Here is a 115,343-nt window from a genome sequence, read left to right as displayed (position 1 = left end):
GCAGTAAACCGGGGGTCCTCGACGTACATCCGGCCAAGGCCGACGTAGCCTTCGGCGTCCGGGGTCCAGCTGGCGCAAACCCACTTGTAGTGCCGGTCGACGACGGCCTGTACTTCCGGCGCTGCGGCCTGCAGTCCGGCGTCGAAGCAGCGCGCCAGCTCCTCGTTGATGTCCTGTGCTTCCTGCATGAACGCCTTTTTGGCGGCGTCGCTCATCGCGGCGTGACGTGCCTTGCTGTCCTCAACGGCCTGGTCGCCCCAGCGCTGCCGGGCCTCTTCCTCGTACGGGTTGTTGTCGAAATCCTTAAAGATTTCCTCGGCGGACATGGTGTCTCCTTGTCTTAGCGCTGTCATGGTGGCGTCCACGGTGGCGGCCATCCGCCCGAGGCGGTCGTGTTCAGCCAGCAGCCATTCACGGTGCACGGCAAGTGCCTCCAGCTGGCTGGTTTGTCCGGCGAGGACGTCGGCGATGGCCTCGAGGCCGAGGCCCAATTCGCGAAGCAGGAGAATCCGCTGCAGCCGGAAGAGCTGCTCCTGGCCGTAATATCGGTAGCCGTTCTGCCCGGTGTAGGCGGGATCCAGGATCCCCAGCTGGTGATAGTGCCGGAGGGTGCGGGACGAGACTTTGCTCAGCCGCGCAACCTCGGCAATGGACCAGCTGCGGTGCTCCTCCTGCTTCATTCCTTCATCGTAGAAGTTGACGTTGCGTCAATGTCAATACGCGCAGCTGTGACGGGTAGTGCTTAAAGTCCGCGGCCTGCCGGTGCACGCCAGTGTGGCGGCACCGGCAGGCCGGTTTGGAAAACAGCGTCCGGCTAGGCTCCGAGCGGAGCCGCGGCAACGGTCGGCAGAGTTGGCGACGCGGAGCCGCCGACCGGTTCAACGGTGATGCCCAGCGCTGCTGCCGAATGAATGCCCTTTACGACGGCCGGTTTGGACAGTGCCTCTGCGTCCATGAGCCCCTGCGAAACCGGTGCCGAACCGTCCTTGGGAATCAGCCACATCTGGTACACCTTGCCGGCAGGAGGAGCCGGGACACCGTTCATCTTGACCACGACTGCGTCCTTGGAGGTCGAAATGGCCACGGTGGCCGTGCCTCCGCCGCTAACATCGACGGTTGCCTCCCGAACGTCCTGGGCCTGGAGCACCTGGTTGAGTGGATCGTTCTGGTTGGCCACATATGCGCCCACTCCCACGCCACCCAAGGCGATGACAGCGGCCGCAGCCACGCCCACCAGCCAGTTGCGGAGTCCCGGTGCCCGGCGCCGCTCCTCGCGGCGTACGCGGGCCGCACCGAGTTCATCGGAGATAGGTGCCCGGCCCGGTTCCCGAGCATGTCCGTGGAACGGGGGAGTAGAGACGGGAATGGTGCCCGGCTGTGACGGAAGCTGACCCTGGGGCTGCGCGGGCAGCTGTGCCAGGATGCGGTCGAACAGCCCCGCCGGGGGTTCCTCCTCGGCAGTAAAGGTAACGGCCAGCGTTTCGCGTGCTTGCCGCACGCGCTCATCGAACGCCTCCCGTTCCGGCGCCGGCGCGGTCGAGATGTAATCCTCAATGGCAGAACGCTCGGCAGGGTCCACGGCGTCCAGGGCATACACTTCCGCCAGTTCCACGGCCCGGCCGGAGGCCAGGTCCGTGGCGATATCATGGGCAAACATTCCGGAGGAACGGCTGCTGTTCGGTTGGTTCATGTCGGTCATCTCAACTCACCCCCAGACAGGTCTTCAAACGGATCAGTCCATCGCGGATGCGGGACTTGATGGTGGGCACGGCGGTGTTCAGTTTCTCCGCGACTTCGCGGTACGTCAGCCCGCCGTAGTAGGCCAGCCGGACGGACTGCTGCTGCGTCTCCGTGAGGGTGTCCAGACACCTGACCACGGCCTCGGCTTCCAGCCTGCTTCCGACCTCATCCGAGACGGAGTCATGGTCAATCTCCTGGCTGCTGGCCCCGTACTTGGCCTCTCTGTCGGTGGACGACTGGGAGGACCTCACCTTGTCCACCGCCCGGCGGTGCGAAATAGTCATCAGCCAGGCCAGCGGACTGCCGGCCTCCGGATTGAACTTCGCCGCGTTTTGCCAGACCTGGAGGAACACTTCCTGGGTGGTGTCCTCACTGAGCTCAGGGTCGATCAGGACGCGGCGGGCCATGCCGAACACACGCCGTGACGTCAATTCGTAAAACTCCGCAAAGGCCCCTTGGTCCCCGTCGGCGATTCGAGCCAGCAGGTCGCCAAGCCGGCGGTTCACGTCGGCCGAAGTGCCAGGGGAAGCAGTGGCCTCTGGGTTTGGGGCGTTGGGAGTTTCCATCACTCCCAAGCATAAGTCAGCAGGGGCGCTTGGAATGTCGCGGTGGGTCTCCGGGCTACGGGTCTGGGACCGGCGGACCTGCAATGTAGTCACCTGCCGCTCCTCGCAATCCTGTGGTTGGCCCGGGTTGGCCTCTACAGGTAATTCGGAGTGCAAGCGGGGATGGATGGGCGGCGATTTCTGCAAATTGACGGGCCGTCGGGGCGGGCGGGCGGGCGGGCGGACGGCCCCGGGTGCTGCCCCGCTAGAGTTTGGCGCCGGCGAAGCCGTTTTGCCGCCAGGCCTCAAAGACCGCGATCGACGCCGCGTTGGCAAGATTCAGGGACCGCAGGGACGGCAGCATGGGAAGCCGCACCCGGGACGTCACATGCGGATCGTTCTTGAGTTCCGCCGGAAGTCCCACAGATTCCGGTCCGAAGAGAAGGACGTCGCCGGGGAGGTAACTGATATCCGCGTAGGAGGTTTCGCCGTCGGACGTGAACGCATAGACGCGCTCAGGCTGCAAAGCCTCCCAGGCGGCCTCGATGCTTTTGTGCACCGTCACGACGGCGAGGTCGTGGTAGTCCAGGCCGGCGCGGCGAAGTTTGGCGTCGGAAAAATCAAAGCCCAGAGGCTCCACGAGGTGCAGTTCGGCGCCCGTGATGGCAGCCAGGCGGATGGCGTTGCCCGTATTGCCGGGAATTTCAGGAGTGTGGAAGAGGATGCGGAACACCGTCCCATCCTAGCCACTTCGGGCCCTAGTGCATCCCGCGCAGCAGTCTGGCGAGGACGGGGACATTGACCGTGTTGGGGGCAGGCCCGGAGCCCAGGAACTCCTTGAGGCCCCGGACAAGTCCGGCCCCGTTGACCACCTGGACGGTTTCATGCCCGCGGTGCGAGCGCCTGTGGTGGTCGATCACCGGTTCATGAAGGTTGCCGTCGGGACTGTGGATGACAGTCCACCCCGTTACGTTGAGCTCCGGGAAGATGTCCTGCATGCGCCGCACGATGTGCGCCAGCTGCGGCGGCGCAATGGCCCGGCCGCCGTGCGTCAGCGTGGTTCCGTTCCAGGCGTAGGCTCCCTTGGGCAGCAGCATGGATCCGATCAGGGCCAGCCGGTAGCCGGACAACAGCGCGTGGTCGATGTGGCTGTTGTCCGCGGGCGACTGCAGCCCGTTGATCAACCTGGCTGCCGGAATGGCCGGGAGGATCTGCCTGCTGATCAGCTGGACGGTCCGCATCTCCCGCTGGATCCGGGCTTCCGCTCCGAAGATACCCCGTTTACGGGGCATGCCGTGGACCTGCCGGGCGGCAAGCTCCTCCGGAATCAGCGGCACGTTGCCGGACTCCGGATGCTCGAACGGCGGAACGTACACGGGCGGATCGCCTGCCGTGTTCCGCGGCGTGTTGGGCCGGTGGACGGTTGCCGACGCGCGGCTCCCGGCTGCCGGCGCATCGAAATGGGCGCCCTCCGTGGCTGCCGTGCCGGGGGTCCCGTGCGCGTACGAGCGGTCATAGGCGGCGCGACGCTTCGGATCTATCAGCGTCTCGTAGGCCAGCGTCACCTGCCGGAAGACGGCGGCATCCCCGCCATGGTCGGGATGTGCCCGGCGGGCCGCCTTGCGGTAGGCCACTTTGATCTCTTTGTCCGTCGCCGTCACAGGAAGACGAAGGACCTGGTAATGGGAGCTGCTGCCCTGGGTCAAACACTGATCCTTTTCTTGTAGGTTCCAGTCCACTCAGGCAGTCCGGTCCGCCCAGTTTAACCGTGCATAGGCTCAACGTCCGCGCCCGCGGCCATGGTTCCCGCTGCTGGCATAATTCAGCGCATGATCATCGCCGTTGCCATCAACCCCCGGGCTTCTTTCGGCGGCGCACAGCGCACCGGCGACACGGTGGCGGCCTACTTCCGCGCCGCCGGGGCGCGCGTCATCGTGCTGCGGAAGGCCAGCTATGAACGGCTTGCAGCAGCGGTGGGCAAGGTGCTGGCTTCAGGTTGCGATGCCCTGGTTGTTGTGGGCGGTGACGGAATGGTCCACCTGGGCATCAATGCGCTCGCCGAGTCCGGCGCCCCCTTCGGCACTGTGCCGCTAGGCATCGTTCCCAGCGGCACCGGGAACGACATGGCCCGTGCCCTGGGCCTTCCCTTGAATGACGCAGTTGCCGCCTGTGACCGGATATGGTCCGCAATGGAGGCGGGCGGCCGCCTCATCGATGCCGGGCGGATTACCGGCAACGGCACAAGCCGCTGGTTTGCCGGAGTTGTATCCGCCGGGTTCGATGCCGCCGTTAACGAACGCGCCAACTCCTGGCGCTGGCCCCGCGGCAGGAGCAGGTATAACCTGGCCATGCTCCGTGAACTCGCCACCTTCAAGGCCATCGACTACGCGGTGACCGCTGACGGGGAAACCTGGCGGCAGGGAGCCATGCTCATCTCGGTGGCGAACGGGCAGTCCATCGGGGGCGGCATGAAAGTTACCCCGGACGCCTTGCTGGACGACGGATTCCTGGATCTGTTCATCGTCAAACCACTGTCCCGCCTGCGGTTCCTTGCCGTCTTCCCGAAGGTCTTTACCGGCCGCCATACCGGGCACCAGGCAGTGCACATCCGGCAGGTGCGCCGGGTTGAGCTTTCGGCGGGAGGCGTCGTTGCGTATGCCGACGGCGAGAGGGTGGGCCCGCTGCCGCTGACTGTGGAGGTGGTGCCCGCTGCCATCAGGGTGCTGGCCTCGCCGTGACGACATGCCGGCCGGACGGTCTAAACTCTTGCGGAGGACCGGCCGGAGCAGTGCCGCCGGCAGACCGTATGTGGGGGCAATGTGCAATCGACGGGCAGGGGACCCGCTGCGGTCCGGACGGGACGAGTACCCGGGGCGACCCGGGCGATGGCTTTGCCGCTGACCCTGGCCCTGGTGGTGGCCGCGCTCGCTGGATGCAGCGTGGGCGTCCCGGATCCTGCAGCCCCGAGTGACGTCCGGACCACGCCCGCGCTGGCAACGCCTACCATTACCCCGGGCTACGATGCGGCTGCGGTGGCGGCGAAGGACCTTCCGCTGACGGCCGGAGACTCGCTGGCCGCAGGAGTTGCCGTCGGCCTTTCCGACGGACTCCGCGAGGCGCCGGGGTGGAAGACAATCAAGGAGAACGTAGCGGGGGAGAACCGCTACCTTAAAGCCGACGGATGCCTGGTCTCGGCGCGGGTCCGTGTGAACCAGGCGGCGCTCGCCGTGGCCGGTGATGACAGGGCCTCCACGGTTGAACTGTTCAAATATCTGGATTCCACCATCCTGCCCGGCTACCTGAAGACCGATACCCTGCGCTGGGGCGGTGAGCCGGATAAGCCCGGGCCAAAGGCAGAAGTGCTGGCCTTCGAGGGTGGATCTGCGCCAGGGGGAAGATCGAACGCAGTGCTGGCCCGGCTCTTTGCCACAGCTGGTTCGTCCGTCTACATCTCGCTCTCGTGTCCTGACCCGGCCGCGCTCGCGGCAGCCCGTGCGGACGTGGCGGAACGACTGGTGGTCGTTCCGCCTTCAAACTGATCCGGCTGCTGAGCTGCGGCACTACGGCCTGCGGGAACTCCTGGGTGACAGCCGGTTGAGGGCGAGCGCGGCCACGAGCAGGCCGAAGTCTCGAAGCGCGACATCAAAGAAACTGCCCAGGAGCAGCAGGTTGATGATGATCCCCAGCAGCCACACGGCCACGAGTATCGATCCGAAACGCGGCCGGACTGCCACCGCGATGCCGGCCACCACTTCAACGACGCCGACGATGTACATGATCGTCTGGGCCGGGAGCGGCACCACTGCCGTTGCTACGGGCGCCAAATACATGGTCCAGTCGGCCAGGAGGTTGGTGAATTTGTCGAGGCCGAAAATGACCGGTGCGACCGTGAACACCGTGCGAAGCAGCAGGAACGCCTGCCTCCCCGGTTCCGACGCCAGCGCGGTGCCCGGCGCATTTAGTACAGCGGAAGATTTCATGACGACTCCTTCTAAAAGTAGGTATTCTGATTTTAGAAACCTTTGCGCCATTAAGCAATGAATCTTGTTTTTAGAGTTAGGGTGTTCCATGCGCAGACTTCCCTGGGCCCGCCGGATCGCGGCCGTGGCATCGCTGGGCGATGAGAACCGCCGGAGACTTTTCGGATTTATCGCCGCATCGTCCCGTCCGGTGGGACGTGACGAAGCGGCCGCTGCGCTGGAAATCCCGCGAAGCACGGCGTCGTTCCATCTGGACAGAATGGTGCAGGACGGTGTCCTGGCCGTCGAATTCCGCAAGCTCGGCGGCAAGGCCGGGCCCGGCTCCGGCAGACCGGCGAAAATGTACCGGCCGGCGCAGCCGGAAGTGGGGGCGTCCGTTCCTGACCGCAACTACGATCTCGCCGGTGAACTGATGGCCACCGCCATCGAACGGTCGAGTGCTGCCGGAGAACCTGTCCGGGAAGTGTTGCTGGCCACCTCATATGCGAAGGGCCTGGCGATGGCGGAGGGGAGTGGAAGCCTCGAGGAATTCCTCTCGGCGGAGGGCTACATGCCGAATCCGGACGGGGGCGGCGGCTTTGTCCTTGAAAACTGCCCGTTCCACCGGCTGGCAGACGGCCATACGGAGGTGGTCTGTGCCATGAACGGCGCTTTCCTCTGCGGCGCGGCCGCCGGCTGTGGTGTTGAGGAAAGGCGGATAGCAGGGAACACAACACCGGGCCAGTGCTGCGCCAGGGTTACGCCGCCCTGATTGCCGGGGACCGTTTTGGCCGGCTCGCCAGCAGGACGCCGGCTATGACAAGCAGGCCCCCGATGGCCTGGGGCAGGCTGACCGGAATGCCCATCATGACCGTGATGGCCGCCGTGAACACAACGATCAGGTTCAGGTAATTGCCGGCGGTGGCCGGTGCCGTCGTTTTGAGTGCGAGGTTCCAGCACAGATACGCCCCCAGCGAGGGGAAAGCGGCGATGTACGCGATCGACCACCGCTCGGCTGCGGTCGAGGGGAACCCGGCTCCAGCTGCGAGCGCGACCGGAGCGAGGAGGGCCGTCGCCATCACCACCTGCACAGCCGTGGCCGCAATGGCCGGCAGCCCAAGCCGGCGGGAAATGATGGTATAGAAGCCCCACACCGTGATCGCCCCGATCATCAACAGCTCGCCAAAGTTGAACGTAATGCTGAACACCCGCTGCAGTTCGCCGCGGGTCAGTACCAGGAGCACGCCGGCGAGGCCCAAAGCTATGCCCAGCCAGCCGAAGAGGCCGGGCCTTTCGCCGAGAATGAAAATGGCCATCACCACGATGAGCGCCGGATTAGCGGCAGTGATTAGCGAAGCATTGAGCGCCGAGGTGTGCTGCAGGGCAATGTACAGCAGGAGCGTGTAGCAGCCCATGCCCAGGACGCTCAGGAGCAACAGCACCCGCCATCGGCCAAGGACAGCGCGCCAGTCCGGACGTTCCACGAAGTGGGCCAGCGCAACGAGCGGAAGGGCGGCCAGCGCCCACCTCCAGAAGGTGAGTTCGAGCGGCGTCATGGTGTTCACGGCGGCCTGCCCCACCACGAGGTTGCCGGACCAGAACAGGGTGGCCAGCACCAGGTATATCGAGGCTTTCACCGCTCGAATCTACACCGGTGCCTGAGCGAGCGGGCTGGCCGCGGCTAGAATTGGGATGTGTCCGTCTACCTCGATCATGCCGCCACCACGCCTATCGCCGCCGAGGCATTGGCGGCACTCACCCGCGAACTCGCCCGGACCGGGAACCCGTCGTCGCTGCACGGCTCCGGACGACGTGCCCGCCGCTCGGTGGAGGACGCCCGGGAGTCGATTGCTGCCGCAGCCGGAGCCCACCCCTCGGAGGTCATCTTTACCTCTGGCGGCACGGAAGCCGACAACCTGGCTGTGAAGGGCCTGTACTGGGCCCGCCGCGGCGAAAACCCGAGGCGCACGCGGATCCTGTGCTCCGCCGTCGAGCATCATGCTGTCCTGGACACCGTCGAGTGGCTGGAACGGCACGAGGAGGCGGAAGTGTGCTGGCTGCCCGTGGATTCCCGCGGAGTTATTGACCTCGATGTGCTGAAGTCCGAGCTCTCCCGGGATCCGGAGTCCATCGCCCTCGTCACAGTGATGTGGGCCAACAACGAGGTGGGCACCATCCAGCCGGTGCCCGAAGTGGTTGAGATGGCCCATGCCGTGGGCGTGCCGGTCCATTCCGACGCCGTCCAGGCCTTCGGTTCCGTGCCGGTGGACTTCCGGGCCAGCGGGCTGGATGCCATGTCCGTCTCCGGTCACAAGATCGGCGGCCCCGTCGGCGTCGGCGCCCTCCTGCTGGGCCGTTCCGTCAAGCTGACTCCGGTGCAGCACGGCGGCGGCCAGGAGCGAGATGTCCGCTCCGGGACGCTGGATACTGCGTCGATCGCCGCTTTCGCCGCTGCGGCGGAAGCTGTGACCAAGGACCTCCCGCAGGAGGCTGCCCGGATCGCCGGGATGCGGGACAGGCTGATCGCGGGCGTACGGGAGGCAATCCCGGACGCCGTCCTGCGCGGAGCTCCGGGGGACGGCCGGCTCCCCGGCAACGCGCACTTCACTTTTCCTGGTTGTGAGGGCGACTCCCTGCTGTTCCTGCTGGACCTTGCGGGCGTGGAGTCCTCCACCGGCTCCGCCTGCACCGCCGGTGTGCCGCGGCCTTCTCACGTCCTGCTGGCCATGGGGCTGGATGAGGAGACTGCGCGGGGCGCGCAGCGTTTCTCCCTGGGCCACGCATCAGTGGAGGCCGACGTCGACGCGCTCCTGGCAGCGCTGCCGGGTGCCTATGAACGGGCCCGCCAGGCAGGGATGGCAGGGCACGAATCAACCATCCAGACGGCTGCGACAGTCGCTCGTCAATCCGCCAGGAGCTGATCAAGCGCGGCTGAGGGATCGGCCAGGCGGCCCGGCTTGATGGTTGCCCGGCTGGAGATCAGGGCCTTGATGGCTTTCTGCGTGCGCGGAACGTTGACATTCATACCGGCCACCACCCGGCCCTCGTGCTGCCAGAAGGCGATGAATTCCTTGCCTGCCAGCGTGCCCCGGATGACCGGCTCGGCGCCCGCCGCCAAAGCGGGGAAACCCGAGTACTCCATGCTGATGTCGTACTGGTCGGTGTAGAAGTACGGAATCGTGGCCAGCGTTGCCTCCTGTCCGAGCATGGTTTTCGCGGCGATCTTGCCGCCATTGAGCGCATTGGACCAATGCTCGCTGCGGTGGTGCTGCCCGGTGAACGGATGCAGGGCGTTGGCTACGTCCCCCGCTGCGAAGATGTCAGGCGCGCTTGTCCGCAGGGAGGCGTCTGTCAGTATTCCGTTGTCAATGACCAGCCCTGCCGCCTCCGCGAGCGAAGTGTCCGGTGCGACGCCTACGGCCACCACGACCACGTCGGCGGGCAGTATCTCTCCTGTTCCTGTGACCACCGCGGTGACGCGGCCGGCGTCGCCCCGGAGTTCAGCCGCGGTGGCACCGAGGCGGAACCGGACACCGTTGGCTTCGTGGAGCGAGCGGAAGAACGTGCCCAGTTCGGGTCCGATTGCGGCGGCCAGCGGGATGTCCTCAAGCCCAAGCAGCGTCACCTGGTTGCCGTAAGCGGTGGCCGCCGCCGCAAGTTCCATTCCGATCCAGCCGGAGCCGATCATGACAACGTTCTTTCCGCCCGGCGCTAGCTGCTCCCGCAGGCGGCGGCAGTCATCCAGGGTCCGGAATGTGGCCACGCCGTCCAGCCCGCTCCCTGGCAGGCGGACATGTCGGGGGAGTGCGCCCGTGGCCAGCAGGAGTGCGTCATAGCCCACGGACTCACCGCTGCTGAGATGTACCGTGTGCGGGCCGGGGTCGACGGCGGCGACCGTCACGCCCAGGCGGAGGTCGACGTCGTTCTCTGAGTACCAGGCCTCCGGTGCCACCGGGATGGCGTCCTCGCCCGCCTTGCCGAGCAGGTACTCCTTGGAAAGCGGCGGCCGGAAGTACGGGTGGTGCAGTTCGGCGCCGATGAGGCTGATCCGGCCCTGGTAGCCCTCGCTGCGCAGGGTCCGGGCTGCGGTGGCCCCAGCCAGGCCCGCCCCGGCGATCACAATGCTTTCGATGGTGCGTTCGACAGTCATGGTGCCGCTCGATTCCGGAAATGCCGGCGCCTCTTGCCGGCTGGTTCTAAAAATAGTAATCCTGACGATAGAAGGCCCCGGCATGGCAGTCAAGGGGTACTGAGGTGACTTCCGGGCACCCTTTTGCGAGGCAGTAGAATAGATGGGCATGCAGTGTGTCCGCCGGTGCGGCAATGGGCCGGCCACGAGCGCGCTGCTGCAGCACCACCAAACCTCCCCCTATAGAAAGCCAGCATGCGAGTTCTTGCAGCCATGAGCGGCGGAGTCGATTCCGCCGTTGCCGCCGCCCGCGCCGTCGAGGCCGGACACGACGTCGTCGGTGTCCACCTGGCGTTGTCCCGGATGCCCGGAACACTCCGTACCGGCAGCCGAGGGTGCTGCACCATCGAGGATTCCCGTGATGCCTGGCGCGCCTGCGACGTTCTGGGCATCCCTTATTACGTGTGGGACTTCTCCGAGCGGTTCAAAGAGGATGTGGTCCAGGACTTCATTGACGAATACGCCGCCGGACGCACCCCGAACCCCTGCATGCGTTGCAACGAACGCATCAAGTTTGCTGCGCTGCTCGAAAAGGCAATCGCCCTGGGCTTCGACGCCGTCTGCACCGGCCACTATGCCAAGGTGATCACCGACGCCGACGGTAACCCTGAACTCCACCGCGCAGCCGACTGGGCGAAGGACCAGAGCTACGTGCTCGGTGTCCTCACCCACGAACAGCTGAAGCACTCCATGTTCCCGCTTGCGGACACGCCGTCCAAGGCCGAAGTCCGCGCCGAAGCGGAACGCCGCGGGCTCTCTGTCGCCAACAAGCCGGACAGCCATGACATCTGCTTTATCCCGGACGGCGATACGGCCGGCTGGCTGGCCGAGAAGATCGAGATGACCACCGGCGATATCGTGGATGAGGCCGGCACGAAGGTCGGCGAGCACCCCGGCGCCAACGCGTTCACCGTAGGCCAGCGCCGGGGACTCAAGCTGGGCACCCCCGCCGCCGACGGCAAGCCGCGGTTCGTACTGGAGATCCGCCCGAAGGAGAACAAGGTGGTGGTGGGACCGGAAGCGCTCCTGGCCATCGATGAGATCCGCGGCATCAAGGTCTCCTGGGCCGGACTTCCGATTGCGGAGGTCGCCACCGGCGACGAGTTCGACTGCCATGCCCAGGTCCGCGCCCACGGCGATCCCGTCCCGGCGACGGCCCGCATGGAACGGCTGACGGACGACGACGGCGCGGAGCGGACGAACCTTGTGGTCACTCTGGCCACTCCGCTGCGCGGAGTAGCTCCCGGACAGACCGTGGTGCTCTACCAGGGAAGCCGGGTCCTGGGGCAGGCCACTATCGACACGGCGCGCTCGCTGCAACGCGCAGCCCTCTGACAGAACGGGCTTTCCCCGTCCTGCGTCGCGCGCCGCCGTAGTCAATCATGCCTGCGACCGCAATAATTGAGGCCTGGGGAACCAGACTTGACGCAGACCATCCCTTCACCAGGTATGGCTGCAAAGTTCAGGAAAGCGGGCCCGCTATGGTCTCTGCAGCGCTCGGAATCGGGCATGGCCTCGAGATGGTTGCGCTTACTGCGCTCGCCGAAGGCCCCTTCACCCGCAAATCAGGAAAACCGCTCACCACCAGCATCCGCGTTCCCGTGGAGAGGCTCGTCAACGGCCCGGTTGGAGCACGCCTCGCGCTGCGGGTGCGGGCTCCCGGAGCTGACGGGCCCCGGCCTATTTCCCTGTCCGTCGACCGCAACGAATGGTGCATTGACGACCAGCCCGCCCCGGCCGGGCTCGATGAGTTGCTGGCCGACAGCCGGTTTTTGGCCCAGCATGTCTATGCGGTGGCGACGGCCACTCTCCAGGCCTTTGAAGTGACCCTGGGCCGCCGGATGGGATGGGCCTCGGGCCACCGGCTGGTCATTAGTGTCTACGACAAGGTCCCGTACGCCTCCACCGGCTACGACCGCGAGCGCGGCCTGATCCGTTTCGGGCACAGAACCGACGACCGTTCCAAGCGTTCCGTCCCGCTGGCGCTGTATCACGACCTCGTGGCCCATGAAGTGACGCACGCGGTCCTTGACGGTTACCGGCGCCTGTGGACGGACGGCGACGCGTTGCTTGACGGGTATGCCATGCACGAATGCATAGCGGATCTCGTGGCAATGCTGAGCGTGTTTTCATCCCCCGAGCGGGTGGAACAACAGTTATCAGTGGCCGTTCCGGGCCCTGACGGCAGGCGGGGCGGCGTAGCCGCCCGGAACATGGAAAAGGAAGTCCTGGCGTCCGGGCTCTTCGGGCTGGCGGACGGACTGTTCTCCCGCGGCGCCGCCCGTAGGCCGCTCGACATGGACGTGCCGTTCGAGTGGCGGCTGGATCCGGAACCACACCGGCGGGGCGAGATCGCCGTGAAAGCGGTGCTGGACGCCGTCGTCAAACTCTGGCTCCAGCGGCTGGAAAAGCCGGGCGGCCGCTCGAGCCGCTACCAGGTGGCCGAAGCCGGAGCGCATCTTGGGCACCAGATGCTTGGGATGGTGCTGCGGGGGCTCGCCTACATGCCGCCGGTGGACCCGGGCTGGGAGGACTTGCTACGCGGAATCCTCGCAGCCGACGCAGTGCTGGTGCCGACGGACATGATGGGGTACCGGCAGGCCGTGCGCGACGCCTTTTGGGACATCGACCTTTCCACGGAACCCGATGAACTACTGGACGGGCTGAAGCATCTTCGCGATCTGCGCTACCCGGTCCGGTTGTCTGCGCTGGCCGCCGATCCCGAGGAGGTCAACCGGTTCATGTGGGAAAACCCGCGTTTGATCGAGGCAGCGGGCATCGACCAGGACACGAGCACCGTTGTGAGCCGGGTGCGCCCCAGCACACGCGTGGGACCGGATGGTTTCGTCGTCTCCGAAATCGGCGCCTCCTACGTGCAGTCAGTCACCATGTCGAAATCCGAAGCAAGGAACAAGCTTGGCCTCCGGGTGGACAGCGACTACTACACGGTACGTGGCGGGGGTCTGCTGCGTTTCGATGAGGGCGGACGGCTGTGTTTCGCCGCGCTCAAGCCGGTCATGGACGCGGAGTGGCAGCAGGAAAAACTGGAAACCATCAAACGGGAAGCAGGGGTAAAAATGCCGACGGCAACGTACCACCCGGAGGATGAACGCCGGGAGTGAGCCTGTGTCAGCTACCCCTCTCCGTCAGCTTCCCCACGGAGCTTTCCGTGCCGCCGTCGAGCCTTCCAGCTGGGCCACCTGGTCGAACCCGCCGGCCCGGAGGCCTTTGCTGACCAACTTGAGCAGGTCGGCCCGGCCCAAAGTGCCGTCGCCTGTGACGGCCTTGATGAAGTTGTACGTGAAGGCGCCGTTGTAGCGTCCGTCGAGGAAGGCATCGGCGGCCGTCTGGTCGGCCCGGCAGGCAGCCAGGAGGACCGGCTTGACGCCCCTGCCGGCCTTGACCAGGTCCCGCAGTGCCCTGGTGTCGCTGAACTCGGTGGCGGCAACGCCGCGGGCTGTCGGTGCCGGCAGGAAGCGGGGCCGCCGCCCGGGCAGGAGGTCCAGTGATTTCAGGCCCGTGCCGCTGTGGCATGTGTCCAGTACGACGTCCATGAGCACGCCGTCAGGCAGCCGGGCAAAGAGGGTGAACAATTCGTCGTCCGAAATGACGGTGCCCGGGTCCCATGAATCGCCGGTGTTGTTGATGTCGTAGCAGGCGAAGGCCTCGTCCAGCCGGTCCGCCTCGTCGTCGCTGGTGTCCGGAATCTGCGTCCCATGGCTGGAGAAAGTGAAGACGATATGCTGCAGTTCGCCTGCGGCAGCGCGGTCCATCATCGAATTGAGCTGCGCCATCACCTGCCCCTTCGTGGCCTGGGAATCCAGCAGCACAGAGATCTCCGTGGGAGCGAACCCATACCCGGCCTGCAGCAGTCCGGCGAGGTCCCGGGCGTCGTTGGCGCAGCCCTGCAGCCAGCTGGATTTCGGCAGATGTTGAAATTCGTTGATCCCTACACAGAGGGCGGCTTTGCTCATGATGTGTTCCTTTAGCCGGGTAGGGCAACTCTATTCCCGGGAGGAACGCTGTTCAATGGAAATCACCGAGGGTGTTTCGCAATCGTTCCGCCGGAGGCTGATCCGGCCTGAATCCTGAAGAAAACGATAGTTTTGCCCCAATCAGGTAAATTTTGTGTCTCATCTCACAGGTTGTAACGATTCATCGCGCCGTCGTCTGATTGAATCGTGTGATCAGGACAACGTCCCGCCCACCGAGTCCAACTGATCCAGTTGCGTGGCGGCACGCGTGTACTCATCGAACAGAAAGTCCACAGATGGCAATGAACAAAAAGGCCCTGCACAGCGCTATCGCGCTCGCGGGTGTTTCCGCGTTTGCACTGACAGCCTGCACAGGTCCGTCCGGCGGCGGCGGAACTTCCACCGGCAGCGCCGGAGGCGGAACCATTACCTACGGCACCACGGACAAGGTCGTTACCCTCGATCCTGCGGGCTCGTACGACGCCGGTTCCTTCATGGTGATGAACCAGATCTACCCGTTCCTGCTGAACGCCAAGCCCGGCACGGCGGACGCCACACCCGATATCGCAGAGTCCGCGGAATTCACGAGCCCCACGGAGTACACCGTCAAGCTCAAGTCGGACCTCAAATTTGCCAATGGACACGCGCTCACCTCCTCCGACGTGAAGTTCTCCATCGACCGCGTGGTCAAGATCGCGGACGACAACGGCCCTGCCTCGCTCCTGGGCAACCTGGAGTCGGTTACCGCCAAGGACGACTCCACGGTGGTCTTCAAGCTCAAGGCCGGTAATGACCAGGTCTTCCCGGGCGTCCTTGCTGCCAATGCAGGACCCATCGTCGATGAAGAGGTCTTCCCGGCGGACAAGCTCATGAGCGACGACGAAATCGTCAAGGGCAAGCCGTTCGCCGGCCCCTACACGATCGAGAGCTACAAGAAGAACGAGCTTGTGAGCCTGAAGGTCAACCCGGACTACAAGGGCCTGCTGGGCAAGCCCGCCAATGACGGCGCGAGCATCAAGTACTACGCCGATTCGAACAACCTCAAGCTCGACGTCCAGCAGGGCAACATCGACGTTGCCGGCCGCAGCCTGACCGCTACGGACGCCGCTGACCTTGAAAAGGACTCCAAGGTCACCGTCCACAAGGGTCCCGGCGGCGAGCTGCGCTACATCGTGTTCAACTTCGACACCATGCCGTTCGGAGCGAAGACCGCCGAGGCAGATCCCGCCAAGGCGCTCGCCGTCCGCCAGGCCATGGCGAACGTCGTTGACCGCGACGCGATCGCAACCCAGGTCTACAAGGGCACCTACCTGCCCGCGTACTCCGTAGTCCCCGACGGGTTCGTCGGAGCCATCCAGCCGCTCAAGGAAATGTACGGCGACGGCAGCGGCAAGCCCAGCCTGGACAAGGCCAAGAAGGCATTCTCCGATGCAGGCGTAACGGCCCCGGTCAACATCAAGCTGCAGTACAACCCGGACCACTACGGCAAGTCCTCAGGTGACGAATACGCCATGATCAAGGAACAGCTGGAGAAGTCCGGCCTCTTCAAGGTGGACCTGCAGTCCACCGAATGGGTGACCTACAACAAGGACCGCACCAAGGATGTCTACCCGGTCTACCAGCTGGGCTGGTTCCCGGACTACTCGGACGCGGACAACTACCTGACCCCGTTCTTCGTGCCGGGCAACTTCCTCAAGAACCACTACGAGAACCCGGCCGTGACGGACCTGGTCGCCAAGCAGTTGACCACGGTGGATAAGGCAGAGCGCGAGAAGGTGCTGGGTGACGCGCAGACGGCAGTTGCCAAGGATCTCTCCACGCTGCCGCTGCTTCAGGGCGCCCAGCTCATGGTCGCCGGAAAGGACGTCAAGGGTGTTGAAAAGACCCTGGACGCATCCTTCAAGACCCGTCTTGGCGTGATTTCCAAGTAGGTCCATTCCCCATCCGGTCCTGACCAGCCCAAAAGGCGGGGCGCCACGGCGTCCCGCCTTTCGTGCTGAGGCAGGGCAACAGATTCCGGGGCTCACGAGGCTGCCGGAAGCACACATTTAGGTACCAATGACAACACTTATCGAGGCGCCGCCAACCGACGCCGACGGCCTGCTGCCGTCAAAGAAGAAGTCGTCCGGCGGGGGACTGGGCCAATACATCCTGATCAGGTTCCTCCTGATTTTTCCAACCATCCTGATTCTGGTCACGATGGTGTTCTTCCTGATGCGGATCACCGGTGACCCGATTACCGCCGCGCTCGGCGGGCGGCTCCCGCCCGAGCAGCTGGCCGAGAGGATCACCGCGGCCGGCTACGACCGTCCGATCCTCGTGCAGTACTTCGAGTACCTCGGGCAGCTGCTGACCGGCAATTTCGGCACGACACTCTCCGACAACCGCCAGGTCACGGAAATGCTGACCACCTACGGTTCCGCCACCCTTGAACTGACCATCAATGCGTTGCTGGTAGCACTGCTGGTGGGTATTCCGCTCGGCATGATCGCGGCGCACCGCCGCGACAAAGCACCCGACGCCGTGCTGCGCATCTTTGCGATCCTTTGCTACGCAACGCCGGTGTTCTTCTCGGGCCTGCTGTTCAAGCTGACCTTCTCCGTATGGCTGGGCTGGCTCCCCGTCGCCGGACGGGCCAAAACCTCCAGCGAACTGGAGCTCACCGCCCTGCAGGCGCCCACGGGGATCTACTGGCTGGACGCAATCCGCAGCGGCAACATGGCCGCCCTCGGTGACGTCATGGCACATGCTGTGCTGCCCGCCCTTGCCCTCGGACTGTTGACGGCCGGCATCTTCCTGCGCCTGGTCCGCACCAACGTCATCGGCACGCTCGGCAAGGACTACGTGGAAGCAGGCCGTTCACGCGGCGTCAGCGAATTCCGCCTGGTGACCAAGCACGCCTACAAGCCTGCCCTTATTCCCATCATCACCGTGATGGGCCTGCAGATCGCGGTTCTGCTCGGCGGTGCGGTGCTGACCGAAACAACCTTTGAATGGAAAGGCCTGGGCTTCCAGCTGGCCACCTACCTGACGGCCCGTGACTTCGTGGCTGTCCAGGGCATCGTGGTCCTCCTGGCAGTGATCGTGGCCGTGACCAACTTCATCGTGGACATTGTCGCCGCGCTGATCGACCCCCGCGTGAGGTACTGACATGAGCACCGATTCCCTGGCGACTACCTACAAGGATCCGCGGGCCTCCTGGTTCCGTCGCCTGCCCGTCGTCTCGCATTTCAACAAGAGCGTCGGCCTGCAGCGCGGAATGCTTGTCACCGGGCTCGTCCTGACGGGCATCTTCCTTCTCACCGCCATTCTTGCGCCGCTCATCGCCCCCTACGGCTTCTCGCAGATCTCCGACGCCGACGGCGGGTTCCCCGCCCAGCAGGCACCGGGCGGAAAGCACCTCTGGGGCACCACCGTGGGCGGCTACGACGTCTTCTCCCGGGTTGTCTGGGGCGCGCAGACCGCCGTCCTGGTGATTGTGGTGGCCGTGGTCATGTCCATCTTCATCGGTGTGATCCTGGGCCTGGTCAGCGGCTACATCGGGGGCTGGCTGGACCGCATCCTCGTGGTGATCGCAGACGCCGTCTACGCCTTCCCGTCCCTCCTGGTCGCCATCGTGATGGCGATTGTCATCAGCGGCGGTCGGTCCAATCTGTGGGGCGGCATTGTGGCGGCGGCAATTTCGATCACCGTGGTGTTCATCCCGCAGTACTTCCGGGTGATCCGGGCGGAAACCATCCGCCTGAAGGCTGAACCCTTCGTGGAATCGGCGAAGGTGGTGGGAGCGTCCAACGTCCGGATCATGAGCCGCCACATCTTCAAGAACGCCACCCGCACCCTGCCGCTGATCTTCACGCTCAACGCTTCGGAAGCCATCCTGACGCTCGCAGGCCTGGGCTTCCTGGGCTTCGGCATTGAACCGACGTCAGCCGCTGAGTGGGGCTTCGACCTCAACAAAGCCCTGGCGGATACCACCTCAGGCATTTGGTGGACGGGCGTGTTTCCCGGCCTGGCAATTGTGCTGACTGTTCTGGGACTCACGCTCGTGGGCGAAAGCATCAACGATCTGAACGATCCGCGCCTGCGCGGGCGAAAGAAGGCAGTCTCCGCCAAGGGCGGGCCGGATTCAACCGCAGGCGCGCAGGCAGCGATCCAAGCAGAAGTGAGAAGTTCATGACCCTCAACATAGACAAGCGCGGCACCGGTCCTGTCCTGGACATAGACCACCTGAAGGTCACGTTTGCCACCGACGCAGGGGATGTCTACGCCGTCAAGGACGTCAGCCTCGAGGTCAACCCGGGCGAAGTCGTGGCAATCGTCGGCGAGTCCGGTTCGGGCAAGACGGTAACCGCCAAAACGATCCTGGGCCTGCTTCCGGAAACGGCGATCAGTTCCGGTGCGGTCCTGATCAACGGCAACAACGTGATCAGCGTCAGCCCGGCCAAGCTCCGGCAGATCCGCGGCCGGGACGTCGCCATGGTGTTCCAGGAACCGTCCACGGCGCTGAACCCGGTCTTCACCGTGGGCTGGCAGATCGCCGAAGGCATCCGCGCCCACGCCCACGGCAAGGGCGGGCGGGTATCAGCAAGGGAAGCTAAATCCCGTGCGATCGACGCGCTCCGGAAGGTGGGCATCCCGGATCCCGAAAACCGCGTTGATTACTATCCCCACCAGTTTTCCGGAGGCCAGAAGCAGCGTGTGGTCATCGCGGCCGCGCTTGCCCTCAACCCGGGGCTGATCGTCGCCGATGAACCCACCACAGCCCTTGACGTCACGGTTCAGGCGGAGATCCTGCAGCTGTTGAGGGACCTGCGGGACAAGTACGGCACCTCGATCGTGTTGATCACCCACAACATGGGGGTGGTGGCCGATCTCGCCGACCGGGTGGTGGTGATGTACCAGGGTGACGTCGTCGAGGAGGCAACCGCCAAGGTCCTGTTTGCCGAGCCGAAGCAGGAGTACACGCGCAAGCTCCTGGCCGCTGTTCCGCACCTGGGCAGGAATTCCGCCTCCCAGGGAATGACCGAGCGGGCCCATCAGGACCGGAAGGTCCTGGTGGAAGCGAAGGGCCTGACCATCGAATACCCCGGCAGGCTGGGCAGCCCCGGCTTCAAGGCCGTGGACGGCGTGAGCTTCACGCTGTCCGAAGGCGAGGTCTTCGGTCTGGTCGGTGAATCGGGATCCGGAAAGACCACCATCGGACGCGCCATCGCGGGCCTTAACCGCACCACGGGCGGCAGCCTGAAGGTGCTGGGATACGAGATGCTGAACCTCAAGGAACGGACGTTCAAGCCCCTCCGGAAGGAGATCGGCTTCGTGTTCCAGGATCCGGCCGCGTCCTTCAACCCGCAGCTGACCATCGGTGACTGCGTTGCCGAACCGCTCATCATCCACAGCAATCCCACGCCCGCCCAGGCGCGGAAACGAGTGGGCGAACTGCTCGAATCAGTGCAGCTGCCGGCGGCCTACGCTGAACGCTTCCCGCACGAGCTCTCCGGCGGGCAGCGTCAGCGCGCGTCACTCGCCAGGGCGCTCATCCTGAACCCGAAGCTGCTAATTGCAGACGAGCCCACGTCGGCCCTGGACGTTTCCGTCCAGGCCGTGGTGCTGGAACTGTTCAAAGACATCCAGGCTGAGTTCGGGTTCGCCGCGCTGTTCATCAGCCACGACCTCGCGGTGGTGGACATCCTGTCCCATTGGGTTGGTGTGCTCTACAAGGGAAAGCTCGTGGAACAGGGGCTTGGCACCCAGGTGATGGGAACTCCCCGGCATGACTACACGCGCCGGCTCATCGCGTCGCTGCCCGTGCCTGATCCGGACGAACAGGCCAAGCGCCGGGAAGCGAACCGCTCGCTGCTCGCCGGTTAGTTCCATTCCGTGGTGGTGATGCCCGCCGTCCAGTCCGGACGGCGGGCATTTCCGTCCCCCAGGCAACGTTGCGCGGACGCTTAACAGCCACGGGGAATTGGCGGGGTGCCCATAGACTGGAATCATGACCGAGCAGAACCAAGACCTTCCAGACGCCGATTCCTACGACCCCGCAGCCAGTTCATTGGCCGGACAGGTGGACCAATCGGTCATGGCGGAACTGCTGTCTATCCGGTCCAGCATCGACAATATCGATGCCACCCTTGTCTTTCTCCTGGCCGAGCGGTTCAAGGCCACCCAGAAGGTGGGCTTCCTCAAGGCGGCGCACAAACTGCCCGCCGGGGACCCCGGCCGGGAAACCGCCCAGATTGCACGGCTGCGCCGCCTTGCCGAAGAGGCGCACCTGGATCCGGCCTTTGCGGAGAAGTTCCTGAACTTCATCATCAGCGAGGTTATCCGGCACCACGAAGCCATTGCCGAAGACCACCAGGCGGCCGAGAACAACGGAACGGCTGTAAGCCGGCCGGTCCTTTCCTCGCCCGCCCCCTCCGCCGTAGACGCCTAGGCCATGCCCGAATCGCAGGTAACTGCCACCGCCCTGGGGCCGTGGCCGGGTGAGGACCCGCTGGAGGCAACGCGGATCATCCGCGGCGAACTCGGCAGCCCGCACTTGCCGTTCCTCGTGGAGCTTCCGGACCGCGGAGTCGGCTCGGATGCGCTCGGCAGGACGGCTTCGCTCCTGGTGGACCTCTCCGTGGACGTCCAGCCCTACGGTTGGCGGATCGTGGATCGGCCGGGCAAGGACCTCATGCGGGCGAAGTCGGCGCTCTCCACGGACATCAACATCCTTGCCGACGTTGCCGGGACCGAAGACAGTCCGGCGGGGGACTTCAAGGTCCAAGTGCGCGGACCACTCAGCCTGGCCGCCGGGCTGCACCTCCACAACGGCGAACGTGCCCTGTTGGACTACGGCGCCCGGCGCGACATTGCAGAATCGCTGGCGGCCGGTGTTGGCGATTTCCTGGCACGCATCCGCACGGCCGTGCCCGGGGCCCGGCTGGTGGTCCAGGTCGATGAACCCGATATTGCGGCAGTCCTCGCCGGCACGATTCCAACCTCCAGCGGCTACCGGACCTTGCGCGCTGTGCCGGGCCGGGAAGTGACAGAGTCGTGGCGGTTGGTCATTGATGCCATCAGGGCCGCCGGTGCCGCCGAAACGGTCATCGCGGTTGCCGAAATTGAGGCGCCTTTCGAGCGCATTCTCGCGGCAGGGGCGGACGGGATAGCAGTTCCGCTCAAGGCGCTGACATCCCGCCAATGGGAACAGCTCGCCGGTGCGGTCGAGGCCGGGAAGAGCCTGTGGGCCGGCGTGCTGCCCGCCGGCCACCCCGCTGCTTCCCTGCCGCGCGTCCAGGAAGCCGTGGAGAGTGTGTGGCGGCCCTGGCGGCAGCTTGGTCTACCGGCTTCCTCGCTCGGTTCAATCCGGGTGACGCCATCCGAGGGGCTGTCCGGGCACACACCGTCCTCCGCCACCGCGGTCCTGGTCCGCCTCACCCAGGTGGCGGACGGGCTCAACCAGCTGGCACTCGGCTAAACGCGGCTTTCCCACCTGTCCGGCCGGGCGTAGCCCGGGAGGTGGCCAGGTGTCGTGGCGGCGCCCGGATAGGAACGGAGCCGGTAGTCGAAGCTCCCCGCATAAACCAGGACAAGTCCCAGCTGCGGCTGGATCACCTTGACCTGGATCCGGTGCTTGCCGCTTTCGCCCTCCGACGGTTCCCACCACTGCTCCGCGAAGGCCTTGGCATCCAGTGCCGCCGGCAGCGGGATGCGCAGCGGGCCCAGGAAGAGCCGGGACGCTTCGGAGACGCCGCGGAGCCGGCCTTCAGCGGTCACGCTGAGGTTGAGGTCGGTGACGAGGCGCCGGTAGCGGCCGACGTAGTCCACGAGTCCCGGGCTGCTTCGGGACTCATCAAAGCTGGTGGTGTCGTGGAACAACCGGGTGCGGCCGGGAAAGTGGATCTCGCGCCTGGCGGTCAGGCTTGACCGGCCGAACGGATCGAGGTGCGCGTGGTTTTCGATCCGGAAAGGAATGCGCTCACCGTACTCCGGGAAGAACGCTTCCTCCCCGGCGGTCAACCGCAGCAGCGGGCGGAGCCACGTCTGCCGGCACCCGACGACGTCGAACACCCCCTCTCCGACGCCATAGCGTCCGGAGCCGGGGGCGAGCGAGAAGTATTCCTGGAGCTCGGGCTGCAGTCGGGCAAAGTCGCTGCCCAAGGCCCGCTCATAGATGGGGGTGTTCACAATAGCCTCCTGGTTTTCGACACGTGGGTCATAGTCTTCCTGCCGCTTTGAGCCGGATGTAGGCGTCCGCGAGCGCGGGTGGCAGCTGGTGGGGTTCGGCGTCCACGACTTCCACCCCCATTTGGCGCAGCTGGATGGCCACTGCCTCGCGTTCCAGCAGTGCCCGTTCGGCGGCTGCCGCGCGGAACACCTGTGCCGCCGTCGTCCGTTCCTTCTGCATCGTGCCCAGCATGGGGTCCCGCACGGAGGCGACCACCACCACGTGCTGCTGCGCGAGCTGCGCGGCCATCGGCAGCAGTCCTTCTTCCGGCGCGCCGCTGTCCAGCGGGGTCAGCAGCACCACCAGTGAGCGGTGCACGGATATCTGCCGGATCTGGCCCGGAACCTGGCTCCAGTCCAGCTCAATGAGCTCCGGTTCCAGCGGCGCCATGGCCTGCACGAGCTGCCCCAGCAGGTTACCTTTGGATGCGGATCCGGCCCGTCCGCGGATCCGCCGGTCGAAGGCGAAGAAGTCCACGCGGTCGCCGCCGCGTTCGGCGAGGACGGCCAGCAACAGGGCCGCCTCGATTCCGGTGTCAAGGCGGGGTTCGTCGTCGATCCTCGCCGCCGCCGTCCGGGAGGTATCGAGCATGATCACCACGCGCCGGTCCCGTTCAGGACGCCAGGTGCGGACGACGACGGCGGAGCGCCGTGCCGTGGCGCGCCAGTCAATGGAACGGACGTCGTCACCACGGACATAGTCGCGGAGGGAATCGAACTCGGTGCCTGGCCCTCTGATCTGGACCGCCGCTTTTCCGTCGAGCTCGCGCAGTTTACGGAGCTTGGATGGAAGATGGCGTCGCGAGTGGAACGGCGGCAGCACCCGGACGGAGCCAGGGCACGGAAGTGTCCGCTGCCGGGCGGCCAGCTGCAGCGGCCCGAAGGCCCGGAGAGTCACATGCGGTGCCTTGAGGTCGCCGCGCCGGGCAGGCGTCAGCAGAACCTTCATTCGCCGCCGCTCACCGGCCGGAACGTCCACGCGCTGGCGCGGATTCTGCGCACCGGCAGATGGCTGCCAGGCGTCCCGCACCAAGGCGCGGAGCGGACGTGAACCGGTATTCCCGATGGTCAGGACCGATTCGGCGCTGCCGGTCAGTGTGACGTTCCCGGGCAGGGTCCGGTCCAACGTGATTTTCCGGGGGGACGCGGCCATGGCGAGGTCCAGGAGCAGGACAGCGCACAGGACCAGGCAGACCAGCAGGACCGTGCCCCAGTCTGGAAACAGCATGATTGGCACCAGACCTGCCAGCGCCAGAAGTACGTACCGTCCCGATATAGCCATGGAGTCAGCGGGGCACGGGAACGGTAGCCAGGATGCTGGCGAGGACGCCGTCAACGTGCACGCCGTCCATCTGGGCTTCCGGCTGCAGGGCAACGCGGTGGCGGAGGCAGGGGAGGGCCAGGGCCTTCACGTCATCCGGTGTCACGAACTGCCGCCCGGAGAGCCAGGCCCACGCGCGGGCGGCACTCAGCAGGGCTGTCGCGCCGCGCGGGGACACGCCGAGCTGGAAGGACGGTGCCGCGCGCGTTGCCCTCGCAATGTCAACGATGTAGGCGGCCACCTCAGGCGCCACCTCCACCGCAGCCACCGCCAGACGTGCCTGCTCCAGCTCGGCCGCACCCGCCACCGCGCGTACGCCGGCGGCAGCCAGGTTCCTGGAGTCAAAGCCGGCCGCATGCCTGCGGATGACCTCGATCTCGTCGGCACGCCCGGGCAACGGCATGGCAAGCTTCAGGAGGAAACGGTCCAGCTGGGCCTCAGGCAGGGGATAGGTGCCCTCGTACTCCACCGGGTTCTGCGTGGCTGCAACGATGAACGGGACCGGAAGCGGGCGTGAGGTTCCGTCCGCAGAAACCTGGCGTTCCTCCATCGCCTCCAACAGGGATGCCTGCGTCTTCGGCGGAGTCCTGTTGATCTCGTCAGCCAGCAGGATGTTGGTAAAGACCGGGCCCTCGCGGAAGCTGAACTCCGAGGTCCGGGAGTCGAAGACCAGCGAGCCGGTGATGTCGCCCGGCATCAGGTCAGGGGTGAACTGCACGCGCTTGGTGTCCAGGCTTAGCGCTGCTGAGAGTGTGCGGACCAGCAGGGTCTTGGCCACGCCCGGAACCCCTTCGAGCAGGACATGCCCGCGGCAGAGCAATGCGATGAGCAGCCCGGTGACGGTGGAGTCCTGGCCGACCACGGCCTTGGCAACTTCGTGCCGCACATCGAGCAAGGCCTGGCGGACGGGATCGGTGCCCGCCGTGCCCTCGGCAGTTGCGAGCGCGGGGCCGCCGGGGCCGCCCTGCGTGAATCCGTTGGTCTGCTCACTCATCGGGCGGTTACCTCTTTCTCTAGTGATTCAAGTTGCTGGGCCCAGTGCACCAGTTCGGTCTCCGTCCTGGGACGGGCTTCCAGCACGCCGGCCGCGTCTTCGCGGGTGCGCCCAAGGTGCCGCGCGGCGGCGTCGACAATCGCCGGTGACTCAGCATCCGCTCCCAGTCGGAGGACCCGGGCGAGCCGGACCAGCGCACCCGCCCTGAGGCTGTCCGCTGCACGGTCCACGGCGTGGGCGTCATGGTACAGCCGTGCGCGGCCTTCGGCAGTCTCCACGGCCTTGACCACTACGGGCAGCGGTTCGAAGACCAGCGGTCCCAGCCGCCTTCCCCGCCAGGCCATCGCCAGCACCGCCACGAGGGCAAGCCAGGGGCCGAGGAAAGCGACCCAGGGCGGTGCAAGCTCATCCAATGTCTTCGGGGTGTCCTCTGCGGTGACATCCGCCAAGCCGGGAAGGTACCAGACGAGTGAGTCCGAGGACCCCAGTGTTCTGAGGGCCAGGGCGGCGTTACCGTGTTCATCGAGCAGGCGGTTGCTGAAGATCTGAGTGCTGCCCACCACTGTCAGCCTCCCGTCGTCACTGCTGGCAAAGAGCCCGCCCAGGCCTTCCGCGGGTTCGTAGCAGACGCGGTTGGCCTGATACAGGTAGGCGGAGGCCGCCGAGACCGCCCCGGCTGCGGCGGGATCGTCCAACGCGCAGCCCGGGTCCAGGGTTGCCGATCCCGCCGGCACGACTCCGGCGGGACGGATGCCGCCGCCGAGGGCGCTGAGCGTGCTCAGCCGGGGAGTAATGACCACCATCCTGTCCGTGGCCTGCTGCAAAGCCTGCAGCTGGTCAGCGTCCAGGTAGCCGTTTCGATCGTAGAGGAACAATGTGGGTCCGGGCCCTTCCCCGGCTCCTGGGGCGCTCCCTTCGGAGGCGCTGTCCTTGGAGGCGCTGTCCAGCGCCGACATCGTTGCGTCGAAGGTGTCGGTCTGGCGGACGTCCACGCCTTGCCTTCCCAGTATTTCCGCTGCTGCCCGTGCTCCCTCCGGAGCAGCGTTGCGTGCAGACAGGGGCAGGCCGTCGCTGCGGGGCGATTGCTGGGCCAGGATTGTCAGCCCCACGCCTACGGAAAAGGCCAGAATCAGCAGGGTCCACGTCCGGTGCCGGCGGATCCATGCCGTGACGGCGTGACCCGCTCTGCCGCCTCCGGTCACCGTAGGTTCCGGCCGCTTCTCCGACTCCACGACAGGCGTCATCGGGGCAGCTCCAGGTGGTCCGCGGTGGTCCGGCCGTAGTCGGGTCTTGCTGTTTCAAGTAGCTGGTCCAACGCCACCATGCCGGCGTGGTCCCCGGCCGTGGCACCGGCGCTGCCGTATCGTACGCCGTCGAAGACGCCGGCGGCACGCCGAAGCGCAGCGGCATGGCTGCCGAAGGCGCCGGCAAGCTGGCCGGCCACTTCATCCGCGGTCCGGCCGGGCAGGGGGTCGATAACGGTGCGCTCCTCCGCAGCCCGGACGATGGCACGGAACTGTTCGACGACGGCGGTGCGCCACTCGCCGCGAGCCGCCGCGGCTGCCGCGCGCCGGCGGTATTCTGCCGGGCTGATGGAAGGATCCGCGTCGACGTCGTTCCTGTCCGGGCGGCGGCGCCGGGCGTTCAGCCGGGGGCGCGCCAGGAGGATGGCCACGGCGATAAGGACGATAATCGTCACTCCGATGGCCGGCACTGCGACACCGCTGTCGACTGCGGGGTCGCCGCTGCCAAGCGATCGCAGCCATTCTGTGAACTGCCGCCACAGATCGGTCAGCCAGTCGGGCTCGGCATCCCGGTATACGGGTTTTGCGAGCTCCTCGACCGCCCACCTGCGGGCCTCCTGCCTGTCGGGCTCCACGGGAGGTTCGGCCTGCGTGCGGCTTAACGTCGAATGCCAAACCGCACCTGCTGCTGACGCCGCTTCCAACACTGGCTCGAAGAAGCCTGGCCGGCTCATCCGGCGCCCGGTGGCGGACCGGAAGGCGGCGGGTTCAAGCCCCGCGGAGGGCCGTACCCCGGCGGGGGACCGTACGGCTGAGGCTGACCGTAGCCGGGTGGCGGCCCGTACGGCTGAGGCTGACCGTAGCCGGGCGGGGGACCGTACGGCTGAGGCTGACCGTAGCCGGGCGGGGGGTTGTAGCCGGGTGGCGGCCCGTACGGCTGAGGCTGACCGTAGCCGGGCGGGGGGATGTAGCCCGGCGGGGGACCGTGCGGCGAACGGGTCCAGTTGCCGGAGGTGGGACCGCCCGCAAAGTTGCCCTCGGGCGCCACTCCGCGCCCGGGAACGCCGTCGGAGTCTTCGCCTGATTCAAGCTGCCGCTGGAGGGCGAGGTCCAAGCCTTCCTTGCGCATCCGGAGGTCCATGTACAAAAGGCCCATGACGGAGGTTTGGAAGGCATACCCGACGGCACCGATAACGGCTGTGACAATAATCGATGCGATCCCGACAACCGCGGAAAGTACGCGCTGCCCGTCGTCTCCACCATGGGGAGCGATGACGGAGGAGAAGCCGCCGGTAGCGAGGCCGATGGGGATTTGGACAATCTGGCTGATGATGCCGATCAGGAGGGAAATGACCAGGACGATGCCGAAGATCCGCCACCAGTTGTGCCGGGTGAGTTGCCAGGATCTCCGCAGGCCGTCGAGTACTCCTTGTTCCTCGACGACGATCGCCGCCGGCGTCACCATCAGGCGGATGGAGACCAAGAGTATGGTCGCAATGCCTCCGAGGAACAGGGGGACGATGATCAGCGCCGACGTTGCGCCCATGGAATCGGCCAGCAGGAAGGTTCCTCCCACCAGCACTACTGCGAAGGCGATGCCGGCCAGGATCTGCAGACCGCCAAGAGCGAGCAGTGCGCCGATCCTGGACCGCGACAATGTCCACATCTCCTTGAAACCGGTGCGTCGGTTCAGGACCGACCGGGCCACCGGAACCACCATCACACCCTGAAGCACAATGGAGATAAAGAAGGAGACCAGTCCCAGAAGGGCAGCGCCGATCAGGAGGCCCCCGCCGAGGTTGACCATTTCCGGGGGAGCCATGCCGGCCAGCCACAGGCCGAGCGACTGTCCGCGCGATTCGGTCTCGGCTGCGAAGACCTCACCGACAACGGTCGCCAGGGTCTGTGCCAGCATCGCAGCACCCAGCATTGCCGCGGGATTCCGCCTGATGGTCTGGAAGGCTCCGTCAAGGATTTCGCCGAACATCAAGGGCCGTAGGGGCACGATGCCGGGTTTTGGCGGGGCTACGTATGCCGGTTGGGCATGTCCCGGTTGCGCTCCGGCGTAAGGAGGGCCCCAGGGAGGCTGTCCGCTGGGAGCCGTCGGCGGTGGGTTCCATTGGGCGGGCGCGTCCCAGGCGGGTGGTTGCACTGGCTGTGGCTGACCCTCCCGGGACGGCACGTTCGGATCCTGCTCTGACAACCTGTTCCTCCCCAAAAGACGCTGTCCGCGAGCTGACCGGCCACTGCTTCCGCCAGGCGCTCCGGGCCGGTTGTGGTTTGCACTGTCCGGCCCGCTCCCAGCCTATAGTTTTGGCCGCAAGCCTCATAGCTTCCGGCTGGTTCTTCCGGCTGTGGCGTCACAGCGCCGTCCCGGCGTGCTTCCCTGGCGGCAGTGTCCGCGCCATGCCGTGTCGGCCCTCAACGGGACAAAGCCCATTCAATAGGCGAATATATAACTATGAAGGCACGCATTCTGGTAGTGGACGATGACGAGGCGCTGGCCGAGATGATCGGGATTGTCTTGCGCAATGACGGCTTCGAGCCGGTCTTTTGCGCCGACGGCGGGCAGGCGCTGGAAGTTTTCCGATCCTCAAAACCGGATCTTGTGCTTCTGGACCTGATGCTCCCGGGCATGGACGGCATCGAAGTGTGCCGGCAGATCCGCGCCGAGTCGGATTCACCCATCGTTATGCTCACCGCCAAGTCCGATACCTCGGACGTGGTCCGAGGACTGGAGTCCGGTGCTGACGACTATGTGCCCAAACCGTTTAAGCCGGCGGAACTGGTGGCCCGTGTCAGGGCCAGGCTCCGGCCCGGAGATCAAAAGGCCCCTGAGACCCTCCGCATCGCCGACATCACCATTGACGTGGCCGGCCACCTGGTGAGCCGGAACGACGAACGAATTTCGCTGACACCCCTCGAATTCGACCTGCTCGTTGCCCTTGCGCGGAAGCCGTGGCAGGTCTTCACCCGAGAGTTGCTCCTGGAGCAGGTCTGGGGATACCGGCACGCGGCAGACACGCGCCTCGTCAACGTCCATGTCCAGCGGCTGAGGTCGAAAATCGAGCGGGACCCCGAAGCCCCCGAAGTAGTTTTGACGGTCCGTGGTGTCGGCTACAAAGCAGGTTCCTGAACCGTCCCGCGGCGAAGCCGGCAGTGAGCCGGAGGTAGCCCGCCCCCAAAAGACGGAACACGCCCACTCACACGGCGCTCCGGAGCATACGGATGCAATGGCCGGCGTATTTTCCGACCTGCCGTTCCGGACCCGCATTTGGCTTCGCCGTGCCCGGATCGTGGGACTGCGGGTCGCGAGGCTCGTCCGGACCGGCTTGCTCCGGCTCCTGCCCGGTGTCAGGTTCCTGCTGCGGGCCCTTCATCGGCGCTGGCGCCGTTCCCTGCAGTTCCGCACAGTCCTCACCACGCTTCTGCTCTCGATCGGCTCGTTCGCAGTGGTCGGGGCCTACCTGTCGAACCAGATCGCCAACAACCTGTTCCAGGAACGGCTTGCCCAGGCGGAGTCGGAGACGCTGTACAACGTCAAGCAGGTCCAGGACACGTTCGACGGCGCCCAGGTCACCGACCAGTCCAGCGTGATCACACTGGTGTACGACACCCTGAATGCCGTGGAGGGCCGCGGAAACGTCATCCAGCGCCGGTATGTGTTCGAGGCGATGCCGGAACAGACCAAACCCCGCAACCGCTGGGTCGAATCGCGGGCGTCGGACCAGCTCACGGTCAGTGTCATTCCGCCCGAGCTGCGGAAGGCGGTTCAGGAGTCCGGAAAGGACCAGTTTTGGGCATCCACGGAGTTCCCGGTGGGTACCGAAGACCGTCCGGGCATCGCCGTGGGCAACAAAGTCACATTTAACGGCACTGTGTACGAGCTGTACCTCATTTACGACCTGAACACCGCGCAGAAAACGCTGGACGAGATACAGAACGTCCTGCTCGCCGGCGGAGCGGTACTGGTCCTGATCATCGGTGCCATTGCCTGGTACGTGACCCGGAACGTGGTCAGCCCGGTCAGCCATGCCGCGGTGGTCTCGGAGAAACTGGCGGCCGGGCAGCTCCAGGAGCGGATGGTAGTCAAAGGCGAGGACGAGGTGGCGCGGCTGGGCGCGTCGTTCAACCACATGGCTGCCAGCCTCCAGGAACAAATCACCCAGCTGGCGACTCTGTCCCAGATGCAGCAGCGCTTCGTCTCCGATGTGTCCCACGAACTTCGCACGCCCCTGACGACCGTGCGGATGGCCGCCGAGGTCCTGTACGACGCACGGCATGATTTCGACCCCATCAACAAGCGCTCGGCCGAGCTGCTCTACAACCAGGTTGAGCGCTTCCAGTCCCTGCTCGCTGATCTCCTGGAAATTTCCCGCTTCGATGCAGGTGTGGCCATGCTCGACGCCGAACCCACCGATATCCTGCAACTCGTGGCGAAAGTCGTCGAAGACGCAGGACCCGTCGCAGCCGAATACGGTTCGCAGGTCACCATTAATTCGCGGGATGAGAGCATCGTGGTAGAGATGGACGACCGGCGCATCGAGCGGATCCTTCGCAACCTGGTGCTCAACGCGCTGGAGCACAGCGAAGGGAATCCGGTCAATATTTCGGTAGCGGCAAATGAATCCGCCGTCGCCGTCGCCGTCCGCGACCACGGCATCGGAATGACGCAGTCCGAGGCGGCAAGGGTCTTTGACCGTTTCTGGCGGGCCGACCCCGCCCGGGCGCGAACCACGGGCGGCAGCGGGCTGGGCCTGTCCATCGCCGCGGAAGACACGAAACTCCACAACGGATGGCTTCAGGCCTGGGGCAGCAAGGGAACCGGATCAAACTTCAGGCTGACACTTCCGCTGAGGCAGGGCGAAGCAATCTCCAAATCGCCGCTACAGCTCGAACCGGCCGACGTCGAATTGCCTGGCGGATCGGGGCAGGGCACGATGTTGCTCCTGGAAACCGCTGCATCGCCCGCGGATTCGACGGATGCGCCCGCCCCGCCGCACGCACAGCCGGCCGCGGGCAGGGAAGAAACAAAATGACCGGCACCCCGTCAAAGTTGCGCAACGCGGCCCTTGCCCTGATGACGCTACTGCTCCTGCTGCTGACCTCCTGCGCACAGATCCCGCGCTCGGGGCCGGTGGGAAAAAGTACCGATGAGAGCGCCGGCAAGCCCAACAACGCGCCCGTTTTCTTTCCGGTGGCACCACGCGAAGGAGCCGGACCGGAGTCCGTCATTGAAGACTTCTACCTCGCCGGCAGCGGCTACGAGGACGACTACGCCGTTGCCAGGGAATACCTGACGCAGGCAGCCTCCGTTGCCTGGAAGCCGGACCAGCGCACACTCGTTTTCCGCTCAACCAGGGTGGTCCGGACCGGTGTGGAAAATGTCTTCAACTACGAACTGGACGTTGCCTACTCAGTCGATGCAGACGGGATCGCGACGCAGTTCCCCGAAGGCACCAAGGAAAACATTCCAGTCACGCTGACGCAGGTGGACGGTCAGTGGCGCATCTCCGCAATCCCTGACGGAATTGCCATCCCCGAGCAGACATTCAAGGTGATTTACGGCGCCTACCCCATCTACTTCTACGATCCCGGCTTCACCTACGCAGTGCCGGACGTCAGATGGTTCAACAAGAAGAAAACGGTCAAAGCCATGACCAGCGCCTTGCTCAGCGGACCTGCCCCGTATCTCAAGGGCGCCGTAGTTAGCGCCTTTCCGTCCGGAATGAAGCTGACGCGGGAGTCTGTACCGGTAGTCTCGGGCGCAGCCCAGGTGGACCTGTCGGCAAAGGAACTCGTCGAAGCCTCCAGCGAGGACAGGCTGAGGATGCAGACCCAGCTGGCTCTCACCTTCCGTGGCCAGCCGGACGTCGTCAACGTCGAACTCCGGGCAAACCAGGACCTGGTCCGGGTCGAGGACAACGGCTCCGTGCTGCCTCCGGTCAGGGACAAGAACGTCCCGGCCCGCCAGATCGCCGTAAATGACGGCCAACTGGTCCGATACGAGAACAACCGCATTTCGCCGTTGCCGGACATTCAGTCCGTAGGAGCCCTCGGGCCGGTTTCCCCTGCCGAATCGCCCGTTTCGCAGTCGGTGGCGTTCCTCAACAACAGCCGGACGACCCTGTACTCGATCGTGCCGGGCCAGCCGGCCCGGGCACTGACAACCCGCTCCACCCTCACCCATCCGTCGTTCGGGCAGCAGGATTGGGTCTGGACTGCCGGGCCCGGGGCCAACGGGGCAACGGAAGTGCTTGCCTACCGCCCCACGAACGTTGCTGAAGCCGCGGCCATGCCCACTGTCACGCTGGCGCCGGCCTGGCTCGCCGGACGCACCGTCAAAGAATTCCGCGTATCGCGCGAGGGGGTGCGGGCTCTCGTGATTTCCGAGCAGAACGGGAAGACCCGCGTGCAGGTGACCGGAATCGTACGCAATGCTGACGGGACCCCCCGTGACCTCACCGCCCCAACGACGCTCCTGACGGACCGGGAACCGGACCAGGGGGTCTGGGTCAGTGACACGACGGTAGCCGTCATGAAGGCATCGGCCACTGACAACGTCACCCCGGAATTGCTCTCCCTGGCAGCAACGCAGCCGCAGCAACTGGCGCCCTGGCCCGGGCTCACCGCGATCAGCGCCGGCAACGGACCCGAGGAAATCTTCGGGCAGTCCGCCGACGGTATCTTCCAGCGCCTCGGAAATGGTTGGTCGCCCCAGCTGAAAGGGCCCGTGGACCCGTCATTCCCGGGCTGACACAGGGGCCTGCACCGCGCCGTGCGGGCAGGTTGTACTGGCCACACTTTATCCACATAAGCGCCGGGCCCACATAGTCGAACAGCGGGCTCCCGCAGGGATACCCCGTCGGGCAGGCTTGGTCTGTGACAAGAAGCCCCGATCCCGATCTCGAGCCGCCTGCGCCGGCGGCGGCAAGACACCGCAGCGATTATGTACGGTGGTGGCTGCGGGCCGCGGACCGTGCAGCGGAGGCTGGCCGCGAACTGTTGGCCCTCGCCGCACCCGTGGAGTGCGTCTGCTGCGGGTCGGAAGACTTCTCGCTATGCGGACACTGTGAGCGGGCGCTGCGCCTGCTCACGCGGACGCCGTTCCGCGCCGAAGGGCAGGCACCCGCCCTGATGGATGTGAACGGTTCGGTTATTCTTCCCGTCGTGGCCGCCGGGGTCTATCGGGAGGAGCTCGCCCAGGCTGTGCTGTCGTTCAAGAAATACGGCCAGCGCCAGCTTGAATCGGTGCTGTCGAAGGCGCTTGGGAGGGCGATCACAGTGGCTGCCGGCACGACGCATGGAGTCTGCCTGATACCCGTACCCACCACCAACAGCGCGTTCAGGAGGCGGGGTTTCAGCCCCGTGCACCTTTTGTTGCGGAATCTGGACCGCAGCGGCCGCCTCGGCGGAGGGCGCCCAGCCGATGCGCTGCGCAAGGGAGGGACCTTCGGACAGTGGCCATGGTCGGCCGCTGACCTGCCCGAACGGCTCCAGGTGCTGGCTGCCGCCCACGCCATGGCGGGAGGGCAAAAAGGACTCGGACGAGGCGCCCGTGCCAAACGTGTCCGGGGTTCCATGCGGGCAAGGCCGGCGTTCCTCGCGCCTGACATCCGGGGATGCCCCTGCATCATCGTGGATGACGTGCTGACCACGGGGGCCACGCTGGCGGAAGCAGCACGGGCCGTACATCAGGCAGGGGGCGTCGTACTGGGCGCCGTCGTACTTGCGGCGACACGCCCGCCGGACGTTGCGGATCCACCGGCCGTTCCCGGTGCCACCGCAGTGATGGGCGCCCGACTTTGAAAAAAATAAACGAAGAAAAGGTGAATAACGGGTAGCGATGAACTAACGTCGGTTGTGGGTACCAAGATCAGTTGTACCTGTCGATAGCGGCTCGGAAAGGGGCTCGACTGTCAGTCAGATCGGCCCCGGGAAGTGCCGCCGTCGTGTCACCGAAGTCATTTGGAGGGCACCATGGAGTTCATGATCAGCGGACGGAATTTGACGGTTTCAGACCGCTTCCGCGAATACGCCGACGAGAAGATCTCAAAGATCGCATCGCTGGGAGACAAGGTCCAACGGGTGGACGCGAAGGTCTCAAAGGAGACTAAGGCCCGCCAGACCGCAGAATTGCTCACGGTTGAGCTGACTGTCTTGGGCCGGGGCCCCGTCATTCGAGCAGAGGCCAGTGCCGCCGACAAGTTCGCCGCGTTCGATCTCGCTTACAACAAGCTTCTTGAACGCCTGCGCCGGGCCAAAGACCGCAAGAAGGTCCACCATGGCCGGCACACCCCCAAGTCGGTCACCGAGGCAACAGCCAGCCTTGAGCCGGCCAGCACCACCGAGCCTCTGTACGTGGAGGCAAGCAACCATCAGGAGCCCCAGGCCGCACCGGTCGAAAAGTCGCCGTACGACGTCGACAACGACATCCCGGCGGGGGATTCGCCTGTCCTGATCCGCCGCAAGGTGTTTCCGGCGGCATCACTCACGCTCGACGACGCCGTCGACAACATGGAACTCGTGGGCCACGACTTCTACCTGTTTGTCGATAAGGAAACCAAAGCGCCGTCCGTCGTCTACCGCCGCGACGGTTGGACCTACGGGGTGATCTCCCTTGACCAGACCTGCGAACCGGGTGTGGCTCCGCTGGAAGAGAAGATTCTCGCGTACCGATCCGAGGATGAGCCAGCCAGCGCATAAGCTGGAGCTGACCATCCAACGAAGGGACTGACGTGCAGGAAGTGCTGAGCCTCAAACAGGCGCGGCGGATCGCACTGGCGGCCCAGGGATTGGACAAAGTACGGCCCGCCGGACCCGTGACATCACGGGCGGTGGGCCGTACTTTTGCCCGCCTCCACCTCGTCCAGATCGACTCCGTCAATGTGCTGTCGCGGAGCCATTACCTGCCGTTCTTCTCCCGCCTGGGGAACTACGACCGCGCCATCCTCCAGCGAATGGCGGGCACCCACCCGCGCCGCATGATGGAGTACTGGGCCCACGAGGCGAGCTTTATCCGTCCGGACCATTTCCAGGACCTGGTCCTGTGGCAAAGCCGGAAGTGGGTGGGAGCGCACTCCATGGACCCCGATGTACGGAGCGATGTCGCCGCCCGGGTGCTTGAGGCGCTGGCCGCCGGACGGCCGATGACTGCCGCCGAACTCACCGCCCACCTGGGTCATGTGGAGGACCGGCAGCAGGACAACTGGGGGTGGAACTGGAACGCCGTCAAACGGGTCCTGGAGCACCTCTTCGAAGCGGGCCTCATCTCGGCCGCGTCCCGCACGGAATCCTTCGAACGGCGCTACACCCTCACCGCCAAGATCCTGCCCGAACGGCCCGGCGCAGCGCCGGACGTTCCCGACGCAGGGGCGGACAAGGCGGCTGCGCTGGTGCGCCTCATCGATGCCGCCGCCCGGGCGCACGGGATCGGCACGCTCCGGTGCTTCGCCGACTACTTCCGGACGCCGATGCGTGCGTCAGCCCTGGCCGTGGACCACCTCGTCGAAACCGGAAGGCTGGTGCCAGTCAGCGTGGCCGGCTGGGACAAGCCCCTCTTCCGGCACGCGGAGGCGAAACTGCCGCGCACAGCCACCGGACGCGCACTGCTGAGCCCCTTCGACTCACTGGTCTTTGAGCGGCGGCGCCTTGAAGCCCTGTTCGACTTCCACTACCGCCTGGAGATCTACACCCCCGAGCCGAAACGCCGCTACGGCTATTACGTGCTTCCCTTTCTGCTACGCGACGGGATCGTGGCCCGCATCGACCTGAAAGCGGACCGATCCAACGGCCTCCTGCTGGCGAAGGCTGTCCACGCGGAGCCCGGGGCGCCCGCCGACACCGCCGTCGAACTCGCCGCGGAACTGCAGCTCATGGCAGAGTGGTTGGAACTGGACCGGGTTGTTGTGTCCCGGAAAGGAGACCTGGCACCGGCGCTCGCAGACGCCGTGTCCGGAGCAGGGAGCGGTGTATCCGCTGAGAGGGAACAGGCGTAACCGGCCCTGTGTCTCTCCCGTAGACTGAACACGCCAGAATTCGGCAGCTTGAGACTGGGAGCAACTTCACGTGGCATCACTTATCGAAAAACTTCTCCGCACGGGTGACAAAAAAACCCTGAGGCAACTGCGGAACTATGCCGATTCCATCAATGCCCTGGAAAGCTCCTTCCAGACTTTCACCGACGCCGAACTGCGCGAAGAAACCGACCGGCTGCGTGAACGCCACCAGGACGGCGAGAAGCTGGACGACCTCCTGCCCGAGGCCTTCGCGGCGGTCCGTGAAGCCTCCTCCCGAACCCTGGGCATGCGCCACTTCGACGTCCAGCTGATGGGCGGCGCTGCCCTGCACCTGGGCAATATCGCCGAAATGAAGACCGGTGAAGGCAAAACCCTCGTAGCCACCGCTCCGGCCTACCTGAACGCACTCACCGGCAACGGGGTGCACGTGATCACCGTGAACGACTACCTGGCTGAATACCAGTCGGACCTCATGGGCCGGGTCTACCGCTTTCTCGGCCTGACCAGCGGCTGCATCCTGTCCAACCAGGACCCTGCCGTGCGCCGCGAGCAGTACGCCGCGGACATCACCTATGGCACAAACAACGAATTCGGGTTCGACTACCTGCGCGACAACATGGCCTGGGACAAGTCCGAGCTCGTCCAGCGCGGCCACCACTTCGCAATTGTTGACGAAGTGGACTCCATCCTCATCGATGAGGCTCGCACCCCGCTTATCATTTCCGGTCCGGCCCAGGGTGACACCAACCGCTGGTACAGCGAATTTGCCAAGGTGGTCACCCGGCTCAAGCCCGATGAAGACTACGAAGTCGACGAAAAGAAGCGCACCGTAGGCGTGCTCGAGGGCGGGATCGAGAAGGTCGAGGACTACCTGGGCATTCACAACCTCTACGAGTCCGCCAACACCCCGCTGATCGGCTTCCTGAACAATGCCATCAAGGCCAAGGAACTCTTCAAGCGGGACAAGGACTACGTCATCCTCGACGGCGAAGTGCTTATTGTTGACGAGCACACCGGCCGCATCCTCGCGGGCCGGCGTTACAACGAGGGCATGCACCAGGCGATCGAGGCCAAGGAAGGCGTCGAGATCAAAGCGGAGAACCAGACCCTCGCCACGGTCACGCTGCAGAACTACTTCCGCATGTACAACAAGCTTTCCGGCATGACCGGCACAGCCGAGACCGAAGCCGCCGAGTTCATGAGCACGTACAAGCTCGGCGTGGTGGCCATCCCCACCAACCGCGACATGCAGCGCATTGACCAGCCTGACCTCGTCTACAAAAACGAGGCCGTCAAATTCGACGCCGTCGTCAAGGACATTGCCGAGCGGCATGAAAAAGGGCAGCCCGTCCTCGTGGGAACCACCAGCGTGGAGAAGAGTGAATACCTCTCCCGGCTGCTGGCCAAGGAAGGCATCCGCCACGAGGTCCTTAACGCGAAAAACCACGCCCGTGAAGCCGCGATCGTCGCGCAGGCCGGCCGTAAGGGAGCGGTGACGGTCGCCACGAACATGGCCGGTCGAGGTACGGACATCATGCTGGGCGGAAACGCAGAATTCACTGCCGTCGCCGAGTTGGCGGCCAAAGGCCTGGATCCGGAAGAAAACTCAGAAGAGTACGAGGCCGCGTGGCCCGCGGCGTTCGAGGCCGCCAAGCAGGCGGTGAAGGACGAACACGAGGAAGTACTGGAATTGGGCGGGCTCTACGTCCTCGGAACCGAACGACACGAGTCCCGGCGGATCGACAACCAGCTCCGCGGACGTTCAGGACGCCAGGGCGACCCCGGCGAGTCGCGGTTCTACCTCTCCTTGACGGATGACCTGATGCGCCTGTTCAATTCGGGTGCGGCCGAACGGCTTATGAACAGTTCCGTTCCCGACGACGTCGCGCTCGAATCGAAGCTCGTTTCGCGTGCCATAGCCTCTGCGCAGGGCCAGGTTGAAGGCCGCAACGCGGAACAGCGCAAGAACGTCCTTAAGTACGATGACGTCCTCAACCGCCAGCGCGAAGCCATCTATGGGGACCGCCGCCGTATCCTCGAAGGCGACGACCTGCACGAGAAAGTTCAGTTCTTCCTCGAAGACACCATCACTGCCCTCATCGACGCAGCAACCTCCGAGGGCACCGGGGACGACTGGGACTTCAACCAACTCTGGACGAACCTCAAGACCCTCTACCCGGTCAGCGTTACATCCCACGACGTCATCGACGAGGCCGGCGGCAAGTCCCGCATCACCGTGGACTTCCTCAAGGAAGAGATTCTTTCCGACGCCCGGCTGGTCTACCAGGCCAGGGAACAGGCCATCGGGTCCGAGAGCATGCGCGAACTCGAGCGCCGCGTGGTTCTGTCCGTGATCGGCCGGAAGTGGCAGGAGCATCTCTACGAGATGGACTACCTCAAGGAGGGCATCGGCCTTCGAGCCATGGCCCAGCGTGACCCGCTCGTTGAATACCAGCGCGAGGGATTCATAATGTTCCAGGCCATGATGGAGGCCATCAGGGAGGAGAGCGTCGGCTTCCTGTTCAACCTTGAGGTTGAGGTGACCCCCGCTGAGGACGTCGTCGTGGCCGACGGCGCCGGGGAACATACAGAACACCATGAGCCACAGATCCATGCAGCAGGACTGGAAGCACCGGAGAAGCCCGCACAGCTGCAATACACTGCTCCGGGCGAAGACGGCGCCAGCCAGACCCGCGTCGAAGGCAGGTCGTCGGGGCGTTCGGGAAATCCGGCGAAGGCTGCCCAGGACGGCGCCCGGAAGCCGGCCCCGAAAAAGAAGAAGCGCTAGAAAAAATTAGTGGCGCTTTAGCGGCAGCAGGCTAGATCACAGGTAGGGACCGGAACAGTTGTTCCGGTCCCCACCTGTATCCGCTGGTGCCTGAACGCCAGGAATGAGGGCGGTGCAAACGGGACGATGCCTCAGCCGATCTCCAGAGCCGTGATCCGCCATACCTGATTGCTGCGCTCAAGCCGCACGGCGACTGCGCGGACCCTTAGTTCATCCACTACTACGGCACTTGCCTCGTAGACTCCGGACGCGACTTCGCAGGCGCGGACAGATCTGACTGCGGGATTACGGTGCAGGCGTCCTGCCGTGGGTGAGGGTCCCGCCGCCAGCCGACGGGTCAGCGCCGCGCGGTGCTGGAGTGAGGCCAGGCACCGCTGATCAAGCCTTCGGGAGAGTTGCTGGATGGGACGTGTTCCTGCCAGCACTTCGATGGCGGCCTGGACGGTACCGCGGGTAATTGCGCAGACCTCCTTGTTCTCGCTCACTATCTGCAGGGCCCGCCCGTTCTTGGTGGCGTCACCCGGGTCACCCGGCCGAGGCGTTGGCGGCGTGCCGGCCGTGTGCTGACGCGGGGCAGGGCTGCCGGCGGCCGGGACTGCTGCCAGCCGGCGGGCTGGCTGGTCACCGGCCGCCGGGCGTTCCAACGCGGGAGATGTGGGGACCAGGTGCAATGCGCTCATGATGCTTCCTCTGATTGATGACGGATATCTGATAGCTGTGGCCGGCTGCGGATCTACGATCCGGATGGAGGCCGGAGGACCTGTCCCGGGAGAAGTGAATTGGGGTTGTCTCCTATGGCAGCCCTGTTGGCCTCATACCATCGCGGCCATTCCAAGGCGATTTCGAGATCGGATGCCTGGGACCCGCCCAGCTGCCTGGCTGCAATGCTCCACAGAGAGTCCCCGGCCACCACGGTGACGTGCCCGCGGTCATCGACAGGTTGCTGGCGGGCGGACCTAGAAGGTTGTGCCGCCAGGGGGCCCGGGGACACGTGGGGTGCATTCGGTTTCCAGCGTGGATCCACGCCCTCAACGGATGTGGAGACTGCAGACAAGGCGGACATAACGGCGGCGCGGCCTTCAGCCGGCTGTCCGGTAGGGGTCCAAACCGCTGCGGTGGCCGGATTGGACGTTGGACTCCACCGAGGGTCCGCCGGATCCGCCGCTGCATGGGCAAGCGGCGCGCCCAATAGTTGTACTCCGACTGCGGCGAGGGCGAGTCTGCGCATGAAGGCCGGACTGAACTTTCCGGTGACCGCCGCAGCCCGGTTGCGTCCGGCACGCTCGAGGGCGGCGGACGCAAATGCTGACAGCATGGACAGGACCCACCAGGTGACGACGATGAGTCCTGCGGCGTTGACGACAAATCCGAGCAGGTCTTCGAAGCCCAGGGACTGGGCTTTTGCAGATGACCGCTGCCAGCGCTCCATAAGCGAGGCCCCGGTTGCCGCCAGAAAGAAGCCAAGGAGCAGAATCGCCACCGCGAGGGTTGCGTCCGAGCCCAGCACCCTGCCGCGTGAAACCACCATGACCTCGCTCCCAACTTTGTTTGATGCTGTTTGATCCTGTTTGATGTCAATAAATCTAGTTTGACCCTGAATTTCGATTTTTGTCCAGTGATTTGTTTTTTGGTGTCCCGGCTGGCCCTGAATTGACCGCTGGGCGGCACCGGCCTAGATTTGCGGCATGCGATGGGATGCCTTGTTTGAGGACATGGAGGCGCAGCTGGCCTCAGTTGACCGCTTGGAGCTTGAATCGGAAATCGCCGAGCGGTCGCGGGCGGACGTCGCGGGCATAGAGTTGGCGGACAGACTGCGCGGATCCCTTGGGCTCAGGGTGGCGGTCCATCTGGCTTCCGGCAACGCGTTCGAGGGAACGTTGAGCCACGTCGGGGCAGAGAGCCTGCTCCTCAACGACCATCATCACCAAGTGTTGATTCCGTTTGCAGCGGCGTCCCGCTATCACGGCCTGGGCAGGCTCGCAGTGTCGGAACCGTCATCCGTCAGGCGGAAACTGGGACTGGCCAGCGCACTTCGAGGCCTGGCACGTGACAGGGCGGATGTAGCAGTTGTCTTGGTCGGCGGCACCACGGAAGCGGCGGGGCTAAGCGGGGTCATAGACCGCGTGGGCCGGGACTATTTCGATCTGGCCTTAACCCGGCCCGGAGAAGCCCGCCGCGCCGCCAACGTCAGCCAGATTGCGTCGGTACCGTTTTCGTCCCTTGCTGCGCTACGGTCCGTCCGCGGCGCGGATCGTGATCATTGAGATGCATCCGCGGCCGTAGGATGCCTACGCGTCCGCTCCTGGCTCAGACGGACTTGGACTTGGCCTGCTGGATCATCCGGTCCGCCTCGGCGTAGCGCTCTTCGATGTACTGTTCCAGCATCTTTTCTTCGACACGCCACTGTCCGCGCCCGCCCACCTGGATGGCCTTGAGTTCGCCGCTTCGCACGAGCGCATAGGCGGCCGGGGAGTTGATCTGCAGCTGTTCGGCTACGTCTGCGAGGGTCAGGAATCGGGGCATGCCACCATTTTGCCACTATTGGTGCCGAATGATGCGGTTATCCACAGTTTGGCGTTGCTTGGCCTTATGACTTTCGATCCGGCCGTTTTGCCGTAACAATGAGGGAGTCCGGCGCACGAACCAGCCCGGCCGGCAACGATGGGGGGAGCAGTACGTGAGCGCAAGCACGACGACGACGGCAGTCAGGCTGAAGAAGCCTTCCTGGAAGGATCCCCGGCTCCTGCTCGGACTCCTGCTGGTTCTGGCGTCCGTGGCCGGTGTTGTGTCGCTGGTGGGCGCGGCCGACCAGACCACCGAGGTCTATGCGGCAAAAGGGCCGATCGCCGTGGGGGAGCGACTCACGGCTGAGAACGTCGACCGGGTAAAAGTCAGGCTCGGTGACGTCGAAGGGCACTACGTCACTGCGGAAGCCGGGCTTCCCGACGGCATGGTTGCGGTACAGCGGATCGGCCCGGACCAGTTGGTCCCGCGGGACAGCCTCGGCAAGCCCGATGCACTAAACCGCAAGCCGGTCGCAATCACCATCGACGAAGCCCTGCCGGAGCAAGTGGCTGCCGGCTCGCGGGTGGACGCCTGGGTGGCGCTTCCGGATGCGCGAAACGGGTTCAGCGAGCCGAAGCTACTGCTTCCCGGCGCCGAGATCGCCGAGGTCACTCCCGGCTCGACGGCGCTGGGGTCTTCCCGGTCTACCGTGGTCATGGTGCTCGTCACTGACGAGCAGATGCCGAGGCTGCTGGGAGCGCAGGCGAACAAGGCCAAGATATCGGTCGTCTGGAACCCGGGCGGTGGAACCTCATGAGCATTCCGGTAGTCACGGTCGGGCAATCCCGCGAGGACCTGGTCGGTGGCTTGGAGCGCCTTCATGGACCGGTCACCGTCGTGAGGAGGTGCTCGGAACTGACTGAGCTTCTGGCCGCCTGCCAGAGCGGACTTGCACGGGCGGCCGTCGTCGCCGAAGGAAGCGACGAACTGACGGCTTCGCTTGTTGACCGGCTCACTGCCGTGGGCGTCGTGATCGTTGCGTTGACCGACAGCGCATCGGAGGCGGCTCGCCTGACAGCGATCGGCGTTACGGTTGCGCCGGCGGGCGTGGACTCGGCGGCACTGGCAGGCAGGATCTCGGGCGCAGTTGCCCAGTGGGCCCCTCCCGGCTCGTTTCAGGCGGATGACCGCGGTTTCGCTGACCCTGGTGCCGCCATCCGGACCCTGCCGGGGGCGGGCGATGATGTCCAGGCAGGGCCGTCCGGTGCAGGCCGGATCATCAGCGTCTGGGGTCCGGCGGGGTCACCGGGCCGGACGCTGGTGGCAGCCAACATGGCCGGCGAATTGGCCGCTGCGGGGAACTCAGTCCTCCTGATCGACGCTGACAGCTATGGAGCGAGTGTTGCGGGGGTCCTGGGACTGCTGGACGAATCTGCGGGGTTGGCGCAGGCCTGCCGGTTGGCCGATCTGGGCCAACTGGATGCCGACGCCCTGCTGAAGGTCGCAACCCCAGTCGCCCTGAAGACGGGTACGCTGCAGGTTCTGACCGGGATCACACGCGCGGATCGCTGGACGGAGTTGCGCGCATCCGCCCTTGGCGTTGTCTTCGAGAAAGCCCGTGAAGTAGCGGACTATACGGTTGTGGACACAGGATTCTGCCTCGAGGCAGACGAGGAACTCAGTTTTGACACCATGGCCCCGCGTAGGAATGCCGCCACGCTTCGGAGCCTTGAACTCGCGGACACCGTTTACGCTGTGGGGTCAGCCGACTCCATTGGTGTGCCGCGGCTGGTCCGGGGCCTTTCTGAGCTTGAAGCTGCGGTTCCCCAGGCGTCGCCGCAGGTGCTTCTGAACAAAGTCCGCGCTTCCGCCGCCGGACGCTTCCCCGAGCGCCAGCTGCGGGACGCGTGGGAAAGGTACGGGCCGGCGGAAGGGATTTCCGCTTTCCTTCCATCAGACATCGCCGCCTGCGACACGGCACTCTTGTCCGGCAACCTTCTGCTCGAGGCCGCACCCGAATCAGGACTCCGTCGAGCGATCGCAGAAATCGTTTGTGCACCCGCCCAGCAAAAACGCCGATCCTCTGTCTTTTCTTCCACAGCGAAGCGTCTTCTAAAGGGTTAGGCTCGCCATAAGGGTTGCAAAGAGGCAACTATGAACTTGTGATGGAGGCGTTTGTCGATGTCGTCTGGGTCCAGCGTGGAGGATCAGTCCGTTTTGCTCGGAGCCCGTGAGGGGTACTTCGGAGACTACTACGAGCACCTTGCGGAGGAGGACTCCCGGGCGTATTCACCCGATGTCCTTGCCGCCCGCGCCGAAACCCACCGCGAAGTGGCTGCTGTCCGCGTCCCCGGCACGGCCAACGTCCGGATTGTGGACGAACCCGACTGCAGCGTGGTGTACATCGTCACGGACGATATGCCGTTCCTGGTGGACTCCGTAAACGCGGAGCTCGTTCGCCAGAACTCGGCCATCCATCTCGTACTCCACCCGCTTTTTGTTGTGACGCGAAACCGTGAAACCGCTCGACTCACAAAAGTGGACAGGGTCCCGTCCAGCATCGGCATTTCCAGCGGCGACACTGCAGCTATGCCGAGCCTGTCACACCTTATTGCCCAGGGCGATAACGCCTCGCATATGGAGTCGTGGATCGCTGTCGAAATCGGCCTTGCCAGCGAGGAAGCGCATGTGCGGCTCATCGAAGGCATCGAACGCGTCCTCGGGGACGTCCGGGCCGCTGTGGAAGACTGGCCGAAGATGCGCAACAAGGCGCTTCAGATCGCCCAGGACCTGGACAACGTAGCCAACCCCTCGCAGATCGAGGAATTGCGCCAGGCCCAGGACCTCCTTCGGTGGCTCGACGACGGCAATTTCACCTTCCTTGGGTACCGCGAATACGGCCTCGTCACCGAGTCCGGCGAGGACGTGCTGGAACTGCGGGAGGAGAGTGGCCTCGGGCTGCTGCGCAGCGGCGCCGACGGACACCACGTCCAGCACCTCACGGTCGCGGGCCGCAAGAAGGCGCGCGAAAAGCGCGCCCTGGTCATTACCAAGGCCAATTCCCGGTCCACAGTGCACCGGCCGGCATACCTGGACTACATCGGAGTCAAGAGCTTTGACGCCGCCGGAAACGTCAACGGCGAGCAGCGGTTCATCGGCCTTTTCGCCACCAGCGCCTACGCTGGCTCCGTCAGGAACATTCCGATTGTCCGCGAGAAGGTTGAAGCTGTCCTCCGCAGTGCCGGGTTCCCGCCGCACTCGCACTCCGGCAAGGACTTGCTGGGCATTCTTGAAACCTACCCCCGCGACGAGCTGTTCCAGATCGAGATTTCGGACCTTGCCGCGACGGCAACCGGGATCCAGCGGCTTCAGGAACGGCGGCGCACCCGGCTGTTCCTGAGGCCTGATATCTACGGCCGGTTCATGTCCGCACTGGTGTATCTTCCCCGCGACCGCTACACGACCAACGTCCGCCTCCGCATTGAGCAGGAACTCCGCGAGACCTTCCACGCAGTCTCCATTGACTACGAAGCCAGGATGACCGAGTCCGCGTTGGCCCGGTTGTTTTTCCGTATCCGGTTGCCCAAGGATGCCGACGTCAGCGACGTCAATGTTGAGGAGCTTGAGAAGAGGCTCGTCCGGGCTGCGCGTTCGTGGAGCGAAGGCATCACCGAAGTGCTGCGTGCCAGCGCCACCGATGACGACAACAAAGGGCTTGCCTCGGCCTGGGCCGAGGCCTTCCCCGCCAGCTACCGCGTTGACTACGAGGTTGAGGACGCTCTTACGGACATCGCGCGGTTCGAGAAGTACGGGTCGGCTGCTGAGCTGGCGGAAAAGGGCACGCAGGAACGGCCCGGGGTCCACGTGTATCTGCCGGAGGGGGCCGGAGCCACGCTCGAAGAGGACGCCCGGGTCAAGCTCTACATGCTTGAGCCGAAGAGCCTTAGCCAGATTCTGCCGTACTTCCATAATCTTGGTCTTGAAGTGCTCGATGAACGGCCCTTCGAGATCGAGACGGCCGACAAGCGGGATTTCTTCCTGTACGACCTCGGCCTCAAATACCCCGCCGGGGTGGCCCCCCTCGCGACCGGCCAGTTGTTGGCGGACGCTTTCGGCGCCGCCGTTTCCGGTGATGTCGAGTCGGACAGTTTCGACCGGCTGGTCCTGCGCGAGGGCATGCACTGGCGCCAGATCGTGGTCCTCCGCGCTTATGCGAAATACATGCGCCAGATGGGCAACACGAACTCGTTTGGATTCATTGCCGACACGCTGCTGGCCAATCCGGACGTGACCCGCTCCCTGAGCGCCCTGTTCGCGGCGCGCTTTGACCCCGCCGTCGAGGACGATGTCCGGACGCAGCGCCAGACGACCGTCCGCGCGGAACTGGCAGCCGCCATCGAACAAGTCGCCACGTTGGACGCCGACCGTGTTCTCCGGACGTTTGCGAACCTCATCGAGGCCACACTCCGAACGAACTTCTACCAGCAGAAGCCGTACCTAAGCTTCAAACTCAATCCGGCCGCGATCGACGGCCTGGCCTTCCCGCGCCCGATGTATGAAATCTGGGTGTACTCGCCCAGGGTGGAGGGCGTGCACCTGCGCTTCGGCAAGGTGGCCCGTGGCGGGCTGCGCTGGTCCGACCGGCGCGAGGACTTCCGCACCGAAATCCTTGGCCTTGTTAAAGCACAGACCGTCAAAAATGCCGTCATCGTTCCCACCGGCGCCAAGGGCGGATTCTTCGCCAAGCAACTCCCGGACCCTGCCGTCGACCGGACGGCGTGGATGGCGGAGGGCGTGGAAAGCTACAAGACGTTCATCCGCGGGCTTCTGGACCTTACGGACAACCTGATCACCACTCCGGAGGGCGAAGCTGTGGTTCCGCCGGCCGACGTCGTCCGCCATGACGACAACGACAACTACCTCGTCGTCGCTGCCGACAAGGGAACCGCAACATTTTCGGACATCGCTAACGGTCTCTCGGCCGAGTACGGCTTTTGGCTTGGCGATGCGTTCGCCTCCGGCGGCTCCGTGGGCTACGACCACAAAGCCATGGGGATCACGGCGCGGGGCGCGTGGGAATCGGTCAAGCGCCACTTCAGCGAACTGGACCTGGATACACAGTCTGAGCCGTTCACAGTGGTGGGCGTGGGAGATATGTCCGGGGACGTCTTTGGCAATGGAATGTTGCTTTCGCAGCACATCCGGCTGCTGGCGGCGTTCGACCACCGCCACATCTTCCTGGATCCGAATCCGGATGAGGCCACGTCCTACGCAGAACGGCAGAGGCTGTTCGACCTGCCCCGGTCCTCGTGGGACGATTACGACAAATCCCTCATCAGCGAAGGCGGCGGCGTCTTCGGACGGCAGGCAAAGTCCATTCCGGTCTCTGATCAGGTGCGCGTCGCCCTCGGACTGCCGGACGGCACCACCGAACTGAGCCCGCCGGAACTCCTACGAGCCATTCTCCTGGCGCCCGCGGACCTGCTGTACAACGGCGGCATTGGAACATACGTGAAGGCAAGTACCGAAACGCATGCCGAGGTGGGAGACAAAGCGAACGACGCCATCCGCGTCGACGGACGCGACCTTCGCGTCAAAGTGGTCGGAGAAGGCGGAAACCTGGGCATGACTCAGCGCGGACGTATTGAAGCAGCGCTTCAGGGAGTCATCCTGAACACCGACGCCATCGACAACTCTGCCGGCGTCGACTGCTCGGACCACGAGGTGAACATCAAGATCTTCGTTGACCGCATGGTTGCCGCCGGAAAGCTCGACGCTGCGGAGAGGGCGGACTTCCTGGCGTCGATGACGGATGAAGTCGGGCGGCTCGTCCTGGAAGATAACATCGACCAGAACATCCTGCTCCTCAACGACCGCATCCGTGTCGCCGAGTGGAGCCCCAGCTATGAGCGCCTCATGGACTGGCTGGAGAAATCCGCTGACCTCAAACGAGAGCTTGAAGCCCTACCGACAACGGCGACGCTCCGGGAACGCCTGGAACAGGGGCAGGGGCTGACCTCGCCCGAGCTTTCGGTGCTCGCGGCTTACGCGAAGATCGAACTCGCAACGGCACTGCGTGAGAGCGATCTCGCGGACGATCCGTGGTTCAGGCAGACCCTGCGTGCGTACTTCCCCAAGCAGCTTCGGGAAAGGTTCGACGCCGAGCTCGATACCCATCCGCTGCGTCGGGAGATCATCGCCACTGTCGTGGCCAACGACATGATCAACCTCGGTGGCATTACGTTCGCGTTCCGCACCATTGAGGAGACGTCCGCCAATGAAGCGGCCGTAGCCAAAGCATTCGTCGCGCTCCGCGAGATCTACGAGCTGGACGTCATGGTGGCGGAGCTCAACGAACTGCCGGCCTCCTTCCCAACAGAGCACTGGAGCACCGTCCACCTGGACATTCGGCGGCTTCTGGACCGCGCGGTCCGGTGGGTGCTGGGCCAGGGCAGCGGTTCCCGGCCGATTTCGGAAATCGTGGACGAATTCAAGCCGCTGATGGATCCGATGCGTGCCCGTCTCCTCGATTACCTGCGTGGTGAGGACCGTGCCCGCGTCGCCGCGTGGCTGGAAAAGGCCCGAAGCTGGGAACTTCCGGAGGATCTTGCCCACCGCTGGGCCGAGCTGTTCGAAAGCTTCGTGCTGCTCGACATCGCCAAGATTGCCCACATCAGTCCGGAGCCGGTGGAGGGCATCGCGCACGTGTACTACACGGTGTTTGACCGGTTCCATGTGGACTCCCTCCTGGAAAGGATCACCAAGCTTCCGAGGCGGGACCGCTGGCAGGCACTTGCCCGCGCCGCCTTGCGCGACGACCTTTACTCCACGATTTCGGACATTACGACGTCGGTCCTTGAGTCCACGTCGGCCGGAGCCCCCGCGGAGGACCGGGTACTGGACTGGGAAGGCCTGAATGCCGAGCAGCTCAACCGTGCCAGGAGCATGTTTGACGAGGTCAACTCACTCGAAGCGGACGATATGGCGTCACTGTCGGTAGCATTGAGGCTCTTGAGGTCAATCGTCCGACGCTAGGGACCCCGTTCCAAGCGTCGAAACTGGAGGTGTAGTGGCAATCTTTACGGACCCCATCAGGGAACATGCTGATTTCGGGCCGGGGGATGCCGAGTGGCTACACCTCCTGGTGGGCGACTGGCAGATGGTCGCCGACCTCGCATTCGCTGACCTTGCCTTGTGGTTTCCGCATCCTGAGTTTGGTTACGTGGCTCTGGCCCACGTCCGCCCCTCCACCACGCATACGGTGTTCCACACCGACTTCGTGGGGGAGGGGATCAGGTCGGATCTGCAGCCCTTGGTTGACAAGGCCTGGAGCAGCCGGACCATTGAGCGCTCCAGCGAGACCAACTGGAGCAGCGACATGGCCCTCCGGGTTGAGGCAGTTCCCATGGTCAGAAACGGCCGGACGCTGGCTGTGGTGACCACGCACATGGACTTGTCCAGTTCACGGATGCCGTCAAGGCTCGAACTGACGTACCGGCAGTGCGCTTACGACCTGCTGCGGATGGGTACCCTCGGCCTGTGGCCCGACTTTGCTTCCCCGACCGGATCCCGCCGCGGCGCCCCGCGGGTGGGCGACGGCCTGATTCGGCTCGACGCGGACGGAATCGTGCAATATGCCAGCCCTAACGGGGTCTCGGCGTTCCGGCGCCTTGGTGACGGTGAATCCCTCGAAGGCAGGTCCCTGGCAGAAGTCACAGCAGGATTGCTGCGGGACCGTCGCATGGTGGACGAAACCCTGCCGCTCGTCGTGACCGGCAGGATGCCGTGGCGCAGCGAAATCGAATCCCGGGGAGTCAGCCTGTCGCTTCGGGCCATTCCGTTGCGGGATGAGCAGCAGCGGTTCGGGGCTCTGGTGCTCTGCCGTGACGTTTCTGAACTTCGGCGCCGGGAAATGGAACTGGTCACCAAGGACGCCACCATCCGCGAGATCCATCACCGGGTGAAAAACAACCTGCAGACCGTAGCGGCGCTGTTGCGGATGCAGTCGCGCCGGATGGTCAGTGATGAGGCCAAGCAGGGCCTCGAGCAGGCCATGCGACGAGTCGCAACGATTGCCCTTGTCCACGAGACGCTTTCCCAGGGGCTGACGCAAAGTGTCGACTTCGATGAGCTGATTGGCCGCCAGTTCCGTCTTTCGGCTGAAGTCGCTTCACCCTCGCAGCAGGTCAAGACAGCAAGATCCGGGCTGTTCGGTGAGCTCCCCAGCGATTTCGCCACCCCGCTTGCCCTGGTGATCAACGAGCTGGTGACGAACGCCGTCGAACATGGCTTGGAGGGAAGGACCGGAACTGTCTGGCTGCTGGCCGACCGCTCGGAGGGTGATGACGGAGACGAGTTCCTGACAGTTACTGTTGCCGATGACGGAGTCGGCCTGCCGGAGACACCGCACGTCGAAGGCCTGGGATTGCAGATCGTCCGGACCCTTGTCACGAGCGAGCTCGGCGGGAGCATCCAGTGGAAACCCCGTGAGGGCGGCGGCACTGCCGTGCAGATCGTCTTAAACCTGCAGAATCGATGAGGCAAGACCCTTAAAAGGGAGGGGCCGCGGACTGTGAAGTCCGCGGCCCCTCCCTTTTGGCCCGGAAGCCGAAATCCCGGTGGTCAGGAAGCCCGACGGGCGCGTGCAGCGCGGCGCTTGAGGGCCCGGCGCTCGTCTTCGCTCATTCCGCCCCAGACGCCGGCGTCCTGTCCCGATTCGAGTGCCCACTGGAGGCAGGTGTCCACCACAGGGCAGCGGCGGCACACACTTTTCGCTTCCTCGATCTGGAGGAGAGCAGGCCCGGTGTTTCCTACTGGGAAGAAAAGCTCCGGGTCCTTGTCGAGGCACGCTGCGCGGTTACGCCAATCCATGCTGATCAGTCACTCCATTCCTGGGAACTCGTTGAAAGCATCTTGTGAAAATATTCACTAGAGGCTACATAAGAAAGGGACCCTGCCGGGTCCCCTTGGTCATCTGAATTAAGCGTGTCATGTTAACGCTGTGTAAACAAGGGGTAATCGTCTAAGAAGTGCCTCTTAGGCGTGAGCGATACGTCACATAGGTCGCCAGCGCCCTCCCCGCTAACCGACTATGTCCGGTATGGTGCCAGTGTGTCAAGACCCCCAGAGAACCACGCCGGCCCCGATTCCGTCTCCCCGGGAGCCCGGGCCGCGCGGCCCCCGGCGGTCACCGTGCTGTCCCTGATCGTGGCCTTGGAAGCCACGGCGCTGCTCGTGGCAGCGGGCTGGTACGCCATTCAATTGGTCACGGGGGCGCCGGTGCTTTCGTTTTGGGGAGCTGTGTTTACCTTGGCGCTCCTGCTGTCCTTTGCCGCCTGGCTCTACGCTGTTGGATATTTCCTCTTCCGGGGATTCCGGTGGCCCAGGGCAGGGGCCCTGGTGGCCCAGTTGTTTGTCTTGACGATTGGATTTCCGACGCTTAGCGGCGGCTACATTGCCGCGGGAACCGCCATGGTCATTCCGGCAGTCACTGCAGTGGTGTTGTTGTTCAACAAGAGAGTGATCAGTTTCGCGTCGCGCGCCGGCGGGGCGCCTCCCGCCCTGTGACCTGCGCGTGCGTACCGGGTCCGGCCGCCAGCTGCACGGGAGTTGTCCGGCCCTCGGCGATCAGGACGGCCCGCCCGGGGAGCGGGTTGGCCTCCACTTCGAAGCGGATGCCGAAGAACTCGCCGTCCATGATGTTCCGCGGCGCGATAAGGATTCCGGTGCCTTGGCCGCGGGCGTGTGCAGCCAGCGGCACCCGCTGGCAGAGCGTCGGGCTAAACCCCGCCGTCAGCATTATCGTGAACCCCAGCCCGTGCAGGGCCGTGAGGTGCCGGTTCGCTTCCGATGTCTGCATGTCGGCATCGTCCACGAGCAATATCGAGTCGTTGTTGGGACCTCCGGAATCAGCGCCGGCCAGTACGTCCGCCCAGTAGTTGGCGGGAATATCCCGGGGTCCGGGAAAGAACCACCCGGGCACATCAGTGTTCAAGGGCGGAATGGCGGCAAGAAGGGAACTCTTGCCGGAAGATGGGCCTCCCAGAACCGGCAAGACGCTTCCCGGTGGCAGACGGACAACCGCCGGGTCAAGTTCGTCACCGCCGACGCCGATGAATATTTTGCGGTTCTTGTTTACGCCACCGGCATCCGCCTCCCGGTTTCTCGGGCACGTTGAGAGGGTCCCGACACGCGCCAGGACATCGGACACGCTCACACGCGTCGGCAGCGCTTCGATTCTGAACGGCCGGGCGACTGGCTCCCTCACCGCGGCCGGGCTTTTCATTCCCGCCAGGGCCGCGGCGTAAAACTGGGCTGCCGATCCCTGGCTGCCGGTGAACGCTCCGAATACGACTGCCCGTCCGCGGACCGCTGCGACGTCCGGCAGCCGCGGCCAGGCAAGTCGGCCCTCCTCCGTGGAGCCGGTGGGAAAGAAGGCCCGGTTGGGGACGGACGCGAAGTATCGCGACGTTACTACTTCCCGCTCTCCGGCAATGAGCACCGTCACGCCCGCCTTGGCACCGTCCCGGACGATGTCCTGGACCAGGTCTTCCGCCCAGGCCAGTGGCCCGGCCCTAAGCGATGAGACCCACGAACCCCAACCCGCAAGCACCAGCACGAGCGGCGGCCGCACGGCCTCCGCGGGGCGGCTGAGCCGAAGGGACAGCTCCAGTGCAATGCGTTCCAGGATCCTGACGGCGCGGCGGAGTTCGTGAAGCCCTGCTGCGGCACCCACCCGCGGCATGGAACGGACGAAGCTGAAGGAGTTTCCGGCGTCGAGCAGGTAGACGTGCGACTCCACGTCATGCGCGATCAGCTGCTGCAGCGTCAGGTCCAGGGCTTCGTCCACCCCGCTGCCCGCTGCGCCGATGAGGGCCAGATGCCCATGGCCGGACGGTTGCCATACCAGCCGGGAAACGCGCTGCCGGCCGGGCTCGTCCAGTAGACCTAGTTGCAAGGACCAGCCGCCGGGATCGGATGTCCCGTCCGCGCCGGCGCCGGGAAGGGACACCATCGATGGCAACGGCATGGCCACGGGACGACGAGGCGCGATGCCTCCCATGCCGTCCCAGAGTTGCACCAGCGATGTGACAACAGGACCGGCTGCCCGGGCCGGAGAGGGCGCCGGCGCAGGGGCTGCCTGCCCGGCCGGGTCAGTTGGGGCCGCCCCCAGGGCCTCCACAGCGCCGCGGACCCGGACCGTGGAAGCACCCAACGCAGCTTCGGCGCCGGCCAGGGACGCCGTCTGGAACTCGACGGGATCCTCCATCCCGCGGGCGAAGTAAGCCCGCCCGGGGCTAGACAGCGCAATTCCGGCGGCGACCCTGGAATTGATGATGTCTACCGATTCCATCTCAGACTGGACGCGCAGCGCAATGCTGGTGGTGACGTTCGCACGGATGTCCGCCGTAAGCGCCCCTTGGGGTCGCTGTGTGGCCATGATCAGGTGGATGCCCAGCGACCGTCCGATCGCTGCCATTCGCATCAGTTCCTTCAGGGCTTCGGGGGCGTCTTCGACGAGCATTCGAAATTCGTCGATGATGAGGACCAGATGCGGAAGCGGGCCGGCTGGGGAGCCCCCGGACCTGTAGCCCGCCAGGTCCGGGGCCTGCGCGGCGGAAAGCAATTCCTCCCGGTACCGGATTTCCGCGCGCAGGGAAGTCAGCGCGCGTTCCAACTCGTGCCTGGTGAGGTCTGTGAGCATGCCCACGCAGTGGGGGAGGCCCGTCAACGGACCTAGCCCCGAACCGCCTTTGAAGTCTATAAAGAGGAAATTGATCCGATCCGGCGGGTAGCTTAGTGCAAGTCCGGCCGCCAGGCTGCGGAGGAGTTCGGACTTCCCGGAACCCGTGGTGCCGGCCACCAGGAGATGCGGGCCGTCCGACTCAAGGTCCAGCATGCGGGGACCCTGTGCCGCCATCCCGATGGGAACGGAGAGGCCCGGACTCCGGCGGCCGACAGCCCAACGAGCCGAGGTGTCAGCGGCGGAACCCGCAAGGACGTCGGCCAGGGAGCAGTTCTGCGGCACGGCCGGCCCGGAACTCGGACCGGGCTCAAACCACGGCGCCATGCTTCGGCAATATCGGTCGAAGAATATTTCCGGGACGAAATCGGGGACGAAGTCCGTCGCGGAGTCCGCAACGCACACCCGGGCGGCGGGGCCACCCAGTTCGATGAGACTGCCTGATGCGGCGGTACCGGCCTGTGTGCAGTCGAGGACCTGCCAGCCGCGGGTGATCGCGGCGGCAGACATGCCTGGAAGTCCGGCGGGGTAGTCGACGCCATCGGTCAGTATCAGTACGCCACGTTCATGGTCCCGGTCTATGCTGCGCTCCAGAAGGTGTGAAGTCGTTCGGAGGTTGGACGAAAGCGTTACCGGCGTCAGGAAGCGGGCGGCCAGTGGGAGGGAAGAGGGTGACCCGTGCACCAGGATTCGGGTCCGCGCCGAAGACCGGCAACTTGTGAGCTGCATGATCACAAACCGGATCAGGCCGGCGACGTCCTGCTGCGGGCCACGGATAAAGGTGAGGCCAGGAAGCTGAAGGATGACGGGCATGAGCCCCGCAGTTGGCGCCTCGAAGTCCGGGTCGGCCGGATCCAGGCTGATGTTGGCCAGTTGCTCTGCCAGCCCCAGCCGCACGGTAATGTCGTCGGGAACGGCCGGTCCTGCCGGCGGACCGGAGTGGTCGCTTTGCCCCCTGAGAACGAGTTCGGCCGCCGACGGCGCGGACCGGCGTCGTCGTTCGACGTCTTCTTCAACGGCGGCAGCGATCAATGACCTGAGCCGGCGCCGCTGGCGGCGGCCGGCCATCACGGGAACGAGGACCGAGAGCGCAGAAACTGCGGTAAAGGCCAGAAACATCCACATCCCGGTGATGACTGCCAGACCCACGCCGATGAGCAACGGCAGTGCCGCGGTGAGGAGCAGGACGCCTCTGTTGCCGCCTTCCGGCCGATGCGGAACCCTCAGTGGCTCGGCCACACTGGCTCCGGCGGTCTGCCACTCCGGAAGCCGGCGTGCCGGACCGGGGCCGAACACGATGGACAGCGTCGAATTCCCACAGCTGATGAGTGAGCATGTCGAAACCGAAGCCTGCGCCACCCGCTTTCCATCCACGAAGGTCCCGTTGACGCTGTTTAGGTCGGCGATGGTGACAGCCGTATCCGTGACGTCCAACCTGGCGTGCTCGCGCGACAGGGCAGCATCGGGAATGGCGATTTCGGTGCCCCTGCGGCCGATCCGGTACGTGCCGCGCCGCAGGGGCACCACCGTCCCCGCTGCCGGACCGCTGTGTACGGCGACCAGCAGCGTCGCGGTCCTTCCGTCGCCGGCCTCAGGAGGCCCTTCTCCGGCACCGTCCACGATAACGGCCCCGTTGACGAGCGGCGGGGCGCCCACAATGAGGCCGGACAACGGAAAGCCGGATACGGACAGTTCCCCCGTGCCGTAATCCCGCTCCAGGGCTTGCTGCAGTACGAGGCCGGCACCCCCGGACGGGGACTCAACCTCGAGTTCGATCGGGGGACCGGGGCTGGTGGCGTCGGGCCCCCGGACCAGGGTGCAGTGGAGCGTCATCAGGTGCTTTCCGTTGGGAATGAGTCGGTTTCTGCCTAAGCTATCGCCGGGCACCGCCGCGGGGCACCGGCCGCTATGGCGTATGTGGATAAGCCCGGGCTGGGCCAGGGATTCACTGGTGGCGGCACAGCCTCGGGTAGGCTAGAGCAGCAGCCAATGCACAACATTGGGCTGCCCGCATTCGAATCAGGAGATTTTGTGACCGCTGACCTCGTCATCGTAGGGTCGGGCTTTTTCGGCCTGACAATCGCAGAACAGGCCGCCACTGAGCTGGGCTTGAAGGTCGTTGTCCTCGACCGGCGCCACCACATCGGTGGGAATGCCTACAGCGAAAAGGAAGAGCAGACCGGCATCGAGGTGCACCGCTATGGGGCCCATCTGTTCCACACGTCAAACGAACGCGTGTGGGAGTATGTCAACCGATTCACAACGTTCACGAATTACGTGCACAAGGTCTACGGCGTCCACAAGGGCGAGGTCTACTCCCTGCCGATCAACCTGGCCACGATCAACCAGTTCTTCCGCGCCAATCTGACCCCGGGCCAGGCCCAGGACCTGATCAAGGAGCAGGCCGGCGAGCTTGCAGGCACCGATCCGCAGAACTTGAACGACAAGGGCATCCAGCTGATCGGCCGGCCGCTGTATGAGGCGTTCATCAAGCACTACACCGGCAAGCAGTGGCAGACGGATCCGAAGGACCTGCCCGCGGGAATCATCTCCCGCCTCCCGGTGCGCTACAACTATGACAACCGCTACTTCAACGACAAGTACGAAGGCCTGCCGACCAACGGTTACACCGCATGGATCGAAAAGATGGCGGAGCACCCGAATATTGAGGTCCGGCTCAACACCGACTTCTTCGACGAGTCGCACGAATACAGCAAGAACAAAGTTGTCGGCAGCATCCCGGTGATTTACACCGGTCCGGTGGACCGGTACTTCGATTTCGCGGAAGGCGATCTGTCCTGGCGGACCATCGACTTCGAAGAGGAGGTCCTCGACGTCGGCGACTTCCAGGGAACGTCAGTGGTGAACTACAACGACGACGACGTCCCGTACACGCGCATCATCGAACCCCGCCATTTCCACCCGGAGCGCGACTACCAGACTGAGAAAACAGTCATCATGCGCGAGTTCTCGCGGGCGGCCGAAAAAGGCGACGAGCCGTACTACCCGATCAACACCGCGGCTGACCGCGAACGCCTGCTCAAGTACCGCGACCTGGCTGCCGCCGAAAAGGCTGTTCTTTTCGGTGGCCGGCTCGGTACGTACAAGTACCTCGATATGCACATGGCAATTGGTTCAGCCCTGACCATGTTTGACAACCAGATCCGGCCGCACTTTGAAGCTGGCGTAAAGCTTGAAAGCGGAGGGGTCGACGCATGAGCGCAGAGTTGTTGGCCGCTCCCGATAAGGGCGGCGGCCTCCTGGACGTGCTCCGGCGCCGCGAACTCCTCCGGCTCATCGTGCGCAAAGAGCTCAAGGTCCGCTACCGCAACTCAGTGCTGGGCCTGCTCTGGAGCTACGTCAAGCCCGGGGTGCAGTTCGTTGTGTTCTATTTCGCCCTCGGGGTCTTCCTGGGCCTGAACAAACAGCCCAACTTCGTGATCTACATGTTCTCGGGCATCATCCTGGTGAACTTCTTTTCCGAAGCCTTCAGCAATGCAACACGGTCCGTCGTTGCGAACGGCGCCCTCGTCAAGAAGATCTTCCTTCCGCGTGAGCTGTTCCCGGTGGCGTCCGTCTGGGTGGCTATCGTCCACTTCCTGCCGCAGTTCCTGATTCTGCTGTTCGCCTGCTTCTTCTTCGGATGGTCACCGAGTATCTTCCAGATCCTCGGTGCCATAGGTGCATTCGTCATCGTCGCCATGCTGTCCCTCGGCCTTGGCCTGCTGTTTGCTGCCGCAAATGTGATGTTCCGGGACTCCGAAAACATCGTCGACCTGATGCTCATGATGGCCACCTGGCTTTCCCCTGTTCTCTACGCCTGGTACTTGGTCAGGGACACCCTGGGGGAGACCTTCTACTTCTTTTACCAGCTCAACCCGATGACGATTGCCGTGGAACTGTTCCACTTCGCATTCTGGGCTCCGACGGCAGCGGTGCGGACTGCTGCGGAGGGCGCCCGGATGCCGGAGAACCTCATTTCGCTGTGGCTGCCGGTGGGCTTGTTGATTTCGTTAGTAATCCTCGCAATTGGCCAGACCGTATTCCGTCGCCTTGAGGGCAGATTCGCACAGGAGTTGTGATGGCGGCAGAAGCAATCATTGTAGAAAACGTATCCAAACGCTTTAACCTCCGGCACACCCGGTCCCTCAAAGAGACAGTGGTTTGGCTCTTCAAGGGACGCCGCGGGGACCTTTCGTCGACGTTCATGGCGTTGGACGGAGTGGACGTCACCGTCGGAGTCGGTGAATCGGTTGCGCTGCTGGGCTTTAACGGTTCGGGAAAATCGACTCTCCTCAAACTCATTTCCGGTGTCATGAGTACCGATACCGGAAGTGTCAGGACACGCGGGAAGGTGGCCGGGCTCATCGAAGTGGGCGCAGGTTTCCATCCGGACCTGACGGGACGCGAAAATGTGTTCCTGAATGGAGTGCTTCTTGGAATGACCGAGAAGGAAACGGAAGCGCGTTTTGATGAGATCGTCGCATTCTCGGAAATTGGAAAGTTCATTGACACCGAGGTGAAGTTCTATTCATCCGGTATGTTCCTGCGCCTTGCGTTTTCAGTCGCCGTTCACACGAATCCTGACGTTTTCCTGATCGACGAAATTCTCTCGGTAGGCGACGAACCATTCCAGAAGAAATGCCTTGCGCGCATCCAGGAACTCCGGGAGTCAGGCTGCACGCTCGTTGTCGTCAGCCATGACCTGGATATGGTGAGCAGGGTCTGTGACAGGGGCGTAGTGCTGCGGCAGGGCAAGAAAGTTGCAGACGGGCCGATCGGGGAAGCAGTCCGTCTTCTCCGGGAAAGCTGAAACGAAGCTGACACACATGTACACGAATGCAGTAGGGAGTGCAGATGAGTAGGGCCCGAAAGCTCTTCGAAGTAATTGACGACGGCGGTTCAGGGCTGGCAGGCGCAGAGCCTCGGCTCTCGGCTCGGGAACTTGGCCTTCTTGTGGGCGGCTTGAACTACCATGCACTAATCCAGCCTGGCCGTGAATTCAAGGTCATAGTCCTCCGGGCCCCGGACGGAGAGTTTCCGCGACTGACCGGGTACGCCTGCCATAGGCATGAGTGGGAGCCGAACCGGGCTGTTGTTTGCACGGTGGGGGTCAAGAGCACGGTGCCGGCAACAGTGCCTGCTGACTCGGCTCCCGTGCCCCTGGTCCTTGACCTGGGTGGAGAACGGGCTGAAGGTGGGGCTACCTTCTACGATCGTCCCGGCCGGAAAGCCAAAGTGCTGCGCCGGGCCCGTTTCGGTGCGCCCATCGCGTTCGACGCCCTGCGCCAGGGCCTGACCGACTACTACGAAAAGCGCATCACGCCGAACCGCCGGCCCCAGAGGCTAGCGCCGATTGAATCGTCTGCGCCGTTGCCCAGGCCGTCGGAACACGGCGAACGTGCCATCATTTTCGGGCTGCATTGGCTGGAAATGGGCGGTGCGGAACGCTGGGCAATTGAAACCATTGCCTTGGCCCGCGAGGCCGGTTTCCTGCCCATCGTGCTGACAGACCGCGAGTCCGCCCACCCCTGGATTGTGCGCCCCGAACTCGACGGTGCGCTGGTGCTGCCGGTTAACCTTCCCATTTCGGACGAGGAAGAAACCCAACTCCTGTTGGCGCTGCTGACGAAGTTTGAAGTCCACGGAATCCATGTCCACCACAACGGGTGGCTTTACCACCGGCTCGCGTGGTTCAAAGCCATGGATCCGCGGATCCGGACGGCGGACTCCCTGCATGTCGTCGAATGGCGGACCGGCGGGTTCGTCGAACTGGCCGTGAAGCTCTCCAACGCCATCGACATGCACCACGTCATCTCGCCGCAGCTGCGGGACTACATGGTCCTGCAGCGCGATGTCCCCAAGGAAAAGGTATCGCTCGCTCCGCTCTACGGCTTGAACGAAGTGCATGACGCCCCGAAGGTCGAGAAGGAACCTGGACGCCCGTTCACCATCTCCTTCGTGGGCCGTCTCAGCCAGCAGAAGCGACCGTATCTGTTCCTCCGTTATGCAGCCCAGCTGAAGCGCTCCGCGGACCGGGAGGTGCGCTTTATCCTCCACGGCTCGGGCGCGCTGGAAGAAGAGACCTCGCGGCTGGTTGCCAAATACGGGCTGACGGATCACCTTGAGCTGCGCCAGCCACCGCATCCCGTGGATGACACGCTCTCGGATTCGGACCTGTTGGTGATTTCTTCGGACAACGAGGGACTCACGCTGACAACCTTTGAGGCGACTGCCCAGGACGTGGCGGTATTGTCTACCGACGTCGGCTCCCAGGCCTCCCTCGTTTCCGCTAGGGCCCTTGTTCCGAGGCAACCTCTCGCTTTCATCAGGGAAGCTGTCGAGCGGACCAAGGCGATCATGGCCTCGGAGGAGCTGCGCGAAGAGATCGTGGAAGAACAAAGGCAGAAGATTGCAGCGCTGAAGGAACTCCCCGAAGCGCGGAAGTGGACCACTGAACTTTACGAAGGATGGAAAGCATGACCGACCAGGTCGCAGCCGTAGTCGTCACCTACAACCGGGTCGACAAGCTCGGAAGGGTTTTGGACTCAATCCTTGCCCAGACCCGGCCCGTCGATCGGTTGATTGTGATCGACAACGCCAGCACAGATTCAACGCCGCAGCTGCTGTCCGTATATGACGACGATCCCCGCGTGGAAGTTGTCCGGCTCGATTCCAACACAGGCGGGGCCGGGGGATTCGCTGCCGGCATGGAACGTGCGTATGAGCGCGGCGCCGACTGGGTGTGGATCATGGATGACGACTGCTACACCGAGGAAACAGCCCTTCAGAAACTCCTCAGTGGCCATGCGGAAGCGGAACAGGAACTCGGCCGCAATGTACCGTACAGCTGCTCCCTGGTCCGCTACACGGACGGCTCGATCTGCGAGATGAACAACGCCGGCGCCACGTGGGATTGGGGACGGCTGATCGCCAAGGGCCAGCGGGCGGTGCTGATCACCAACTGCTCATTCGTTTCAGTGCTGATTCCGCGACGCTCCATCGCCAAGTACGGCCTGCCCCTGGTGGAATACTTCATCTGGTTCGACGATATGGAGTACACGCTTCGGATCAGTGCGGACGGACCCGGAGTCCAGATCCTCGACAGCGTTGTCACACACGACATGCCGACGAACCGCGGCGTCAACTTCGGGGACCTGAACCCCGGCAATGCATGGAAGTTCCTCTACGGGGCGCGGAACGAGTCATCCTACCGCTGGCACCATGACGACAAGCTTGCCTGGGTACAGTTTGTGGCAACCACCTACGCTTGGATGGTCAAGGGCGGTGTGGGACGCCGGCTGCAGCTGCGGGTTGCCAAGGAGATTCTGGCCGGTCTCAAGTTCGACCCGAAGCCGAAGATGGCCCGCAGCGTCCGCTGAGGGCCTGGTAGTTGAGCAACGAGGGGCCCCGCTAGTTGAACTGGGAGCAGTTCAACTAGCGGGGCCCCTCGTCTTTGTTTGTGGCCGGCGCCATGCAGACCAAGGCCTCCGGGGCTACTGGACCGGATACAGCGAAAGAGCTTCTGTACGCTTAAGACTCGCGAGCCGCAACGCCGTAGCTTCAAAGTCCGGCGAGCCGGTCGGCTCCGGCAGGGCGGCGTCCTCCTTGGTGGAGGCGTAGGTCCACCCTGTTCCGAGGTCCAGCAGTGAGCGGTGCTTGACGTCGTAGTAGTCGTCCAGGATGCCGATGGCCACACCCTTGGCGCCGGCAGAGGCCGCCACCATGTGGGGATGGTACCGGGACGTGTACCAGAGCTGACCGCGGCGGACGGGCAGGCCGTCACTCCAGACTTGCGTGAAAGGAACGAAATTCTCCTCCGGGATGAGGCCTTCCAAGGCGTCGAACATGCGCCGGTCCGAGCCGGGTATCGCCTCCACGTAGCCGACCGTGAGGCCCTTGGCAAGCGAGTTCTCAACGACGACCCGCAGTTTGTCCCGCAGCCGGTCGAATGCGGGTGCATCCGTCATGTCGCTCTGGATGCACAGCATCACGTCTTTCGCGCGGGACACGACCACATGCGAGTTCTTGCTCCGGCTGAGCTCGTGGGGCAGTCCAAGGAACACGTCATCCAGCCCGGTCTCGAGGCCCAGGAAATCCGCGCTGGGGTCATCGCGGACACTGACGGCTGAGAAATCGGCAAAGGTCTTCTGCAGCTGTTCGGCGTTCTCCGGCAGCGGCATCAGGCCGAGGCCGGAGGCGACGAGGCGGGCGCCGTTCAGCTTGCCTGCAGCTGCCATGCCCGAAACAAGCCCCACATGGTCAGGCCAGACGCCATTGACATAGCCGCCGCCCAGGAGATGAATGGAATCCGCCTGGCCGAGGGCGAGGAGGCCGACGTCATACATGGGGGTCCCTCCGTGGGCCACGAGGTTGCCGACGTGGTCCCACACCGCCTGCGCCGACTGGTCCGGAGCTTCGGCGCAGGAACGCCAGAGCGTATTGGTGGCGTGGAAGCCGGGATGGATCCCGGCGAACAATGCGGTTGCCGTACCCGGCTGCGGGCAGTCCAGCCATACGGATGCGTCAGGCCGGACGCGGGCAAGGAATCGCAGCCAGGACGCCACGATCAGCTCATCGCCGTAGTTTGGATTTCCGCCGGAGGCGATGAGATAGAGGTTTTTTCCCATCCCTCGAAAGTATCACGGCAGGACCTTTCGCCCGGCCGCCGGGGCCGTCTATGTCGCCGACTGTACGCAGCCATCCGGTAGTCTAGAAAGAGTGCCCTTGAGGCGCGGACGCAGCGAAAGTCCCGAGGGAATCCCGCCCTGATAACGCAGAGGAACTGCATGCCGGAAAATGTGATGTTACAGACGCCACCCAAGACGGCTGCCCGCGCAGTACAACAGGTCCACGCACTGACCGGCGTGCGCATCGTAGCGGCCATGTGGGTAGTGCTGTTCCACGTTCGCGGCAACATCGCCTCGGAGTTTCCTTGGTTGGGACACGTCGTCGGCCCGGTTCTTGCACACGGGGAGCTCGGCGTGGACCTCTTCTTTGCCCTCAGCGGCTATGTGCTGGCGTTGAACTACGGTGAGCGCATGGGGTGGCGGCTGGATCGTAATGCCACCGTCAAGTTCTGGTGGGCTCGCCTGGCGCGTGTCTGGCCGGCGTATGTATTCATGCTGGTGTTCGCCGCCGTATGGCACGGGATCCTTCTCGCCCGGCAAAGTGATGATCCTGTAGATGTGCGCGACTACAGCGTTGGCAGCTTCCTGCGCCAACTCACGCTTGTGGTGCAGTGGACTGAGCCCGGTTTCGACCGGTTGACCTGGAACGGAGCCGCGTGGTCAGTCTCCGCCGAGGCATTCGCGTACCTTTTGTTCCCCGTGATGGTCCTTCTGATTTTCCGCCTCAACAGGTCGCTCAGCACCCGCTCCCTGGTGATCATGGCCGGAGTGCTCCTGTTTCCCGTGGTGTTCTTTTCCTACGTGCTGGGCCTCTACGCCGGCTGGATGTGGCTGCTCCGCATCCTTTGTGCCTTTATGGCCGGGGCGCTCATGTTCTACATAGTCCGGCGGGTGCCTGACACTGCCCGGAACCGGCTGATGGCAAGCCACATCATTGTCCTGGCGACGGCCGTCATTATTGCCGGATGCTACTGGATGGATCTCACTGCCCGGCCGCGTTACATAGGACTGCTGATCCCTGTACTCGTGGTGATTGTCGGAGCCTTGGGAATGGCCGACCGGCACGTGGCAAAGGTCCTGGGCAGTAAAGCGCTGGTGGTGGGCGGAATGGCCTCCTACAGCATCTACCTCGTGCATATGCCGCTGATTGAGATCTTCTGGAAGCTGCAGATGACATTCCCGGCGACCCTCGGCACGGGAACGGTGGGGGCCAAGCTCGGCTTCATCCTGATACCGGCCGTGGTGTCCGTGTTTGGCTACTGCCTGTGGCGGTTCTTCGAAGAACCGGCCCGCCGTAAGATGCGTGTGATGTCGACCCAGCAAATCCCGGAACGGGCCGTTGATGATCCCGAGGTCGGCCACAGCCACATCCATGGCGCGGCCGACCGGAAACCGTCCTAGACGGTACTTTCCACCGCGTGTTCATGGCCCATGCGCTTGCGTAGCCGCATGTACGCCAGCCTGCGGGCATAGGACATGGCCACAGCCTTGAGGTTGCCAGTCAGCAGATCAAGACGGCTGAGGACACCCGGGTGCGTCCGCGCAACGTGGTTGTGGAACGCGATGGCCTGATCTGACTGCTGCCTCGCCAGTCGGACGCTCCACTGGCTGGCGCTGATGCGGAATTTGGCCAGGCTGCGACGGATTGCCACGACGTCACCGTGGAAGCAGATCCGGGCGTACGTCGCCTCATCGATAAGGTACGGGTGGGTATTGTCCCAGCCCCCTTCCTTCTCAAGCAGGTCCCGGCGGAACATAACACACGCCGGTTCCCCAAAGATGTTGGAACCGGCCACAACCGTGGCCCGGACGGCCTTTGCCCCGCTCACCAGTCCTGAGATGCCTTGAAGGCCCCTGCTTTTGATGAATACTTCGCCGCTGGAGTCGACCAGATCGCGCTGGCTGGCTACCAGGACCGCCGTCGGATGCGCTTCGAAAGCTGCCACCTGCTCGGCGAGTGCCGTCGGTGCAACAATGTCATCGCCACAGACCAGCTTGACGTACTCACCCCTGGCCTCGGCGCTGACTCTGTTCCAGTTGGCCTGGGCACCGCCGCCGACGGGCGTGGGGCTGAGGATGCGGAGCTTCGGGTGGCCGCTGTATCCGTTGATGACGTCCGTCGTTCCGTCAACTGACGAATGGTCGGCAATGACCACCTCATAGTCGTCATAGGTCTGGTTCAGGACTGAATCAAGCGTTTCAGCAATGTACTGCACATTGTTATAAGCGGGGATGACTATGGAGACTTTCGGTTTCATGCCGTCTCTTCCTCTTTAGTGCCGTTTACGGGGGCGGTCTGTGCGTGCTCCGGTGCATGTTTACGCCGGAATGAAAAGTGCCGGTGCCCAAAGTAGCTGATGATTACGGACAACAGGGTGATGGCCAGTTGCGTCGGGATCCTTGGGAACTGCAGGAGGTCAGCAAACAGTGAGAGCAGCCCGATGTTAACCAGCAGGGACGTGAGGTTGACGAGCGCGAATCGGCCCAGGTCCAGCCAGACATGTCCTTTGACGCGGAAGACAAGCTTCCGGTAGACGAAGAAGACCGCGATGAGCGAGACCGTCCACGACGCGGACAAGAGGATGAAAGAGGGAGCCTGAGGGAACGCCAAGGCCAAAACAATGAAGAGGCCCGTGCTGAAGGCTGTGTTGGCGCCCCCGACGAGGAGGAAAGCAACCCGCTGATCTTTGACGATTTTCATCAGCGGACCGGGCGGGCCGGAATGGATTCCGCGCACCGGCTCGTCCGCTGTGGGCGGATGGGAAGCCACTATTTGTCCTCTTTTCTCAAGGCGTATTCCGGCTCTGCCCCGCCGGAGCGGAGCGAGGGATCGGGGGAGGGATGGGGCGCGGAAGCGCTCGGATCGTTGCCGGCCGGGCGGTCAGCTAACGACGACGGCCCGTCAGGTGAGCCGGACCGCCGTCGGCCGCGCAGCGCATGGACCACAGACCAGGCGGCACCAAGAAGAAGTGCGGCAGCCAAGGAAGCGATTTCGAGGGTCCATCCTGGCGGCTGGAACGAGACGGTCACGGTTTTGCCGGCCATGTCCGGAGCCACGTTGACCGTCAGGAGGTAACCGCGGAGCGGATCGACGATGGTGGCGCCGTCAGCCGTGTAACCCGGCCACGCGATGCGGCCCAGCGTCACGGTCCCGCCGGAAGCGGGGACCTCGTCCACCTTGAAAGTGACCTGGCTGCTGGAGTTGGACACCGGCTCGATTTCAGTACCCTCGGACGCGTAGACGGGAGCGCCTACCGACCCGAGGGGCACGTTCCGCGTCCACATGACCGTATTCGGAGTCCGGGATGCAACAGACCAGCCCGACGGCGGGACCGCCTTGGCGAGTTCGGCACCGTTCGGGTCGGCCGCATCCCGGACTATCTGGACCGTGTCCACGCGAAGGAGGTCTGCGAGCGGCTTGCCCGATGTCGGGTCGATTTCAAACAGCTTGGTGCTGAGTTCTTTGCACGTCTCACCGCGGGAAGCAATGCAGAGGTCTTTCGAATAGGCCGCATTCTGGATGGGGCTGTAGAGGTTGTGCACTGACCCGGGGTTCAGGTACCACATGTTGCCGACAAGCGACTCGGTCCAGATCGACGGGTCCAAAGCGGACGGCGTACCCACGACGACCGCCTGCCCCTTGGCGCCGGAGAGCTGTGTGGAGTACTTCGACGTGTCCGCGGGCAGTTTGAAGTCCTGAACGGGCGGGTTGGGAAAGTAGTAATGCTGCGGGAAGGCCAACGCAAGGGATGTCGCCACCAGGACAGCCGCCACCACTCCGTCGGCCTTCGACTTGGCGCGGATCAGGCGCAGTGCCACCGCAGTCAGGGCAAATCCGACGGCCATGATGAGCACCATGCGTGCGCTGACGGTCCACAGCTCCGGTTTGCCCGTCCACCCCAGGTAAACGCTCCCAATGAACACCGCGGCTGTGCTGACCCAGCGCACGCCGGAGACCTTGCGGACCCGTGCCAATGACAGGGCGACGCATAAGAGCACGATGGTGGCGAGGCAGACGTACGGCATCAACCGGACGGGCGTCCGGAGTGGTCCAAGGTCGCTGGGAGCCAGCGTCAGCATCAATGACAGCAGCAGGAACACCGGGACACTCGCAATTCCCGGGGTCAGGCGCCGCAACTGACGGAAGTTGACCAGGGCAAACAGCGGGAGGAACCACGCTATGTAGGTCAGCGGCGCGGGAGCGAACGGCCCCCACCACCAGGAAGCAACCTGCGGAAGATTGCTTGGAAGTGCCGATCCGGCCAGGCCCGTGAGGTCAACGGTAAGGAAGTTGGTGTTGGCGACCACTTGCGTGCGCGCGGTGCTGCGTAGGGTGAGGACTCCCGGGAGGTAAACGGCCAACGCCACCAGACCCAGGAGGATACCGGTGGACACGGTCTTCACGAGGGGCTTCCACTTCCGGCGCACCAGCAATTCGACAATGACGGCGACGAACAGCAGGACCATCATGATGGTGCCGTGGACATAACCGACCGTGACGAGGAAGTAGCCGGTGATCAGAACGGGCAGGGGCGACTTCTGCTGGTAGCACATCCTTCGCAAGGACCACCAGACAAAAGGCAGGAAAGCCCACACCATCAGTCCTGTCACCCAGGACGGAGAATCGAGGTAGACGGTAAATCCGGCAAGGGTGGAGGCGACTCCGGCGACAAAGGCCCACGGCGCCCGGGCACCAAGGTTGCGGCTGACCAGGTAGATACCGATGCTGGCTGTGGCCAGAAGGGCGACTTTGACCAGGGTGGAGAAAACCAGGGCGTTAGTGAAGAACGTGGACGCCAGGCCGATGCCCAGGGTCAGGGGACTAAAGATGCCCCATTGGCCCTCGGCAGCGTAGTTGCCGGCCTGCCAGCCTTCGGCGCTGAAAAACGGCCATTGACCTGAGCGGAGCATTTCGCCAATTTCGCGCCAGATGGGGTAGGCGCCGATCTGGGTGTCGTCATAGAAGTAAAACCGGTGGTTGAAAATGACCGGCACTAATGCAGCCAGGATGGTGGCCACCGGCGTGGCCAGGGCCCACAGCCACCCAGGATTTCCGGTCCTGGCCGTTGTGGGTCGTTCTTGAATATTCAACTCGGCACGGTCTCTTTCTGTTGCTAACGCTCCATCTAGGGTACCGAACGGGGCGGATTACCCAGTTTTCGCTTCAGCTGGAAGCAGGCGGACGAAGTCGTCGCTCCGCTACCAGGAGCCTGAGGCGCTTCTCAGTGTCTGCATGTCCCGGACGGTCGCGTCGATTCCCACCGGCAGGGGAGTGAACTGGCGGTTGTCGAGTTCCGTCCAAACCACCGACCTCAACCGAAGATCGTGTGCCTGAGCCTTGGCGAACGGCGATGCTCCGAGGACTATGCGCGGGCGGCGCTTAAAGACGGTCTTACACGCGCCAATCAGCGCGCCGATGGTGTCTGCCCGCTGAGTGGCGATGATCTTTGTCACCGTCTGTCCTGCAACGACGTCGGATCCGGACAGCCGGTCGAGGCAATCGGCTATCAGGGCCGCGGCGTCGTCAATAAAGATGTAGTCGCGGAGCGTGTCCAGGGAAACGTAAACAGAAACCGGTTGGCCCGTCAGGTAGGCCTTCGCGAAGACTGAAATGAGGCCCTGGGGCTTGGCCAGGTTCTGTCCGGGCCCGTAGAGGTTGGCAACCCGGCCAATCAACATGCGGGTGCCTGAGGTTGACGCGAACGCGGTGGCGGCGCTTTCCGCGGCAAGCTTGGCAAAACCGTAGGGGGCGAGCGGCTGGGTGATGCTCTCTTCGGAGTACGGCGGATCAGGGGCGCCGGCATAAACGCCGCCGGCCGACGAGGCCAGGAAAAACCGGCCGGGTGCGGAACCGGGCATGCACAGGATCCCGGCAATGGAATCCAGTGCGGCCTTGAACACGTCGAGTTCGGAGTCCAGCTCGGCTTGGGATGTTCCGGTGACGCCGGCGCCGGCGCACCAGGCGATCACCCAGGGTCTGCCGTCAGCGAGGGTCCTCAGCTGTTCGGCTCCGGCGGCCAGAGCCGCTTTGGCAGCGGCAGCGTCGTTCCAGGGAATCGAGGAGGTGAGTACGTCATGGCCCCTCGACTTGAGTACGGAGACGAGGCCGCGTCCCAGCAGGCCGCCTGCGCCGACGACCCATACCGGATCAGGCATTGGGCGTGTTTCCCCCGGATGCTGCGGCTGTTCCATGATTCGTGGCGGCTGCCACGGTGCCGGTCTTTCCGAGGGGACCCACGGCAGGGTCGCTCACGATCAGGTAGGCGGGCTTACCCATGGCCATGTTGACGTTGACGCCGACGTACTCGGCGATGACCCCCAGGGAGAACAGAATGGCTCCGGTGCTGATGAGGATCACGATCATGGTGGACGTCCATCCCTGCTGCCCCGCGCCGTGTCCCGTCAGGTAGGAAATGAAGAGGTAAATGGCAAGGCAGATGCCGAGGAACGCGAACAATGCCCCGATCAGGCTGACCAGACGGAGCCCGCGCGTGCCGCTGGAGATGACCATGCGCCAGAAATGGGACAGCAGGGTGCGCAGCCGGTAGCCGGAGGCGCGGTCCCCCTCTTCCCGAAGAGCTACCGGGCAGGTGGCGACGTTCGAGGCAATCCACCCCAGCGCGACGTCGAGGTACACGGCGTTGCCGGCATAGGCGGCCACGGAGCGGGCAACCTCGCCGGTGACGAGCCGGAAGCTTTGATAGTTGGGTGCGTCGTTACTCGACAGGAGTGCAGACACCACCTTCTTCGCACCCTTTGAAGCGGCGTTCCGGAGGAATCCGTGCGGAGGCTTATTGGTGGGCAGCGCATACACCAGCGTTGACTGCCGGGCCATGGCGGTATCCAGCATGTCGCCGATAGCGGCGGGATCGTGCTGGCCGTCCTCATCCATGGTGACAACCCAGTCACCGCCGGCGGACGCCATGCCGGCCAGAGTGGCGGGGTGTTGTCCGAAGTTGCGGCTCAACCACACCCCGCGGACGATGTCGTAGCGTGCCACGAGGTCACGGATGACCTGCGCAGAGCCGTCCGGGCCGTGATCGAATACGAGGAGGACTTCTGCAATGACGAAACGGTGGCCGGCCGGCGAAATTTGCGGTTCCGCGAGTCCCATCAGTTCCGCAACGACCGCCGGCAGCGTCTTTTCGCCTTGGTAAACAGGTACGACGACGGAAATACGATGGGTGCTGGCCGAAGAGCCTGTCACTGCATTGGTCATGTGCACAGAGTCTACCGGTTTGGCGACAATGCAGTGTGACGCGTGGCCGGCCCCGGAGGCCGGCCGCGGCGGCCGCAGGCCTTAGAATCTTTATTTGTAACCGAGCAGCCTCCGGGAAGCTGCCCAGAAATTCAACGAAAAATGTCGGGGTATCCAGCGGAATGACACAGCAGACAGCTGCCACCAACTCTCGGAACCGCTGGCAGCATTTGATCTCAGCCGCCGCCATAGCCTTGTCCGGACTGATGTACTGGGTACTCCAGGTCCGTCCGCTGACCACCAGTACCGGATTCAGCTGGCACAACTTCCGCCAGTACTTCCCTTACGATCAGTACTCTTACCTGGCCATCGCGGTGAACGTCAAAAACGGCAACATGGCCGCGGTCGAACCGTTCACCGAAACCGGCACCAACCACTATCCCCGGCTTTACTACGTTTTCCTGGGGCTGCTGGCGCGTCTGTTCAACACCGACATCATTGGCACGTGGCAGCTTGCGGGCCTCGCGTTTCAGTTCATCATGGTGGCGGCCATAAGCTGGCTGCTGATCCGCTTGACCGGCCTGCCGGTCCTGGGCGTCCTCGGCTTTGTGCCCAGCATCATCGGCACGTTCGCCGTGGCTTCCACCGGCAACTGGCACCACTCTCTGGACAACCACGGTGTTCTGTGGGGCGCTTTCGGGGTGCTATTCACGCTCAATGGAGAATCCGCCGCGCTTTCCATTGCTGTCACCGCCATCTGCATCCTCATAGGCGTGACGTTTCCCCTCCTGGACGGCAGGGCGCAGGCTGGCGCCAAGACCCGGACCGCCGTCGTGATTGTTGCCGCTGGCGCCGTCGGTGCGCTGGCGAATGTGCAGACATACTCGTTCCTAACGGCCGTGTACCTTCTTGTCTACGCAACGGGCGCCTACGGCCTGTTGATGTACGGCCGGAAGTGGCACGGTTCCGTGAGCCTTGTGTTGCTGGTGGCAGTGCTCCTGGGCGGTACAACGATCGCTGCTAAGGCAGGTCCTCTGGTCACCCTGATGGCGGGCCTTCTCGCCGCTGCGCCCGGCTTTATCCTGGTCCTGCTGAAAAACAAGATTCCCGTCATCGCCGCCTGTGTAGCGCTGGCGCTGGCTGCTTCGCCGACGATCCTCGGAACCCTGCTGGGGCTGGCCGACAAGGATGACTTCCTGACATACCGGGAGCTGTCATCCAACGCCCTGGGCGTGCCGCTCTGGACCGGTATTTTGGGCGCGCTGGTTCCTTTGCTCATGCTCGCATTGATCTTCTGGGCGGGACTGGTGCAGGGAAACAAAGCGTGGCTGGCGTTCGCCCTCGGCGCCGCTTTCGCTTGGCCCGTGGTCGCCAGCAATGACCTGTGGGGTGCGAACCAGGAACCGTACCGCTTCTGGATCGACAGCTTCACCATGGTCACAGCGGCCGCTGTTCCGGTGTTCTGCCAAGTCGCAGTCCGGAGCTGGCATCTGTGGCGCGCGGGCCGGAAACAGCAGCCCCGGGCGGCTGAATCGCCCGACCCTTCGGATTCTGCTGCGCGGCCAGCTGCCGGCTTCGGCCGCGCACCGGCGATTGTGGTGGCGACAGCCTGCGTGGCGGTGGTGGCGGCTTTTGCCGTTAGCCTCTCGGACTACTCAAAATTTTCGGACTATGTCCATGACTACGGCACAGCGAGTTTCAACGACCCGCAGGCACTTGCGATAAAGTCAGCTGCAACGCCGCTCACCGAACCCGGCTCAGACCTGCGCGTCACGGTGGACGCCAAAGGGCAGGCGTCCGAGCTGGTGATGTTCGATCCGTGCATCAGCCCGTTCCGGGTGAAAGCACTGACTGGCCTGCCCACCGCGTTTTACAACCTCGGCCTCGCCTGGCCCAAGAACGAAAAAGACATTCGCGAGATCCTTGTGCAGCGCGCAAACGGCTCGTTTGCCCAGCCTGCCGCGGAAAAAGTGGACATCCGCTACGTACTAACGGACACGGGCTGCCCCACCGGCTGGCAGGGGAAGGTCAATGGAGCGAAAATATCGGAGGCCGCCTACAACAACGGCGGGCAGCCGGCCACGATTACCCTGTGGAAGGTAGCGGGCTGAGTACGTTCGCCTGGCCGGATTCTGATGCCGGCAGTCGAAGTCGGTGATGCGGGTTCGAACATTAAGACAAGGAACTAATGCTAGACAGTGAAGACGCGCCGGCGCGCCCGCTACTTTGGGTCCTCATCACCGCAGTCAGCGTGCTAATCCTCAGCTTAATTCCGCTGATCTGGACGCCGCGGTTCTACTTTTGGGATGACACCGAAAACGGCGCCTACGGAGTCTGGTACCACCTGGGTGAATCGCTGTTGTCCGGCACGGTGCCGATCCTCAATCCCCAAGTATGGTCGAGCGGGAACTATGCAGCCGAAGGGCAGTGGGGAACCTGGAACCCGCTCGTCATGCTCATCGGGGTGATTGTCTACCTCGCCCCCGATGCCGTTGTAGTAACCACCAGCCTCAAAATTGCTTTCCTGGTCATCGGCGGCGTGGGCTGCTATCTGTTGAGCAGATCGTTCAAGGTTCCGCCCGCCTTGGCCTTGGTGGCAGGGGTCGCCTCCCCTTTGAACGGCTTCACCATGTTCTTCGATGCCCCTTCGTGGGTCACGGGGCAAATCGCGTGGTCAATCGTGCCCTATTTCTGGATGCTGCTGAAGATGGCCAGTGAGGGCCGGCGGAGTCCGCTCTGGGCGTTCCTGGCGGGATATCTCGTGGTCACCATTGGGTATGTCGCCGGAACCGTGGCGGTGGGCTTCGTTTTGCTGGCCGTTGGCGTGGACGCCCTGCTGAAGCGCCGATGGGGGACAGCGTGGCGCACTGCGGCGGTTGGGTTCGGCCTGGTCCTGGTCGCCGTCGTGGTTTACCTGCCCGGCGTCCTGACCGCGGCAGTGACAACGCGAAGCTCTACCGCCATCGCCAACGACGACTTCATGGGAGTTGACCTCAGTGGTCTCCTGAGCTCAACCATCGCCACTGCCTACCCAATGATGCCGTCGTGGTGGTGGGGCGGCTTCTCCGCTCCTGCGCCGGCACTGTACATAGCCTGGTTCCTGCCGCTCGTCGCGTTCCTGAGCTGGCGCCGGATTCGGGCGTACGCACCGAAGATCAGGGACATCCTGTTCTTCGCAGCCCTTTCCCTGATGTTTGTGCTGCTGCCTTCGACCGTGGGCCCCCTCCGCTATCCTGCCCGCTTTATGCCGTACCTGGCGCTGGTTTGCATCCTTCTTTGTGTTGTCTTGCTCTCCCACGCTCTGGCCAAGCATCCCTCGAAGCTGTCCCTGCTGGGTGCCACGGGCGCCATTGCGTTCGGTGTCTACGGTGGCTGGGCCCAATACCCCGACCGCTACCTCGCGGTCTTTTTGGCCGGCGTCCTCGCCATAGCCGCCATCTGCGTGCTGTGGTGGCGGATGCGTGGCAATAAACTCCCCCTGGACAAAATGTCCATGGCTTCCTCCGTCGCCGTAGTATGTCTTGGCGTGACGTTGGGGACCACCCTGCTGCAATATCGGACAACCGCCGTGAGTCCGCTGTCTGATTCCGTCGTGCCGGCGGATACTGCCGTTCCCAAGCGTGTCCTCGCAGATGTCCAGGGGGAGGTCCTGGTGGTCGGGGACCCGCTCGACTACCCGCAGGACGAGTCGACCTGGTCCAGGACCCTGATGGCCAACACCTGGTACCTCAGCCCCGCTTCGGTCCTGAACAGATACCAGCTGATCGGGCACACGGAGTACAACAAGGCTCTGTGCCTGCGATACCTGGGCGGGACATGCGTTGAACTGCTGGACCGCCTGTTCGAGCGGCGGGGGGAAACCGGCATGCTGCTCGCCGATGAACTTGGTATCGACAACATTCAAATCCTGAAGAAGTCCTTTGCCGGAAATCAGCGGCCCACAGCTTCCAACAATTATGTCGGAAGGCAGGACCCCGTGCCCGTCCGATCCGTGCCCGCAGGGTGGCGCGAAGTGAGCGACGACGGCGAAATAGCGCTCTGGAGCCGCGATATTCCAACGGACTCGTCCGGCGGGCTCGTTTGGACGTCGCCAGGAACCAAGCTCACCGAGACCGGACGCACGGCCACTGAGGTCACGCTTCGCGTCGATCAGGTTGCCTCCGGCGGCGGCCGCGCAGCCCTGGGCCGGTTGCCGTGGCCCGGGTATCACGCCAGCGGCGCGGACATCACTTCCCCTGTCGACGGATTCCTGTTGGCCCTGGATGTTCCGGAGCACGCGGCCGGCTCTACGGTTTCAGTTGCCTTTACGCCGCCGGGCTGGGCCGCAGGGGTAGCCCTGTGGTGCGTTGGTGTGGGCGGCATGGTCCTGTGGACGGCTTGTGACCTTGTTGCATCCCGCAGGCGCCGCGGTTCCACAGAAAAGGCCGGCTTGGCCAGTTAACGCCAAAGCCGGGCGCTGTCCTTTCGGACGGCGCCCGGCTTTGCCTTTTACTACGGTGCTAAACGGTTGCCTGGCTTGTGCTGAGGTATTCGGTGAGGGCTGTTTTGGAGTTCCGTGGGCGGAATCCTGTGGCCTTGATTTTTCCGAGGTCCAGGACGCTGTTTAGCGGCCGCGGCGCGGCTGCCTTGTCCTTGAAGTACTCGGCGGTGCTGACGCCGGTAACGACGGACCGTTCGGCGCCGCTGAGTTCGTAGACGTCGGCGGCGATTTCGGCCCAGGACTGCGGGGAGCCGTCGTTGCTCAGGTTGTAGGTTCCGAACGGGGCCTTGGTCTGGAGCAGGTGGTGGATGCCGTCGGCGATGTCCGTGGCGAAGGTCAGGCGGCCGATTTGGTCGTCGACGACGGCGGGTTGGACGCCGCGGCCGGCCAGGGCCGCCATGGTGCGGACGAAGTTGTTACCTTCTCCGATGACCCAGCTGGTCCGGACGATGTAGTGCCGGGGGACTGTACTGACGATGGCGTCGCCGGCGGCTTTGCTTTGGCCGTAGACGCCCAGGGGAGTGAACGGTTCGTCCTCGGTGTGTTCGGTGCGGGTCCCGTCGAAGACGTAGTCGCTGGAGACGTGCACCAGCGTCAGGGAGTGTTCCGCTGCGATGCGGGCCAGCCGGCCGACGGCGGTGGCGTTGATGGCCCACGCGGCCTCGCGTCCGGTTCCTGTTTCGGCGGTGTCCACCGCGGTGTAAGCGGCGGCGTTGATGATGGTGCTGTAGTTGCCCCAGTGCCGTGCCGTGTAGGCTTCCGGGTCCAGGAGGTCGAAGTCCTGCCGGCCGGCGAACTCGACGGAGGCGTCGCCGTCGTACGCTTTGCGCAGGGCGCGGCCCAGTTGCCCGTCCGCGCCCAGAACGAGGGTTCTGCGGGGGCCCATGGGTTTGACGTCGGCCAGGCGCGGGTGGCCCAGGTCCTTGTCAGAGACTTCCGCTTCGCTGAGGGGGATGGGCCAGGGGATGTTCGCGGTCTCATCGGCCAGGTTCAGGAAGGTGTATTCGGCCTCCGGTGACCAGTGGTCGTTGACCAGGTAAACGTAGGAGGTGTTGTCTTCCAGGGTCTGGTAGGAGTTCGCGACGCCGCGGGGGATGAAGATGGCCTTGCTGGCATCGAGCTCCGCGGTGAAGACCGCCCCGAAGGTCGGCCCTTCGCGGAGGTCCACCCAGGCGCCAAAGATCCGGCCGGTGGCCACGGAGACGAATTTGTCCCAGGGCTCGGCGTGGATGCCCCGGGTGGTTCCGGTTTTGTCGTTGAAGGAGATGTTGTTCTGGACGGGGCCAAAGTCGGGCAGCCCGGCAGCGATCATTTTTTCCCGCTGCCAGTTTTCCTTGAACCAGCCGCGGTTGTCGCCGTAGACCGGAAGGTCGTAGACCACGACGCCGGGGATCGGCGTTTCCGCGCCTGCGAGCTTCTTTTGAAACTCCATGCTTATTGGCCCTGCTCCTTGTACTTGGCTTCGGTGGCGGCCTTCTGCGGGCGCCACCAGTCCTCATTGTTGCGGTACCAGGCGATGGTGTCCTCGATGCCGGCGTCGAAGTTGGAGAATTCCGGCTTCCAGCCGAGTTCGGTGCGGAGCTTGGTGGAGTCGATGGCGTAGCGCAGGTCGTGGCCGGGCCGGTCTACGACGTGGTCGTACGCGTCTGCGGGCTGGCCCATGTGCTCAAGGATGAGTTCGACGACTTCCTTGTTGTTTTTTTCGCCGTCGGCACCGATTAGGTACGTCTCCCCGATGATGCCCTTTTCGATGATAGCCAGGACAGCGGAGGAGTGGTCGTTGGCGTGGATCCAGTCGCGGACGTTTTCGCCCTTGCCGTAGAGCTTGGGACGGATGCCGTCGATGACGTTGGTGATCTGGCGGGGGATGAACTTTTCCACGTGCTGGTAGGGGCCGTAGTTGTTCGAGCAGTTGCTGATGGTGGCCTGCAGCCCGAAGGAACGCACCCAGGCGCGGACCAGGAGATCCGAGCCCGCCTTGGTGGAGGAGTACGGGCTCGAGGGGTTGTAGGGGGTGTTCTCGGTGAACCGCTCGGGGTCATCGAGTTCCAGGTCGCCGTAGACCTCATCGGTGGAGATGTGGTGGAAGCGCTTGTTGTGCTTACGGGCGGCTTCGATCAGCGTGTAGGTGCCGATGATGTTTGTATCCAGGAACGGGCGCGGGTCATGCAGCGAGTTGTCGTTGTGCGACTCGGCCGCGTAGTGGACCACGACGTCATGGTCTGCCACGAGCTGGTCGACCACGGACGGATCGGCGATATCGCCCTCCACGAATGCGAAACGGTCCTCGGGCAGGTGCCTCAGTGACTCACGGTTCCCGGCATAGGTGAGCTTGTCCAATACGGTGACATAGTTGTCCGTGTTGGCCATTACATAATGGACAAAATTCGAGCCGATGAATCCGGCGCCGCCGGTTACGAGAAGTCGCTGCATAGTTTCATAGGTTACCGGATTTGGTTGGACTTCGAATCAGAGGGAAAGATAGGTTGCATGCGCGGAATTATCCTTGCCGGCGGTACCGGCTCCAGACTCCATCCCATTACCTTGGGCATCAGCAAGCAACTGGTGCCGGTCTATGACAAGCCGATGATCTACTATCCGCTGTCCACGCTTATCCTCGCCGGCATCCGCGACATCCTCATCATCACCACCCCGCACGATGCCGACCAGTTCCAGCGCTTGCTTGGTGACGGGTCGCAGTTCGGCGTGAATATTACGTACGCGCAGCAGCCCTCGCCGGATGGACTGGCGCAGGCATTCATCCTGGGCGCCGAGCACATCGGCGACGGGCCGGTTGCCCTGGTGCTGGGTGACAACATCTTCTACGGCAGGGGCATGGGCACGCAGCTGCGCCGCTTCTCGGACATCGACGGCGGTGCGGTGTTTGGTTACTGGGTTGCCGATCCGTCCGCCTACGGCGTGGTGGAATTCGATGCTGAAGGCAAGGCCATTTCGCTCGAGGAGAAGCCGGCTAAGCCCAAGAGCCACTACGCAGTTCCTGGACTGTACTTCTACGACAACGATGTTGTGCAGATCGCCAAGGACCTGAAGCCCTCCCCCCGCGGAGAGCTGGAAATCACCGACGTGAACCGGGTGTACCTGGAACGGGGCAAGCTTCAGGTGGAGATCCTGCCGCGCGGAACCGCATGGCTGGACACCGGAACCTTCGATTCGCTGAACGAAGCGTCCGAATTCATCCACACTGTGCAGAAGCGTCAGGGCCTGTCCATCGGCTGCCCGGAGGAAATCTCGTGGCGGCTGGGCTTCCTCAGCGACGCCGAGCTGCAGGAGCGGGCGGAACCGCTCGTGAAGAGCGGTTACGGGAAGTACCTGCTTGAATTGCTGGATCAAAGCGCAGGCTGATCAAGCCACAAAAGGCGGGTGGTCGGGAATTTCCCGGACACCCGCCTTTTGAATTTAATGGCTATTCCGGTTGGTGTTATGCCGGGTTTCCCGTGGGCACCGGATCCAGGGCGCTGCGGCTGTATTCGGCAATCACGGGCGAACTGCTGCCGTTGTTCAGCTCCACCAGGCGGGTCCAGGTGCTCACCGGACGCTTGGTCCCGTCGACCATCAGGTAGACCGTGGGCGAGTCGAGGGTCTTGACGAAGACTGTGGTGTCCAGGTTTCCCCTCGCCGCGGGAAGAGCGGTGCAGGTGGACGGTTCAGGCGTCCGTGCGGGGAGCTGGGCGGTTGCCGTCGTGGCCGGGAGCTTCCAGATGCCGCCGCCGTACCCGAGATAGGTGTTCAAAGCGCACCGCACAACGGGCTGAACTGTTGCTGTGGAGGAGTAAGGCGCCAGCGCTGACTGCGGCACGCGGGAGTAGCCCCCGATGCCCAGGCTGCTGGTGATCCTGAAATCCTCCAGCTGCAGCATCTTGTCGGGGCCGTCGATCAGATAGACCACCGGACTCGTGTCCCCGACCGTGAGTTTGGCCAGGGGCAGTATCGCCGGGCCTTTCGGCAGCGAACGAACGGTGGTTGGGGTCAAGGAATAGATGGCGGGAATCTTGCCGAGGCCCAGCTGCGTGAGCGTGGAGATGTCAGGGACTTCCCGCGCAACCGACTTGTCCCGCCGGTAGACAACCGGGGACGATGACGACTTCAGGTAGGTCGGATTGGAAATCGTGGGCCCGGTACCAATTGCACCCAGCAGGGCATCTGAAAACTTGACCGTCGTATCGGGCCACTGAGATGCGTCGGTCATCAGGAATTTGTAGCTCGAACCGATCACGTACCGTGCGGTGCCAGCTTCATTCGAGGCAAAACCGGTGAAGGCAGGGCCTTGGGTGAGCTTGGCGATGGACTGTGGATCCAAGGCCGCCGCATTGATTCCATTTGCCCAGACATTCTCGGAGTAAATAGAGGTGGGCACGGGCAGGAGCTTTCCGGCGGTATTCATGTAGGGCTGTCGGCTGATTCGGTCCACAACGATGACGTCCGGACGCACGATCGGCGCGGCGCTGGCATAGGGCAGGGAGGCTGTTACTGCCTCGCTCAGGTTCACGACCGCCGAGGAGAGGCCGGCACGGCTGAGTGAGGCAACGTCAAAGAACTCCCGCTTCGTCATTGCGGACACGTAGAACAGCTTTCCGGACGGGGAGGCGGTAGCGTTGGCCAGCATTCCGCTATCCGAATACGCTGCAAGCTGGCTGTCCGCCAGCGGGATCCAGCCGGTGCAGCTGCCGCCGCCGAAGTCGTACATGACCGTGCAGCTCGGCACGTGGTACTTTCGGCCGCCGTCAATGAGGTAGATGGAGCCGTCGGAGTCCCGCGCGAAGCGGCCGACGGGGTTCCCCGTCGTCAGCGAGTCCACGTATTGCTGGCTGACTTGGTCCAGGGAACTAACGTTCATGTACAGCTGATACGTAGCCCAGTCCGGTACAGGGTATTTGGTCTTGCCGCTAACCAAGAAGATCGTGCTGCTGGTGGGGCCTTTGACAAAGGTCGAGCCAAAGCCGTCGGAATAGGTCGCGAAGCGCTGCAGCATTTGGTACGTGCCGTTCCACACGTTGGAGTCACCTGCGAAGGGACCCGTGCTGCTGTACTGCCACATGCTGTAGCTGCTCCAGCTGGACGGTATGGCGCCGGCGTCATTAGTTGCAGAGCTCGGGTAGGCGGCCACCCACAGGGGATAATTCCCGAATCCGGCGGCGTCGCCGGTGCACTGTTTCCACCACATGGTGTTGGTATAAATGACTGGCAGGCGTCCGGTGAGCGCCTGCATGGTGTTGCCGAAGTCGCGCACCCAGGCTGTCAACTGGGACGGAGACATTCCGTAGCAGGTATTTCCGAAGTAGAACCCGTCGATGGTCCGGCCTTCATAGGGGTTGAACTCGAAATCCAGCACGGGTGGCAGCGTGTAACCGTCCGCCGTCCAGCCGCCTCCGTTCTGGACGAAGTAGCGTGCCTGATCAGCTCCCGAGGACCAGTTGGGGATAGCGAAATGGTAAGCGCCACGGATCATTCCGACGCTGCGTGAACCTTGGTACTGCGAGCCGAACAACTCATTCGTGTAGTAGTTGCCTTCGCTGGCTTTGACATACGCAAAGCGCGCGCCCATGTTCCACTGTTGCTGCCAGTTAACCGATGTTTGGTGGCCGCTGACGTCCAGGCCCTGCACTCCGAAAGTCGGCATCCACGTTCCCTGCGTTTCCAGGGACTGTGTTGTGAACAGTTGGGCGCCGTCCTGTTTTGAGGCTCCGGCGACGCGCGCGGAGCGCTGGCCCATTTCGGCGCCGCCCTGGCCGGCGGCTTTTGCCATCGCCGCTCGACCAGCATCGGAGGTGGGGTCCAAGGGAACGACAGGCGCCGATCTCGTTGTTGTGGGCACCGGCTCGGCCGGCTGGGTGGTGGTCTGGACGGGCGACGGCGATGTGGCCGGCGATGGCGACGTCGCGGGCGCGCTCGGTGTTGCGGCTTCGGGTGCTGCGGTTGCGGTGCCCGTGGATGTGGTGCCCGTGGGGGCCGGCGATGGCAGAGGCTCCGTTGCACCCGACGTGCCGGCCAGCGGTCCGGCCATCAGCGCCAGCGCCAGTACCAGCGGTCCAGCGTTTCTCAGTAAGCGACGCTTGGGTTGAACTGAATTCCGCTTCATTTTTCGCTCCGGAATAATGACATGCTCCCAGGAGCAGGCCACTAGGTCGCATCTACAGCTGAATCCCGCAGGACGAACTGAACTGTGAGATATGTCTGACTTAACGCGCCTACCATAACACCAGTGTGCATGGAGCGACTAGTGATTCTGGTGTTACCAGTGTGAATCAAATTTGGCGGGCATTCCCCGCTTATCCACAGCTTTGTTCCTGTGACTTGGCCGACATGTGTATGCTCCTTTAGCTTTAACGCAGTTGTACTGCCTCAGCCGGGGGCGGCAGTCGTTTGGGGGAACGCATGGATGCTGTTCGAATCGTGGAGGACGAGGTTCGCGAGCTGATCCGGCGCCGCGGCCTGGACCCTCTGCAGCAGGCCGGCGAGGTCAGGCGCCTGGTCGAGGCAGCCGTCAGCGACTATGACGAACGCGCATTGATGGGGCCGCTTCCGCCGATCGGCCCGCTGGAGTCCGCCCGTCGGCATGTCTACGACGCCGTGGCCGGTTTCGGTGCGTTGCAGCCGCTGTTGGATGACCCTACCATCGAAGAAATTTGGCTCAACGCACCCAACGAAATCTACGTGGCACGCAACGGCGAATCCGAACTCACCTCGCTTAGTCTCTCGGACCAGCAGGTGCGGGACCTGGTGGAACGCATGCTGAAAAGCTCGGGGCGCCGGCTTGATATGTCTTCGCCGTTTGTGGATGCGGCCCTCCCGGACGGATCCCGGCTGCACGTCGTCATTCCTGATGTGACGCGGCGACACTGGGCGGTCAACATCCGCAAGTTCGTGGTCAAGGCGAGCCGGCTCGAACATCTCGTGGAGCTGGGCACCCTGACGACGCAGGCGGCCCGGTTCCTTGGCGCTGCAGTGGCCAGCGGACTCAATATCCTGGTCTCCGGGGCGACGCAGGCCGGGAAGACCACCATGCTGAACTGCCTGGCTGCCAGCATCGGTGCCCGGGAGCGCGTCATTACGGTCGAGGAGATCTTCGAACTGCAGTTTCCGTTGCGCGATGTCGTCGGATTGCAGTGCAGGCAACCCAACCTGGAGGGGGAAGGCGAGATTCCGCTGCGAAGGCTCGTCAAGGAAGCCCTCAGGATGCGGCCGGACCGCCTGGTGGTGGGAGAGGTCCGTGAGGCGGAAAGCCTGGACATGCTGATCGCGCTTAATTCGGGCCTTCCCGGCATGTGCACGGTCCACGCCAACTCGGCACATGACGCCGTCACCAAGCTGTGCACCCTTCCGCTCCTGGCCGGCGACAACATCTCAAGTGCTTTCGTGGTGCCGACGGTCGCTTCGTGCATTGACCTGGTGGTCCACTGCAGCCGACAGGGCGATGGCCGGCGCCAGGTGACTGAAATTCTGTCGCTCGGACGGCGCGTGGAAAACGGCATCATCGAATCGTCCATGGTCTTTGCGATGACCGACGGCCAGCTGCAACCCAAAGCAAACTCCATGCCTGCCGTCGAGAAGTTTGCCGGTGCAGGATTTGACGTTGCAGCCCTGCTGGAGGTCCGCTAATGGCACCGATGCTGGGGGTGGTTTTGGGCGCGGGTTTGTTCCTCATCTGGTGGTCGGCCTGGGAACAGCCCCAGGCCGCTAAGCGGCGTCCGCGGTCCAGCCGGTTGCAGGACCTGCTGCGCGCTGCCGGGATTGAGAACGTGTCCGGGCTCGGCTTGGTATCTACTTGCGTAGGCGTGGCGGCGTTCGTCAGCATCGTTTTCTTCGCGGTGACCAGGTCCTGGCCCATCTCCGCCTGCTTCGGCCTGTTTGGAGGATGGCTCCCAATGGCCGTCGTCAGATGGCGGGCCCGCAAACGCACGGCCACCCTGCGTCAGTTGTGGCCTGACGTCGTTGACCATCTTCGGTCCGCGATCAGGGCAGGGCTGTCCCTGCCGGAGGCGCTGATCCAACTGGGTGAGAAGGGGCCCGAGGAGCTGCGGCACGTATTTCGGGATTTTGGGGCCGACTACCGCGCCGGCGGCCAGTTCGATCCAGCCCTCAACAGGCTCAAGGAACGGCTTGCAGACCCCGTCGCCGACCGGATTGTGGAAGCCCTCAGGCTCACGAGGGAGGTGGGCGGCTCCGACCTGGGCCGCCTGTTGGGAACCCTGGGCGAGTTCCTGCGGGAAAGCGCGCGGACCAGAAGCGAGCTGGAGGCCCGGCAGTCCTGGACGGTGAATGCAGCACGGCTTGCAGTAGCTGCACCCTGGATCGTCATGGTGCTGTTGGCCACCCGGCCCGAAGCGGTCGCCGCCTACAACACCGCGACCGGGGCGGCAGTGCTTCTCGGCGGACTGGTGGTTTCCACCATCTGCTACTCCGTTATGTTGCGGATCGGTGCGCTGCCTGAGGACGAACGGGTCCTGAGATGACGTCGCCCGCCGCTGTTGCCGTGATCTGCGGACTCCTGCTCGGAGCCGGCCTCTGGCTCCTGATTGCGAGGTTGCCGTTCATGAGGCCAATGAGCTTTGCCGAACGTATCGAACCGCAACTGAAGTCGCAAAACCTGGAATCCAAGCTGCTGTTGGCCTCCACAGACAACCTCACCCCCTTCGGGCCTCTGGAGCTCATACTGCGCCCAATGCTGAAGGAGGGGCTCTCGGTCCTGGCGCGATTCAACCTGGGCTCGTCGGCGCTGAGCCGCAGGCTGGCCCAGGCCGGCGTCCGAAAGTCTGTCGTCGACTTCAGGGCCGAGCAACTGCTCTGGGCAGTGCTGGGGTTCGTGCTCGCCACCGGTCTGATCCTGGTAGGAGCCGCATCAGGACAGTTCAATCCTTTCCTCGCCGTTGTCGCCGTTCTGGGCAGTGCCCTCGGAGGGTTCCTTTTCCGGGATTACTGCCTGGGCTCCCAGATCAAGAGGCGGGAAAAGCTCATGATGGCAGAGTTCCCGAGCCTCGCGGAGTTGATGGCACTCGCCGTCAGCGCAGGGGAAAGTGCCACGGGAGCGCTGGACCGCGTCTGCCGCAGCTCACACGGCGAACTCGCCAGGGAATTTGAGCTGGTGCTTGGCGAAACCCGGGCCGGAAAGCCGCTCGTCGAAGCGCTGCAGCGATTCTCCGCACGGACCGACCTGGGACCCTTGGTGCGGTTCGTCGATGGGATCATCGTGGCAGTTGAACGGGGGACACCTCTGGCAGACGTCCTTCGCGCCCAGGCGCAGGATGTCCGTGACACCGCCAAACGCGACCTGATGGAATCGGCCGGAAAGAAAGAAATCGCCATGATGGTGCCGCTGGTGTTTGGTGTCCTGCCGTTGACCGTCATTTTTGCAGTGTTTCCCGGACTCGCCGCCATCAGCCTGGGACTATGACCGAGTCCAGACCACCCGGACTGCCGGGAAAATACCAGCCAGAACTACAGAATGGAAGCTCGATGAAACACCTCGGAATCCGCGCCCTGGTTGTGATCCACACCATCGCACTGTTGGTCCGGTCAACGGCCGTGTTCATCGGCAGTGGCGGCGGGAAGCTGCACCGGAGCACGGACCATCCGGAAAGAGGGGATGTGCCGGGCTGGGTGATGATCACGCTTATGTCGGCAGTGCTGGTGGCTGCGCTGCTGGCCCTGGCCGGACCAGCCCTGGAGGGGCTGTTCAATCAGGCCATGGACAAGGTCGGAAATTAGCACATGAGCGCAGGGCTCCGGGCGGCCGACGATGCGCTTTGCCGGGCAGGGGAGCCTGCGCCTTGCCGGGCGGCGGAAAAGCCGATGGGGCGCGATGACCCATCCGTGAGGGAACGGGGCTCCGCCGTTGTGGATTTCGTCCTGGTCGGCGGGCTCCTCACGATGTTCTTCCTGGCGGTGATCCAGCTGACGCTCGTGCTGCACGTACGCAACACCCTGATCGACGCTGCGGCGTCGGGCGCGAGGTACGGCACACTCGCCGACCGGAATGCGGCAGATGCCAAGGACCGCACGGGCGAACTAATCGGAATCGCGCTCAACGCAGACTTCGCCCAGGAGGTGAGCACCTCCGAAGTTACGTACCAGGGCGTCCGGGCCCTCGAAGTGACAGTCAGGGCCCCTCTGCCCGTGATCGGCCTGATCGGTCCCCGGGAGGCACTGGAGGTCAAAGGCCATGCTGCCATCCAGCCGTAAGGCTCACGCCTTCCTGACACGCCGATTCCGCGAGGCCTCATGCACGGACGAGGCCTCATGCACGGATGCTACTCCCGGGGAGCGGGGGAGTGCCGTCGTCGAATTCACGTTCCTCGCCCTTCTCCTGATGGTCCCGCTCGTGTACTTCATCATTACCGTGGGGCAGATCCAGGGCGGTGCCTTCGCCGTGGTCGGTGCGGCCGACCAGGCCGCAAAGGTTTACGTGGCACAGCCCGATGCAGAAAGCGGCCGCGCGGCAGCGGAACAGGCAGTCATGCTCGCGCTCGCGGACTACGGGCATCCGGCGGACAATGCGCGCATGGAAACGAGTTGCCGGCCCTCGGACTGCCTCGCCCCGGGGTCTGCCGTCACGGTTACTGTCCACCTGACAGTCCCTTTGCCCTTTGTACCCTTCAGCGACTCGTTTCAGCTCAACGCAAGCCGGCTGGACGCCTCGGCCACCCAAGTTGTGGGGCGATTCCGGTGAGAAATCAGTACCGGGACGGTGATCAGGGCGGCGAGGACGGACAGATGATGGTCCTGATCATCGGCTACGTTCTCCTGGCGCTTCTGGTCACCTCCGCAGTGCTGGCGGCGTCCTCCCTGTACCTGGAACACAAGAAGCTGTTGTCCGCGGCGGACGGGGCGTCCGTAGCCGCGGCGGACAGCTACACACTGGGCCAGGTCGAGACGGACGGCGGCAGCCCGTCCGCGGTGCTTAGCGGCGGGCGGGTGCGCAGCATTGCCGCGGACTATCTGAGCAGGAACGGCACCTACGGCAGGTTCGACGGTCTTGCCGTCGCACCCGAGACCGGGAGTCCGGACGGTTCCACCGCCGTCGTTGTACTCAGTGCCGAGGTGCATCCTCCGATCGTGAACTTCCTTATCCCGGACGGAATCAGGATCGAGGCGACATCCACAGCACGCTCCAGGCTCGTCCGGTAGCGGTGCGGGGCGGCTTGGAAGGATGGCGTAGGCTTTAACAACCATGGCTCAAATAGATTTTTCCGCAGAAATCCGCGCATTGCGCGCCACCTACTCCTCCATCGAAAACGTCTCGAATGTTGAGGAGCTGAAGGAAGACATCGCCGAACTGAGCGAGCGGGCAGGGGAGCCCAACCTCTGGGACGACCCGGCAGCCGCGCAGAAGATTACCTCCAGGCTCTCCCACCGGCAGAGCGAACTCGAACGCCTCAACACGCTGGTCTCCCGGATTGACGACCTCGAAGTCCTGGTGGAACTCGGACAGGACGAGGACGACGCCGATTCCATGGGCGAAGCCGCAGCGGAGCTAGAGTCCATCCGTAAGTCGCTGAAGGACCTTGAAGTGGTGACGCTGCTATCCGGTGAGTTTGACGAACGTGAAGCGGTGGTGACCATCCGTGCCGGCGCCGGCGGAGTGGATGCCGCGGACTTCGCCGAGATGCTGCTCCGGATGTACCTGCGCTGGGCGGAACGCCACGGCTACCCGACCACCATCATGGACACCTCCTATGCCGAAGAAGCGGGACTCAAGTCCGCCACCTTCGAGGTCAACGCCCCCTACGCCTACGGCACGCTGAGTGTCGAAGCCGGTACTCACCGTCTTGTCCGGATCAGCCCCTTCGACAACCAGGGGCGCCGCCAGACGTCGTTCGCGGCCGTGGAAGTCATTCCGCTGATCGAGCAGACGGACTCCATCGACATCCCGGACAACGAAATCCGCGTGGATGTTTTCCGGTCCTCCGGCCCCGGCGGCCAGTCGGTTAACACCACTGACTCCGCGGTGCGCCTGACCCACATTCCCACCGGGACAGTCGTGTCGATGCAGAACGAAAAATCCCAGCTCCAGAACCGGGCCGCTGCCCTGCGCGTACTCCAGTCCCGGCTCCTTCTTCTCAAGAAGGAGCAGGAAGACGCGGAAAAGAAGGCCTTCGCCGGTGACGTCAAGGCATCGTGGGGCGACCAGATGCGCTCCTACGTGCTGAACCCGTACCAGATGGTCAAGGACCTCCGGACCGAGCACGAAGTCGGCAACACCTCGGCCGTGTTTGACGGTGAAATCGACGACTTCATTGATGCCGGCATCCGCTGGCGCACAGACAACCGGAACGCCGCCAACTAGGGCTGCCACCCCGCCAGGACGTCCATTCGGTGGCCGAAATCCTGCGACACGCCCCGGGACTCCAGCTTTTCTGCAGGTGGCCGTGCGTATAGTCGAGGAGCCGGAGCTCTACTTCCCCCAAAAGAAAGCCCGTGCGCCGGCTGCAGTACGGGGCTCAATCAGCCATGTCCTGCAGGGTTCTTAGGGCAATGATCCGTTTCGAGAATGTCACCAAGGTCTATGACCAGAAAGCCCGGCCTGCGCTGGACTCTGTCAACCTTGAAATCGACCGTGGTGAGTTTGCGTTCCTCGTGGGCGCCTCCGGTTCCGGTAAATCAACTTTCCTTCGCCTGGTACTCAAGGAAGACCGGGCCACATCCGGCGCCGTCTACGTTGCCGGCCAGAACGTTGCGAACATTTCAAGCTGGCGTGTGCCCCGGCTGCGCCGGGGCATCGGCGTCGTGTTTCAGGACTTCCGGCTGCTGCCGCAGAAGAATGTCTTCGCGAACGTTGCCTTCGCCATGCAGGTCATCGGCAAGAGCCGCAGCATCATCCGGGATACGGTCCCGGAAGTCCTCAAGACCGTAGGCCTTGAAGGCAAGGAACACCGCATGCCGCATGAACTTTCCGGCGGTGAGCAGCAGCGTGTGGCGATCGCCCGCGCCGTGGTGAACCGGCCCGGGATCCTCCTGGCGGACGAGCCCACCGGAAACCTTGACCCCACGACGTCGATGGGCATCATGGGCGTCCTGGACAAGATCAACCAGAACGGCACCACGGTTGTCATGGCCACTCACGACGATGACATCGTCAATGAAATGCGAAAGCGTGTGGTGGAACTCCGGAACGGTGTTGTCATCCGTGACGAAGCCCGGGCCCTGTACACCTCTATGATTCCGGTGGTCGGGCAGTCGCGGCGTTTCAAGGACGCCAGCGGGCGTCCGGACGGCTCCGCTGCGGACCCCGGCGACGGATCCGCCTCCTCCCAGGCGGGGGAGGCACTGTGAGGCTGGCTTTCATCCTCAGCGAGATCGGCAGCGGCCTGAGGCGCAACCTGTCCATGGTGGTGTCGGTCATCCTGGTGACCTTCGTGTCACTGACATTCGTCGGTGCAGCCGGGATGCTGCAGCTTCAGATCAACCAGATGAAGGGCTACTGGTACGACAAAGTCCAGGTCGCCATCTTCCTCTGCGGCGACGGCTCGACCGCGGCCGGCTGTGCCACCGGGACGGCGACACCGGAGCAGCAGGAAAACCTCCGCACGCTGCTTGAATCGCCCGCCGTGGCGCAATACATCAATGACTTCCAGTTCGAGTCCAAAGACGATGCCTACAGGCACTTCAAGGAGCAGTTCTCCAACTCGCCGATCGTCGACTCGGTGACGCCGGACCAGCTGCCCGCCTCTTTCCGGATCAATATGAAGGATCCGGAAAAGTACCAGATCATCAGTGAGACGTTCTCCTCACAGCCCGGCGTCGAGACCGTGATTGACCAGCGCCAGGTCCTGGAACGGCTCTTCTCGGTGATGAACGCGGCGTCCCTGGTAGCAGTCATCATTGCCGGCGTCATGATTGTCTGCGCCATCTTGCTCATTGCCACCACCATCCGCCTCTCTGCGTTCAGCCGGCGTCGGGAGACCGGGATCATGCGATTGGTCGGGGCTTCCAAGACGGTCATTCAGTTGCCGTTCATTCTTGAGGGTGTCATTGCCGCCGTGATCGGTGCGGCGCTGGCCTCGGGCACGCTCTGGGCCGTGGCCCATTTCTTCCTTGGCGAGTACATGTCAAAGCAGTACCCCGACACGGCATTCATTTCTCCGGCGCAGACTCTCATCCTCGCGCCGGCGCTGATCGGGCTGGGCGCAACTTTGGCTGGAATTTCGTCTCTCTTGACCTTACGTAGATATTTGCGGGTCTAGGCTGTGCATACCAACGAAGGAATGACCATGACAGAACTGGACCGCAAGGCCCGCCGGCACCGGACCGCGGGGAAGGGCAGCCGCATTGTCAGCGCCGCCCTGGCACTGATCCTTGCCGCGAGCCTGGGCGCCTCCACCCCTGTGGCCTTCGCGGACGAGCTGGAAGACAAACAGGCTGCACTTGAAGCTGAGGCGGCCCGCGTACAGCAGTCCCTTGAGTTTGTGGACGCCAAGATTGCCAAGGCCGCCGGGGACCTGGTGATTTACCAAGGCCAGCTACCTGCCGCGCAGCAGGCATTGCTCGAGGCGCAGGGCCGGGTTGCGAGTGCAGTGAAGGAAGTCGAAGCACTCGCGGCACGTGTGGATCTGGCGCAGCAGAACAAAGCCAAGATTACGCAGCAGCTTGAAACCGACAAACAGAAGATCGCTGACACCAAGAAGCTCATCGGCCAAATCGCCACCCAGGCCTACAAGTCCGGCGGCGTCCCCTCGAACCTCACGCTCTTCTTTGGATCCAAAAGCGGCGGCAGCCTGACGGACACCATGGACCTCGCAGACCAGGCCATGCGAAGCCAGAACTCCGCGATGGACAAGCTCTCCCAGCAGAATGCAACCAACGTCAATTCGCAGGCGCGCCTTCAGGCGGTTGAGGCGGAGATCAAGGATCTTAAAGCCAAGGCAGATGCCGCGCTGGCCAAGGAGAAGGCGGCCCGGGACGAAGCCGCCGCCAAGAAGGAACAGGTGGACAAGCTGATCGCTGACACCACCCGTATCAACAACGAGCTCCAGGCTGCCAAGCCGGGCATCCAGAACCAGCTCTCCAAGGTCCAGGCCGCCCAGGACGCCGTGGCCGCTGAAATCGTCGAACGTGACCGGAAACTGCGTGAAGCGTGGGAAGCCGAACAGCGCCGTATCGCTGAAGCAGCCGCGGCCGCGGCAAGGGCCGCCGGTCAGGCAGCCCAGCCCTACGTCCCCCAGGTCGGGCCGCCCTCGGCTTTCGGGCTGCGGCACCCGTTCTCGGCCGACGTCCCGATCACCTCGGGGTTCGGGTGGCGCGCCACCCCGCCCGGCACCGTCGACTTCTACGGCTCCGGCGGATACATGCACACGGGCATCGACTTCGGTGCCAGTTGCGGGACCCCCGTCTACGCCCCGGCGGCCGGAACTATTGTTTCAGCCGGATGGAGCAACGACGGCGGCGGCAATAACGTCAAGATTTCGCATGGCGTGGTCCAGGGGAACTCGTTGACCACCATCTATTACCACAACAGCAGCGTGGTGGTTTCTGTGGGCCAGCAGGTCAGCCAGGGACAGCTCATTGCGTACTCCGGAACAACCGGCAACTCCACCGGCTGCCATTCGCACTTCGAGACGTGGCTCAACGGCCAGGCCGTCGACCCCATGATCCTGCTCTGACAGGCCGGCTCTAACGGGCCGGCGTGGTCGGGCGCTGGCCGGTACCGACGGCAGGACCGGGCCTGCCGTAGAATTGAATAGCCCCAGGCCGCCACGGCCGGGGGCAACCATCCAGACCAAGAGCTGAGGAGTTCCACCGTGCCGAAAGAAAGTGGCCGTAAGGTAGTGGCCACCAACCGGAAGGCCCGGCATGACTACCATGTCCTCGACACCTACGAGGCCGGCATCGCCCTGATGGGGACGGAAGTGAAGTCCCTGCGAGAGGGCCATGCCTCCATGGTCGACGGGTTCTGTACGTTCTACAACGACGAACTATGGATGGAGGGAATCCATATCCCCGAGTACAACCAGGGGAGTTGGACGAACCATTCCGCCCGCCGGCGGCGCAAGCTGCTCCTGCACCGTGAGGAACTGACCAAGATCTCCCACAAGATCCGTGAATCCGGCTTCACCATCGTTCCGCTCCAGCTGTATTTCCTGGACGGCAAGGCGAAAGTGGAGATCGGCGTCGCCCGCGGTAAGAAGGAATACGACAAGCGGCAGACCCTCCGCGAGCAGCAGGACAAGCGCGAAGCGCTGCGCGTCATGCGCGAAAGGAACCGCGGCTGAACCTGCCGCGGGCCGCCTGCGGGCCGCCGGGAATGAATCCGGACCGCAGTGCGTTATGATTGGTGTCCGGGAAGGAACGGCGCGGAATCCGCAAGGATTCGGCAACGAGCCTCACCGGTTTGGTAACAAAATACGGGGATGATCGGTTTCGACGATGTTAGTCGCGACAGGTGAAGCGGGCCGAGGATGCAGAATTATCTCGTAAACGCTGTCTGCAAAACAATAAGTGCCAAACAAACGCGCACTGACTTCGCTCTCGCTGCCTAAGCAGTAAGACAGTCCGTCAGCCCGGGATTGCTATCGTCCCGGTTCCTGGCGTCATTAAGATAGCCACTGCTGTTTACCTTCGTCATTGGGGTGAACGGGACTCTTAGATGACTGGGCCCGGATCAGCTACTTGTTTGCAGGATAGCTGGGGCCGAGAAAATCCGACGCAAACTGCGCCCGGAGAAGCCCTGACAACACGACATCGGACGGGGGTTCAATTCCCCCCATCTCCACCATCGGGACGGCGGCAACGCAGTTCCACCCCGTGCAAAAGGCCGGAAGCGAAAGCTTCCGGCCTTTTGTTTTTGCACCGTTACTGCATTCTCCAGCGGCCGTCCGTGGCCTCGGGGTCAGCGCTTCTTGATGTGCGCCACGGGGTCCACGTGGGTGTCCAGATCATGCTTGGACTTCTTATCGGCCCTCTTTTGCTTGATGGTCTTGTCCGATTTCTTGGTGACCTGCCGGTGCGGCGATTTGTCAGGCATGTCGCCCCTCCCTTACCTCGGGGCCTTGAATAAGCCCCGTGCTTGTAAGGTACGCCTGTTTTGCCACGAATGTAACTGGCCTACGAAACGGGCACTTCAACGTCAACTATGCCGACAAACCGGCTGCCGATTCCCTCGTACTCACTGCGCACAAGCCCCGGAAGCACCGGCGGAAGGTCGGCCGCTGCATGATGGACGCAGCAGACGTACGTGAACGGCGGCCACCACTTCTTCGGCCGGGCAGCCTCCGAGAAACCGCACACGGCACAGGTCAGCTGGACCCAGACAGGCCGCTTGCCGGTCCGGTTGGCCTTTGACTGGATGAGCCAGGCCGGAGGGTTGTCCAACAGTTCGGACAGTTCGGCGTCCGACAGCCGGGCGGGAATACCGTGACGGTGCGCCATTTCCAGGGGAATGTCGAGGATCTGAGCTGCTTCACGTCGCGTAACCATCGTTTAACGATACGGGACGCCGGGCCGCCTCAGATTCACGACGGCGGGGGTGTGGCATCCACCTACGGTCAGCCACGCGCCCTCAGCCGGTGAGGGCGATTCCCACGGCTGCGGCGGAGAGCCCGGCCACGAGATTGACGGCAACGTTGAGGGCCGCAGCCTTGTACCGCACCTCACTGACGAGCCGGATGGTAGCGGTGGTCCAGGAACTGAACGTGGTGAGCCCGCCGGCCAGTCCGGTGGCGATGGCCGCATGCCATTCTTCGCCAAGCCCAAGCCGGCCGGTAACACCGACGGACAGGCCGATGACCAGTGAACCGGTGACATTGACCACCAGCGTTGCCCAGGGCCAGTGCCGGCGGGTCCCCGCCCGATGCGCGAACCAGGTGTCGATGGCAAACCTGAGCAGGCCCCCCGCAACGCCGAAGATGCCCACCAGGAGCGCCGTCATGAGGCTCCTGCCGTCCGGTCGCTCAGGGCCTTGCCGGCTTTCCAGCCTGCAGCGGCCGCAGCAAGCCCCAGCACCAGGGAGAGTGCCAGGTAGATCAGCCAGGTTACGTGCTGTCCGGCACGTGCCTGCTGGTCAATGGAAAAGACCACGGCCGAGAAGGTCGTGAAGGATCCCAGCAGCCCCGGACCGATCCCCGCCCTGAGCCAGAAGGCTGTCCGGGGGCGGGCAATCCACAACGTGGTGAGGGCGGCCAGGACGAAGCTTCCGCACACGTTGATTGCCAACGTGGTCCAGGGGATCGCGCCGGCAGCGTCCGGAAAGAGGACGCCCAGGCCATAGCGGAGTTCTGTGCCTGCCAGCGCCCCGCCAGCCACCGCCGCCCACGCCCGCCAGCCCGGGATACTGGCAGCACTCATTCAGGCGGCGCCCCTTCAGACATCCGCCAGCCGGCAACCGGCGTGGCGGGATTCGCTGTACACCCACAGCGCTGAGGACACCTCGTCGGCGAGATCGAACTCGCGGTCTGCGCCTGCGGAGCCGATCCTGACTACGAGGGCTCCGCCAAACGGTTTCCGGCCCAGCACTTCGATGTCGGCGTCCAGGTCGATTTCCTGCGCGGATAGATAGCGCAGGAGCTCGGGATTGTCGTCGCTGATCCGGGTGATGCGGCCTTTATGACCCTCGTCGAGTTCGCTCATCCGGTGCGCGTGCGGCATGTGGACCGTACCGTCGGCCGCCGGGATTGGATCACCGTGCGGGTCTCGTAGGGGATTGCCCAGCTTTCCGGCCATCCGTTCGATGAACGTGTCAGACACCGCGTGCTCCAGAAGCTCGGCCTCGTCATGGACCTCGTCCCAGCTGTAGCCGAGCTCCTGCACGAGGTAGGTCTCAATGAGGCGGTGGCGACGCACCATGGAGAGCGCGAGCCGGACGCCGTCGGCCGTGAGCGTAATGGCACTGTAGGGCTTGTGGTCAACGAGGCCCTGGTCCTTGAGTTTGCGGACCATTTCCGAGACCGAGGAGTTGGCGACGCCGAGCCGCAGGGCCAACTGCGAGGATGTGATGGGTTTGTCCTGCCACTCCGTAAAGGAGTAGATGACCTTGACGTAGTCCTCGATCGAGGAGGAGGGTGCGCCGGTCTTCACGAGTCCAAGCCTACCGCTTTGGCTACGGGACTCATGCCTTGAACGCCCGCCAGGTCTGGGTCAGGTAGGGGAGTCCGATTACGTCCGCGGCGGAGTGTGCCAGGTGCTCGTGCAGGTACCAGTCCAGGTTGGCGCGGACTTTGGCCCGGATGCTTTCTCCGGCGGCGAGGTAGTAGCTGCGGGACTTTGCCAGTTCGACGATGTCCTCAGTGGTCACGGGGTCTTCCCAGCGCGTCAGGTGGCTCTCAAGTCCGGCGAACTCCGGCCCGACGGCGGGGCGGAAGTCCGGCTTGTGCACATCGCCGGCATGCATGATCCGGGAAAGCCGGTGGACCCACGGGACCGACGTATCCAGCTGGTTCCAGATCAGCCCCAGCACGCCTCCCGGACGGAGAATGCGGGACAGCTCGGTGCTGGCCAGGCGGGGATCGCACCAGTGCCATGCCTGGGCAACGGTGACGACGTCGAACGCGGAGTCCGGGAGCCCGGTGGCCTCCGCGGTGCCCTCGGTCGCAGGAACCCCCGGAAGGGCCAGCCGGAGTTGGGCGAGCATGTCCGGTGACGGATCCACTGCGGTGACAGCCAGGCCGCGCTGCACCAGCAAAGCGGTGTACTTTCCCGTCCCGGCGCCGATGTCAGCGGCGCTGGACGCGCCCGCTACCGTGCCGACGCTTCGTAGCAGCCAGTCCGCGGAATCGGCGGGATAGCCGGGACGGACCCGGTCATAGTGTTCGCCGCCGTCCTGGAAACTCCGGCCGAGCTCGTAGCGGCGCTGGTGGTGTAGTTTGGGGCCTCCCCGTGCCACGTGCAGTCTCCTTCGGGCAGGCTGGAATTCTTACCCCTCGAATTTACCGCACACGCCGCACCCTCAGTCTTCGGTGCAGGGCGCAGCGCCGGCGGTGCCTGGAGTGTTGGGTGCCCAGTCCGGGTAGCTGCGGGTGTCGTTGGCAGGCACCCAGCGGCCCGAGTCCACGACATAGTCCCAGCCCAGGCCGGTCCGGCGAAGTTCCTCGATCCCGGCAAGCAGGCGCTGGGCATCCTCCAAGCGGGAGCCGACGCCGAAGCTTGCCCGCAATGAGCCTGACGGCAGTCCCAGCCGCTTCAGCAGCGGGTGGGCGCAGAAGCGGCCGTCCCGGAGGCCCACGCCGTGTTCGGCGGACAGGTAGGCCGCGACGAGGCCGGCGTCGTAGCCGGCGACGGAGAAGTTGACCACCCCGATGGTGTCATCCGTGTCGCTGAAGATCTGGTGGACAGTGACGCCGTCGATCTTCCGCAGTCCCTCAACGAGGAAGGACCGGATGGCAGTCTCATGGGCGTGCCACAGTTCCTGGTCCAGGGCGCCGATAACCTGGGTGGCCCGGGCCAGGGTGGCGGCCCCGAGGACGTTCGGTGAGCCGCCTTCATGACGTGCCGGCCCGGTGGTCCAGCTAACGGAGTCCAGCCGGGCCTCACGTACGGCTCCGCCGCCTGCGAGGTGGGGCGTCCCGGCGTCGAGCCAGTCCGGCCGGCCCACGAGGACGCCGCTGCCAAACGGCGCGTACAGCTTGTGGCCTGAGAAGGCGAGGTAGTCGACGTCGTCCGCGGCGATGTCGATGCGGCGGTGCGGGGCCAGCTGCGCCGCGTCCACAACGATCCTTGCGCCGTGTTCGTGAGCCAGTGCGGCCAGCACGCGGATGGGGAGGATTTCGCCGGTGACGTTGGAGGCGCCCGTAACGGCCAGCAGGCTGATGTCACCGTGCCGGAGCTCGGAACGCAGGTTCTCCAGGGTGGCCCTAAGCGTCGGGGCGGCCACAACACTCCGGTGCGGGACGCCCTGCCAGGGGAGCAGGTTGGCGTGGTGTTCGATGTCGAGGTACAGCACTTCGCCGATGTGGCGGCCGTCGGCCACCGGCAGGCATCCGGCCAGCAGGTTCAGTGAGTCCGTGGTGTTCCGGGTGAAGATGACGGAATCGTCCGCCCTGCCGCCCACGAACCCGCGGACGATGTCCCGGGCATTTTCGTACACCGACGTGCTGATCTGCGAGGCATAGCCCGCGCCGCGGTGCACGCTGGCGTAGTACGGCAGGATCTCGTTGAGGTAGGCCGAGACAACGGACAGCGCCGGGGCCGATGCGCCGTAGTCCAGGTTCGCGTAGCGGACGTGGCCGCCCTGGATCAGCGGAGCCTGGATCTCCGCGCCGGTAACGGCGGAGAGGGGGCGCTGGGCGACGGTGAACCGCGGGTCCAGAAGGCCTGCAGTGGACGTGGTTGCGGTGTTTGCGGGGAAAGTGGCAGTAGTCATGGGGACCTCACTGTAAAGGGACCCCGCACTCCGGGGATCCGCGCTTGCCGGGTCCGTTCCGGACCGGCCTGGTCGTCACCCGGGGCACCCCACCGCGAATGGAGGGTTGCCGGCCAGCAAACCGGGGTTTAGCGCTGGCACTCGTGACCTGTTTCGAGATTAGGACATTCACCGCGCCGCGGGAAAGTCAGGGCGATTGTTAAGCTCTTTGTTACGCGCGGCGGAAGAAGGGGGCCGGCGCCGAATATAACGACGGCGGACACCCCCTAAGGAGGGCATCCGCCGTCGTTTATTCGGCACCCTGTTGATGTGCCTGCCGGGATGCGCCCGCGACGGAACCTCTTGGCTCCGGGCCCGACGCCGGGGGCGGGGCGCGCGTTAGAGGAGGTCGTCCAGTTCCGGGTTCAGCCGCTTGAGGACCTCTGAATGAAGGATTGAATTGGTGGCCAGGGCGTTGCCGCCGAAGGGGCCGTCCACTCCCTCAAGTGAGGTGAAGCGTCCGCCGGCTTCGGTGACGATCGGCACTAGCGCCGCCATGTCATACAGGTTCAGCTCCGGCTCGCAGGCGATGTCCACCGATCCCTCGGCCACCATGCAGTAGGACCAGAAGTCACCGTAGGCGCGGGTCCGCCAGACCTCTTCAGTGAGCCCCAGGAATTCGTCCAGGTTGCCGCGTTCCTTCCAGCCGCCCAGGCTCGAATAGGAGAGGGACGCGTCAGACAGCCTGGAGACGTTCGAAACCTTCAGCCGGGTGGCAGCCGCAAGCGACCGTCCCATGTAGGCACCCGCCCCCTTCGCGGCCCACCAGCGCTTGCCCAGGGCGGGCGCGCTGACCAGGCCCACCACCGGCTCGCCCTCATCCACGAGGGCGATCAGGGTAGCCCACACCGGCACGCCGCGGACGAAGTTCTTGGTGCCGTCGATCGGGTCGATGATCCAGCGGCGGGAACCATGCCCGGAACTGCCGAACTCTTCACCGAGGACGGCATCTCGCGGACGGGAACGGGAGAGCTGGCCGCGGATGGATTCTTCAGCGGCCTTGTCAGCATCCGTTACCGGCGTCAGATCCGGTTTGGTTTCAATCTGAAGGTCCAGCGCCTTGAAGCGGCTCATGGTCTGGGAGTCAACAGAGTCGGCCAGGACATGGGCGAGGCGCAGGTCATCGTTGTAGCTCGAAGCGGGTTGGGTCATGGTTCCAAACTACCGTCTCTGTGGCCGGCCGGCCGGGATGTCACGAAACGATGCCGAGTTCCTTGGCGTCCTGTGCTTCCATCCGGGGGTCTGTGCCGAGCAACCGACGCAGGGACGCCAGGCGCGCTGCACCGGACGGGCCCGCGTGTCCATGGGCCACCCAGGCGTCCACACCGCAGTTGACGGCGGAGGCATCGTGCTTGCAGCCGCGTTCGCAGGCATCCGTGCCGGGTTCCAGATCGGGGAACGAGCGCAGGATCCGGTCTGGATCCACGTGGGCAAGGCCGAAGGAGCGGATGCCGGGCGTATCAATGATCCAGCTTCCGGCGGGCGCGTCACTGATCCGCAGGGCAAGCGCCGACGACGACGTGTGCCGCCCCCGGCCGGTGACGGCGTTGACGCCTCCCGTGGCCCGCTCAGCACCCGTCAGGGCATTGACCATGGTGGACTTCCCTACGCCGGAATGCCCGAGCATCACGGTGACCTTGCCGTTGAGGTGCGCCCGCAGCTGCGAGACAGCGTCGCTGTCCAGGCGTGCCGAGAGTCCGTCATCGGAGCGTGCATCGATTCCGGAGGCCGCGGCGTCGGCTGTCCGGCTGATGATCACGGGGAAATCAAGGTGCCGGTAGTTGGACAGGAGCTCCGTGGGATCCTTGACGTCCGCTTTGGTGACCAGCAGCAACGGCTCAATCCCGGCGTCGTATGCCGCCACCAGGGCGCGGTCAATAAAGCCGGTGCGCGGTTCCGGATTGGCGGCGGCAACCACCACCACAAGCTGGTCAGCGTTCGCCACCACTGCCCGCTCGATGGGGTCCGTGTCATCGGCGCTGCGCCGCAGCAGCGTGCGGCGGTCCTGGATCTTCACGAGCCGCGCAAGCGTGTCCGGTGCCCCCGAAACATCTCCCACCAGGGACACGAAGTCCCCCGCGACCACGGGCGAACGGCGCAGTTCACGGGCGCGCGCGGCAATCACCGTGCGCTCGTTCCCGCTGTCCTCGCCCACCACCGCCGTATAGCGCCCGCGGTCCACCGTGATGATCCGGCCGGTCACGGCGTCGTCATGGCTGGGCCGGTCCTTGGTCCGGGGACGCGAGCCTTTCTTGTTGGGGCGGATCCGGATATCGGACTCGTCCCAGGAACCGGTGCTACGCCCCACGGGCCTGTTCCGTCTGCCGGCCCGGCTGTTGTGCCAGCATGGATTCCCAAAGTTGCGGAAAGTCCGGCATGGTCTTGGACGTGGTGCCGATGTCTTCCACTTCCACGCCGGGAACGGCGAGGCCCAGGATGGCCCCCGCGGTGGCCATGCGGTGGTCCGCGTAGCTGTGCACGACGCCGCCATGGAGCTTCGCGGGCCGGATCACCAGGCCGTCGGAAGTTTCCTCGGCATCGCCGCCGAGGCGGTTGATCTCCGTGACGAGTGCGGCGAGCCTGTCCGTTTCGTGGCCGCGGAGGTGCGCGATGCCGGTCAGCCGCGACGGACCCGTGGCCAGTGCGCACAGCGCGGCCACTGTCGGTGCAAGTTCGCTGGTGTCGGCAAAGTCCGCCCCCGTGATTTCGGGGCCGCCCGTGACGGTGAGTGTGCCGTTGTCCAGCGTGACCGTGGCGCCCATCGCGGTCAGGATGCTGCGCCAAAGGTCGCCGACCTGCGTGGTGGGGGAGGGCCAGTTGGGAATGCGGACCGTGCCGCGGGTCGCCAGCGCGGCGGCTAGGAACGGCCCGGCATTCGACAGGTCCTGCTCGATGCGGCGATCGAAGGCCCGGATGCGGCCCGGCGCTACAACCCAGTGATTCGGGACGGAATCGTCGACGGACACGCCGACTTCCCTCAGCACGGCGACGGTCATGTTGATGTGGTTCAGGCTGGGGACCGGCTTGCCCACGTGCTCAAGGTGCAGGCCCTCGGTGAAACGCGCGCCCACCAGGAGCAGTGCCGACACGAACTGCGAAGAGGCGCTTGCGTCGATCACCAGATGGCCGCCCCGTACGTGGCCACTGCCCGCCACTGTGAAGGGAAGAGCCGACGGCGGGGTCCCGTCCGCAGCGCGGACGTCGACGCCGAGGGCGGCCAGTGCCTCGATGATGGTGCCCATCGGCCGCTTGCGGGCGTGCGGATCGCCGTCGAAGACTGTCGCCCCGTTGCGGAGCGCAGCCACCGGCGGAACAAAGCGCATGACTGTTCCGGCGAGTCCGCAGTCGATGGCGGCATCGGTCGCCGCGGCGTCGGCACGGAGGGGGGTGACCTCAAGGTCGGGCCCGAACGCGCCGTCGCCATGAACTTCCCTGATACCGGCTCCCAGTTGCCGGAGGGCCTCGATCATGAGGGCCGAGTCGCGCGAATGCAGGGGTGCCCGTAGACGGGACGGCCCATCGGCCAGGGCCGCAAGAACCAGATACCTGTTGGTGAGGGACTTGGAGCCCGGGACGGTGACCGTGGCGTCGACGGGCGCTTCGGCGAACGGTGCCGGCCAGTGCGGCACGTCGGCAACGGGTCCTGAAGTAGCTGACTCGGTGGGGGCGGTGCCTGTCATTCGTGCCTATGCTTTCACTGCGTGGTCCACGGCCTTGCGGACAGCCTTGTCGGCTTTCTTGAGCTTCTTGGTGGTGGTCTTCCGTGCGTCAGCGGCCAGGTGGCTGGCACCCTTGCGGGCATCGGCAGCCAGGTGCTCGGCCCGCCAGGCAAGGCTCGGCTTGCCCGCGGTGTCCACGGATGCAAGCAGCACCCCGCCCGTGAGGGTGACATTCTTCAGCAGCTGGGTGCGTCGCGCATCCCGGCCTTCCTTGGTGGTGATGTCCGCGCTGCGCCACTCGACAAAGGCGTTCAGTGCGGAAATGACCGCAAGGACGGACGCGGCGAGCCGTGCCGACTTGCCAAGGGCGAAAAGCACTCCTGCACCCACCTGGGTGCCGCCGATGACGCGGGCCAGGACCTTTTCGTTCGTGGCGAAGGGAAGGGACTCCGCTGCCCGGCGGAGCAGGGGGGACAGCTGCGTCGCAGTGTCATCCGCGTTCTTGAGCTTGTCCAGGCCGGCGAGAACGAAACTGGAGGCCAGCATGGGGCGGGCGAGAATACGGACAAACGACATGAATTTCCTCCTGGGTGGACGAGCCGCTGGACTTCTGCGGGGGAACCGGTTCTAGTCTTGCACTTTTGCGGAATATTTGCCCGCCGGCCGTGGTTGTGAAAAGCAGGTCCCAGTGGGTGGGGAAGGTACTTGTCCGCGGCCTCGGGCGCTGGCGAACGCCGCACGCTTCGGCCTGGTGCGCCGGCACGCCCCCCAACGCGGACGCCGACACAGCTACACAGGGCCGGTTACAAGGACACAGAGCGGAGATGGAGCTTTGACATTGGTTAGGGACGGAGTGGAACTCCTTGCGCCACCGGAGTTCTCCGGACGCGGAGATGAGGCAGGCGGACGCCCGCCGGGAGCTTCGCGACGCGTCACAGTAGACTTGAAGGCAATGAGCACCATTGATCCGGCCGTTGCGGCCATATATGAGGCTGCCGGAAACGACGCCAAGACCATCAGCGAGCGTCCGGCGGACGCCGGGGACAGCAAGGACGGCGGGGTACGCCCCGACGCCGGGCTGGAAGCCGCGGAGCCGGAGGCTGAGGTGGACGTTGTCTCCGAGACCTCTGAGCAGCGCAGGCTGCGGTTTGAACGCGACGCCATGCAGTACGTCGACCAGCTGTATTCAGCTGCCATGAGGATGGCGCGGAATCCTGCCGACGCTGAGGATCTGGTGCAGGAGGCGTACACAAAGGCTTTCTCCGCGTTCCATCAGTACAAGCCCGGAACCAACCTCAAGGCGTGGCTTTACCGGATCCTCACCAACACGTACATCAATCTCTACCGCAAGAGGCAGCGCGAGCCCCTGCAGTCGAATTCGGACACCATTGAAGACTGGCAGCTGGCCCGGGCGGAATCGCACACTTCATCAGGGCTCCGCTCCGCCGAAGCGGAGGCACTGGACCACCTTCCCGATTCCGATGTTAAGCGGGCACTGCAGGCAATTCCGGAAGAGTTCCGCCTGGCGGTGTACTTCGCCGACGTGGAGGGGTTCGCCTACAAGGAAATCTCAGACATCATGAACACCCCCATCGGCACTGTGATGTCCCGGCTTCACCGCGGCCGCAAAATGCTGCGCGACATGCTCGGGGACTACGCCGCAGAGCGGGGTTTCAAAGCCGCAACCGAAACCGGCGCAGCGGCCGAAAGCACAAAACAGGAGAACAGGAAATGAGCGACTGCCAGGGACTGGGCGATTGCGACGACGCCCGGATGCAACGTATTTACGAATACCTGGACGGTGCGTTGACACACAGCGACATCGCCGAGATCAAGGATCACCTGGACGGTTGCCCGGAGTGCCTTGAGGAGTACGATCTCGAATGCGTCATTCGCAAGGTGGTTAAGCGATCCTGTACGGAGGCCGCCCCGGAGAACCTGAAGAGTGCCATCCTGGACCGGATCCACGCGATCCGCCCCGTCGAGGCATAGCTTCCCCTATAGGCGTTGCCTCACGGCGGCCCGTCCTGACCCTCGGGGAATTTTCACGACGAAGGGCCCCGGAAACCATGTGGTTTCCGGGGCCCTTCGCTTTCAAGCTCATATTCCAAACCGTAGCTTAGGTGTTGGGGCGCTTCCCGTGGTTCGCGCCGCCACGCTTACGGTCACGACGTTTACGTGCACGCTTGCTCATAGCTGGCCTCCTTAATCTTGGTACTCAAAAGAGCTGCCCTCAAGTCTCCCACATCACGCGACTGCCCGCGAACCAGGCCCGGTTAGTGACTGTCGGCGTTCAGGGAGTTGCGGATGGAAATCCGGGCCTGGTCGAGGACCATCCGGATCGTTTCGAGAGTGACGCCGCTGATGGGTTCTGCGCCGGACCGTACCCGAAGCTCAACCCGGAGGTCGTCCCTGAAAGCCTGAATCAGCATTTCCGCTTCCTTCATCGTCCGGTCGCCTTCGGGGGTATGCCGGCAGCCGCGGTCTGGGAACGCTGCGGAACGCGCAGCCGACCTGGCGGCTTCTGCGGTGGCGGCAAGATCGGCCCGGAGCCCGCGCATGTTGGCCCGGATGTCCTCCCGGAGATTGTCGGCCAGCCGGCGTACGGAATCGGAGATGTCGTTCTCGACGCCGGCGAGTTCATCCCTTCGCCGGTTGAGCTCCACCAGTCCGGCCGGGGTGATGCGGTAGTTGGTCCGGCGCCCGGCTGCCTCGGTGGCCACGAGCCCCTCTTCTTCCAGCTTGCCGAGCCGCGGATAGATGGTTCCGGCGCTGGGGGAGTAGGTCCCGCCGAAGCGCTCGCTGAGGGCTTTGATGAGTTCGTAGCCGTGCTTGGGGCCGGACTCCAGAAGAGAAAGCAGATAGAGTCGAAGCGCTCCATGGGCGAAGACGGGAGGCATCTAGGCCTCCGTTTCGGCGTCCGCGGGCGACTTGCTGTGGATGATGGAGGTCTTTCCGGAGACGGAGTTGGTCCGAACGATCATGAGCTGCGCGTCAGGGCCGGCGATGGTCTGGATCTTGCCGCTGGGCTGGATGTACCTTTGGTCGTCGATGACCACGGCGCCGCTGGCGGATTTGGCCACGATGTCCACTCCGACGTCGTGGGGCAGCCGGATGGTGAGGTCGCCGGAGACGGAGTTGGCCCCGAAGTCGTGCGTGAATCCCTGGAGGTCAAAACTCATGTCTCCGCTGACTGTGTTTGCGCGGATGTTGCTGAACCGGCCGGACGCCGTCACTTCGCCGGAGACGCTCTTGGCGGTGAGGACGCCTTCGTGGTTCCGGGCGATGACTTCGCCGCTGACGGTATTGACATGGAGCTCGCCGGCGGTGTTGTCCGCCATGACGGAGCCTGAGACAGTGTTCAGCTTCGTGTGGCCGCTGATACCCGAGACCAGGCCGTCGCCGCTGACGGTGCCGGCTTCCACTTCCACTCCGGCCGGCAGTGCGATGCTGATGACCACGGAGTTGGTGCTGCTGTTGTTGACGGTGCCCATGAGGTTCTTGAACCAGCCCTGCGCCCCGTGCAGCTGGTGGCGCACCTCAAGCCTCCCGTTGGCCAGGGACACGGCCAACGGGTCCCCGTGGATGTCGGACACCTCGATCCGCGTGACCTCCTCGGCGTGGGTCATCACGTTGAACCGTCCACGGATGATTCCGAGCTTGAGCGATCTTACGCCGTCGACATCGATGGTCTGCGGACCGGTGACGGTCCAGGTTTTCTCGTCCACAGTTCCTCCAAGTTGCGATATATCGTGAATATGGTTAGACGATATATCGCGTCTTGCGCAAATGCAATAGGCGAAGGCGCTACTGGTAGACCTTTCCGATTAGGGTGCGGGCAATGGTGGTTGCGGGGTCCCGGCCGTCCGGCGTCGGGGCCAGGTTGGTCCAAACGACGAGGGTGACCTTGTTCGCCGGATCGTGCCCCGCGAAGCTGTTGAAACCGGGCAGTTCGCCGGTGTGCCCGAACAGCTGGCCGAACTTCGCGATCCCCAGCCCGTAGAGTGCGCCGCCCGGGTCATCTGCCTTCACCGGCCGGGGGCTGTCCAGGCGCAGCTTCTGCAGCTCGGGCCCAAGGACCTTCCCTCCGCCCAGGGCCTCCGCCCAGGTGGCCAGGTCCGCCGCCGTGGAGATTCCGGAACCGGCAGACCAGGCCCACGAGGCGTTCATGGCTGTCTGGTCGACGGGCTTCAGGGTGCCTTCTGCTGCAGCCTTTTGCATGTCCTCGGGGAGGGCCGGGTCATCGAGGGTCAGCACGTTGTTCCCGTACATGTACCCCTGCGGATGCGGTTCGGGAATTGCGTTGGACGCCTGATCCGGAAACACGGATCCGCTGAGTCCGAGCGGGGTGAACAGCCTGTCGCGGAACGCCGATGAGAGCGGTTTGCCGTCCAGGGCTTCAGCGATCAGGCCGAGCAGCACCGTGTTGGTGTTGGAATAGTGGAAACCCTCGCCGGGAGCGAAATACGGCGGATGGCGGAAGGCTGCGGCGAACAGTTCATCCGTGGTCCACACTTTCCCGGGATCGGTGTCGAGGACCTTGTTGACTTCAAGGTCCTCCGTGTAGTTGTAGAGTCCGCTGCGCATCGTCAGCAATTGTTCGATGGTGATGTTTGCGCCGTCCGGCACATCCGGACGGTAGGCGGCCACCGGATCGTCGAGTTTGATCTTCTTCTCCTGGACCAGTTGGAGAATGACGGTGGTGGTCCAGGTCTTCGTGATGGAGCCGATCCGGACATGGTCCGCCGGTGTTACGGGATCGTCGCCGCCCACGCTTCGTACGCCATAGGTGTATGTGGCCGTCCCGCCCGGGGTCCGCAGCAGCATCACCGCGCCAGGGACACGCAGTTCCCGGGCGGTCTCCCTGAAGGTCTGCTCCAGCGCCGCCTGGTCGAAAGGCTGCAGTGCGCCACCGGATGAAGCAGGGGGCGTAACGTCCGTGGTGCCCGACCCCGTGGCGCCGGGCGGCGTGTCCGATGGCGCGGGAGAGGAAGCGGGCGGGCCCGGAGCCGGGCCGGCGCTGCAACCTGCCACGGCGAGCATCAGCGCAACGGCCAGCGCTGCCGGGGAGTTTTTGGGGAATCCGGGAGCTTTCATGGACCCACAACCTTTTGTCGACGGCGTTATGGGCCCCATTGGGTCACGGGCGGCGCTTGGGTGTCAAGCACTCCGCAGCATGTGCACTGACTCCGGCGTTACTCCGGGGCGGCCATGCCGAGCCACTGGAACCAGCCGCGGTGCAGCACAAGCCACGCCATCAGCCCGTAGCCTGCCTGCCCCGGCGTTCCGCCGTTGGCGGCCAGGTCCTGGCGCCACTGTTCGTGGTTGAGCAACGGGGAGAAGGTATCCACATACAGGTGCTTGCGCCGCGTGGTGACATCCGCGAAGGCCGTATTCAGTTCCCCGAGGCGGCGGTTCTGCGAGGGGTCCAGCGACGGCGGCGGACCCACCACAAAGACCTCGATTTTGTTCTGGGAGGCGGAGTCCAGGATGTTGGCAAGGTTCAGGCGGCTGCGGGCGGTGGACAGGCCGAATTCGACGTCCCGTCCGCTCAGCCCGATCACCAGGCGGTTTTCGTGATTGTTGCCAAAGCGGCGGCCGGCCTCGTCCAGCCACCGGGCGGCCAGGCCCTCGGTGCCTTCCTGCGGGCAGGGGAGGGCGTAGCACTCAAGGGTGAGTCCGTCCTGCGGGGTGCGGGCCAGCACGCGGCCCAGCCAGCCCAGCGCCCGGGGATCACCCAAGCCGGCCAACAGCTCATCCCCAACAGCCGCGATCCGCAGCTTTCTGTCTTCCACGACTACCTCTTAACCTCAATGTGCAACAAAATTCAGCGTTCCATGGAAACGGGCTCCGGGCCAACTCCGGAGGCTGGCGGCGGGCAACAGCGTCCGGCCCGGCAGCACTGCCGCTTCCATTAAGCAGCGCTGCCCGGCCGGAGTCGCGTATTTCGAGTTCCGACCGGGCAGCGTTCAAGCTACTTCCGAGCAAACGCCTGCTTGAGGAGGGTATCCTGCTCCGCAGCGTGCCGCTTCATGGAACCGGCTGCCGTGGATGCCGAAGCCGGACGGGAAACCAGCTTCACCCGGCGGTCCAGTGCCTCGGGAAGGTTCAGGCCCATGAACGGCCACGGGCCCTGGTTGGCCGGTTCGTCCTGTGCCCACACCACTTCGGCGTTGGGGTACTTGGCGAGTTCGGCAGCGATTTCAGCGGCGGGCAGCGGGTAGAGCTGCTCGACGCGGACGATCGCCGTCGTCTTATCGCCGGTCTTCTGTCGCGTGGACAGGAGATCGTAGTACAGGCGGCCGGACACCAGCAGCACACGCTCGACGGCGTCTGCCTGCAGCTGTTCGTGCTCGCCGATGACGGGCTTGAACGCACCGGTGGTGAAGTCCTCCACCGAAGAGGCAGCAGCCTTCAGGCGGAGCAACTGCTTGGGCGTGAAGATGATGAGCGGCTTCCGCGGGCGGCTGTACGCCTGGCGGCGCAGCAGGTGGAAGTGCGAAGCCGACGTCGTGGGGTTGGCCACGATCATGTTCTCTTCGGCACACAGCTGCAGGAAGCGCTCGATCCGTGCGGACGAGTGGTCCGGACCCTGGCCTTCGTAGCCGTGGGGCAGCATGAGCACCAGGGAGGAACGCTGGCCCCACTTTTGCTCGGCCGAGGAGATGAACTCATCGATGATGGTCTGCGCGCCGTTGACGAAGTCGCCGAACTGCGCTTCCCACAGCACCAGTGCATCGGGGCGCTCCACGGAGTATCCGTATTCGAAGCCCATCGCAGCGTATTCGGACAGCAGGGAGTCGTAGATCCACAGCTTGGCCTGGTCATCGGAGAGGTTGCCCAAGGGCAGCCATTCATTGCCGTTGGCGCGGTCGTGGAACACGGCGTGGCGCTGCACGAAGGTTCCGCGGCGGGAATCCTGGCCTGCGAGCCGGACCGGAACGCCTTCCATGATGAGCGAGCCAAAGGCTGCGATCTCGCCGAAGCCCCAGTCGATGCCGCCTTCGCGGGACATCTGTTCGCGCTTCTCCAGCAACTGCTTGAGCTTGGCGTGGACCGTGAAGCCCTCGGGGATCTCGATGTGGGCCTTGCCGATGCGCGCCAGGGTCTCTGCGGAGATCGCAGTGGACGCGGGTGCGTTGATGCCGAAGTCCGACTGCTGGGCGCTGGGCCGTTCGATGTCGGACACTGCGGCGGAATCCGCCGTGATGATCGGGATCGGTGAAGTCTGTGCTGCATGGGTCTCGGCGAAGACCCGCTCCAGCCGTTCCTGGTAGTCGCGGAGCAGTTGCTCGGCTTCTTCCTCGGTGATGTCCCCGCGGCCGATCAAGGACTCGGTGTACAGCTTGCGGACCGAGCGCTTGGCTTCGATCAGGTTGTACATCAGCGGCTGGGTCATCGAGGGGTCATCGCCCTCGTTGTGCCCGCGGCGCCGGTAGCAGACCATGTCGATGACAACGTCCTTGTGGAAGCGCTGGCGGAACTCGTAGGCGAGCTGGCCGATGCGGACCACGGCCTCCGGGTCGTCGCCGTTCACGTGGAACACCGGAGCCTGGATCATCTTGGCGACGTCCGTGGAGTAGGTGGAGGAACGCGACGAGGACGGAGCGGTGGTAAAGCCAACCTGGTTGTTGACCACGACGTGGATGGTACCGCCGGTGCGGTAGCCGCGGAGCTGGGAGAGGTTGAGCGTTTCCGCCACCACGCCCTGGCCGGCGAACGCCGCGTCGCCGTGCACCATGATGGGCAGCACGGGGAACGCCTCGCCCTGGTCCAGGCGGTCCTGCTTGGCGCGGACGATGCCTTCAAGGACCGAGTCCACGGCCTCGAGGTGCGAGGGGTTGGCTGCGAGGTAGACCTTGGTCTCCTTGCCGCTGTCCGAGGTGAAGGTGCCCTCGGTGCCGAGGTGGTACTTCACGTCGCCGGAGCCCTGCACGGAGCGCGGGTCCTGGGTTCCCTCGAATTCACGGAAGACCTGTGCGTAGGTCTTCCCGGCGATGTTCGTGAGCACGTTCAGGCGGCCGCGGTGGGCCATGCCGATCGCAACTTCGTCGAGATCGTCGTCGGCCGCGTCGGAGATGATGGCGTCCAGCAGCGGGATCAGTGATTCGCCGCCCTCCAGCGAGAACCTCTTCTGCCCCACGAACTTGGTCTGCAGGAAGGTTTCGAAGGCTTCCGCGGCATTGAGCTTGGACACGATGCGCAGCTGCTCTTCGCGGCTCGGCTTGGAGTACTCGTGCTCCAGCTGGTCCTGGAACCACTTGCGCTCGGCCGGGTCCTGGATGTGCATGTACTCAATGCCGGTGGTGCGGCAGTAGGCGTCACGGAGGACGCCGAGGATGTCGCGGAACGCAAGCATGGGCTTGCCGCCGAAACCGCCGGTGGGCCACTCGCGGTCGAGGTCCCACAGGGTCAGGCCGTAGGTGAGGACGTCGAGGTCCGGGTGCTTGCGCTGTACGTATTCCAGCGGATCCGTGTCCGCCATGAGGTGGCCGCGCACGCGGTAGGAGTGGATCAGCTGCTGGATCCGGGCGACCTTGTTGATCTGGTCCGCCGGGTCGACCTGCAGGTCCGGGCTCCAGCGCACAGGCTCGTACGGGATACGCAGGGACTCGAAGATTTCGTCGTAGAAGTTCTGGGCACCCAGCAGCAGCTGGTGCACGAGCTTGAGGAACTCGCCGCTGCCGGCGCCCTGGATCACGCGGTGGTCATACGTGGACGTCAGCGTAAGGACCTTGCTGATGGCGTTTTGCGCGATGATCTTCTCGCTGGCCCCTTGGAACTCGGCCGGGTAATCCAGCGCGCCGACACCGATAATGGCGGCCTGGCCCTTGGAGAGGCGCGGCACGGAGTGCACAGTGCCGATGCCGCCCGGGTTAGTGAGGGAGACCGTGGTGCCGGAGTGGTCATCGGCGGTCAGCTTGCCATTGCGGGCGCGCTTGATCAGGTCCTCGTAGGTGTGCCAGAACTCGGAGAAGTTGAGGGTCTCCGCCTTCTTGATGTTCGGCACCATCAGCAGGCGGGTGCCGTCCGGCTTGGGCATGTCGATGGCGATGCCGAAGTTCACGTGTGCGGGCTGGACCGCAACTGGCTTGCCGTCCACTTCGTCGTAATAGACGTTCATGGAGGGGAACTGGGACAGGGCCCGGATGACGGCATAGCCGATCAGGTGCGTGAAGGAAACCTTGCCGCCGCGGGCGCGGGCCAGGTTGGAGTTGATGACCACGCGGTTGTCGATCAGCAGCTTGGCCGGAATGGCGCGGACGCTGGTGGCCGTGGGAACTTCCAGGCTGGTGACCATGTTGGAAGCGATGGCCTTCGCCGGTCCGCGGAGGACGGAGACGACGTCCTCTTCCGGAGCGGTGGGGGCCTTGATGTTCTTGGGCAGCTGGGCGGGGATGGGCGGGGTGCCTGCGGTTTCGGGCTTCTTTGCGCCGTCGCGGGCAACAGTGGCAGGTGCTTTCTTCGCCGGTGCTGCAGCCGGAGCTGCCTGCGGCTGGGCGGAAGGGGTCTGGGGGGATGCCGGCTGCGCAGCTGCGGCCGCTGCAGGTTTCGCCGGCGACGATGCCGGTGCTGCCGGAGCGGGAGCTACAACTGGAAGTTCGCGGGTTGCGGGATCTGCGGGAGCCGCTGCACCCGAGGTCCCGTTGGAAGACGCGCTGTCACCGGCGTCGAAGGATTCGAACAGGGGCCACCACTTGGCATCTACCGTGTTCTTGTCCTGCTGGTAACGCTCGTACAGTTCGTCAACGAGCCACTCGTTTCCGCCAAATTCCTCTGGTAGACGGTGGCTAGGCTGCTCTGGCACTTGAAATACGCCTCTTCCATGAGTTTGATTTCCCTCTGGTCGCCTTCGGTGCCTCAGCACAACAATCGAACCAGTTCTCTGCGTCCTGTGAACCCAGACCTTTGCCAGTCTAGTGACGATCCTCCGTTAACTGCCAATAAGGGTGACCCAAATCATGTAGCGGCGAAACTATTGGGCGAATCGGCCCTCGGAGCGACCACTGGAGCTGCGTTGCGAGGCGTCCTTGGCGCTCGTCCCGGCGCCGTCCCGCCGGGGGCCGCGGTCTCGCCTAGACTCGCACTGGGAACACCATTTTCGACGAGGAGCAGCCGTGCGTTTTTTGAGTGAGCCGTCCACCGACCTGACCTACTCGGACGCCTTCCTGGTGCCCTCGCGGTCCGACGTCACCTCGCGGCTGGATGTTGACCTGGCGGCGGACGACGGCACCGGCGCCTCCATCCCGCTGGTGGTGGCGAACATGACGGCCGTGACCGGAAAGCGCATGGCCGAGACCATGGCCCGCCGCGGGGGACTGGCCGTCCTTCCGCAGGACGTTCCGCTCGATGTACTCCGGGACGTCACTGCCTGGATCAAGTCGCGCCACACAGTCTTCGAAACACCCGTCAGCCTGCTGGCCTCCGAAACCGTCATCGACGCCCTCCACCTGATGGGCAAACGGCCCCATGGAGCAGTGGTCGTAATGGACGACGCCGGGAAGGTTGCCGGCGTTGTCCGCGCTGCGGACTGTGACGGGCAGGACCGCTTTGCCTCGCTGGCGTCGGTCATGCGCCAGGCCCTGGTGCTGGATGCCGCCGCCTTCGGTGCCGGGCCGGCGGCGGGAGACGCGGCCCCGGACGGCCGTGACGCTTCCCTGCGAAAAGCTTTCGAGGCCATGGACGCCGCAGGGACGGACTTTGCGCCCGTCCAGCTCGGCGGCTCCCTCGCGGGAGTCCTCACCCGCAAGGGCGCCCTTCGGTCCACCATCTACCGTCCCCTGGTGGACGCGGCGGGGAAGCTCAAGGTGGCTGCCGCCGTCGGAATTAACGGTGACGTGGCCGGCCGGGCAGCGGAACTGCTCGCCGCCGGCGTCGATGTCCTGGTGATCGATACCGCGCACGGGCACCAGCAGAAGATGTTCGACGCCCTGGCGGCGGTCCGGAGCCTGGACCCCGCCGTTCCTATTGTGGCCGGCAACGTCGTAACGGCGGATGCCACGCGGGAGCTGATCCATGCCGGGGCGGACATCGTCAAGGTGGGCGTCGGACCGGGGGCCATGTGCACCACGCGCATGATGACGGCGGTGGGCCGCCCCCAGCTGTCCGCCGTGCTGGAGTGCGCGGCTGCCGCGCGCGCCGCCGGAGGGCGGATCTGGGCCGACGGCGGCGTACGGTATCCGCGGGATGTGGCCCTTGCGCTGGCGGCCGGGGCAAGCCAGGTGATGATCGGTTCGTGGTTCGCGGGGACCCATGAAAGCCCGGGGGACCTCCAGGCGGACGCAAACGGCCGCCTTTATAAGGAGAGCTTCGGCATGGCATCGGCCAGGGCCGTGCAGAACCGGAACCAGCGGGAAGGTGCCTTCGAAAAGGACCGCAAGGCACTCTTCGAAGAAGGCATCTCGACGTCACGCATGTACCTGGACCCCGCGCGTCCGGGGGTGGAGGATCTCGTGGACACGATCACGGCAGGGCTGCGCAGTTCGATGAGCTACGCCGGTGCCGCGGACCTGGCCGGTTTCCGCGAGCGCGCCGTGGCCGGAATCCAGTCGGCTGCCGGCTATGAGGAAGGCCGGCCCGTTCCACAGAGCTGGTGACGGATGTGCGCAGCGGAAGCGGTTAGTCCCTGCAGTATGGCTCCTGTGGGCTGTGGCTGCTCCTGTAGACTGAAATTCTTATGGACAGTAAATCTAGGTGCCGGCCTGGGGGCTGTCAGCGGAGCATGAACACCAGCTCCCCGCAGCCCACCCACAGAGCCGGCAAACCCCGTTCACGCGCCCATCACTCTGCAGCAGTCAGCGCCGCAGCCTTCCAGGAAACGGGGTCGGCACCGGCCGACCATCCTCCGCCGGTCCGTCCTCGCCGCAACACCTTCTTCGCCCTGATAGCTCTTTCTCCGGCGCCTGCCGGCTCCCGGAAGCGGATTCCGTTCCCGGGACGGCCGGAGGCAAGCCGCTGATGGAATGGCTACTGCTAGGAGCGGGCATCCTGCTCATCCTCGGTACGGGTTTCTTCGTCGCCGTGGAGTTCTCACTCGTCGCCCTTGACCAGGCCACTGTCCAGCGGGCCGTGGACACCGGCGACGCCGCGGCCGTGCCGCTGCTCAAGTGCCTTAAATCCCTGTCCACCCAGCTGTCCAGCTGCCAGCTCGGGATCACGCTGACCACCCTGCTGACCGGCTATGTCATGGAACCGTCCGTAGGAAAGCTGCTGGAAGGGCCGCTTACCGCGGCCGGCGTTCCGGAAGCGGCAGCGGCTTCGGTCTCCCTGGTGATGGCCATGACCATCGCCACCCTCCTGTCCATGCTGATCGGCGAGCTCGTGCCCAAAAACATGGCCATTGCACTGTCCTTGCCGATCGGCAAGGCTGTTGCGCGGCCGCAGCTGGTGTTCACCGCCGTCTTCAAGCCGGCGATCATCGTATTGAACGGGTTCTCCAACAAGGTGCTGAATGTCTTCGGACTTGAAGCCAAGGAGGAGATCTCCGGTGCGCGGACACCGGCCGAACTTGCATCCCTGGTCCGCCGTTCCGCCGCCATGGGAACTCTTGACCCGGGCACCGCAAACTTCATTGCCCGGACGCTGAAGTTCTCCGGCCGGACCGCCGCCGACGTGATGACGCCCAGGATCCGGCTCGAAACCATCGGCGCCGCGCAGCCGGTGTCGGACATCATCGATGCCGCCCGGCGGACAGGCTATTCACGCTTCCCGGTCATCGGCGAGTCCGCCGACGACATCCGGGGCCTGGTGCACGTGAAGAAGGCAATCGCTGTCCCCTCGGACCGGCGCGCCAACCTCGAGGCCGGTGCCATCATGACGGACGTCCTCAGGGTTCCCGAGACAATCCACCTTGATGCCCTGCTGGCTGAACTGCGCGAAGGAAACATGCAGCTGGCCGTTGTGCTGGATGAATACGGCGGAACGGCCGGCATCGCCACGCTTGAGGACCTCGTGGAGGAAATCGTCGGGGAAGTCGCGGATGAACATGACAAGGTGCGGCCGGGACTGCTCCAGAGCGCATCGGGGGACTGGTACTTCCCCGGCCTGCTGCGCCCGGACGAGCTGTCCGAACAGATCCCCGGATTGACGGTGCCTGATGAGTCCGCCTATGAAACCGTGGGCGGGTATGTCATGAGCCAGCTCGGCCGGATCGCCGCAGTCGGGGACACCGTGGACGTCGGCGGGGGCACCCTGAGCGTGACCCGGATGGACGGACGCCGGATCGACCGGATCTGCTTCAAGCCTGCCCCGGTCCTCGGCGAAGAACACGCTGCCGGCCAGGGAGGGACGGCATGAGCGACTGGGTAGGAATTATCTGGCTGGTGCTCCTGCTGATCGGAAACGCCTTCTTCGTGGCTGCGGAATTCGCGGTGATGTCCGCGCGGCGGAGCCAGATCGAGCCGCTGGCCGAAGCAGGGTCCCTGCGGGCCCAGACAACGTTGCGGGCCATGGAAAGCGTGTCCCTCATGCTCGCGTGCGCCCAGCTGGGCATCACGGTCTGCTCCCTGCTGATCCTGCAGGTGGCTGAGCCGGCCATCCACCACCTGATGGCCGTGCCGCTGGAAGCCGTGGGTGTGCCGACGGAACTCGCGGACGTTGTGGCGTTCGCCGTGGCGCTCCTGGCGGTGACCTTCCTTCACGTGACCTTCGGCGAGATGGTGCCCAAGAACATCTCGGTCTCCGTCGCGGACAAGGCGGCACTGCTGCTGGCGCCGCCGCTGATGTTCATCGCACGCCTTGTGAACCCGGTGATCGTGGCCCTCAACTGGTCTGCCAACCACATCCTGCGCCTGCTCCGGATCGAGCCCAAGGACGAGGTCAACTCCTCGTTCACCCTGGAGGAGGTCCAGTCCATCGTGCAGGAATCCACCCGGCATGGACTCGTGGATGACGACGCCGGCCTCATCACCGGTGCACTGGAATTCTCCGAGCACACGGCGTCCCGCATCATGGTTCCGCTGGACAAGCTGGTCATGATGCAGTCGCCCACCACGCCGGTGGAGTTTGAAAAAGCCGTCAGCCGCACGGGGTTCTCCCGGTTCCCGATGATGGACGAGGACGGGATGCTTTCGGGCTACCTTCACATCAAGGATGTGCTGTCCATCCCGGAAGCCGGATATGAGCACCCGATTGCGGAAAGCCGCATCAGGTCCCTGGCGAACCTGTCCATGGATGACGAGATCGAGAAGGCGATGTCCGTGATGCAACGCACCGGCTCGCACCTGGCGCGCGTCATCGGACCGGACGGCAACACCAGGGGCGTCCTTTTCCTGGAAGACGTGATCGAACAGCTCGTGGGCGAGATCCGTGACGCCACCCAGGCGAAGGGAATCCGCCGGCTCGGCCAGCGGAACGGCGACTAGGAGTCCGCGGGAGGCTGCACCTGGATGCGGTAGCCCTAAATAGGAATGATTCCTATTTAGGGCTACACTCGTCTTGTTGCTAATGCTCCTGATTCTCATGTGGCAAGTCCAGACAACCAGATCCGAGGTCTTTCCGTGCGCCGTTCCGCAGTCTTCTCCGTCACCGCCCTTGCAGGCCTGAGCCTGGTGCTGTCAGCCTGCAGTACGACGCCGGGCGGCCAGCCGGCAGCTTCCGGCACCATTGAGGTTGTCACCTCCACGAACGTTTACGGTGACATCGTCCGGGAAATCGGCGGCGACAAGGTGAGCGTCAAAGCACTGATCAGCAAGGCCAGCCAGGATCCGCACTCCTACGAGGCCACCACGCAGGACAAGCTTGCGGTCTCGAAGGCCCGGCTGGTGGTTGAAAACGGCGGTGGCTATGACGACTTCATCCACAAGCTGGCCGACGACAGCAACGTGGGCCATGACAACATCATCAGCGCAGTCGAGGTTTCCGGGCTTGCCCCCGAAGAAGAGTCCACGGCCGGGTCCACGGCCGGCGCCGACGACCACGGGCATGCCCACGATCACGGAGCGTTCAATGAGCACGTCTGGTACAGCCTCGATGCCATGACCAAGCTGGCCGACGCCGTCGAAGCCAAGCTCGCGGCGTTGGAGCCGGCCTCCGCAGCAACCTTCCAGGCCAATGCCGCCACTTTCAAAAAAGAGATCGCCGGGCTGAACGCAAAGGTGGCCGGTCTCACCGCAACGGCAGCACAGGCTCCCGTTGCGGTGACCGAGCCGGTGCCGCTCTACCTGATCGAGGCCGCGGGCCTGGTAAACAAAACTCCTGCCGACTACACGGCCGCCATCGAGGAAGATGCCGATGTGCCGCCCGCCGCCCTCAAGGAAGCCACGGAACTGGCCGGATCAAAGGACATCAAGTTCCTGGCGTACAACACGCAGACGGAAGGTCCGCAGACGCAGGCCCTCAGGAAGGCAGCCGAGGCTGCCGGCGTCCCCGTGCTGGACTTCAGTGAAACCCTTCCGGAGGGGAAGACTTACGTGCAGTGGATGGGCAGTAACGTGGACAGCATCGCGCAGGCACTGCAGAAGTAGCCCCGGCGTCACTAGGATGGTGGGGGCGCTTCGCCCCGTATGAATCGAGGATTAAGAACGTTGAAACCGGTAGTGAGCCTCCGCGGAGCCACCCTGAAGTTCGGGAAACGGACGTTGTGGGAGGACCTGGACCTCGATATAAACCCCGGCGAGTTCTTTGCGGTCCTCGGCCCGAACGGCAGCGGCAAGACCACGTTCCTGAAGGTCCTGCTGGGCCTGCAGGACCTCCATTCCGGTACGGCAACGTTGGGCGGGCGCCCGGTGGAGCGGGGCAGCAGGCTGATCGGCTACATCCCGCAGCAGAAATCCTTTGCACCGGATACGCCACTGCGTGCCCGGGACCTCGTGGGACTTGGCGTGGACGGCCACCGTTGGGGACTGCGGCTGGGAGCCGCCAAGGCCAACCACAGGATCGATGAGCTGCTGGACCTGGTGGGGGCCGCTGATTACGCCAAGGTCCCGGTGGGCCAGCTCTCCGGCGGTGAGCAGCAGAGGCTAAGGGTCGCCCAGTCGCTGGCCTCGGATCCGCGCGTCCTGCTGTGCGACGAACCGCTGCTGTCCCTGGACCTCCAGCACCAGCAGGCCGTCAGCGCACTGATCAACGAGCAGTGCCGCAGTAAGGACAGTGCCGTCGTATTTGTCACGCACGAGATCAATCCGATCATCGACTACGTGGACCGCGTCCTCTACCTTGCCGGCGGACGGTTCCGGGTAGGCAGGCCCGCAGAGGTGATGACCACCGAGGTGCTCTCCGGACTTTACGGCAGCAGGGTTGAGGTGATCCGGGCCAACGGCCGGATGGTCGTGGTGGGGCTGCCGGAGGGTGTCACCCACCACCACGAGGACGCACATTCAGTGGCAGGGGAGGTGGGCTAAATGGATTTCGACAGTATCCTGCGTTCCATCTTCAATTTTGACAACTACGGCGAGCTACTGGCCCTGGTCCAGAACTCCCTCTGGGCAGGAGCGCTGCTCGGTCTGTTGGGCGGGCTCATGGGTACGTTCGTGATGAAAAGGGACCTCGCCTTCGCGGTCCACGGAATCTCCGAGCTTTCCTTCGCAGGCGCAGCCTTCGCGCTACTGATCGGAGCCGACGTCGTGTTCGGATCCCTGGTGGGTTCGGTGCTCGCGGCGCTGCTCCTGGGCGTGATGGGAGTCCGTGCCCGGGACAAAAACTCCATCATTGGCGTGATCATGCCGTTCGGCCTGGGCCTGGGCATTCTCTTTCTATCGCTGTACGAGGGGCGGGCCTCAAACAAGTTCGGCCTCCTGACGGGGCAGATCGTGTCTGTGGATACAGTTCAACTGCAGGTGCTGGCCACGGCCGCCCTGGTAGT

General features: G+C 64.3%; 100 protein-coding genes, 1 other RNA gene and 1 riboswitch (2 of these 102 cut by a window edge). Of the genes, 55 read left to right on the top strand and 46 right to left on the bottom strand.

What is annotated here, in order from left to right:
* The 5 genes from JOE41_RS03690 to JOE41_RS03670 form a co-directional block, all read right to left on the bottom strand.
* Nucleotides 1-680 carry the 5' portion of a MerR family transcriptional regulator gene (locus tag JOE41_RS03690; RefSeq protein ID WP_209750957.1) on the bottom strand. Its footprint begins 82 nt before the window's first position, so the window shows 680 of its 762 coding nt (coding positions 1-680); it begins with the start codon at nucleotides 678-680; the stop codon falls past the left edge of the window.
* 134 nt (nucleotides 681-814) lie between these two features.
* Complete coding sequence (locus JOE41_RS03685; protein WP_209750956.1) at nucleotides 815-1,699, bottom strand: anti-sigma factor; 885 nt, start codon at nucleotides 1,697-1,699, stop codon at nucleotides 815-817.
* Nucleotide 1,700: 1 nt separating this feature from the next.
* On the bottom strand, nucleotides 1,701-2,306 hold the full coding sequence (locus JOE41_RS03680) for a sigma-70 family RNA polymerase sigma factor (protein ID WP_011692577.1): 606 nt from the start codon (nucleotides 2,304-2,306) through the stop codon (nucleotides 1,701-1,703).
* Nucleotides 2,307-2,550: 244 nt separating this feature from the next.
* Nucleotides 2,551-3,018: a tRNA (cytidine(34)-2'-O)-methyltransferase gene (locus tag JOE41_RS03675; RefSeq protein ID WP_011692576.1), complete on the bottom strand. Its 468-nt coding sequence runs from the start codon at nucleotides 3,016-3,018 to the stop codon at nucleotides 2,551-2,553.
* A 25-nt stretch (nucleotides 3,019-3,043) separates the two neighbouring features.
* A complete protein-coding gene (locus tag JOE41_RS03670) occupies nucleotides 3,044-3,991 on the bottom strand; it encodes a J domain-containing protein (protein WP_209750954.1) in 948 nt (315 codons plus the stop codon).
* A gap of 123 nt (nucleotides 3,992-4,114) precedes the next feature.
* Here JOE41_RS03670 and JOE41_RS03665 point away from each other — a divergent pair, with 123 nt between their 5' ends.
* A complete protein-coding gene (locus tag JOE41_RS03665; RefSeq protein ID WP_245200612.1) occupies nucleotides 4,115-5,023 on the top strand; it encodes a diacylglycerol kinase family protein in 909 nt (302 codons plus the stop codon).
* Nucleotides 5,024-5,170: 147 nt separating this feature from the next.
* Nucleotides 5,171-5,824, top strand: a complete 654-nt coding sequence (locus JOE41_RS03660) for a hypothetical protein (protein ID WP_209750950.1) — start codon at nucleotides 5,171-5,173, stop codon at nucleotides 5,822-5,824.
* A gap of 21 nt (nucleotides 5,825-5,845) precedes the next feature.
* On the opposite strand, the gene JOE41_RS03655 is transcribed toward JOE41_RS03660, so the two are convergent.
* Nucleotides 5,846-6,265, bottom strand: coding sequence for a hypothetical protein (locus JOE41_RS03655; RefSeq protein WP_209750948.1), 420 nt, complete (start codon nucleotides 6,263-6,265; stop codon nucleotides 5,846-5,848).
* 88 nt (nucleotides 6,266-6,353) lie between these two features.
* On the opposite strand from JOE41_RS03655, the gene JOE41_RS03650 reads away from it, so the two are divergent.
* Nucleotides 6,354-7,016 carry a metalloregulator ArsR/SmtB family transcription factor gene (locus tag JOE41_RS03650; RefSeq protein ID WP_209750946.1) on the top strand — a complete coding sequence of 221 codons (663 nt, stop codon included), beginning with the start codon at nucleotides 6,354-6,356 and terminating at the stop codon, nucleotides 7,014-7,016.
* Here the strand turns inward: JOE41_RS03650 and JOE41_RS03645 are convergent.
* Nucleotides 7,003-7,881, bottom strand: a complete 879-nt coding sequence (locus JOE41_RS03645; RefSeq protein ID WP_209750944.1) for a DMT family transporter — start codon at nucleotides 7,879-7,881, stop codon at nucleotides 7,003-7,005. The two genes, JOE41_RS03650 and JOE41_RS03645, sit on opposite strands and share 14 nt — an antisense overlap.
* Before the next feature lie 57 nt (nucleotides 7,882-7,938).
* Here JOE41_RS03645 and JOE41_RS03640 point away from each other — a divergent pair, with 57 nt between their 5' ends.
* Nucleotides 7,939-9,165 carry a cysteine desulfurase family protein gene (locus tag JOE41_RS03640; protein WP_209750942.1) on the top strand — a complete coding sequence of 409 codons (1,227 nt, stop codon included), beginning with the start codon at nucleotides 7,939-7,941 and terminating at the stop codon, nucleotides 9,163-9,165.
* Here JOE41_RS03640 and JOE41_RS03635 read toward each other — a convergent pair.
* On the bottom strand, nucleotides 9,147-10,394 hold the full coding sequence (locus JOE41_RS03635; RefSeq protein WP_209750940.1) for an NAD(P)/FAD-dependent oxidoreductase: 1,248 nt from the start codon (nucleotides 10,392-10,394) through the stop codon (nucleotides 9,147-9,149). The two genes, JOE41_RS03640 and JOE41_RS03635, sit on opposite strands and share 19 nt — an antisense overlap.
* 234 nt (nucleotides 10,395-10,628) lie before the next feature.
* On the opposite strand from JOE41_RS03635, the gene mnmA reads away from it, so the two are divergent.
* Nucleotides 10,629-11,768, top strand: a complete 1,140-nt coding sequence (gene mnmA, locus JOE41_RS03630; protein ID WP_011692567.1) for a tRNA 2-thiouridine(34) synthase MnmA — start codon at nucleotides 10,629-10,631, stop codon at nucleotides 11,766-11,768.
* A gap of 146 nt (nucleotides 11,769-11,914) precedes the next feature.
* A complete protein-coding gene (locus JOE41_RS03625; RefSeq protein WP_209750938.1) occupies nucleotides 11,915-13,555 on the top strand; it encodes a hypothetical protein in 1,641 nt (546 codons plus the stop codon).
* 24 nt (nucleotides 13,556-13,579) lie between these two features.
* Here the strand turns inward: JOE41_RS03625 and JOE41_RS03620 are convergent, their stop codons facing one another.
* Nucleotides 13,580-14,407 carry a caspase family protein gene (locus JOE41_RS03620; RefSeq protein ID WP_011692565.1) on the bottom strand — a complete coding sequence of 276 codons (828 nt, stop codon included), beginning with the start codon at nucleotides 14,405-14,407 and terminating at the stop codon, nucleotides 13,580-13,582.
* Between the two features lie 296 nt (nucleotides 14,408-14,703).
* On the opposite strand from JOE41_RS03620, the gene JOE41_RS03615 reads away from it, so the two are divergent.
* The 6 genes from JOE41_RS03615 to JOE41_RS03590 all read left to right on the top strand — a co-directional run bounded on the left by JOE41_RS03615 (nucleotide 14,704) and on the right by JOE41_RS03590 (nucleotide 21,869).
* Nucleotides 14,704-16,338 carry an ABC transporter substrate-binding protein gene (locus JOE41_RS03615; RefSeq protein WP_209750936.1) on the top strand — a complete coding sequence of 545 codons (1,635 nt, stop codon included), beginning with the start codon at nucleotides 14,704-14,706 and terminating at the stop codon, nucleotides 16,336-16,338.
* A gap of 127 nt (nucleotides 16,339-16,465) precedes the next feature.
* The gene (locus JOE41_RS03610; RefSeq protein WP_209750934.1) at nucleotides 16,466-17,557 is read left to right on the top strand and encodes an ABC transporter permease; all 1,092 of its coding nucleotides are present in this window, start codon (nucleotides 16,466-16,468) and stop codon (nucleotides 17,555-17,557) included.
* 1 nt (nucleotide 17,558) lies between these two features.
* Entirely contained in the window at nucleotides 17,559-18,584 is a 1,026-nt protein-coding gene (locus tag JOE41_RS03605) for an ABC transporter permease (RefSeq protein WP_209750932.1), read from the top strand.
* Entirely contained in the window at nucleotides 18,581-20,275 is a 1,695-nt protein-coding gene (locus JOE41_RS03600) for an ABC transporter ATP-binding protein (protein WP_209750930.1), read from the top strand. Before JOE41_RS03605 ends, JOE41_RS03600 begins: the two co-directional genes overlap by 4 nt.
* Before the next feature lie 124 nt (nucleotides 20,276-20,399).
* A complete protein-coding gene (locus JOE41_RS03595) occupies nucleotides 20,400-20,840 on the top strand; it encodes a chorismate mutase (protein WP_209750928.1) in 441 nt (146 codons plus the stop codon).
* A 3-nt stretch (nucleotides 20,841-20,843) separates the two neighbouring features.
* Nucleotides 20,844-21,869 (top strand): hypothetical protein, encoded by a 1,026-nt coding sequence (locus JOE41_RS03590; protein WP_209750926.1) that lies wholly within the window; start codon nucleotides 20,844-20,846, stop codon nucleotides 21,867-21,869.
* Here JOE41_RS03590 and JOE41_RS03585 read toward each other — a convergent pair.
* The 6 genes from JOE41_RS03585 to JOE41_RS21150 all read right to left on the bottom strand — a co-directional run bounded on the left by JOE41_RS03585 (nucleotide 21,866) and on the right by JOE41_RS21150 (nucleotide 28,182).
* A complete protein-coding gene (locus tag JOE41_RS03585) occupies nucleotides 21,866-22,579 on the bottom strand; it encodes a DUF4166 domain-containing protein (RefSeq protein ID WP_011692558.1) in 714 nt (237 codons plus the stop codon). The genes JOE41_RS03590 and JOE41_RS03585 overlap by 4 nt on opposite strands.
* A gap of 28 nt (nucleotides 22,580-22,607) precedes the next feature.
* Nucleotides 22,608-23,900: a DUF58 domain-containing protein gene (locus JOE41_RS03580; RefSeq protein WP_209750924.1), complete on the bottom strand. Its 1,293-nt coding sequence runs from the start codon at nucleotides 23,898-23,900 to the stop codon at nucleotides 22,608-22,610.
* A gap of 4 nt (nucleotides 23,901-23,904) precedes the next feature.
* Nucleotides 23,905-24,933: a MoxR family ATPase gene (locus tag JOE41_RS03575; protein WP_209750922.1), complete on the bottom strand. Its 1,029-nt coding sequence runs from the start codon at nucleotides 24,931-24,933 to the stop codon at nucleotides 23,905-23,907.
* Nucleotides 24,930-26,177, bottom strand: a complete 1,248-nt coding sequence (locus tag JOE41_RS03570; RefSeq protein ID WP_245200611.1) for a DUF4350 domain-containing protein — start codon at nucleotides 26,175-26,177, stop codon at nucleotides 24,930-24,932. Before JOE41_RS03570 ends, JOE41_RS03575 begins: the two co-directional genes overlap by 4 nt.
* On the bottom strand, nucleotides 26,174-26,812 hold the full coding sequence (locus tag JOE41_RS03565) for a DUF4129 domain-containing protein (protein WP_307800658.1): 639 nt from the start codon (nucleotides 26,810-26,812) through the stop codon (nucleotides 26,174-26,176). The genes JOE41_RS03570 and JOE41_RS03565 overlap by 4 nt, the downstream gene beginning before the upstream one ends.
* 95 nt (nucleotides 26,813-26,907) lie before the next feature.
* Nucleotides 26,908-28,182, bottom strand: a complete 1,275-nt coding sequence (locus JOE41_RS21150) for a glycerophosphoryl diester phosphodiesterase membrane domain-containing protein (RefSeq protein ID WP_307800657.1) — start codon at nucleotides 28,180-28,182, stop codon at nucleotides 26,908-26,910.
* Between the two features lie 456 nt (nucleotides 28,183-28,638).
* On the opposite strand from JOE41_RS21150, the gene mtrA reads away from it, so the two are divergent.
* The 7 genes from mtrA to secA all read left to right on the top strand — a co-directional run bounded on the left by mtrA (nucleotide 28,639) and on the right by secA (nucleotide 38,984).
* Complete coding sequence (gene mtrA, locus JOE41_RS03555) at nucleotides 28,639-29,313, top strand: MtrAB system response regulator MtrA (protein ID WP_011692552.1); 675 nt, start codon at nucleotides 28,639-28,641, stop codon at nucleotides 29,311-29,313.
* Nucleotides 29,314-29,410: 97 nt separating this feature from the next.
* Entirely contained in the window at nucleotides 29,411-31,216 is a 1,806-nt protein-coding gene (gene mtrB / locus JOE41_RS03550) for an MtrAB system histidine kinase MtrB (protein WP_011692551.1), read from the top strand.
* Nucleotides 31,213-32,934 carry an LpqB family beta-propeller domain-containing protein gene (locus JOE41_RS03545; RefSeq protein ID WP_011692550.1) on the top strand — a complete coding sequence of 574 codons (1,722 nt, stop codon included), beginning with the start codon at nucleotides 31,213-31,215 and terminating at the stop codon, nucleotides 32,932-32,934. Before mtrB ends, JOE41_RS03545 begins: the two co-directional genes overlap by 4 nt.
* Before the next feature lie 125 nt (nucleotides 32,935-33,059).
* Nucleotides 33,060-33,986, top strand: coding sequence for a ComF family protein (locus tag JOE41_RS03540; protein WP_209750918.1), 927 nt, complete (start codon nucleotides 33,060-33,062; stop codon nucleotides 33,984-33,986).
* A gap of 171 nt (nucleotides 33,987-34,157) precedes the next feature.
* A complete protein-coding gene (hpf, locus tag JOE41_RS03535; RefSeq protein ID WP_011692548.1) occupies nucleotides 34,158-34,883 on the top strand; it encodes a ribosome hibernation-promoting factor, HPF/YfiA family in 726 nt (241 codons plus the stop codon).
* A gap of 32 nt (nucleotides 34,884-34,915) precedes the next feature.
* Complete coding sequence (locus tag JOE41_RS03530) at nucleotides 34,916-36,175, top strand: winged helix-turn-helix domain-containing protein (RefSeq protein WP_209750916.1); 1,260 nt, start codon at nucleotides 34,916-34,918, stop codon at nucleotides 36,173-36,175.
* Between the two features lie 70 nt (nucleotides 36,176-36,245).
* The gene (gene secA, locus JOE41_RS03525; RefSeq protein WP_011692546.1) at nucleotides 36,246-38,984 is read left to right on the top strand and encodes a preprotein translocase subunit SecA; all 2,739 of its coding nucleotides are present in this window, start codon (nucleotides 36,246-36,248) and stop codon (nucleotides 38,982-38,984) included.
* A gap of 131 nt (nucleotides 38,985-39,115) precedes the next feature.
* Here the strand turns inward: secA and JOE41_RS03520 are convergent, their stop codons facing one another.
* Both JOE41_RS03520 and JOE41_RS03515 read right to left on the bottom strand, forming a co-directional pair.
* A complete protein-coding gene (locus JOE41_RS03520; RefSeq protein WP_011692545.1) occupies nucleotides 39,116-39,664 on the bottom strand; it encodes an Rv3235 family protein in 549 nt (182 codons plus the stop codon).
* 53 nt (nucleotides 39,665-39,717) lie between these two features.
* Complete coding sequence (locus JOE41_RS03515; RefSeq protein ID WP_011692544.1) at nucleotides 39,718-40,512, bottom strand: LysM peptidoglycan-binding domain-containing protein; 795 nt, start codon at nucleotides 40,510-40,512, stop codon at nucleotides 39,718-39,720.
* Nucleotides 40,513-40,669: 157 nt separating this feature from the next.
* Here JOE41_RS03515 and JOE41_RS03510 point away from each other — a divergent pair, with 157 nt between their 5' ends.
* On the top strand, nucleotides 40,670-41,248 hold the full coding sequence (locus JOE41_RS03510; RefSeq protein ID WP_011692543.1) for a hypothetical protein: 579 nt from the start codon (nucleotides 40,670-40,672) through the stop codon (nucleotides 41,246-41,248).
* Nucleotides 41,249-41,291: 43 nt separating this feature from the next.
* Here the strand turns inward: JOE41_RS03510 and JOE41_RS03505 are convergent, their stop codons facing one another.
* A complete protein-coding gene (locus JOE41_RS03505; RefSeq protein WP_011692542.1) occupies nucleotides 41,292-41,507 on the bottom strand; it encodes a helix-turn-helix domain-containing protein in 216 nt (71 codons plus the stop codon).
* Nucleotides 41,508-41,661: 154 nt separating this feature from the next.
* Between JOE41_RS03505 and JOE41_RS03500 the strand changes: the two genes are divergently transcribed.
* From JOE41_RS03500 to JOE41_RS03485, 4 genes are read left to right on the top strand one after another with little or no spacing between them, the layout of a single operon-like run.
* Entirely contained in the window at nucleotides 41,662-42,306 is a 645-nt protein-coding gene (locus JOE41_RS03500; RefSeq protein WP_209750914.1) for an SAF domain-containing protein, read from the top strand.
* On the top strand, nucleotides 42,303-43,613 hold the full coding sequence (locus tag JOE41_RS03495; RefSeq protein ID WP_209750912.1) for a chromosome partitioning protein: 1,311 nt from the start codon (nucleotides 42,303-42,305) through the stop codon (nucleotides 43,611-43,613). Before JOE41_RS03500 ends, JOE41_RS03495 begins: the two co-directional genes overlap by 4 nt.
* A gap of 57 nt (nucleotides 43,614-43,670) precedes the next feature.
* A complete protein-coding gene (locus JOE41_RS03490) occupies nucleotides 43,671-48,524 on the top strand; it encodes an NAD-glutamate dehydrogenase (protein WP_209753524.1) in 4,854 nt (1,617 codons plus the stop codon).
* 34 nt (nucleotides 48,525-48,558) lie between these two features.
* On the top strand, nucleotides 48,559-50,028 hold the full coding sequence (locus tag JOE41_RS03485) for a sensor histidine kinase (RefSeq protein WP_011692538.1): 1,470 nt from the start codon (nucleotides 48,559-48,561) through the stop codon (nucleotides 50,026-50,028).
* A gap of 83 nt (nucleotides 50,029-50,111) precedes the next feature.
* Here JOE41_RS03485 and JOE41_RS03480 read toward each other — a convergent pair whose 3' ends face one another.
* Complete coding sequence (locus tag JOE41_RS03480) at nucleotides 50,112-50,360, bottom strand: WhiB family transcriptional regulator (protein WP_003804966.1); 249 nt, start codon at nucleotides 50,358-50,360, stop codon at nucleotides 50,112-50,114.
* 240 nt (nucleotides 50,361-50,600) lie between these two features.
* Between JOE41_RS03480 and JOE41_RS03475 the strand changes: the two genes are divergently transcribed.
* A complete protein-coding gene (locus JOE41_RS03475) occupies nucleotides 50,601-51,056 on the top strand; it encodes a hypothetical protein (protein ID WP_209750910.1) in 456 nt (151 codons plus the stop codon).
* Here the strand turns inward: JOE41_RS03475 and JOE41_RS03470 are convergent.
* Nucleotides 51,013-55,065 (bottom strand): FtsK/SpoIIIE domain-containing protein, encoded by a 4,053-nt coding sequence (locus JOE41_RS03470; RefSeq protein ID WP_209750908.1) that lies wholly within the window; start codon nucleotides 55,063-55,065, stop codon nucleotides 51,013-51,015. The two genes, JOE41_RS03475 and JOE41_RS03470, sit on opposite strands and share 44 nt — an antisense overlap.
* A 198-nt stretch (nucleotides 55,066-55,263) precedes the next feature.
* Here JOE41_RS03470 and glf point away from each other — a divergent pair, with 198 nt between their 5' ends.
* From glf to JOE41_RS03445, 5 genes are read left to right on the top strand one after another with little or no spacing between them, the layout of a single operon-like run.
* Nucleotides 55,264-56,451 carry a UDP-galactopyranose mutase gene (gene glf / locus JOE41_RS03465; protein WP_209750898.1) on the top strand — a complete coding sequence of 396 codons (1,188 nt, stop codon included), beginning with the start codon at nucleotides 55,264-55,266 and terminating at the stop codon, nucleotides 56,449-56,451.
* Complete coding sequence (locus tag JOE41_RS03460; protein ID WP_209750895.1) at nucleotides 56,448-57,314, top strand: ABC transporter permease; 867 nt, start codon at nucleotides 56,448-56,450, stop codon at nucleotides 57,312-57,314. The genes glf and JOE41_RS03460 overlap by 4 nt, the downstream gene beginning before the upstream one ends.
* A complete protein-coding gene (locus tag JOE41_RS03455; RefSeq protein ID WP_043482624.1) occupies nucleotides 57,314-58,045 on the top strand; it encodes an ABC transporter ATP-binding protein in 732 nt (243 codons plus the stop codon). Before JOE41_RS03460 ends, JOE41_RS03455 begins: the two co-directional genes overlap by 1 nt.
* Nucleotides 58,046-58,089: 44 nt before the next feature.
* Nucleotides 58,090-59,715, top strand: a complete 1,626-nt coding sequence (locus JOE41_RS03450) for a glycosyltransferase (RefSeq protein WP_209750893.1) — start codon at nucleotides 58,090-58,092, stop codon at nucleotides 59,713-59,715.
* Nucleotides 59,712-60,614, top strand: a complete 903-nt coding sequence (locus JOE41_RS03445) for a glycosyltransferase family 2 protein (protein ID WP_200891024.1) — start codon at nucleotides 59,712-59,714, stop codon at nucleotides 60,612-60,614. The genes JOE41_RS03450 and JOE41_RS03445 overlap by 4 nt, the downstream gene beginning before the upstream one ends.
* Before the next feature lie 114 nt (nucleotides 60,615-60,728).
* Here the strand turns inward: JOE41_RS03445 and JOE41_RS03440 are convergent, their stop codons facing one another.
* The gene (locus JOE41_RS03440; RefSeq protein ID WP_209750891.1) at nucleotides 60,729-61,862 is read right to left on the bottom strand and encodes a polysaccharide pyruvyl transferase family protein; all 1,134 of its coding nucleotides are present in this window, start codon (nucleotides 61,860-61,862) and stop codon (nucleotides 60,729-60,731) included.
* A 174-nt stretch (nucleotides 61,863-62,036) separates the two neighbouring features.
* Here JOE41_RS03440 and JOE41_RS03435 point away from each other — a divergent pair, with 174 nt between their 5' ends.
* Nucleotides 62,037-63,263, top strand: a complete 1,227-nt coding sequence (locus tag JOE41_RS03435; protein WP_209750888.1) for an acyltransferase — start codon at nucleotides 62,037-62,039, stop codon at nucleotides 63,261-63,263.
* Here JOE41_RS03435 and JOE41_RS03430 read toward each other — a convergent pair.
* From JOE41_RS03430 to JOE41_RS03410, 5 genes are all read right to left on the bottom strand, one after another.
* A complete protein-coding gene (locus tag JOE41_RS03430) occupies nucleotides 63,260-64,120 on the bottom strand; it encodes a glycosyltransferase family A protein (protein ID WP_209750886.1) in 861 nt (286 codons plus the stop codon). The two genes, JOE41_RS03435 and JOE41_RS03430, sit on opposite strands and share 4 nt — an antisense overlap.
* A complete protein-coding gene (locus JOE41_RS03425) occupies nucleotides 64,117-64,632 on the bottom strand; it encodes a GtrA family protein (RefSeq protein WP_052500581.1) in 516 nt (171 codons plus the stop codon). The genes JOE41_RS03430 and JOE41_RS03425 overlap by 4 nt, the downstream gene beginning before the upstream one ends.
* Nucleotides 64,632-66,953 carry a YfhO family protein gene (locus tag JOE41_RS03420; protein WP_209750884.1) on the bottom strand — a complete coding sequence of 774 codons (2,322 nt, stop codon included), beginning with the start codon at nucleotides 66,951-66,953 and terminating at the stop codon, nucleotides 64,632-64,634. Before JOE41_RS03420 ends, JOE41_RS03425 begins: the two co-directional genes overlap by 1 nt.
* 108 nt (nucleotides 66,954-67,061) lie before the next feature.
* Complete coding sequence (locus tag JOE41_RS03415; protein WP_209750882.1) at nucleotides 67,062-68,018, bottom strand: NAD-dependent epimerase/dehydratase family protein; 957 nt, start codon at nucleotides 68,016-68,018, stop codon at nucleotides 67,062-67,064.
* Nucleotides 68,011-69,081, bottom strand: coding sequence for a glycosyltransferase (locus JOE41_RS03410; protein ID WP_209750873.1), 1,071 nt, complete (start codon nucleotides 69,079-69,081; stop codon nucleotides 68,011-68,013). Before JOE41_RS03410 ends, JOE41_RS03415 begins: the two co-directional genes overlap by 8 nt.
* 161 nt (nucleotides 69,082-69,242) lie before the next feature.
* Here JOE41_RS03410 and JOE41_RS03405 point away from each other — a divergent pair, with 161 nt between their 5' ends.
* Both JOE41_RS03405 and JOE41_RS03400 read left to right on the top strand, forming a co-directional pair.
* Nucleotides 69,243-71,171 carry a hypothetical protein gene (locus JOE41_RS03405; RefSeq protein WP_209750871.1) on the top strand — a complete coding sequence of 643 codons (1,929 nt, stop codon included), beginning with the start codon at nucleotides 69,243-69,245 and terminating at the stop codon, nucleotides 71,169-71,171.
* Nucleotides 71,172-71,248: 77 nt separating this feature from the next.
* Nucleotides 71,249-73,501, top strand: a complete 2,253-nt coding sequence (locus JOE41_RS03400) for a hypothetical protein (RefSeq protein WP_209750869.1) — start codon at nucleotides 71,249-71,251, stop codon at nucleotides 73,499-73,501.
* A 58-nt stretch (nucleotides 73,502-73,559) separates the two neighbouring features.
* On the opposite strand, the gene JOE41_RS03395 is transcribed toward JOE41_RS03400, so the two are convergent.
* Nucleotides 73,560-74,978: a bifunctional dTDP-4-dehydrorhamnose 3,5-epimerase family protein/NAD(P)-dependent oxidoreductase gene (locus JOE41_RS03395; protein ID WP_209753523.1), complete on the bottom strand. Its 1,419-nt coding sequence runs from the start codon at nucleotides 74,976-74,978 to the stop codon at nucleotides 73,560-73,562.
* Nucleotides 74,975-75,973: a dTDP-glucose 4,6-dehydratase gene (gene rfbB, locus JOE41_RS03390; RefSeq protein WP_209750867.1), complete on the bottom strand. Its 999-nt coding sequence runs from the start codon at nucleotides 75,971-75,973 to the stop codon at nucleotides 74,975-74,977. The genes JOE41_RS03395 and rfbB overlap by 4 nt, the downstream gene beginning before the upstream one ends.
* 57 nt (nucleotides 75,974-76,030) lie before the next feature.
* Between rfbB and rfbA the strand changes: the two genes are divergently transcribed.
* The gene (gene rfbA, locus JOE41_RS03385; RefSeq protein WP_209750865.1) at nucleotides 76,031-76,903 is read left to right on the top strand and encodes a glucose-1-phosphate thymidylyltransferase RfbA; all 873 of its coding nucleotides are present in this window, start codon (nucleotides 76,031-76,033) and stop codon (nucleotides 76,901-76,903) included.
* A 76-nt stretch (nucleotides 76,904-76,979) separates the two neighbouring features.
* Here rfbA and JOE41_RS20940 read toward each other — a convergent pair whose 3' ends face one another.
* Nucleotides 76,980-79,304 (bottom strand): lysozyme, encoded by a 2,325-nt coding sequence (locus tag JOE41_RS20940; RefSeq protein WP_374100007.1) that lies wholly within the window; start codon nucleotides 79,302-79,304, stop codon nucleotides 76,980-76,982.
* A 629-nt stretch (nucleotides 79,305-79,933) separates the two neighbouring features.
* On the opposite strand from JOE41_RS20940, the gene JOE41_RS03375 reads away from it, so the two are divergent.
* The 13 genes from JOE41_RS03375 to ssrA all read left to right on the top strand — a co-directional run bounded on the left by JOE41_RS03375 (nucleotide 79,934) and on the right by ssrA (nucleotide 90,266).
* Nucleotides 79,934-81,157 carry a CpaF family protein gene (locus JOE41_RS03375; protein ID WP_209750863.1) on the top strand — a complete coding sequence of 408 codons (1,224 nt, stop codon included), beginning with the start codon at nucleotides 79,934-79,936 and terminating at the stop codon, nucleotides 81,155-81,157.
* Nucleotides 81,157-82,011, top strand: a complete 855-nt coding sequence (locus JOE41_RS03370; RefSeq protein ID WP_209750861.1) for a type II secretion system F family protein — start codon at nucleotides 81,157-81,159, stop codon at nucleotides 82,009-82,011. The genes JOE41_RS03375 and JOE41_RS03370 overlap by 1 nt, the downstream gene beginning before the upstream one ends.
* The gene (locus JOE41_RS03365) at nucleotides 82,008-82,949 is read left to right on the top strand and encodes a type II secretion system F family protein (RefSeq protein WP_209750859.1); all 942 of its coding nucleotides are present in this window, start codon (nucleotides 82,008-82,010) and stop codon (nucleotides 82,947-82,949) included. The genes JOE41_RS03370 and JOE41_RS03365 overlap by 4 nt, the downstream gene beginning before the upstream one ends.
* A gap of 62 nt (nucleotides 82,950-83,011) precedes the next feature.
* On the top strand, nucleotides 83,012-83,263 hold the full coding sequence (locus tag JOE41_RS03360; protein ID WP_043429891.1) for a hypothetical protein: 252 nt from the start codon (nucleotides 83,012-83,014) through the stop codon (nucleotides 83,261-83,263).
* 84 nt (nucleotides 83,264-83,347) lie between these two features.
* Nucleotides 83,348-83,737 carry a TadE/TadG family type IV pilus assembly protein gene (locus tag JOE41_RS03355; RefSeq protein ID WP_209753522.1) on the top strand — a complete coding sequence of 130 codons (390 nt, stop codon included), beginning with the start codon at nucleotides 83,348-83,350 and terminating at the stop codon, nucleotides 83,735-83,737.
* Nucleotides 83,718-84,224, top strand: coding sequence for a hypothetical protein (locus tag JOE41_RS03350; RefSeq protein ID WP_209750857.1), 507 nt, complete (start codon nucleotides 83,718-83,720; stop codon nucleotides 84,222-84,224). Before JOE41_RS03355 ends, JOE41_RS03350 begins: the two co-directional genes overlap by 20 nt.
* Before the next feature lie 44 nt (nucleotides 84,225-84,268).
* Nucleotides 84,269-84,682, top strand: coding sequence for a pilus assembly protein TadG-related protein (locus tag JOE41_RS03345; protein ID WP_209753521.1), 414 nt, complete (start codon nucleotides 84,269-84,271; stop codon nucleotides 84,680-84,682).
* Between the two features lie 43 nt (nucleotides 84,683-84,725).
* Nucleotides 84,726-85,841 carry a peptide chain release factor 2 gene (gene prfB, locus JOE41_RS03340; RefSeq protein WP_011692507.1) on the top strand — a complete coding sequence of 372 codons (1,116 nt, stop codon included), beginning with the start codon at nucleotides 84,726-84,728 and terminating at the stop codon, nucleotides 85,839-85,841.
* A gap of 188 nt (nucleotides 85,842-86,029) precedes the next feature.
* Nucleotides 86,030-86,827 (top strand): cell division ATP-binding protein FtsE, encoded by a 798-nt coding sequence (gene ftsE, locus JOE41_RS03335; RefSeq protein WP_209750855.1) that lies wholly within the window; start codon nucleotides 86,030-86,032, stop codon nucleotides 86,825-86,827.
* A complete protein-coding gene (gene ftsX / locus JOE41_RS03330; RefSeq protein ID WP_011692505.1) occupies nucleotides 86,824-87,738 on the top strand; it encodes a permease-like cell division protein FtsX in 915 nt (304 codons plus the stop codon). Before ftsE ends, ftsX begins: the two co-directional genes overlap by 4 nt.
* Before the next feature lie 27 nt (nucleotides 87,739-87,765).
* A complete protein-coding gene (locus JOE41_RS03325) occupies nucleotides 87,766-89,154 on the top strand; it encodes a peptidoglycan DD-metalloendopeptidase family protein (protein ID WP_209750852.1) in 1,389 nt (462 codons plus the stop codon).
* 138 nt (nucleotides 89,155-89,292) lie between these two features.
* A complete protein-coding gene (gene smpB, locus JOE41_RS03320) occupies nucleotides 89,293-89,763 on the top strand; it encodes an SsrA-binding protein SmpB (RefSeq protein WP_011692503.1) in 471 nt (156 codons plus the stop codon).
* Between the two features lie 134 nt (nucleotides 89,764-89,897).
* Nucleotides 89,898-90,266, top strand: a transfer-messenger RNA (tmRNA) gene (gene ssrA / locus JOE41_RS03315).
* Nucleotides 90,267-90,380: 114 nt separating this feature from the next.
* Here ssrA and JOE41_RS21090 read toward each other — a convergent pair.
* The 11 genes from JOE41_RS21090 to JOE41_RS03265 all read right to left on the bottom strand — a co-directional run bounded on the left by JOE41_RS21090 (nucleotide 90,381) and on the right by JOE41_RS03265 (nucleotide 99,118).
* Complete coding sequence (locus JOE41_RS21090; RefSeq protein ID WP_011693993.1) at nucleotides 90,381-90,515, bottom strand: hypothetical protein; 135 nt, start codon at nucleotides 90,513-90,515, stop codon at nucleotides 90,381-90,383.
* Nucleotides 90,516-90,595: 80 nt separating this feature from the next.
* Entirely contained in the window at nucleotides 90,596-90,967 is a 372-nt protein-coding gene (locus JOE41_RS03310; RefSeq protein ID WP_209750850.1) for a hypothetical protein, read from the bottom strand.
* Between the two features lie 82 nt (nucleotides 90,968-91,049).
* Nucleotides 91,050-91,418 carry a CrcB family protein gene (locus JOE41_RS03305; protein ID WP_209750848.1) on the bottom strand — a complete coding sequence of 123 codons (369 nt, stop codon included), beginning with the start codon at nucleotides 91,416-91,418 and terminating at the stop codon, nucleotides 91,050-91,052.
* Nucleotides 91,415-91,834, bottom strand: a complete 420-nt coding sequence (locus JOE41_RS03300; RefSeq protein ID WP_209750846.1) for a CrcB family protein — start codon at nucleotides 91,832-91,834, stop codon at nucleotides 91,415-91,417. The genes JOE41_RS03305 and JOE41_RS03300 overlap by 4 nt, the downstream gene beginning before the upstream one ends.
* A 15-nt stretch (nucleotides 91,835-91,849) precedes the next feature.
* Nucleotides 91,850-92,563 carry a metal-dependent transcriptional regulator gene (locus JOE41_RS03295; RefSeq protein ID WP_209750844.1) on the bottom strand — a complete coding sequence of 238 codons (714 nt, stop codon included), beginning with the start codon at nucleotides 92,561-92,563 and terminating at the stop codon, nucleotides 91,850-91,852.
* 31 nt (nucleotides 92,564-92,594) lie between these two features.
* Nucleotides 92,595-93,368, bottom strand: a complete 774-nt coding sequence (locus JOE41_RS03290; RefSeq protein ID WP_209750842.1) for a class I SAM-dependent methyltransferase — start codon at nucleotides 93,366-93,368, stop codon at nucleotides 92,595-92,597.
* 63 nt (nucleotides 93,369-93,431) lie between these two features.
* The gene (locus JOE41_RS03285; RefSeq protein ID WP_209750840.1) at nucleotides 93,432-94,844 is read right to left on the bottom strand and encodes an aminotransferase class V-fold PLP-dependent enzyme; all 1,413 of its coding nucleotides are present in this window, start codon (nucleotides 94,842-94,844) and stop codon (nucleotides 93,432-93,434) included.
* 35 nt (nucleotides 94,845-94,879) lie between these two features.
* A riboswitch (SAM riboswitch) is annotated at nucleotides 94,880-94,993 on the bottom strand.
* A 229-nt stretch (nucleotides 94,994-95,222) separates the two neighbouring features.
* A complete protein-coding gene (hisN, locus tag JOE41_RS03280) occupies nucleotides 95,223-96,035 on the bottom strand; it encodes a histidinol-phosphatase (protein WP_011692496.1) in 813 nt (270 codons plus the stop codon).
* A gap of 40 nt (nucleotides 96,036-96,075) precedes the next feature.
* Nucleotides 96,076-97,191 carry a ribosome small subunit-dependent GTPase A gene (locus JOE41_RS03275; RefSeq protein ID WP_209750838.1) on the bottom strand — a complete coding sequence of 372 codons (1,116 nt, stop codon included), beginning with the start codon at nucleotides 97,189-97,191 and terminating at the stop codon, nucleotides 96,076-96,078.
* Nucleotides 97,181-98,563, bottom strand: coding sequence for a 3-phosphoshikimate 1-carboxyvinyltransferase (gene aroA / locus JOE41_RS03270; RefSeq protein WP_209750836.1), 1,383 nt, complete (start codon nucleotides 98,561-98,563; stop codon nucleotides 97,181-97,183). The genes JOE41_RS03275 and aroA overlap by 11 nt, the downstream gene beginning before the upstream one ends.
* 6 nt (nucleotides 98,564-98,569) lie before the next feature.
* Nucleotides 98,570-99,118, bottom strand: a complete 549-nt coding sequence (locus JOE41_RS03265) for a DoxX family protein (RefSeq protein WP_011692493.1) — start codon at nucleotides 99,116-99,118, stop codon at nucleotides 98,570-98,572.
* A 376-nt stretch (nucleotides 99,119-99,494) separates the two neighbouring features.
* On the opposite strand from JOE41_RS03265, the gene JOE41_RS03260 reads away from it, so the two are divergent.
* Nucleotides 99,495-100,277 carry a sigma-70 family RNA polymerase sigma factor gene (locus JOE41_RS03260; RefSeq protein ID WP_011692492.1) on the top strand — a complete coding sequence of 261 codons (783 nt, stop codon included), beginning with the start codon at nucleotides 99,495-99,497 and terminating at the stop codon, nucleotides 100,275-100,277.
* Nucleotides 100,274-100,534 (top strand): mycothiol system anti-sigma-R factor, encoded by a 261-nt coding sequence (gene rsrA / locus JOE41_RS03255; protein ID WP_011692491.1) that lies wholly within the window; start codon nucleotides 100,274-100,276, stop codon nucleotides 100,532-100,534. The genes JOE41_RS03260 and rsrA overlap by 4 nt, the downstream gene beginning before the upstream one ends.
* Before the next feature lie 127 nt (nucleotides 100,535-100,661).
* Here the strand turns inward: rsrA and JOE41_RS21205 are convergent, their stop codons facing one another.
* The 6 genes from JOE41_RS21205 to JOE41_RS03230 all read right to left on the bottom strand — a co-directional run bounded on the left by JOE41_RS21205 (nucleotide 100,662) and on the right by JOE41_RS03230 (nucleotide 108,350).
* The gene (locus tag JOE41_RS21205; protein ID WP_369299106.1) at nucleotides 100,662-100,736 is read right to left on the bottom strand and encodes a 50S ribosomal protein bL37; all 75 of its coding nucleotides are present in this window, start codon (nucleotides 100,734-100,736) and stop codon (nucleotides 100,662-100,664) included.
* Nucleotides 100,737-100,818: 82 nt separating this feature from the next.
* Nucleotides 100,819-101,442 (bottom strand): PadR family transcriptional regulator, encoded by a 624-nt coding sequence (locus tag JOE41_RS03250; protein ID WP_209750835.1) that lies wholly within the window; start codon nucleotides 101,440-101,442, stop codon nucleotides 100,819-100,821.
* Nucleotides 101,443-102,270: a DUF4097 family beta strand repeat-containing protein gene (locus tag JOE41_RS03245; protein WP_209750833.1), complete on the bottom strand. Its 828-nt coding sequence runs from the start codon at nucleotides 102,268-102,270 to the stop codon at nucleotides 101,443-101,445.
* A 79-nt stretch (nucleotides 102,271-102,349) separates the two neighbouring features.
* On the bottom strand, nucleotides 102,350-103,639 hold the full coding sequence (locus tag JOE41_RS03240) for a serine hydrolase (protein ID WP_209750831.1): 1,290 nt from the start codon (nucleotides 103,637-103,639) through the stop codon (nucleotides 102,350-102,352).
* 98 nt (nucleotides 103,640-103,737) lie between these two features.
* On the bottom strand, nucleotides 103,738-104,337 hold the full coding sequence (locus JOE41_RS03235) for a GDSL-type esterase/lipase family protein (protein ID WP_209750829.1): 600 nt from the start codon (nucleotides 104,335-104,337) through the stop codon (nucleotides 103,738-103,740).
* A gap of 179 nt (nucleotides 104,338-104,516) precedes the next feature.
* Nucleotides 104,517-108,350: a multifunctional oxoglutarate decarboxylase/oxoglutarate dehydrogenase thiamine pyrophosphate-binding subunit/dihydrolipoyllysine-residue succinyltransferase subunit gene (locus JOE41_RS03230; protein WP_209750827.1), complete on the bottom strand. Its 3,834-nt coding sequence runs from the start codon at nucleotides 108,348-108,350 to the stop codon at nucleotides 104,517-104,519.
* 310 nt (nucleotides 108,351-108,660) lie between these two features.
* On the opposite strand from JOE41_RS03230, the gene JOE41_RS03225 reads away from it, so the two are divergent.
* The 6 genes from JOE41_RS03225 to JOE41_RS03200 all read left to right on the top strand — a co-directional run.
* Nucleotides 108,661-110,139: a GuaB1 family IMP dehydrogenase-related protein gene (locus JOE41_RS03225; RefSeq protein ID WP_011692485.1), complete on the top strand. Its 1,479-nt coding sequence runs from the start codon at nucleotides 108,661-108,663 to the stop codon at nucleotides 110,137-110,139.
* A gap of 361 nt (nucleotides 110,140-110,500) precedes the next feature.
* A complete protein-coding gene (locus JOE41_RS03220) occupies nucleotides 110,501-111,838 on the top strand; it encodes a hemolysin family protein (RefSeq protein ID WP_209750825.1) in 1,338 nt (445 codons plus the stop codon).
* Nucleotides 111,835-112,905: a hemolysin family protein gene (locus JOE41_RS03215; protein WP_011692483.1), complete on the top strand. Its 1,071-nt coding sequence runs from the start codon at nucleotides 111,835-111,837 to the stop codon at nucleotides 112,903-112,905. Before JOE41_RS03220 ends, JOE41_RS03215 begins: the two co-directional genes overlap by 4 nt.
* 135 nt (nucleotides 112,906-113,040) lie before the next feature.
* Nucleotides 113,041-114,006 (top strand): metal ABC transporter solute-binding protein, Zn/Mn family, encoded by a 966-nt coding sequence (locus JOE41_RS03210; RefSeq protein ID WP_011692482.1) that lies wholly within the window; start codon nucleotides 113,041-113,043, stop codon nucleotides 114,004-114,006.
* Between the two features lie 39 nt (nucleotides 114,007-114,045).
* The gene (locus tag JOE41_RS03205; RefSeq protein ID WP_011692481.1) at nucleotides 114,046-114,882 is read left to right on the top strand and encodes a metal ABC transporter ATP-binding protein; all 837 of its coding nucleotides are present in this window, start codon (nucleotides 114,046-114,048) and stop codon (nucleotides 114,880-114,882) included.
* Nucleotides 114,883-115,343: the 5' portion of a metal ABC transporter permease gene (locus JOE41_RS03200; protein WP_209750823.1), read on the top strand. The gene runs 427 nt beyond the window's last position; the window shows 461 of its 888 coding nt (coding positions 1-461); its start codon is at nucleotides 114,883-114,885; its stop codon lies off the right edge, out of view.

This window comes from Arthrobacter sp. PvP103 (assembly GCF_017833075.1).
Classification (GTDB): Bacteria; Actinomycetota; Actinomycetes; order Actinomycetales; family Micrococcaceae; genus Arthrobacter.
This window is presented reverse-complemented; position numbering and strand designations above follow the sequence as displayed.

Coding starts and splice junctions, on each gene's coding strand:
- JOE41_RS03305 (WP_209750848.1), bottom strand. CDS start 91,418: ATGACGGCGCTCCTGGTGGGCATCTTCGGCGTTGCGGGGGGCCTGCTC.
- JOE41_RS03325 (WP_209750852.1), top strand. CDS start 87,766: ATGACAGAACTGGACCGCAAGGCCCGCCGGCACCGGACCGCGGGGAAG.
- JOE41_RS03680 (WP_011692577.1), bottom strand. CDS start 2,306: ATGGAAACTCCCAACGCCCCAAACCCAGAGGCCACTGCTTCCCCTGGC.
- JOE41_RS21090 (WP_011693993.1), bottom strand. CDS start 90,515: ATGCCTGACAAATCGCCGCACCGGCAGGTCACCAAGAAATCGGACAAG.
- JOE41_RS03300 (WP_209750846.1), bottom strand. CDS start 91,834: ATGAGTGCTGCCAGTATCCCGGGCTGGCGGGCGTGGGCGGCGGTGGCT.
- JOE41_RS03610 (WP_209750934.1), top strand. CDS start 16,466: ATGACAACACTTATCGAGGCGCCGCCAACCGACGCCGACGGCCTGCTG.
- JOE41_RS03655 (WP_209750948.1), bottom strand. CDS start 6,265: ATGAAATCTTCCGCTGTACTAAATGCGCCGGGCACCGCGCTGGCGTCG.
- JOE41_RS03405 (WP_209750871.1), top strand. CDS start 69,243: ATGACACAGCAGACAGCTGCCACCAACTCTCGGAACCGCTGGCAGCAT.
- JOE41_RS03260 (WP_011692492.1), top strand. CDS start 99,495: ATGAGCACCATTGATCCGGCCGTTGCGGCCATATATGAGGCTGCCGGA.
- hpf (WP_011692548.1), top strand. CDS start 34,158: ATGGAGTTCATGATCAGCGGACGGAATTTGACGGTTTCAGACCGCTTC.
- hisN (WP_011692496.1), bottom strand. CDS start 96,035: ATGACCCAACCCGCTTCGAGCTACAACGATGACCTGCGCCTCGCCCAT.
- JOE41_RS03445 (WP_200891024.1), top strand. CDS start 59,712: ATGACCGACCAGGTCGCAGCCGTAGTCGTCACCTACAACCGGGTCGAC.
- JOE41_RS03455 (WP_043482624.1), top strand. CDS start 57,314: ATGGCGGCAGAAGCAATCATTGTAGAAAACGTATCCAAACGCTTTAAC.
- JOE41_RS03660 (WP_209750950.1), top strand. CDS start 5,171: ATGGCTTTGCCGCTGACCCTGGCCCTGGTGGTGGCCGCGCTCGCTGGA.
- JOE41_RS03375 (WP_209750863.1), top strand. CDS start 79,934: ATGGATGCTGTTCGAATCGTGGAGGACGAGGTTCGCGAGCTGATCCGG.
- JOE41_RS03450 (WP_209750893.1), top strand. CDS start 58,090: ATGAGTAGGGCCCGAAAGCTCTTCGAAGTAATTGACGACGGCGGTTCA.
- ftsE (WP_209750855.1), top strand. CDS start 86,030: ATGATCCGTTTCGAGAATGTCACCAAGGTCTATGACCAGAAAGCCCGG.
- JOE41_RS03240 (WP_209750831.1), bottom strand. CDS start 103,639: ATGAAAGCTCCCGGATTCCCCAAAAACTCCCCGGCAGCGCTGGCCGTT.
- mtrB (WP_011692551.1), top strand. CDS start 29,411: ATGGCCGGCGTATTTTCCGACCTGCCGTTCCGGACCCGCATTTGGCTT.
- JOE41_RS03470 (WP_209750908.1), bottom strand. CDS start 55,065: ATGACGCTCCACTGCACCCTGGTCCGGGGGCCCGACGCCACCAGCCCC.
- JOE41_RS03355 (WP_209753522.1), top strand. CDS start 83,348: ATGGGGCGCGATGACCCATCCGTGAGGGAACGGGGCTCCGCCGTTGTG.
- JOE41_RS03415 (WP_209750882.1), bottom strand. CDS start 68,018: ATGCCTGATCCGGTATGGGTCGTCGGCGCAGGCGGCCTGCTGGGACGC.
- rfbB (WP_209750867.1), bottom strand. CDS start 75,973: ATGCAGCGACTTCTCGTAACCGGCGGCGCCGGATTCATCGGCTCGAAT.
- JOE41_RS03625 (WP_209750938.1), top strand. CDS start 11,915: ATGGTCTCTGCAGCGCTCGGAATCGGGCATGGCCTCGAGATGGTTGCG.
- JOE41_RS03510 (WP_011692543.1), top strand. CDS start 40,670: ATGCGATGGGATGCCTTGTTTGAGGACATGGAGGCGCAGCTGGCCTCA.
- JOE41_RS03400 (WP_209750869.1), top strand. CDS start 71,249: ATGCTAGACAGTGAAGACGCGCCGGCGCGCCCGCTACTTTGGGTCCTC.
- JOE41_RS03600 (WP_209750930.1), top strand. CDS start 18,581: ATGACCCTCAACATAGACAAGCGCGGCACCGGTCCTGTCCTGGACATA.
- JOE41_RS03460 (WP_209750895.1), top strand. CDS start 56,448: ATGAGCGCAGAGTTGTTGGCCGCTCCCGATAAGGGCGGCGGCCTCCTG.
- JOE41_RS03605 (WP_209750932.1), top strand. CDS start 17,559: ATGAGCACCGATTCCCTGGCGACTACCTACAAGGATCCGCGGGCCTCC.
- JOE41_RS03570 (WP_245200611.1), bottom strand. CDS start 26,177: ATGACGCCTGTCGTGGAGTCGGAGAAGCGGCCGGAACCTACGGTGACC.
- JOE41_RS03345 (WP_209753521.1), top strand. CDS start 84,269: ATGATGGTCCTGATCATCGGCTACGTTCTCCTGGCGCTTCTGGTCACC.
- JOE41_RS03515 (WP_011692544.1), bottom strand. CDS start 40,512: ATGGTGGTTTCACGCGGCAGGGTGCTGGGCTCGGACGCAACCCTCGCG.
- JOE41_RS03520 (WP_011692545.1), bottom strand. CDS start 39,664: ATGAGCGCATTGCACCTGGTCCCCACATCTCCCGCGTTGGAACGCCCG.
- aroA (WP_209750836.1), bottom strand. CDS start 98,563: ATGACAGGCACCGCCCCCACCGAGTCAGCTACTTCAGGACCCGTTGCC.
- mnmA (WP_011692567.1), top strand. CDS start 10,629: ATGCGAGTTCTTGCAGCCATGAGCGGCGGAGTCGATTCCGCCGTTGCC.
- rfbA (WP_209750865.1), top strand. CDS start 76,031: ATGCGCGGAATTATCCTTGCCGGCGGTACCGGCTCCAGACTCCATCCC.
- rsrA (WP_011692491.1), top strand. CDS start 100,274: ATGAGCGACTGCCAGGGACTGGGCGATTGCGACGACGCCCGGATGCAA.
- JOE41_RS03665 (WP_245200612.1), top strand. CDS start 4,115: ATGATCATCGCCGTTGCCATCAACCCCCGGGCTTCTTTCGGCGGCGCA.
- JOE41_RS03265 (WP_011692493.1), bottom strand. CDS start 99,118: ATGTCGTTTGTCCGTATTCTCGCCCGCCCCATGCTGGCCTCCAGTTTC.
- JOE41_RS03490 (WP_209753524.1), top strand. CDS start 43,671: ATGTCGTCTGGGTCCAGCGTGGAGGATCAGTCCGTTTTGCTCGGAGCC.
- JOE41_RS03250 (WP_209750835.1), bottom strand. CDS start 101,442: ATGCCTCCCGTCTTCGCCCATGGAGCGCTTCGACTCTATCTGCTTTCT.
- prfB (WP_011692507.1), top strand. CDS start 84,726: ATGGCTCAAATAGATTTTTCCGCAGAAATCCGCGCATTGCGCGCCACC.
- mtrA (WP_011692552.1), top strand. CDS start 28,639: ATGAAGGCACGCATTCTGGTAGTGGACGATGACGAGGCGCTGGCCGAG.
- JOE41_RS03545 (WP_011692550.1), top strand. CDS start 31,213: ATGACCGGCACCCCGTCAAAGTTGCGCAACGCGGCCCTTGCCCTGATG.
- JOE41_RS03360 (WP_043429891.1), top strand. CDS start 83,012: ATGAAACACCTCGGAATCCGCGCCCTGGTTGTGATCCACACCATCGCA.
- JOE41_RS03685 (WP_209750956.1), bottom strand. CDS start 1,699: ATGACCGACATGAACCAACCGAACAGCAGCCGTTCCTCCGGAATGTTT.
- JOE41_RS03650 (WP_209750946.1), top strand. CDS start 6,354: ATGCGCAGACTTCCCTGGGCCCGCCGGATCGCGGCCGTGGCATCGCTG.
- JOE41_RS03635 (WP_209750940.1), bottom strand. CDS start 10,394: ATGACTGTCGAACGCACCATCGAAAGCATTGTGATCGCCGGGGCGGGC.
- JOE41_RS03215 (WP_011692483.1), top strand. CDS start 111,835: ATGAGCGACTGGGTAGGAATTATCTGGCTGGTGCTCCTGCTGATCGGA.
- JOE41_RS03590 (WP_209750926.1), top strand. CDS start 20,844: ATGCCCGAATCGCAGGTAACTGCCACCGCCCTGGGGCCGTGGCCGGGT.
- JOE41_RS03370 (WP_209750861.1), top strand. CDS start 81,157: ATGGCACCGATGCTGGGGGTGGTTTTGGGCGCGGGTTTGTTCCTCATC.
- JOE41_RS03575 (WP_209750922.1), bottom strand. CDS start 24,933: ATGAGTGAGCAGACCAACGGATTCACGCAGGGCGGCCCCGGCGGCCCC.
- JOE41_RS03505 (WP_011692542.1), bottom strand. CDS start 41,507: ATGCCCCGATTCCTGACCCTCGCAGACGTAGCCGAACAGCTGCAGATC.
- JOE41_RS03365 (WP_209750859.1), top strand. CDS start 82,008: ATGACGTCGCCCGCCGCTGTTGCCGTGATCTGCGGACTCCTGCTCGGA.
- JOE41_RS20940 (WP_374100007.1), bottom strand. CDS start 79,304: ATGGCAAAAGCCGCCGGCCAGGGCGGCGCCGAAATGGGCCAGCGCTCC.
- JOE41_RS03435 (WP_209750888.1), top strand. CDS start 62,037: ATGTTACAGACGCCACCCAAGACGGCTGCCCGCGCAGTACAACAGGTC.
- JOE41_RS03430 (WP_209750886.1), bottom strand. CDS start 64,120: ATGAAACCGAAAGTCTCCATAGTCATCCCCGCTTATAACAATGTGCAG.
- JOE41_RS03205 (WP_011692481.1), top strand. CDS start 114,046: ATGAATCGAGGATTAAGAACGTTGAAACCGGTAGTGAGCCTCCGCGGA.
- JOE41_RS03595 (WP_209750928.1), top strand. CDS start 20,400: ATGACCGAGCAGAACCAAGACCTTCCAGACGCCGATTCCTACGACCCC.
- JOE41_RS03440 (WP_209750891.1), bottom strand. CDS start 61,862: ATGGGAAAAAACCTCTATCTCATCGCCTCCGGCGGAAATCCAAACTAC.
- JOE41_RS03285 (WP_209750840.1), bottom strand. CDS start 94,844: ATGACTACTGCCACTTTCCCCGCAAACACCGCAACCACGTCCACTGCA.
- JOE41_RS03350 (WP_209750857.1), top strand. CDS start 83,718: ATGCTGCCATCCAGCCGTAAGGCTCACGCCTTCCTGACACGCCGATTC.
- JOE41_RS03480 (WP_003804966.1), bottom strand. CDS start 50,360: ATGGATTGGCGTAACCGCGCAGCGTGCCTCGACAAGGACCCGGAGCTT.
- JOE41_RS03495 (WP_209750912.1), top strand. CDS start 42,303: ATGAGCATTCCGGTAGTCACGGTCGGGCAATCCCGCGAGGACCTGGTC.
- JOE41_RS03410 (WP_209750873.1), bottom strand. CDS start 69,081: ATGACCAATGCAGTGACAGGCTCTTCGGCCAGCACCCATCGTATTTCC.
- JOE41_RS03615 (WP_209750936.1), top strand. CDS start 14,704: ATGGCAATGAACAAAAAGGCCCTGCACAGCGCTATCGCGCTCGCGGGT.
- JOE41_RS03580 (WP_209750924.1), bottom strand. CDS start 23,900: ATGGCTATATCGGGACGGTACGTACTTCTGGCGCTGGCAGGTCTGGTG.
- JOE41_RS03310 (WP_209750850.1), bottom strand. CDS start 90,967: ATGGTTACGCGACGTGAAGCAGCTCAGATCCTCGACATTCCCCTGGAA.
- JOE41_RS03620 (WP_011692565.1), bottom strand. CDS start 14,407: ATGAGCAAAGCCGCCCTCTGTGTAGGGATCAACGAATTTCAACATCTG.
- JOE41_RS03220 (WP_209750825.1), top strand. CDS start 110,501: ATGGAATGGCTACTGCTAGGAGCGGGCATCCTGCTCATCCTCGGTACG.